Annotated in this window: 70 protein-coding genes and 23 pseudogenes (1 of these 93 only partly in view); 55 read left to right on the top strand and 38 right to left on the bottom strand. The window is 59.6% G+C overall.

The features are described 5' to 3' along the window. Positions 1-15: 15 nt before the first annotated feature. The 3 genes and pseudogenes from ML401_RS38085 to ML401_RS38075 all read left to right on the top strand — a co-directional run bounded on the left by ML401_RS38085 (position 16) and on the right by ML401_RS38075 (position 4,102). A pseudogene (locus ML401_RS38085) lies at positions 16-1,168 on the top strand (IS3 family transposase). A gap of 491 nt (positions 1,169-1,659) precedes the next feature. Further along, positions 1,660-2,763: an Ldh family oxidoreductase gene (locus ML401_RS38080; RefSeq protein WP_285812959.1), complete on the top strand. Its 1,104-nt coding sequence runs from the start codon at positions 1,660-1,662 to the stop codon at positions 2,761-2,763. 577 nt (positions 2,764-3,340) lie between these two features. Next, positions 3,341-4,102: a CmcI family methyltransferase gene (locus tag ML401_RS38075; RefSeq protein WP_285812958.1), complete on the top strand. Its 762-nt coding sequence runs from the start codon at positions 3,341-3,343 to the stop codon at positions 4,100-4,102. A gap of 533 nt (positions 4,103-4,635) precedes the next feature. On the opposite strand, the pseudogene ML401_RS38070 reads toward ML401_RS38075, so the two are convergent. Further along, positions 4,636-5,633, bottom strand: a pseudogene (locus tag ML401_RS38070) (IS3 family transposase). 1,246 nt (positions 5,634-6,879) lie between these two features. On the opposite strand from ML401_RS38070, the gene ML401_RS38065 reads away from it, so the two are divergent. From ML401_RS38065 to ML401_RS38040, 6 genes are all read left to right on the top strand, one after another. Then, a complete protein-coding gene (locus ML401_RS38065; RefSeq protein WP_285812957.1) occupies positions 6,880-7,785 on the top strand; it encodes a TauD/TfdA family dioxygenase in 906 nt (301 codons plus the stop codon). A gap of 343 nt (positions 7,786-8,128) precedes the next feature. Then, a complete protein-coding gene (locus tag ML401_RS38060; RefSeq protein WP_285812956.1) occupies positions 8,129-8,362 on the top strand; it encodes a transposase in 234 nt (77 codons plus the stop codon). Between the two features lie 677 nt (positions 8,363-9,039). After that, positions 9,040-9,936 (top strand): 3-keto-5-aminohexanoate cleavage protein, encoded by an 897-nt coding sequence (locus ML401_RS38055; RefSeq protein WP_285812955.1) that lies wholly within the window; start codon positions 9,040-9,042, stop codon positions 9,934-9,936. A 144-nt stretch (positions 9,937-10,080) separates the two neighbouring features. After that, positions 10,081-10,866, top strand: a complete 786-nt coding sequence (locus tag ML401_RS38050) for an SDR family NAD(P)-dependent oxidoreductase (protein ID WP_285812954.1) — start codon at positions 10,081-10,083, stop codon at positions 10,864-10,866. Positions 10,867-10,973: 107 nt separating this feature from the next. Next, positions 10,974-12,626 carry a class I adenylate-forming enzyme family protein gene (locus tag ML401_RS38045; protein WP_285812953.1) on the top strand — a complete coding sequence of 551 codons (1,653 nt, stop codon included), beginning with the start codon at positions 10,974-10,976 and terminating at the stop codon, positions 12,624-12,626. A 229-nt stretch (positions 12,627-12,855) separates the two neighbouring features. Then, positions 12,856-14,088 (top strand): aminotransferase class I/II-fold pyridoxal phosphate-dependent enzyme, encoded by a 1,233-nt coding sequence (locus tag ML401_RS38040; protein WP_285812952.1) that lies wholly within the window; start codon positions 12,856-12,858, stop codon positions 14,086-14,088. Between the two features lie 925 nt (positions 14,089-15,013). Here the strand turns inward: ML401_RS38040 and ccrA are convergent. The 4 genes and pseudogenes from ccrA to ML401_RS38020 all read right to left on the bottom strand — a co-directional run bounded on the left by ccrA (position 15,014) and on the right by ML401_RS38020 (position 19,344). Next, on the bottom strand, positions 15,014-16,312 hold the full coding sequence (gene ccrA / locus ML401_RS38035; RefSeq protein ID WP_285812951.1) for a crotonyl-CoA carboxylase/reductase: 1,299 nt from the start codon (positions 16,310-16,312) through the stop codon (positions 15,014-15,016). 798 nt (positions 16,313-17,110) lie between these two features. Beyond that, positions 17,111-17,455 (bottom strand): hypothetical protein, encoded by a 345-nt coding sequence (locus tag ML401_RS38030; protein ID WP_285812950.1) that lies wholly within the window; start codon positions 17,453-17,455, stop codon positions 17,111-17,113. Further along, a pseudogene (locus ML401_RS38025) lies at positions 17,455-17,601 on the bottom strand (IS5/IS1182 family transposase); the annotation flags it as partial. The pseudogene ML401_RS38025 and the gene ML401_RS38030, both read right to left, overlap by 1 nt. Positions 17,602-17,682: 81 nt before the next feature. Beyond that, positions 17,683-19,344, bottom strand: a complete 1,662-nt coding sequence (locus tag ML401_RS38020) for an IS66 family transposase (RefSeq protein ID WP_285812918.1) — start codon at positions 19,342-19,344, stop codon at positions 17,683-17,685. Between the two features lie 512 nt (positions 19,345-19,856). Between ML401_RS38020 and ML401_RS38015 the strand changes: the two genes are divergently transcribed. Continuing rightward, the gene (locus ML401_RS38015; protein WP_285812919.1) at positions 19,857-21,923 is read left to right on the top strand and encodes a recombinase family protein; all 2,067 of its coding nucleotides are present in this window, start codon (positions 19,857-19,859) and stop codon (positions 21,921-21,923) included. A 5-nt stretch (positions 21,924-21,928) separates the two neighbouring features. On the opposite strand, the gene tnpB (ML401_RS38010) is transcribed toward ML401_RS38015, so the two are convergent. Together tnpB (ML401_RS38010) and ML401_RS38005 are read right to left on the bottom strand one after the other, a co-directional pair. Next, a complete protein-coding gene (gene tnpB / locus ML401_RS38010; RefSeq protein WP_285812949.1) occupies positions 21,929-22,234 on the bottom strand; it encodes an IS66 family insertion sequence element accessory protein TnpB in 306 nt (101 codons plus the stop codon). Further along, positions 22,234-22,653: a transposase gene (locus tag ML401_RS38005; protein WP_285812948.1), complete on the bottom strand. Its 420-nt coding sequence runs from the start codon at positions 22,651-22,653 to the stop codon at positions 22,234-22,236. The genes tnpB (ML401_RS38010) and ML401_RS38005 overlap by 1 nt, the downstream gene beginning before the upstream one ends. Positions 22,654-23,319: 666 nt before the next feature. Between ML401_RS38005 and ML401_RS38000 the strand changes: the two genes are divergently transcribed. The 5 genes from ML401_RS38000 to ML401_RS37980 all read left to right on the top strand — a co-directional run bounded on the left by ML401_RS38000 (position 23,320) and on the right by ML401_RS37980 (position 27,708). Then, positions 23,320-23,430, top strand: coding sequence for an ATP-binding cassette domain-containing protein (locus ML401_RS38000; protein ID WP_285812947.1), 111 nt, complete (start codon positions 23,320-23,322; stop codon positions 23,428-23,430). 20 nt (positions 23,431-23,450) lie between these two features. After that, entirely contained in the window at positions 23,451-23,846 is a 396-nt protein-coding gene (locus ML401_RS37995) for a hypothetical protein (RefSeq protein ID WP_285812946.1), read from the top strand. Positions 23,847-24,930: 1,084 nt separating this feature from the next. Continuing rightward, positions 24,931-26,082, top strand: coding sequence for an acyl-CoA dehydrogenase family protein (locus ML401_RS37990; protein WP_285812945.1), 1,152 nt, complete (start codon positions 24,931-24,933; stop codon positions 26,080-26,082). Further along, positions 26,083-27,189, top strand: a complete 1,107-nt coding sequence (locus tag ML401_RS37985; protein WP_285812944.1) for an acyl-CoA dehydrogenase family protein — start codon at positions 26,083-26,085, stop codon at positions 27,187-27,189. A 345-nt stretch (positions 27,190-27,534) separates the two neighbouring features. Then, a complete protein-coding gene (locus ML401_RS37980) occupies positions 27,535-27,708 on the top strand; it encodes a hypothetical protein (RefSeq protein WP_285812943.1) in 174 nt (57 codons plus the stop codon). A gap of 429 nt (positions 27,709-28,137) precedes the next feature. On the opposite strand, the gene ML401_RS37975 is transcribed toward ML401_RS37980, so the two are convergent. Continuing rightward, entirely contained in the window at positions 28,138-29,094 is a 957-nt protein-coding gene (locus ML401_RS37975; protein WP_285812942.1) for a LysR family transcriptional regulator, read from the bottom strand. Positions 29,095-29,816: 722 nt separating this feature from the next. Between ML401_RS37975 and ML401_RS37970 the strand changes: the two are divergent. The 5 pseudogenes from ML401_RS37970 to ML401_RS37950 form a co-directional block, all read left to right on the top strand. Further along, a pseudogene (locus tag ML401_RS37970) lies at positions 29,817-30,120 on the top strand (transposase); the annotation flags it as partial. 152 nt (positions 30,121-30,272) lie between these two features. Continuing rightward, positions 30,273-30,935: pseudogene (locus tag ML401_RS37965) on the top strand (transposase); the annotation flags it as partial. A gap of 71 nt (positions 30,936-31,006) precedes the next feature. Next, a pseudogene (locus ML401_RS37960) lies at positions 31,007-32,397 on the top strand (transposase). 51 nt (positions 32,398-32,448) lie between these two features. Beyond that, positions 32,449-32,709: pseudogene (locus tag ML401_RS37955) on the top strand (transposase); the annotation flags it as partial. A 164-nt stretch (positions 32,710-32,873) separates the two neighbouring features. Beyond that, a pseudogene (locus tag ML401_RS37950) lies at positions 32,874-34,222 on the top strand (IS701 family transposase). Between the two features lie 432 nt (positions 34,223-34,654). Here the strand turns inward: ML401_RS37950 and ML401_RS37945 are convergent. Further along, complete coding sequence (locus ML401_RS37945) at positions 34,655-35,407, bottom strand: enoyl-CoA hydratase/isomerase family protein (protein WP_285812941.1); 753 nt, start codon at positions 35,405-35,407, stop codon at positions 34,655-34,657. Between the two features lie 248 nt (positions 35,408-35,655). Here ML401_RS37945 and ML401_RS37940 point away from each other — a divergent pair, with 248 nt between their 5' ends. Together ML401_RS37940 and ML401_RS37935 are read left to right on the top strand one after the other, a co-directional pair. Then, positions 35,656-36,408, top strand: a complete 753-nt coding sequence (locus ML401_RS37940; protein ID WP_285812940.1) for an enoyl-CoA hydratase/isomerase family protein — start codon at positions 35,656-35,658, stop codon at positions 36,406-36,408. A 335-nt stretch (positions 36,409-36,743) separates the two neighbouring features. Further along, complete coding sequence (locus tag ML401_RS37935; RefSeq protein WP_376717424.1) at positions 36,744-36,878, top strand: hypothetical protein; 135 nt, start codon at positions 36,744-36,746, stop codon at positions 36,876-36,878. Positions 36,879-36,896: 18 nt separating this feature from the next. Here the strand turns inward: ML401_RS37935 and ML401_RS37930 are convergent, their stop codons facing one another. Then, positions 36,897-38,963, bottom strand: coding sequence for a recombinase family protein (locus ML401_RS37930; RefSeq protein WP_285812919.1), 2,067 nt, complete (start codon positions 38,961-38,963; stop codon positions 36,897-36,899). 560 nt (positions 38,964-39,523) lie between these two features. On the opposite strand from ML401_RS37930, the pseudogene ML401_RS37925 reads away from it, so the two are divergent. Further along, a pseudogene (locus tag ML401_RS37925) lies at positions 39,524-41,081 on the top strand (ISL3 family transposase). Positions 41,082-42,168: 1,087 nt separating this feature from the next. Continuing rightward, positions 42,169-42,894 (top strand): NAD(P)H-dependent flavin oxidoreductase, encoded by a 726-nt coding sequence (locus ML401_RS37920; RefSeq protein WP_376717423.1) that lies wholly within the window; start codon positions 42,169-42,171, stop codon positions 42,892-42,894. A 106-nt stretch (positions 42,895-43,000) separates the two neighbouring features. On the opposite strand, the gene ML401_RS37915 is transcribed toward ML401_RS37920, so the two are convergent. Together ML401_RS37915 and ML401_RS37910 are read right to left on the bottom strand one after the other, a co-directional pair. Further along, on the bottom strand, positions 43,001-43,165 hold the full coding sequence (locus tag ML401_RS37915; RefSeq protein ID WP_285812939.1) for a hypothetical protein: 165 nt from the start codon (positions 43,163-43,165) through the stop codon (positions 43,001-43,003). Positions 43,166-43,414: 249 nt separating this feature from the next. Further along, a pseudogene (locus ML401_RS37910) lies at positions 43,415-44,187 on the bottom strand (IS256 family transposase); the annotation flags it as partial. 509 nt (positions 44,188-44,696) lie between these two features. Here ML401_RS37910 and istA (ML401_RS37905) point away from each other — a divergent pair. Next, on the top strand, positions 44,697-45,629 hold the full coding sequence (istA, locus tag ML401_RS37905) for an IS21 family transposase (RefSeq protein ID WP_285812938.1): 933 nt from the start codon (positions 44,697-44,699) through the stop codon (positions 45,627-45,629). Positions 45,630-45,701: 72 nt separating this feature from the next. Here istA (ML401_RS37905) and istB (ML401_RS37900) read toward each other — a convergent pair whose 3' ends face one another. The 4 genes and pseudogenes from istB (ML401_RS37900) to ML401_RS37885 form a co-directional block, all read right to left on the bottom strand. Further along, positions 45,702-46,478: an IS21-like element helper ATPase IstB gene (gene istB, locus ML401_RS37900; RefSeq protein ID WP_285813395.1), complete on the bottom strand. Its 777-nt coding sequence runs from the start codon at positions 46,476-46,478 to the stop codon at positions 45,702-45,704. 17 nt (positions 46,479-46,495) lie between these two features. Beyond that, positions 46,496-48,046 (bottom strand): IS21 family transposase, encoded by a 1,551-nt coding sequence (istA, locus tag ML401_RS37895; protein WP_285812937.1) that lies wholly within the window; start codon positions 48,044-48,046, stop codon positions 46,496-46,498. Between the two features lie 209 nt (positions 48,047-48,255). After that, positions 48,256-48,615, bottom strand: a pseudogene (locus tag ML401_RS37890) (ATP-binding protein); the annotation flags it as partial. After that, positions 48,615-48,989 (bottom strand): annotated as a pseudogene (locus ML401_RS37885) (IS21 family transposase); the annotation flags it as partial. The pseudogenes ML401_RS37890 and ML401_RS37885, both read right to left, overlap by 1 nt. On the opposite strand from ML401_RS37885, the pseudogene ML401_RS37880 reads away from it, so the two are divergent. The 9 genes and pseudogenes from ML401_RS37880 to ML401_RS37840 all read left to right on the top strand — a co-directional run. Next, a pseudogene (locus ML401_RS37880) lies at positions 48,973-49,488 on the top strand (ATP-binding protein); the annotation flags it as partial. The pseudogenes ML401_RS37885 and ML401_RS37880 overlap by 17 nt on opposite strands. A gap of 120 nt (positions 49,489-49,608) precedes the next feature. Further along, positions 49,609-51,144, top strand: a complete 1,536-nt coding sequence (locus ML401_RS37875; RefSeq protein WP_285812936.1) for a DDE-type integrase/transposase/recombinase — start codon at positions 49,609-49,611, stop codon at positions 51,142-51,144. 620 nt (positions 51,145-51,764) lie between these two features. After that, complete coding sequence (gene ltrA / locus ML401_RS37870) at positions 51,765-53,084, top strand: group II intron reverse transcriptase/maturase (RefSeq protein ID WP_376717422.1); 1,320 nt, start codon at positions 51,765-51,767, stop codon at positions 53,082-53,084. 87 nt (positions 53,085-53,171) lie between these two features. Further along, on the top strand, positions 53,172-54,581 hold the full coding sequence (gene ltrA / locus ML401_RS37865; RefSeq protein WP_376717421.1) for a group II intron reverse transcriptase/maturase: 1,410 nt from the start codon (positions 53,172-53,174) through the stop codon (positions 54,579-54,581). A 1,359-nt stretch (positions 54,582-55,940) separates the two neighbouring features. Further along, positions 55,941-56,087 (top strand): hypothetical protein, encoded by a 147-nt coding sequence (locus ML401_RS37860; RefSeq protein WP_285812933.1) that lies wholly within the window; start codon positions 55,941-55,943, stop codon positions 56,085-56,087. A 395-nt stretch (positions 56,088-56,482) separates the two neighbouring features. Beyond that, a complete protein-coding gene (locus tag ML401_RS37855; protein WP_285812930.1) occupies positions 56,483-57,598 on the top strand; it encodes an IS110 family transposase in 1,116 nt (371 codons plus the stop codon). Positions 57,599-57,966: 368 nt separating this feature from the next. Further along, the gene (locus ML401_RS37850; protein WP_285812932.1) at positions 57,967-58,389 is read left to right on the top strand and encodes a transposase; all 423 of its coding nucleotides are present in this window, start codon (positions 57,967-57,969) and stop codon (positions 58,387-58,389) included. Further along, on the top strand, positions 58,383-58,736 hold the full coding sequence (tnpB, locus tag ML401_RS37845; RefSeq protein WP_011931031.1) for an IS66 family insertion sequence element accessory protein TnpB: 354 nt from the start codon (positions 58,383-58,385) through the stop codon (positions 58,734-58,736). The genes ML401_RS37850 and tnpB (ML401_RS37845) overlap by 7 nt, the downstream gene beginning before the upstream one ends. Before the next feature lie 51 nt (positions 58,737-58,787). Beyond that, positions 58,788-60,351 (top strand): annotated as a pseudogene (locus ML401_RS37840) (IS66 family transposase). A gap of 123 nt (positions 60,352-60,474) precedes the next feature. On the opposite strand, the gene ML401_RS37835 reads toward ML401_RS37840, so the two are convergent. Next, positions 60,475-61,607, bottom strand: a protein-coding gene (locus tag ML401_RS37835; protein ID WP_376717463.1) for an IS3 family transposase whose coding sequence is annotated in 2 segments (ribosomal slippage) — positions 60,475-61,352 and positions 61,352-61,607 — 1,134 coding nt in all. Because the reading frame shifts where the segments join, the coding sequence is not laid out codon by codon here. A gap of 87 nt (positions 61,608-61,694) precedes the next feature. Between ML401_RS37835 and ML401_RS37830 the strand changes: the two are divergent. Continuing rightward, positions 61,695-62,233, top strand: a pseudogene (locus tag ML401_RS37830) (plasmid pRiA4b ORF-3 family protein). Between the two features lie 321 nt (positions 62,234-62,554). Here the strand turns inward: ML401_RS37830 and ML401_RS37825 are convergent. After that, positions 62,555-63,670, bottom strand: a complete 1,116-nt coding sequence (locus tag ML401_RS37825) for an IS110 family transposase (protein WP_285812930.1) — start codon at positions 63,668-63,670, stop codon at positions 62,555-62,557. Between the two features lie 120 nt (positions 63,671-63,790). Between ML401_RS37825 and ML401_RS37820 the strand changes: the two are divergent. Then, positions 63,791-64,533, top strand: a pseudogene (locus ML401_RS37820) (IS5 family transposase). A 61-nt stretch (positions 64,534-64,594) separates the two neighbouring features. Next, positions 64,595-65,647: pseudogene (locus tag ML401_RS37815) on the top strand (IS701 family transposase); the annotation flags it as partial. Positions 65,648-65,654: 7 nt separating this feature from the next. Here ML401_RS37815 and ML401_RS37810 read toward each other — a convergent pair. After that, positions 65,655-66,603 (bottom strand): IS630 family transposase gene (locus ML401_RS37810; protein ID WP_285812929.1). Its coding sequence is split into 2 segments (ribosomal slippage): positions 65,655-66,266 and positions 66,268-66,603, totalling 948 coding nucleotides; the frame shifts between segments, so codons are not numbered across the junction. Positions 66,604-66,693: 90 nt separating this feature from the next. On the opposite strand from ML401_RS37810, the pseudogene ML401_RS37805 reads away from it, so the two are divergent. Then, a pseudogene (locus ML401_RS37805) lies at positions 66,694-66,993 on the top strand (IS701 family transposase); the annotation flags it as partial. 45 nt (positions 66,994-67,038) lie between these two features. On the opposite strand, the gene ML401_RS37800 reads toward ML401_RS37805, so the two are convergent. After that, a complete protein-coding gene (locus ML401_RS37800) occupies positions 67,039-67,830 on the bottom strand; it encodes a class I SAM-dependent methyltransferase (RefSeq protein ID WP_285812928.1) in 792 nt (263 codons plus the stop codon). An 876-nt stretch (positions 67,831-68,706) separates the two neighbouring features. Continuing rightward, positions 68,707-68,977, bottom strand: a pseudogene (locus tag ML401_RS37795) (transposase); the annotation flags it as partial. Positions 68,978-69,488: 511 nt separating this feature from the next. Here ML401_RS37795 and ML401_RS37790 point away from each other — a divergent pair. Beyond that, positions 69,489-70,199, top strand: coding sequence for a hypothetical protein (locus tag ML401_RS37790; protein WP_285812927.1), 711 nt, complete (start codon positions 69,489-69,491; stop codon positions 70,197-70,199). Positions 70,200-70,382: 183 nt separating this feature from the next. On the opposite strand, the gene ML401_RS37785 is transcribed toward ML401_RS37790, so the two are convergent. From ML401_RS37785 to ML401_RS37775, 3 genes are read right to left on the bottom strand one after another with little or no spacing between them, the layout of a single operon-like run. Continuing rightward, positions 70,383-71,954: an IS66 family transposase gene (locus ML401_RS37785; RefSeq protein ID WP_285812926.1), complete on the bottom strand. Its 1,572-nt coding sequence runs from the start codon at positions 71,952-71,954 to the stop codon at positions 70,383-70,385. 52 nt (positions 71,955-72,006) lie between these two features. Continuing rightward, the gene (tnpB, locus tag ML401_RS37780) at positions 72,007-72,360 is read right to left on the bottom strand and encodes an IS66 family insertion sequence element accessory protein TnpB (RefSeq protein WP_285812925.1); all 354 of its coding nucleotides are present in this window, start codon (positions 72,358-72,360) and stop codon (positions 72,007-72,009) included. Then, a complete protein-coding gene (locus tag ML401_RS37775) occupies positions 72,341-72,814 on the bottom strand; it encodes a transposase (RefSeq protein ID WP_285812924.1) in 474 nt (157 codons plus the stop codon). The genes tnpB (ML401_RS37780) and ML401_RS37775 overlap by 20 nt, the downstream gene beginning before the upstream one ends. A 615-nt stretch (positions 72,815-73,429) precedes the next feature. On the opposite strand from ML401_RS37775, the pseudogene tnpB (ML401_RS37770) reads away from it, so the two are divergent. From tnpB (ML401_RS37770) to ML401_RS37750, 5 genes and pseudogenes are all read left to right on the top strand, one after another. Then, positions 73,430-73,727, top strand: a pseudogene (gene tnpB / locus ML401_RS37770) (IS66 family insertion sequence element accessory protein TnpB). Positions 73,728-73,839: 112 nt separating this feature from the next. Beyond that, a pseudogene (locus ML401_RS37765) lies at positions 73,840-74,016 on the top strand (transposase); the annotation flags it as partial. Between the two features lie 285 nt (positions 74,017-74,301). After that, positions 74,302-74,700: a VirK family protein gene (locus ML401_RS37760; RefSeq protein ID WP_376717420.1), complete on the top strand. Its 399-nt coding sequence runs from the start codon at positions 74,302-74,304 to the stop codon at positions 74,698-74,700. Between the two features lie 886 nt (positions 74,701-75,586). Continuing rightward, entirely contained in the window at positions 75,587-75,808 is a 222-nt protein-coding gene (locus ML401_RS37755; RefSeq protein WP_285812923.1) for a hypothetical protein, read from the top strand. A gap of 598 nt (positions 75,809-76,406) precedes the next feature. Further along, a complete protein-coding gene (locus ML401_RS37750; RefSeq protein ID WP_376717419.1) occupies positions 76,407-77,717 on the top strand; it encodes an NAD(P)/FAD-dependent oxidoreductase in 1,311 nt (436 codons plus the stop codon). An 830-nt stretch (positions 77,718-78,547) separates the two neighbouring features. On the opposite strand, the gene ML401_RS37745 is transcribed toward ML401_RS37750, so the two are convergent. Then, positions 78,548-78,817: a transposase gene (locus tag ML401_RS37745; protein ID WP_285812922.1), complete on the bottom strand. Its 270-nt coding sequence runs from the start codon at positions 78,815-78,817 to the stop codon at positions 78,548-78,550. A gap of 88 nt (positions 78,818-78,905) precedes the next feature. Here ML401_RS37745 and ML401_RS37740 point away from each other — a divergent pair, with 88 nt between their 5' ends. Both ML401_RS37740 and tnpB (ML401_RS37735) read left to right on the top strand, forming a co-directional pair. After that, positions 78,906-79,307, top strand: coding sequence for a transposase (locus ML401_RS37740; protein ID WP_285812921.1), 402 nt, complete (start codon positions 78,906-78,908; stop codon positions 79,305-79,307). Beyond that, a complete protein-coding gene (tnpB, locus tag ML401_RS37735; protein ID WP_285812920.1) occupies positions 79,304-79,609 on the top strand; it encodes an IS66 family insertion sequence element accessory protein TnpB in 306 nt (101 codons plus the stop codon). The genes ML401_RS37740 and tnpB (ML401_RS37735) overlap by 4 nt, the downstream gene beginning before the upstream one ends. A 5-nt stretch (positions 79,610-79,614) precedes the next feature. On the opposite strand, the gene ML401_RS37730 is transcribed toward tnpB (ML401_RS37735), so the two are convergent. Then, positions 79,615-81,681: a recombinase family protein gene (locus ML401_RS37730; protein WP_285812919.1), complete on the bottom strand. Its 2,067-nt coding sequence runs from the start codon at positions 81,679-81,681 to the stop codon at positions 79,615-79,617. Positions 81,682-82,193: 512 nt separating this feature from the next. On the opposite strand from ML401_RS37730, the gene ML401_RS37725 reads away from it, so the two are divergent. Further along, positions 82,194-83,855, top strand: a complete 1,662-nt coding sequence (locus ML401_RS37725; RefSeq protein WP_285812918.1) for an IS66 family transposase — start codon at positions 82,194-82,196, stop codon at positions 83,853-83,855. A gap of 51 nt (positions 83,856-83,906) precedes the next feature. On the opposite strand, the gene ML401_RS37720 is transcribed toward ML401_RS37725, so the two are convergent. Then, the gene (locus ML401_RS37720) at positions 83,907-84,341 is read right to left on the bottom strand and encodes a transposase (protein ID WP_285812917.1); all 435 of its coding nucleotides are present in this window, start codon (positions 84,339-84,341) and stop codon (positions 83,907-83,909) included. 1,856 nt (positions 84,342-86,197) lie between these two features. Here ML401_RS37720 and ML401_RS37715 point away from each other — a divergent pair. Both ML401_RS37715 and ectB read left to right on the top strand, forming a co-directional pair. Continuing rightward, on the top strand, positions 86,198-86,923 hold the full coding sequence (locus ML401_RS37715) for an outer membrane protein (protein WP_128955124.1): 726 nt from the start codon (positions 86,198-86,200) through the stop codon (positions 86,921-86,923). A 445-nt stretch (positions 86,924-87,368) separates the two neighbouring features. Then, entirely contained in the window at positions 87,369-88,649 is a 1,281-nt protein-coding gene (ectB, locus tag ML401_RS37710) for a diaminobutyrate--2-oxoglutarate transaminase (RefSeq protein WP_128929879.1), read from the top strand. A gap of 580 nt (positions 88,650-89,229) precedes the next feature. Here the strand turns inward: ectB and ML401_RS37705 are convergent. After that, complete coding sequence (locus tag ML401_RS37705; RefSeq protein WP_128955125.1) at positions 89,230-90,315, bottom strand: uridylate kinase; 1,086 nt, start codon at positions 90,313-90,315, stop codon at positions 89,230-89,232. Between the two features lie 1,262 nt (positions 90,316-91,577). On the opposite strand from ML401_RS37705, the gene rpoN reads away from it, so the two are divergent. After that, complete coding sequence (gene rpoN, locus ML401_RS37700; protein WP_285812916.1) at positions 91,578-93,182, top strand: RNA polymerase factor sigma-54; 1,605 nt, start codon at positions 91,578-91,580, stop codon at positions 93,180-93,182. Between the two features lie 579 nt (positions 93,183-93,761). Here the strand turns inward: rpoN and ML401_RS37695 are convergent. Beyond that, positions 93,762-94,023: pseudogene (locus tag ML401_RS37695) on the bottom strand (transposase); the annotation flags it as partial. Between the two features lie 308 nt (positions 94,024-94,331). On the opposite strand from ML401_RS37695, the gene ML401_RS37690 reads away from it, so the two are divergent. Both ML401_RS37690 and ML401_RS37685 read left to right on the top strand, forming a co-directional pair. Then, complete coding sequence (locus ML401_RS37690; RefSeq protein WP_376717418.1) at positions 94,332-94,565, top strand: hypothetical protein; 234 nt, start codon at positions 94,332-94,334, stop codon at positions 94,563-94,565. Between the two features lie 1,522 nt (positions 94,566-96,087). Then, positions 96,088-96,294 carry a cold-shock protein gene (locus ML401_RS37685; RefSeq protein WP_128929882.1) on the top strand — a complete coding sequence of 69 codons (207 nt, stop codon included), beginning with the start codon at positions 96,088-96,090 and terminating at the stop codon, positions 96,292-96,294. 1,449 nt (positions 96,295-97,743) lie between these two features. Here ML401_RS37685 and istB (ML401_RS37680) read toward each other — a convergent pair. The 5 genes from istB (ML401_RS37680) to ML401_RS37660 form a co-directional block, all read right to left on the bottom strand. Further along, positions 97,744-98,586, bottom strand: a complete 843-nt coding sequence (istB, locus tag ML401_RS37680) for an IS21-like element helper ATPase IstB (RefSeq protein WP_076832955.1) — start codon at positions 98,584-98,586, stop codon at positions 97,744-97,746. Next, positions 98,583-100,085, bottom strand: a complete 1,503-nt coding sequence (gene istA, locus ML401_RS37675; protein WP_285813396.1) for an IS21 family transposase — start codon at positions 100,083-100,085, stop codon at positions 98,583-98,585. Before istA (ML401_RS37675) ends, istB (ML401_RS37680) begins: the two co-directional genes overlap by 4 nt. Before the next feature lie 362 nt (positions 100,086-100,447). Continuing rightward, positions 100,448-101,224, bottom strand: a complete 777-nt coding sequence (gene istB / locus ML401_RS37670) for an IS21-like element helper ATPase IstB (RefSeq protein ID WP_285813395.1) — start codon at positions 101,222-101,224, stop codon at positions 100,448-100,450. Positions 101,225-101,241: 17 nt separating this feature from the next. Further along, positions 101,242-102,792: an IS21 family transposase gene (gene istA / locus ML401_RS37665; RefSeq protein WP_285812915.1), complete on the bottom strand. Its 1,551-nt coding sequence runs from the start codon at positions 102,790-102,792 to the stop codon at positions 101,242-101,244. A gap of 1,176 nt (positions 102,793-103,968) precedes the next feature. Beyond that, entirely contained in the window at positions 103,969-105,033 is a 1,065-nt protein-coding gene (locus ML401_RS37660; RefSeq protein WP_285812914.1) for an IS110 family transposase, read from the bottom strand. Between the two features lie 1,666 nt (positions 105,034-106,699). Between ML401_RS37660 and ML401_RS37655 the strand changes: the two are divergent. The 3 genes and pseudogenes from ML401_RS37655 to ML401_RS37645 all read left to right on the top strand — a co-directional run. Beyond that, a pseudogene (locus ML401_RS37655) lies at positions 106,700-107,732 on the top strand (IS630 family transposase); the annotation flags it as partial. A gap of 445 nt (positions 107,733-108,177) precedes the next feature. Further along, positions 108,178-109,008, top strand: a complete 831-nt coding sequence (locus tag ML401_RS37650; protein WP_285812913.1) for an ATP-binding protein — start codon at positions 108,178-108,180, stop codon at positions 109,006-109,008. 1,537 nt (positions 109,009-110,545) lie between these two features. Next, on the top strand, positions 110,546-111,136 hold the full coding sequence (locus tag ML401_RS37645; protein ID WP_376717417.1) for an ATP-binding protein: 591 nt from the start codon (positions 110,546-110,548) through the stop codon (positions 111,134-111,136). A gap of 468 nt (positions 111,137-111,604) precedes the next feature. On the opposite strand, the gene ML401_RS37640 is transcribed toward ML401_RS37645, so the two are convergent. The 4 genes from ML401_RS37640 to ltrA (ML401_RS37625) all read right to left on the bottom strand — a co-directional run. Then, positions 111,605-111,985 carry a response regulator transcription factor gene (locus ML401_RS37640; RefSeq protein WP_285812912.1) on the bottom strand — a complete coding sequence of 127 codons (381 nt, stop codon included), beginning with the start codon at positions 111,983-111,985 and terminating at the stop codon, positions 111,605-111,607. A 56-nt stretch (positions 111,986-112,041) separates the two neighbouring features. Then, positions 112,042-112,713 carry a response regulator transcription factor gene (locus tag ML401_RS37635; protein ID WP_164934295.1) on the bottom strand — a complete coding sequence of 224 codons (672 nt, stop codon included), beginning with the start codon at positions 112,711-112,713 and terminating at the stop codon, positions 112,042-112,044. 764 nt (positions 112,714-113,477) lie between these two features. Continuing rightward, positions 113,478-114,737, bottom strand: a complete 1,260-nt coding sequence (gene ltrA / locus ML401_RS37630; protein ID WP_285812911.1) for a group II intron reverse transcriptase/maturase — start codon at positions 114,735-114,737, stop codon at positions 113,478-113,480. A gap of 581 nt (positions 114,738-115,318) precedes the next feature. Then, a protein-coding gene (gene ltrA, locus ML401_RS37625; protein ID WP_376717416.1) for a group II intron reverse transcriptase/maturase crosses the window boundary here: on the bottom strand, positions 115,319-115,343 show its 3' portion. Its footprint extends 1,385 nt past the window's final position; the window shows 25 of its 1,410 coding nt (coding positions 1,386-1,410); its start codon lies off the right edge, out of view — the gene reads right to left on this strand; its stop codon occupies positions 115,319-115,321.

The raw sequence follows: 115,343 nt of genomic DNA, 5'->3' as shown, positions 1-115,343 counted from the left end.
AAGAAGGACGGACAGATGAAGCGAGCAAGGTTCACGGAAGAGCAGATTATCGCAGTGTTGAAGGAGCATGGGACTGGAGCAAAGACGGCCGACCTGGCTCGCAAGCACGGGGTCTCGGAAGCAACGATCTACAATTGGAAGGCCACATTCGGCGGCACGGACGTTTCAGAGGCGAAGCGGCTGAGGGCGCTGGAGGACGAGAACGCGAAGCTGAAGAAGCTTCTAGCCGAGCAGATGCTCGGTGCAGCCGCACTCGCGAACTCCTTTCAATGGTAGCGTCCGCCGCGAAGCGCGCTGTGGTCGCGCATCTGCAGGCCGTTATGAGCCTGTCGGGGCGGGCCTGCTCGATCGTGGATGCGGATCGGAAGATGATCCGCTACCGCTCCAGCCGTCCTCCGGACGCGACTCTCCGTGGCCGGCTGCGTGACCTTGCCAACGAGCGCCGGCGTTTCGGCTACCGCCGGCTGTTCGTGCTGCTGCGGCGGGAGGCCGAGCCATCAGGGATCAACCGGATCTATCGGCTCTATCGGGAAGAAGGGCTCACCGTCCGCAAGCGGCGGGCTCGCCGCAAGGCCGTGGGGACCCGTGCCCCGATCCTAGTCGAGGCGACGCCCAACGGGTGCTGGTCGCTGGATTTCGTCCACGACCAATTCTCCAACGGTCGGCGCTTCCGCATCCTCGACATCGTCGACGACGTCACCAAGGAATGTCTGAGCGCCATTCGGGATACGTCGATCTCAGGACGACGCGTCGCTCGCGAACTGACAGCCGTCGTCGAACGACGCGGCAAGCCAGGAATAATCGTGTCCGACCACGGCACCGAGTTCACCTGCAATGCCATGCCCGCCTGGTGCAGGGACGCAGCCATCGACTGGCACTTCATTGCACCGGGAAAGCCGATGCGGAACGGCTTCGTTGAGAGTTTCAACGGCCGGATGCGTGACGAGCTGCTCAACGAGACTCTCTTCTTCGATCTCGACGACGATCGTCAATTGGGTTGCCGACTACAATCTTCAGCGGCCTCACTCGTCGCTGAAATACATGACCCCCGCGACTTATGCCGCCCACCTCACCGCAACGGACGACCGGCTACGCAACCCCGACCAGCTCCGCCGCTCGTCCGTTGCTACAACCGCGCCACTTGGCGTACAAAAACCCGAGGCTCTAACCGCGGCCGGATGACAGTTCGGTGGCAGGTCAAAGCCTTGCAACATCGAGATACTGCTACACCGAAGTCGGCCAGTATCGTCACGGCCATTGTCAAGTCCCGAACAGAGAAGAAGGAGTCGATTCATGAGCCGGCTCCAAAACGTGCCCGCGGACCGGTCTTGGTTGGCCGCTGGTCGATCCTTGTATGCACTCCATCCACCGCTGCCAAAAAATAGACATCAACTAAATCGGCTCCTGGTGCAGAGCGGTAGGTTGCCGGTCCGCTTTACAGATCTTCGCGGGCTTATCTAGATCTTCGTCATCTGAAACGCGCGTGTTGACTTTGCGATGCAAGTCCGGCTCCGAAACTTCTGGTGGAACAATCGCTTCCCTACAAGTTAGTTTGGGTCTAGTTGGTGAACGTGACGGATGATAACGGCAAGCAATTTGCATCGGGTGCTGCATCAGCCAGGGTCGTTCAAAGGTTGGGCCTGGATTGAGGAGGTCTCCATGTGTGCAACCGAGAACCCAGTAGTCGGCCAGCTGCAAAAGGAGCGGCGCTTTTCACTAGTAAATGCGGATCGTCTCACCCACATCTGCGCGACACTACTGCAAGCTGCCGGTGCCTCGGAGGAGGAGGCGCAAGCTGTCGCCGCAGGCTGCGTGAATGCCAACCTGACCGGCCATGACTCCCATGGAGTTATCGCCATCCCAACTTATATTGACTGGATCAAAACGGGAAAGATCGTTCCGGGCGCGAACTGGACCATAGTAAACGAATCCTCCACTACGGCCGTCATCGACGGACAGTGGGGCTTTGGCTTTCATGTCAACGCTAAAGCTATGGCGTTGGCCATTGAGAAGGCAAAGACCGCCAATGTCGCGGCCTGCACGGTGTTCCGGCAGAGCCATGTCGGACGACTTGCCGCCTACCCCTTGATGGCTGCACGTGCGGGTATGATCGGGCTCGCAGCCGCTAATTCCGGCGGCTCACCTAAGTATGTCGCACCGTTCGGCGGACGCGAGGCGCGGCTCGGCACGAATCCGATCTCGATTGCGGTTCCTTCCGCTCTTGACGCTCCGTTTTTGCTCGACATGGCGACCTCGGCAGTAGCCGTCGGAAAGATCCAACTGGCGATCGCTCGCGGAGAGGAAATCCCCGAGGGCTGGATCGTCGATGCCCAGGGACGGCCCACCACCGATCCCTGCGACTACCGCAAAGGCGGTTCGCTGCTGCCGCTCGGTGGCAGCGAGGGCTACAAAGGCACGGGGCTTGCCGCCATGGCGGAGGTACTATGCGGGCTTCTATCCGGCGCTGGTTTCGGGGGCGAGCCAAGCGGCGACTACACTAATGGTTGCTTCATGGCGGTCTTCAATGTGGCAGCGTTTCGCTCAGTTGATCAATTCAAGAAAGATGTCGCGGAGTTCGCTCAATACCTGAAATCGACCTTACCGTCTGAGGGCTCATCCGGTGTATTCCACCCCGGAGAAATCGGGCATATACGCGAACAAGAACGAGCGGCAAAGGGGATCGAAATCGAGGACGCGACCTGGGAGACACTTCGCGCGCTTGCGCGTGGTTACGGACTTGCCAGCGAACTTGATCTCACCTGAGCGGGTGACGCGGCAAATAGCGATGGCGGGACTTTTACAGACTCAAAACTGCAGGAAGCTGCGCAGGAGAGCATCCGCACTGAGCCAAGGAGCTCGCCATACAGTTGCACTGCCGAGCCAAATATTGCCTCCTTCCACTCCAGATATTGCCTCCTTCCACTGATGGCAACGCCAAATGGAACGCGATCATCACGGAAGCTGGTCTTCTCTAGCTCGGCGGCGGCCTTGGTCCAGCTGAATGCCCGCGCAATCCGCTTGCGGATGCGCTGGCCGACGGCATAGCGGCTGCCGTGTCATCGACGCCGCAGACCGTCTCGCCAGACTACAACGTCTCTTCCACAAGGCAAACCGTCTCGTCGTAACTCCATCGCCGCCGGCGCTCGGCGGCCAACACATTAACCTGAATTCGCCACATGAACTTAAACCTAGACATTAGGCCAAACTCTCCGGCCTGCTCTCAGACTACGCAAGGCCGCCCGCGCCGGAGGAATACCAACTTTCGAATGGCACACGGATTGCTGAACGCAAAGATGCCCCGCCAAACTGGCGACACGCTTCACAGCACGGAGAGAGACCCATGAGAATCACTTCCGGATACAAGGCGTTTTGGGAGACCGTCCGCAAGAATTACCCGGATCAAGGGAGGCAAGGAGGACCTCTCGATATGGAAATCGCATTTAACTGTGTCTTGAACGATGACTGTTCTGACCGCTTCGCGAAGCCATCGGCACGAGGATGGATGTCTTCTATATACCCCAAAACTTTTGACAAGCGTTCCACGAAAGTTGGCGCTCTGGCTCTGACATACAAAGGGTTAATACAGCTCAAGACCCCATTTGATCTGGCTCTGTATACAAGACTTGTGTGGGAACTTCAGCCCAGGGCGATTCTAGAACTGGGTACTCTCCAAGGTGGCAGCGCGTTGTGGTTTGCTAATCAGATGACGGCACTTTGTGAAACGCCGGGTGAAGTTCATTCCTTTGATTTGCATACCAAATGCATTCACGAAGATGCAAAGCATCCACTTCTTACCTTTCATCAAGTTGACCTTTCAGACGTCACCACGTTCAATGAAACTCTGCTGAAGACGCTACCTCATCCTTGGCTTGTGATCGACGATGCACACGTGGAAGTCTTTGCGATGTTTTCATATCTGAACCGCTTCTTAGTGCCAGGAGATTATTACGTGATTGAAGATAACCCTATGAAGGCAGACAAAGAGATTATGGAAGGGTTGCAGCTAGTCGAGCAATTAGGATTCTTAATCGATACCTATTACACCGACGCGTTTGGGATGAATGTTACCTGTGCTCCCAATGCATGGCTTCGAAAGTCGTAAGCCAGGGTCGGTGGGCGAGCCGCTTAGCATATCGTCGCCTTCATACGCGCGTGGGTGGGAGCGGCTGTGTCCTGCGCCGCACATGTCGTGCGCGTTCAATGACGTGTATCTTCCCGTTGAATTCTCATATGCTGGCCTCGAGCTGATCGAAAGTCTAGATGGCCTAGATCAGTACAGCAAGATCCTTCGCACGCGCGCTCTCAAAAAGAGCCTAGGGAAGGGGCTTTGCGGCGGCCATCGGCAATTCGCCGATACGTCTGAGCGACAAGATGATGCCCGACGGGCGCTTGAGAAGGGGCCCAGACTCCGAAATCTCGGCGCTGACCGCTGTGATCATTCTTGTGTGCTTGTCGTCTTGACCTGCTTGGCCAAGGATCCGGCAGACGATGGAAATGAGCGGCAACTCCAGGAAACCACGCGAGCCGACCTATAGTAGTGAGAGCCCAGAATCGTTCTCGCCGCCCGACCACCCGCGACCAGCCTTGCTTCTAGATCGACATCACTTGCGTAAGGTGTGACCGTGCCCCCAAGTTCTATCCAATCCTGAGTTCGCCCTGGCGGTCGGGTTTGCCCGATTGGGCAGTGAGAGCGACGGGAGCTGGCGCGGAGCTTTCCGCATAGCGCAGCGCCAGATCCCGACGCGGATGACAGGCGAAGGCGTACTCGGAGGGGGTCTTCCATCCGAGCTGCGAGTGTGGTCGTGCATCGTTGTAATCGGTCCGCCAGCTTCCGAGTGCGACGCGAGCCTGGGCCAATGACGTGAACAGCGTCTCGTTCAACAGTTCACCCCGCAGCCGGCCGTTAAAACTCTCGATGAAGGCATTCTGCATGGGTTTACCTAGTGCGATGTAGCGCCATGCGACCCGGCTCTGATCCGCCCATATCAGGACGGCGTTACTGGTGAGCTCGCTGCCATTGTCGCTGACCACCATTTTCGGCTTGCCGCGCTCGATCATCAGCCGGTCCAGTTCCCGCGCCACGCGGATGCCGGAGAGCGAGGTATCGGCCACAAGCGCCAGGCACTCGCGGGTGCAATCGTCGACCACGGTGAGGACGCGGAAGCGGCGGCCGCAGGTCAGCTGATCCGACACGAAGTCGAGCGACCAGCGGTCGTTCGGAGCCATCGGCGCCATCATCGGCGCCCTAGTCCCGATGGCGCGCTTGCGGCCGCCACGGCGGCGCACTGCAACCTTCTCTTCCCGGTAAAGCCGGAATAGCTTCTTGTGGTTGACCCTATAGCCCTCCCGCTTGAGCAGGACATGCACGCGCCGATAGCCGAAGCGGCGGCGCTCATGAGCGATCGCCTTCATACGCTGGCGAAGGCCGCCATCGTTCGCCCGGATCGTCTTGTCCTCCAGCGCCTTCAATCGCTTGGCCCCCGACACCTCATACCGCCGAACTTCGCCTTCCATTTGTAGATGCTGGCGTCGCTGACGCCGTGCTTGCGGCACAGGTCGGCGACCGAAACGCCGGCCTCGTGCTCCTTCAAAATCCCGATGATCTGCTCTTCCGAAAAGCCGCTGCGCTTCATGTTCTGGTCCTTGTCGTGGGCCAGAACGAACTTCAAGCTGGATTATGTCCAAGGGGCAAGGTCAGGTGCGCCAGAATGGTCGCGTCTAGATCTGGTGACTGTTGCGGTGCTGGTCAAACAGTGGCGGCCAACGCGAGCTTCTCGGCATGGACATCGGCTCTTCCAATACGGAGACCTTCTATAACCGCGACTGCTATTCCGAACATCAACAGCATGCGTACCCTGAACGCATGGAGCGGCCCTCATCGTGAACCACCGCGAGAGGTCGCTGTAAACAAGGCAGGCGCGACCCTTTCCGTGTGCGCGCCAGTCACAACTTTCTCTGCGTGGCGTAGCTGAGCAGAGAGAAATTGTTTAGCTAGCAGCATGGAATGAAGCTGCGCGTTGTCCGGGTTTCTACATCGCTGTGCTCAACGGTCTGGCCTGCCAAAACACTCTTGTAAGGTCTGTCGCCCTCAAGCCGTGCTTAAAACACTAGCCCGAAGATGACGCGAAGTGCGGCGACCTCAGGGCCGACGCGCTCAACATCAGCGCGCTTAACGGCTTCCGCAGTGCGGTGCAGTGAATGAACGCCGGTACTGTGACGAACTCGGCCCGCAAAAAGCGGCCGCGGGACCGCGGCTCCGGCTCGCAGAGTTCCTGGTGCCGGCGTCGGATTTCAGAAGCTGCTCATCGTGTGCTCCTTCCACTACACCACTGCGCTTATGTGTTGGCCATAGTCGACAGGTGCTTCGGGCGGCGTCTGTCTGGTTTTGATTTGAACAAAACGTCGCCTGCTCCTCGGTCTCCAGTATGGCCGTAATTCCGGCCAGTCCGGCGCCCATCCATGAAGACCCGGCGGAGGCATTACGACCGGACCACTGCTTTGACCATAGTGTCCTTTCCCGCACGAAGTTGTCGAAGGTCCGACTGCAACATGCGCAACGTGCGAAAAAGTGGTTTCGGCGTCGACGCTTCTCCATAAGGGTTTGACTATACTGTATTTGCCGTCCCGTCCAACTAAATGCTCGCGTCGCCTGCCCGCAGTTCCAGGGTGCCCTCGTGCAGCGAGGGCCTTGGGGTTGACCGCGTCTCAATGGCGCACAACGTATCCAGAATATCTCGAAACAGATGGCTGCCGCTGTCGGGTCCAGGATGAGCTGCTCAAGCGAATGGCTTAGGTTCGAATGTTCGACAGGCACGGCGCTTGCTACAACTCACGCAAGAGAGACGATGTATGACGAGCACTCCTAACTTGGAGAATACCATGACGAGCGAAACTGCCATGATCAATAGTGTTATTCCGCCTGCCGACTTCGTCAAACGTGCTGCGCGACTCGGCGCCGAAATTCGGAACGTGAGGCTGTCAGGTGATTTGCCGGACCAGATGATCGCCGCGATCAACAGCGCACTGCTCGAGCACAAGGTCATCTTTTTCCGCGACCAAGGTCATCTGGACGACGCCGAGCAGGAGCGTTTTGCTCTTCGCTTTGGAAACCTTGTGCCGCATCCGACGATCGGAGCTACCAAGGGCACGGCATCGATCCTTGAGCTCGATTCCGCCTTCGCAGGTAGCCGTGTCGACCTTTGGCACAGCGATGGGACCTTTGTCGAGGCCTATCCCAAGATTACAGTACTGCGAGCTGTCGTGATCCCACCATTCGGCGGCGATACCATTTGGTCAAACACGGCCGCGGCTTATCTTCACCTCCCGTCGCCGCTGCAACAGCTTGCCGACAATCTCTGGGCCGTTCACACCAACAACGTCCGCGTTAGAGCGAGCGCTAGCGAGGCCGATAACAAGTATTTCGACGAGATCTTCACTAGAACGATCTATGAGACCGAACATCCCGTCGTACGCGTCCACCCCGAGACCGGCGAGCGCGCCCTGGTGCTCGGCTATTACGCGCAGCGTTTTGTTGGCATCCCGAAGTATGACGGGCATAAGTTGTTCGATCTTTTCCAGTCTCATATCACCGCGCCCGAAAACACCGTGCGCTGGAATTGGAAAGAAGGCGATCTTGCCATTTGGGACAATCGCGCCACGCAGCACTATGCGGTCAATGATTACGGTAGTCTGCATCGCGTCGTTCGTCGCGCTACCGTCAACGGCGACGTGCCTGTCAGCGTCGATGGCAGGTTGAGCGTAGGGCGCCTGAAGGCCATCAAGTAGCCGCCCGCGCGCCTTCGCAAAATAGACGGAGAACCAGCCGATTACCACGCTCTGGCCTTGCGCGCCTAACAGATGAGATTCCCGTGTTGGCGGCAAGGTCGCAGCTATCGAGCAGCCTGGAACGCTTCGTCGCGCGACTGGCGTTCGGCGGCCGTGCGCCAAAGCGCGTCGACTACCAACATGGTCCCGCTGGCCGGTATGGGACCTGGAAGCGGATTGACTCTCGCGATTTACCGATTATCCCTATCGCTCTGGCGAGGCCCCCCTTGCGCGGTATGACGAAGGATGAAGACGCTGGGCGTATGACTGATGATACGCCTATGTCGAAGGCCTGCCGAAAGAAGTGGTCTCGACGAGCGCTCGACGCCGGTGGACATTGGAAGAAAAGCAGCGGCTCGTCGCCGAGAGTTCTAGTGGGCCACGATTGGTATCGGTGACGGCGCGGCGCACCGGGTTGTCTACGAGCCAATTGTTCACATGGCGCCGTTTGGCGCGCGATGGCCGGCTGAGCGGGGATGTCGTGCCGGCTCTTGTTCCCAGCGAGATCACACCTGCGCCGGCACCGGAATCGCTTTGATGGCGGCTGTCGCGTGCGCGTTGACCGGGACGTAGACACCGAGTCCCTGCAGCGGGTTCTCGAGCTTTTGAGACGGCGATGATCCCAATCCCGAGCGGCGTCAGGGTCTGGATCGCCAATGGCCACACCGACATGCGTCGCGGCACACAAAGCCTGGCTCTCTAGGTTCAGGAGAGGTTGAAGCGCCATCCTCATGCCGGCGATCTCTACACTTCCGGGGCCGCCGCGGCGACCTGGTCAAGAGTCTAGGCCTGTGTCACCACAGGGTATGACGCATGTGCAGGAGTCTTCTGCAAGTGCGGTGCTGCGGCCCACGCTCGGACGGATCATCTGACAACCGAGACGGCCAGGAAACCGCGGAGCTTTTTGGGCGACGCTTCTTCCTATCTGGGTAGCCTGCGCAGCAAGCATCGACGTCAACGACGCATCCAGTTTTGTCATTACCTCCACGTCGCATTAGCTACATGATGTCGGACCCTGGCGCACGAAGAAACGATCTCTTTTGCACGGGCTATAGTAGGCCCGCGATCGGCACGCGAATTGCTGAAGTCGGAATGCGGCCGCCAAAGCCTTTGCACCGCTTTCGCAGTTCATCCAGCAGCCGGGAGGCAGTTGCTGTTTGTTCCATGCTTACAAGTTCACTCAAAGACGGTCTCCGAAGCCAAGGAAACGGTTTAATGATCTCGGAAGTTTTCATCACCTGCGCAGTAACGGGATCTGGGAGTTCGGTCAAGCGTAGCCCCTACGTGCCAGTGACTCCGCACCACATTGCACAGTCCGCAATTGAGGCCGCGCGCGCGGGCGCAGCGGTGGTGCATATACACGTAAGGGATCCTATAACGGGGCATGGCTCGCGCGAACTAGCGTTATATCGGACCGTGGTGCAAAGCATTCGGAAATCGGACGTTCATCCGATCATCAACTTGACCGCCGGCATGGGTGGCGATCTCGTGCTAGGTGATGCGGACTCTCCTTTGCCGCTGAACCTGACGCGTTCAGATATGGCTGGCGCACGCGAGCGGCTCACGCATGTCGAAGAGCTGCACCCAGACATTTGTACGCTGGATTGCGGTTCGATGAACTGGGGCGCCGGGAGCCAATATGTGATGGTCAACACTGCAGGGACGCTCCGCGCGATGGCCTCACGCGTAAAAGAACTGGGCGTTCGCCCTGAGCTCGAGGTGTTCGATACGGGTCAACTGGTCCTAGTGCGCGATTTAATCGATGAAGGGCTAATTGATAGCCCGGCGTTGATCCAACTCTGCATGGGAATCCGCTACGGTGCGCCAGATGACCTGACCACCTTAATGGCGCTGGTGCATCGCCTACCGCCACGCGCCGTTTACTCGACCTTCTCGATTGGACGGATGCAATTTCCCTATGTAGCGTTGGCACCATTGATTGGCGCGAACGTCCGGGTCGGATTGGAAGACAACCTTTACCTCTCCCGTGGGCGGCTAGCGACCAACGCCGAGCTCGTGCACCATGCGGTGCAGATCCTCGAGAGGATCGGGGTGCGCGTCATGTCCTCGGACGAGGTCCGCCAGAAACTGGAGCTCAGGAGTCAGTCGTGAGACGTCGCGCTTACCCGGATCATCGTCAACCAACGATTCGAACCTGGAAGTGACCATATCCGGCTCCTCACAATTTCAATTGATTCTGCTTCTTTGAGTCGACGCGACTACCTTCCGTCAACTGCACATGCATAGGAGAGGAATATGTGGAAGAACAACTTATGCGCCGTGGTGACGGGCTCAGCGTCGGGACTCGGAGCAGCCATCGCGCACCTTTTGGCGAAGGATAGGGCGAATATCGTGATTAATTATTCAAAAAGTCAGAACGAGGCCGAAGCAACCGCTAACGCGTGCCTTGACGCCGGCGCGGCCAACGTCGCGGTAGTGCAGGGCGACGTATCATACGATGAGGATTGCCGGAAAATCGTCGCGGCTGCTGCGCCCTGGGGACGGATCGATGTACTTGTCAACAACGCCGGAACAACGAAACATGTATCGCACGACGATCTCGACGGACTGTCGTCCGACGATTTTCAGCGCATTTATGCCGTCAATGCTATCGGGCCTTACCAGATGATACGTGCCGCTCGCTCGCTACTTGAAACGAGCACTAAGATATGGAGACGGCCCTCTGCCGTGGTGAATGTATCCTCTGTTGCCGGCATTAACGGTGATGGCTCCTCAGTTGCCTACTCAGCGAGCAAAGGCGCTTTGAATGCAATGACCCCCTCGCTGGCGCGTGCGTTGGCGCCTGCAATTCGCGTCAATACAGTTTGCCCCGGCTACATCGACACTCCTTGGTACATCAAGGGGCGCGGCGAGCTAAAGGCGCGCCAGGTGCGCGATGCCGTTGCGGCCCGCGCACCGCTCAAAATTGCATCAAGCGCCGAGGATGTTGCGCAGCTCGTCTGCTTCCTCGCCAGCCCCCTATCAAGCAACATGACTGGAGAATGCGTACGCGCGGACGCGGGCTTGCATTTGCTTTTGTGAGAACGTGCTGCGCCACGCGCCGCAAGGGAATCTTGTTACAAGGCGGCTTCAGCTCGTCCTAGAGAGGTCATAGATGATCTCTCGCTCAAGTCCGAGGTTTACGATACATGATTTGCAGGAACATCCCACAAACTCAGAAGGACGCACGCATTTCAAATGTCTTGCGCAATATTGACGCACTGGAGTCCGCCTACGAGACGATCACCATCGGTGAGCTCGTTTCGCTCCGAGCGAGGACTCACGGGTCAATAACCGCAATCGACGTCTTCGATCGCGGCGAACGTGCAACCTACGCGGAGATGGATAGAGCATCCAACAGATATGCAAATGCGCTGCTTGCATTCGGATTACGAAAGGGTGACCGCGTTGGCGTGATGCTATCAAATCGCATAGAATTTCCTATTCTCTGGTTCGCTCTTGCAAAAGTCGGTGCCGTGATGGTCCCGATCAATGTGCGCTATACGCCGCGCGAGATCGAGTATGTTCTCACTGATACAGGTGCGAAATATGCCGTTGTTGACAGACCCTCATGGTCCGCATTTTCGAGGATGCAGCCCTGGCCGCGATCTCTCAGCAAGCAACGAGTAGTTCTTGTTGACCAGCGTTCCGACGGAGTTGCGATGACACTCAATGAGCTGCTCAAAGGCATCGACGACTGTCCCACGCATCAGGATGTTCGCCCAGACGACCTTCTGAGCATTCAATTTACTTCTGGAACAACTGGGTTCCCGAAGGGATGCATGCTGACTCACGACTATTGGGGCGTGAGCTCATACCAGTGGGCCTGTTGGGATGGCCAGTCGTATCGTAGACATCTATCTGCGCAACCGTTCTTTTACATTGATCCGCAGTGGCATCTTCTGAGCTCTTATCGACAGGGGGGTACTCTCTACTTGGCTCCTCATGTGAGCTCCACGCGCTTCCTAGGGTGGGTTAAGCAGTACCGGATCGAATGGTGCCAGTTTCCGGAGCTCGTCGCACGGCGCGCCGAGGTGGATGACGAAGACGGGACGACAAGCCTTAAGCAGACCATCAACTGGGGCTGGAGTCCGAATTCGATCGGTAGATTTCGGAAGCGCTTTCGGGTTGCCACGCAGGATGCTTATGGGATGACGGAAATCGGCTTTGGGACGAGAATGCCGAACGAACTCGACGACCTCGCCGAGCCGGGGTCGGTCGGCATTCGGGCGCCATTTCGGGTCCTCCGATTAATGAACGGAAATGGCAGCCCCGCAATGGTGGGGGAGGTCGGCGAGCTGTGGGTGAGCGGGCGCGGACTTTTCAGAGGTTATTGGAATAAACCTGACGCGAATGCTTCCCTATTTGATGGCGAATGGTTCAAAACCGGCGATTTGATGCGCCGCGACAAACTCGGACTCTATTGGCTGGTAGGGCGCACAAAAGACATGATCCGCCGCTCGGGCGAGAACATCGCTGCACGAGAGGTCGAGGCAATCATCCGCGAGTTACCTGAGATTGCGGATGTGGCGGCCGTACCCGTTCCAGATCTAGAGCGTGGTGAGGAGGTCAAGATTTGCGTGGAGCTTAATGTCGGCGTCACTCCAGACGATCTGGCAGTCGATCGGATCCTTAAGCATGCCCGTTCCAGCCTTGCCCCGTTCAAGGTGCCTCGTTACATCACCTTTATTCCAGCGCTTCCTAGGACCACCTCGAGCAATAAGGTGATTAAACGTGAGCTGATGAGCGCAAGCGATCCACTTGCGGGAGCCTACGATGCGATCGCGAAACGTTGGCGCTGACGCGGATCTTGCAGCTCATAGCGTGCTCGCGGACTGGTCTTCCGACAGCTCGCGCGACATCTTCGAATCGTCTCAACACTATGAACCGCCGAAGCGGGCTGGCTCGATCGACTGGGATGCCGATGAACAGTGTTTAGAGCGGCTTCGGCCCTATGCGATGCGTGCGCGGCGGAACAATGTATCTCGTGTTCACGAACACACCGAATGACAATGCTAACAGAGTTTGCGGATGGCGACCTGGACTGAGTACCTTGGCAATCCCGCCTACGTGATCGAGCACGGCGGAGCGCCTTTCGATGCAACTCGGATGAGCGGCTCTTTGACTGGCGATGCGGGCGCTGCCACCGAAGCCTGCATTGCTGGGCCCGGAAGTCTCCGTAACCGTCGTCGCCATGCAATCGATTTTGCGCGATGCTCCTACCTTGGATTGGACAGGCATCCGCTCACCATCGCGACCGCAATTGAGGCAATTGAGGCGCAGCGCGCCTCCGGCCGCGCTCGCATTGACGTCGACCTTATGGGAGAGCTTGAAGAAACCCTGTCTACGCTTTTTTGCGCGCGGGTGCTCGTCACTTCTAGCGCAATGCTTGCGAATATGGGAGCCATGCCCATCCTAGCCGCGGGACAATTAACAGGAGGACGGAAGCCCGTCGTCGCCTTCGACAGCCTTGCCCACGTTTCGCTCGCCTATCACAAGCCGATGATAACTGATAGAACACAGGTAGAAACAATCGCGCACAACGATATGGATGCTCTCGAATCGTTGTGCCGTAAACATCCGTTGGTCGCTTATGTATGTGATGGCGTGTGCCCCTTCGCGGAGAATGCACCGATTGCTGCACTTCATCAGCTCCAAGAACGTTACGGGCTCTTTCTTTACATTGACGACGCGCACGGCATTTCTCTCTTCGGGACTCACGGTGAGGGTTTCGCTCGCTCTCAGATGCCGCAATTACTCGGGGAGCGAACGATTGTGGCAGCCTCTTTGGCGAAAGGGTTCGGCGCATCAGGCGGAATCTTGATGCTCGGCGAGGCTCGGCACGAAACGCTCTTCAAAATGCGCTCAATTCCACATGTTTTTTCCTCGACACCGGGTCCAGCAGCTATCGGCGCGGCGCTCGGATCGAGCAAGATCCACCGATCGGCGGAACTTGGTCAGCGACAGATGTATTTGGCGGATCGCCTGGCACTGTTCGACAGTTGCATCGCGACCGCGCAGCAAGGCAATTCACTCCCGCTCAGAATGGTTGCGATCAAATCGGAGGCGAATGCGCTCTCTGTCGCGAATGGAGTTCTCTTTGATGGATTTCTGGTAACCGCTCTCCCAGCGAAGAGGCAAGATGTGTCGGGTATTAGGATTTGCATTACTGCGGAACATGAGGCCAGCGACATAGCTCGGCTCTGCAAAAGCATCTTGGCAAACGTAGCGGAAACGACCCGAAAGCCCTATCCCTTAAGGTAAGTTACCAAGGGGACGCGTTCAGAACTCACCCACTCCTTCTGGATGGCAGCGACCTCGAGTGTTCCGCGGAATACTGCAACAAGCTGAAACACTTGCTTTTGCACAATGGGCTGTGCATGTCGCTTTAGGCCAAGCGGCTGGAGCGTCGCCGGCTTCTTGAGGCCATCTTCGCTAATGAGGGGTTTGAATCTGTAGCGCACTCATGCAACGATGAGGGTAGGTTCGTTGATCTCGCGCTCGATAGCGAACGGAACATCGAAGCGTACGAGGCATAGCCAGCGTGCGAGGACGTCGCGAAGCCAGCAACGCCCAGTTCTCGGCACCCTCGTCGTACCCAAGGAACGAGGACCTCGTGGCATTGAGCCCCGCACTGTACCTACGTCTACAGGTCAGGTCACAATGTAAATCCCTCAGCTGGGAGCCGTCAGCATGAACCTGTCCGGCGCAATCCCACAAGCACATCACTCGGACGGCATCCCCAGACATTCCGCGCAACCTTCGCTCGTGCTCCAAGACACTCAATCGTAACAGCGGCAGCATCCGGCGATCCGGTGGGCGGACAGCCGCCGGCAGCGGCGTTTCCAACGCCAAGCCACAAGAGCTATTGAATCCGTATCAACCACCTCCGGTCGATTCAGCATACTGATCGTATGGCTGTCCATACATACAGTTCTCAATTATCGGGCCAGCCCCAAGGCATCTATCCTTGGAGGCTTACCTGTATCCGCAGACGGTCCAACAGGTTGCAGCCTGTCCTGAGGTTAGCAAGACGAGCTGCCAGGCGGGCCGGAGCAAAGACGATCGCTGTGCAATCGCCCGGCATTGTCGCGCGTCTGCCGTTCGAGGTCGTGACCGACCTCCTCCCAAACCTGCCCCTCCCTGATAGGAGAACTGAGCGCCTGGACAACTCTTTCCGCAAAGTGCGTTAAGGCAATGCAGCCGCAGATTTGGCAATTTCCTCTAGATTTCGTAGTCCGACTCGCGGCGCATTGATGAGAACAGCCATGTTCCCGGGCCTGTGCTTATTCTTCCACATCTTCGTATGCGCTCGCGCAATGTTTTCCCACGGCAGGACCTCACTCATACTCGGGTCGATACGGCCATCGAGCACAAAACTGTTTGCCGCATTCGCCTGCTTCAGATTCGCGAAGTGGGATCCTTGAATTCGCTTTTGACGCATCCAGATGTAGCGGGCATCGAAGGTAAGGTTGAAACCTGTCGTGCTCCCGCAAAAGACCACCATACCGCCGCGCTTCACGACAATCGTGGAGACGGGAAATGTTTGTTCACCGGGATGTTCGAACACGAGATCGATATCGCGCTTCCCAGTAACATCCCAGATTGCCCTTCCAAACCGCCGCACCTCCTTGAGCCACGATCCATATTCAGATGAATTTACGGGCGGCATAGCGCCCCAACAGTTAAACTCAGTACGGTCTACAACACCCTTTGCACCAAGCGATCTTACATAGTCGGCCTTAGTACGATCGGAAACAACTCCGATTGCATTCGCACCACACGCTGAGGCAAGCTGCACTGCAGACACCCCGAGCCCGCCTGAAGCACCCCAAACCAGCACGTAGTCGCCAGCCTTTAGGATGTGCGGTGGGTGTCCGAACAACATCCGGTAAGCAGTTGCAAGCGTTAGTGTGTAGCAACAGGCCTGCTCCCAGGTTAGATGCGCTGGCTTCATCATTAATTGCCGTGACTGCACGCGGCAGAACTGGCCGTAAGAGCCATCCGGCGTCTCGTATCCCCAGATCCTCTGGGAAGGTGAGAGAAGCGGTTCGCCACCATTGCAATCCTCATCATCCCCGTCATCCTGATTGCAGTGAATGACCACTTCGTCCCCAACCTTCCACCGGCGCACCTTTGCTCCTACCGCCCAAACCACTCCCGCCGCATCCGATCCGGCCACGTGATAGGAGCATCGGTGCAGATCAAAGGGGGAGATCGGCGAACCCAGCGCCGCCCAAATTCCATTATAGTTGATACCTGCAGCGGCAACCATTACCAATACTTCATCCTCGGCGATCCCCCAAGTCGGCACCACTTCTACCAGCATCGAACTCTCTGGCGGCCCATGGCGCTCGCGCCGTATGGTCCACGCGTACATACGTTCGGGAACATGCCTGAGCGGTGGAACTTCGCCGAGCTCGTACAGATCCTTCTTGCGGCAGGCCCCTCCTGATATATTGCGGTCCAACTTCAACTCCTCTGCCATGGTAGTGTGCGCAGGCAGAGTGCGTTCCGCCTCTGCACAGTCGTCTGCAGGTTTGCAGACTCTCCAAGCGACGCAGCAATTAACGTGCCGCGAGAGTGAGAGGAGCTAGGCGTCGAGCCAAACGCATGAGTGAGTGGCCACGACTGGCATAAAGAGGACCTTAGAGCTTCGCGAGGGATTGATGATAGAACTCCTCTTGAGGCTCCGCGAAGCTTCCGTTCGAGATGGGCAAAGCAATTGTTTAGTCAAATCGGTCTACCAAGATGCTAGCCGTGCAACGTTCAGTTAGTCCGACTTCACACCCCAATCGAATATGGTATGTCCATCTGGCAGTTACTCGCTGCACCGGATCGCCACAGTTGGCGCGGAGACGACGTGTTCAACACTTCGTCGACCACGAATCATCAAACAAGCTCCTTGCGGCTGAAACGATCCGTGGCCGCAACGAATTCTTGCCAGCGTCTCAAGCCGAGGACCCAGGGGCGGGGCCTTGTTGCCGTCTTGAGAGTTGGCACTATCGAGATGTGTCGATCTTCTCGCCTCTATCAGCCGCAACAACTCTTGAGGCTTGAACCGTGGCATCAGCACAAGCGCAACCGCAGCGGCGGCTGAGCCACATTCCAAATAGATTCGTCGCAGGGTGGATAAAGTCGGCCCTGGGAGTCGCGCGCGTGTGCCAGACCCATACAGTATGGCTCGCATTATCCTCCAACCCTATCGCCTGCACGCTGGTCGGTGGCCACGACGCACCCCTTTGCCAACCGGACGTTCCTGAGGTCTAGCAGGCTGTTGAAGAACTCAGCCGCGTTCGCAAACGAAGCCTGACTCCTCGCCATTGTGGATGTAGAAGTGGCCGACGAGCCTGCCTGCAGTGCCGATCATGACCCATCCGCGACCGCAGACGGGATCATTCTCGTCGTGCCCTTCCCACGAGAACTCCGCGCAGGCCGATCCGTAGCGGGTGCCGTAGCGCACGTCCAGGAAGCCCTTGAGAGCCCCAAAGGCGATTTCGCCATTGGATTTGCCCTGGAAGGTGAGATGCGCCTCTTCGACAAGATCGAGGAAGTCGCTGTCCCAGTTGTCCATTTCGACGATGCGCCAGCGGCCGACAAAGGCCTTGGCGAAGCCGGGCACCTTGGCCATCAGCCGGTCTCCGCTATCAGCTTGGGCAGCCGCACCAGATTGTAGGCGGTGGCAGCGAAGGTAAAGGCCCATGCGACGCGATCACGGCCACGGAAGCGGGTCTTCTCTTGCCCCGCGACCGTCTTGATCCAGCCGAAGGCCTCCTCGTGTGTACGCATACGACGAAGGCCGCCTGATTGACGCATGCGCGCGAGCACGGCGAGTTCTACGATGGCGTTGCGTGAAGGTCAGGCGGCTTGCTGATCGGCGGACTTGCCGGCTTGGTGCAGGAGCTTCCATTCCCAGGGCAGCAGTTCGCGCAGGCGCGAGGTGGGAAGATCGGCGATCCGGGCGAGGACGTCGGCGAGCCAAGCCTTGGGATCGACGTCGTTGAGGCGACAGGTCGTGATCATCGTCAGCATGATAGCGGCACGGTCGGCGCCACGTTGGCTGCCAGCGAAGGTCCAGTTGCGCCTTCCCAAGGCAATGCCTCTCAATGCACGCTCAGCGCAATTGTTGGTCAAGCAGATCCTGCCATCGTCGAGGAAGCGGACGAAGTCGTCCCAGCGCTTGAGCATGTAGTTCATGGGCTTCAGGACCTCGGCGGAGCGGGAGAGGCTTTCTCGCTCGCGGAGCAGCCAGGCGTGCATGTCGTCGAGCAGCGGCTTGCTCCGCTCCTGGCGCACAGCACGCCGCTCGTCGGCACCACGGCCGTTGATGGCGCGTTCGATCTCGAACAGGGCGTCAAGACGCCTGACCGCCTCCAGCGCGATCGGGGAGACCGGTTTGCCCTTGCCTTCCCGGGCGGCTTTCTCGATGTCAGCCAGCTCGAAGAATCCCCGCCGCGCATGGGCCAGGCAAAATGCCGGCGTGATCGGCATTGCTTTCCTTTTTGGATCGAACAACGGCTCGAAGCCGCCATAGCAATCCGCCTGCAGAATGCCGGCGAAGGCGGCCAGATGCCTCTGAGGATGTTCGCCCCGTCGGTTGCCCGAGGCATAATAGACCGCCGCCGGCGGCGCAGGCCCGGCGAACGGCCGGTCATCCCGCACATACGTCCAGATCCGGCCGGTCGTGCATTTGCCCTTCGCCAGGATCCGGATGGTGGTGTCGTCGCCATGAAGGCGCTCGGCCGCGAGCACATGACGCTCGATCAGCTGGAACAACGGCATGACGGCGAAGGTTCCGTGGCCGACCTGGTCGGCCAGCGTCGACAGCGGCAGGTCGATCCGCTCAGCCTTGAAGCGCACGCTCTGGCGATTGAGCGGGATATGCATGCCGAACTTGTCGAACAGCATTGTCGCCAGCAATTGCGGACCGATGAAGCCGCGCGGCGTGGCATGGAACGGTGCCGGCGGCTGGCTTATCTTCTCGCAATCACGGCAGGTGAACTTCTCGCGTACCGTCTCGATGACCTTAAAGCGACGCGGAATCTCCTCCAGCGTCTTGGTCACATCCTCGCCTAGCTTCGCAAGGCGCGATCCACCGCAGCAGGCGCAGGTCGTTGGAGCCTCGATAACGACGCGCTCACGTTCGATGTCGTCCGGCCACGGCTTGCGCACCGGCCGCTTACGCGTGAAGGCGCTCACGCTCTGGGTTTTTGCGGCGGCAGCCTGCGCAGCCAGCTCATTCTCGGTCGCCGTGGTGGCGAGTTCTTCGAGCTCCAATTCCAACTGCTCGAGTAGCCGCGCCGTGCGCTCGGAGCGCGGCCCGTGCAGTTCGCGTTTGAGCTTCTCGATCCGTAGCTCAAGATGAGCGATCAGCACCTCGCTGTCCGACAGCTCCGCCCGCGCGTTGGCGGCATCCGCGACTGCCACATCGCGTTCAGCCTGCAACGCCTCGCGCTCGGCCAGCAGCGCAAGGTAGGCGCTCGCGAGATCCGACGGAAGATCGTCCGGCTTCGATGTCATGAAGCCATTGAATCAGATCGAGCATCAGATTCAAACCCAAAACGATTATCCGACCCGCGTCGGGCGCTGGGTTTCTTGCGGATTGCGCCAATCGATCCCGGACAGCGAGGGCATCGGGAGATACCCATAAGAGTGACGATGACGTGGCCACCTCCGAAGAGGTGGAAGTCGTTGATCCGCGTCATCCGCTTTATGGCCGGCGCTATCGATTAATCTCGATCGGCAAGGAGACGACAACACGCGGAGCGTGCAAGGAGCTCTTTGCGCGTGTACATTACCGATTCGGTCTCACGCTTCTTCTGCCGCTCGGGGCGACGAATCTTGAGCGGAACGGCTTGCCGCGCGCCGCGCCAACCAAGCTGAGCCTCGACGCGCTGCAGGACTTAATCGCGTTGGCCGAAGAGAGCGGGGGCACATGCCCATCGAACCTCGAGAGGTCTGGCGCAGTCTGCCGGAAGCGCTCCGGCAGGCGATCGCAGAGGATCTCGGCCAAGTCCTGCGGGAGATGAGCGATGGGCTCGGAACTCGTCAAGCCGGATCACCTGGACCGCAAAGCAGTGGTGTATGTGCGGCAGTCGACGCCACACCAAGTGATCACCAATCAAGAAAGCCTAAAGCTTCAGTACGCCCTCTCGCAGCGTGCTCGCGAACTCGGATGGCACGAGGCGGACATCGATGTGATTGACAGCGATCTTGGGCAGAGCGGCGCTGGCGCAGCGCACCGGAAAGGCTTCAAGGACTTGGTCGCCCGCGTCACTCTTGGTGAGGTTGGCCTTATCCTATCGATGGACGTGACGCGCCTGGCGCGCAATTGTTCGGATTGGTACCCGCTACTTGATGTCTGCGGGCACCGTCATTGTTTGATCGCCGACCGGGATGGCGTTTATGATCCTGGGACACCCAATGGCCGCCTGCTGCTCGGCCTGAAAGGTACGATCTCAGAGCTGGAATTGCACACGATCAGAAGCCGGATGACCACTGGGCGTATGGCAAAAGCCGAACGCGGTGACTTGGTCGTGCAGTTGCCGGCGGGCCTTGTCCGCGACCCTTCAGGGGTGGTCACCAAGGATCCCAATCTCGAGGTGCAGGGGCGCCTGTCGCTGCTCTTCGAGACCTTCCTGAAAGTACGGACCGCCGCGCAAGCGATGCGGGCCTTTGTTGGCCGCGGCTTGGCACTGCCTCGCCTCGACCGCCATGGCGATCTGCGCTGGCAGCCTGCGACGGTGTCGGCCGTGACGGCGATCCTGAAGAATCCGGCCTATGCAGGCGCCTTTGTCTATGGAAGGACTTGGCAGAAGCCGTCCAAAATACCGGGAGAGCGTCCACAAAAGTCTCCGCGTCGTGGAACGGACTGGAGGATCGTGGTGAGGGAAAAGTACCCGGCCTATATCGACTGGGAAACCTTCGAGAAGATCCAGGCGATGCTGCGCGACAATCGTGCGGAATACCAGCACATCAAGAGCCGCGGAATCCCGCGCGACGGGGCAGCCCTGCTTCACGGCATCACCTATTGCGGCGAATGCGGACACAAGATGGCCGTGCGCTACAAGGGCGGCAGTCAATATGTCTGCAATCATCTGAAAATCCAGCGTGGCGCACCGGAATGTCAGAACCTGCGCGCCGCACCGATCGACGCACAGGTTGCGGCGGCATTCTTGGAAGCTGTGGCACCGGCGGAAATCGATGCGTTGTCCAAAGCGCGCAAGACCCATCTGCAGTCCGAAAGAGCCCTGCGGCACGCTGAAGAGCAGCAGGTTGAGAGGCTTCGCTATCAGGCAGCCCTCGCCGAGCGCCAGTTCAATCGCGCCGATCCCGATAACCGGCTCGTGACAGGCGAACTGGAACGACGGTGGGAAGCCGCTCTATCGGAGCTGCGCCGAGCCGAGGAGGCATTAGCCCAGCGCACGATGCACAAGTCCAATGAACCCTTGGGCGTTCCTCACGATCTGCGTGCCAAGGTAATCGCCCTTGGAAATCGTCTTCCGGCGCTATGGGACAACCCCGCAACCCGCAGGGACCACCGCAAGGCGCTCTTGCGCTGTCTGATCGAGAAGGTGGTGATGCGCCGCTGTGCTCGGGACAAGGCTGAGGTGCGCATTGTGTGGCGCGGCGGCGCGACCACTGAGCTTGTAGTCACCCTACCTGTGAATGCTGTGGCTGCGCTGCCGCGTCACAAGGAGATGATAGAACGCATATGCGCATTGGCGCGGGATGGCGCCTACGACGATGAGATCGCGCGCATTCTGACGCAGGAAGGACATCACTCGCCATGGGAGGCTGACAAAGTTCTGCCGATCACGGTCCGGCGCATTCGTCTCAAACACCGCCTCAAGGTGCGGCATCGAACACGGTGGTCAGCGGTGGCCGACCATTTGTCAGTAACCCAACTAGCACAACGCCTCAGGATACCCGTCAAATGGATTTATGTTCAGCTCAAGCGAGGGAGCATCCTGACCACCCGAGAGGCTTCGGGCCGCTTCCTCTTTCCTGACAACACAAACGCGTTGCAGGCCATTCGCAGCTTGAGAAATCATCGTATCGCGCAGATTGATCTGAGGGAGGATCACCGTGAAAAGTAGGGGCATCAACAACAGCCCTCAAGCATATAAGCCATCTGAGCCGCTGAGATCGATACCGCATCTCCCGACGTCGCAGGCCAGATAAACTTGCCGCGGTCCAAGCGTTTGGCATACAGCGACATGCCTAACCCGTCATGCCAAAGAATCTTGAGCAGATCACCGCGGCGGCCGCGGAAGATGTAGAGATCACCCGCATGCGGGTCACGCTTCAAACTCTCCTGGACCGCGAGCGCCAGGCTTTGCATGCCGCGGCGCATGTCTGTGTGACCGGTGGCAATCCAGACCCTGACGTTGCTTGGGATCGGAATCATCACCGCCTCAGAAGCTCGAGGACCCGCTGCAGTGCTTCAGTGTCCACGTCACGGTCAACGCGGACCCGACAGCCGCTAAGCTCGATCTCGATTATGCCTCCCTTCGCGCACTCTTTAGCCGGCGATGGCCTTGTCTGCGCGACAACGGCCGACGCCGGAGTTGGTGTCGAAGTGATCTCCACAGGAACAAGCAATGGCGCGGCATCCCCGCCCAGCCGACCCTCGCGCGCCAACCGTCGCCACGTGAACAACTGGCTCGTGGACAACCCGTTGCGCCGCGCCGTCGCCGACACCAACCGGGAACCATCATAACTCTCAGCAACGATCCGCTGCTTCTCGTCCACTGTCCAACGACGGCGCGCGCCAGTCGAAACTACTTCCAATCGGGAGACCTTCGAAATAGGCGTATGGTCAGTCATACGCCTATGTCTTCATCCTCCGTCCTCAGCGCGCAAGGCGGCCCTCGCCGGAGCGATACGACTAAGATGCAATCCGGAAGACAAGTATTGCAGTCGCGGGGATCGACTGGCTACGCACATTGGTGCTGATACTGCGTCAAATGGGATTTGACGAGAACGCCTCCACGTATGACTGCGGCGGCCCCTCTCGCAGGAGAACGCGCTGCTGGAGTATGACGCGGATTGAATGGCTGGGATTCTTGAGACTAGATACCATGGGTATGCATATCAAGTTAGTGTGCGCGCTAGTGCAACCCAGCGGCTCATGTTCGTGAGCTTTCAGAGACCCTGCCCCAAAAATGTCGTGATTCTCGAAAAGCGCCTGTTAACGAAATCAGCTGCAACGCGCCGTTCCGTGTGCGGACAACTCGGGGAACGTTCCTAGCGCAGGTTCGAGTGGGGCCGACCTATGCTGACGGAAGTCAGCTCATCGTAGACGTCGAGCGGCGCCAGCTTGATGGCGACATTCGAAATCGAGGTTGCCTCGGGTCGGAAGCGATCGCGCAGTGCGGGAGATCGGGTAACCGTCCGAGCATCGAGGTCGATGCGCGGCGTCAAGGCCGCGGAGAGGGCCACGTGTGTCAGCCGGATGCTTGAGCGCGTACATCTCAGGGCTTCGGCGACCGCATGCCGGCGCAATTGAGTACCGGACAGCAGCAGCGCGTTGCGCTTGCCTGGGCGCTGATCGACGATCCGCTGATCTTGCTCCTCGATGCGTCACTCGGAGCTCTCGACTGAACTCACCGCGAGCGATACAGGTGGAGGTCAAGAATCTTCACAGAGACTTCGCCAAGACTACTATTTTCATAAGACACGACCAGGATGAGGCGCTCACACTATCAGGCTGCATCGTTGTCATTCGCGACGGACGGATTGAACAAATAGATACGCCAGATGGACTCCACGACAAACCGGCCACGCGCTTCGTTGCAATTTTCTGGGCGAGCCAACTCCTCAAAGGTAACGCCTTCAACGTAGACCCCGACGCACCCGACACCGTTGTTATGCTCCGACCCGAGCGTGTATGCATCGCCGCTCCTGGTGGCTCGAAGCTCTCAGATGCGAACCAGCACCAGTTCGTCGAAGACAAAGTCGAGGACATGATTTTTGCTGGACCCTTGCGGAAATACCAGATGCGCGTCGGTAGAAATTAGTGGTAGTGCGTGAACATGTCGCCTCAGGGCAGTAGACATTCAGACGCTTGACGAGGTGCGTTTATGGCGCCAATCACCTTTACCGGCATTGTCGTCGCTGTCGCGACAAATGTCCCTGCTCTTTTCGGTTTTATTACCCTCGACCTCACTTGATGGCGCACGGCAAAGTCAGAGGCTGGGCGGGGTGTCTTTCATTGGCATTGGCAAGACCAGAAGGGGTGCGCTCTCCGAAAATTTTTCCATAGCAGCTTGGCGCCACCGTACTCCGGCCGCTCGCCGACCACACCGACATCGCCACGCCGATGTGGACGATATCAGCTTGGGTACCAGATCACCACGGGACCAGCAAAGCGGCGGCCTCGGGCGCATGTCCGCGCTAGATGCTGGATACGATGTAAGAGCGGGCGGTGGATTGATTCTGCTGTTCGTGCCTCACCAGCGTCAACATGGCTGCTGCTGCGATCATGTCGGGGTCGGAGCCTCTCATCGTCGTCGGCGGCCCCGAGATGATGGGCGATGAAAGGACGCCACGGCGACGGTTCGTTCATGATGACGCCGGTAATCTCTGCTTCCGCGGACGCCACCCGCAGTCGCACCAGGTCTTTGCGCGGTCGCGGTGGCGACGCTCGAAGGCTTAAAGCGCAGGGATCGTCTGATCGAGGGCGGCCGCTGCACCGCAGCGTGATCCGTCGGTATGGCTTCCCGCCGCATCCGCTTGCTGCGACTTCGCCTCGATCGAGGCATCTCCGTAACATTGCAAGGGCTGGCTCGGCGACCGCTCATGTCTCGGAGGCCCGAGAGCTCGGGTGCAACCTTTTTGTCGAGAATCCTCCGATGTGGTGGTGACTCCGGCGGCTTCACCACTTATCGCGTGAGTTGAGTTTGTGCCCGCCGGCAGCTTCTGTAACCTGCTGTCAACACGCGAGTCGCTCCGAGTCGGCGAGCTCGCGGGCGGGACGCCGATCATCTGCATGCCAATCGTTCGCACGCAGCGTGCGAGCTTTTGAGATTTATTCTCCTGCCTTTCCAGCAATAAGACGTCCTGCAAACTGAATAAGACTCCATATTGGGAGAGCGCTGAGGAATGTCGACCGACTTCCGCTTTGGATCGCTTGAGCTACCGCCTGCGGCTGTCGAAGCTCGACGCCGCATCCGCACGTTCATGCGCGACGAGCTCGATGCGGGCCGTTATGATCCCCAAGTATCGAGCTGGAACACGTGGGACGAGGATTTTACACGACGGGCTGGCGACGCTGGCTTCATCGGCATGGTGTGGCCCAAGGAACATGGTGGGGCCGGCGCCACGCACCTCGAGCGCTTCGTCGTGATCGAGGAAATGCTGGCCCATTCCGCCCCCTGTTTTGCGCATTGGGTTGCCGACCGCCAAACGGGTCCACAGATCCTAAAATTCGGAAGCGAGAGGGTCAAACGCACCTATCTTCCTGCGATGGCGGCAGGGCGATGCTATGCCGCCATCGGCATGAGCGAGCCCAACTCCGGTTCAGATCTCGCCAGCGTGCAGACCCGGGCCACGCCTTGCGCCGGAGGATGGCGCATCAATGGCACGAAGATTTGGACGTCGGGCGCGCATCGCGCGCACATCTTGATCGCGCTGGTCAGAACGTCGCCGCCGGGCGGGGTCCGGCATGAGGGACTGACGCAGTTCGTGATCGACACCTCGGCACCGGGCATTACTTGCCGGCCTATCTACAACCTCTGCGGCCACCATGACTTCAACGAAGTGCACTTTGAGGATTATTTTGTCCCGGACGATGCCGTTTTGGGGGAAGTCGGGGAGGGCTGGAAGCTTGTTAATCACGAGCTGTCCTTCGAGCGTTCAGGGCCTGACCGCTACATGTCCGATTTCCGGCTCATTCTCAACGCGGTTGATCGAATCGGGAGCAGCCCCGACGCGCTGCAATCCGTCGAGATCGGGCGTCTCTTCGCTCACCTGTCTGCATTGAGGCGAATGTCGGCCGGTGTGGCTGGCCTGCTGGCCCAAGGTGTCGATCCCTATCTCGAGGCGGCCATCGTCAAAGATCTCGGCACCAGCCTTGAGCAGTCAGTCCCGGAGATCACCCGTCGTCTCATCGAGGCGCAGCCAAGCTCCGAGGACGACGATGAGTATGGCCGTTGCTACACCGAAACGCGTCTCTTCGCACCTGGCTTCACGATCCGCGGCGGGACGCGGGAAATCATGCGCGGAGTAATCGCGCGTGGCTTGGGAGTGCGTTAAATGTCCGTTCAGCAGGAGGTCGACGAGAGCTGCTCCGCCGAGCGTGACGAGGTCGCCGGGGTAATGACTGAGCAGGTGGGCCGTCTGCTGGCCTCGGAGGTCAGCGTTGAGCGACTAACAGCGATCGAGCGGGGCGACGCGGTTCCGGCGCTCTGGGGCAAGTTCGCTGAATTGGGCCTGCCTTCGGCCATGGTGCCGGAAGATGCGGGAGGCATCGGGCTCGACATTGCCCAAGGCATGCTCCTCATTCGGCTGTGCGGGTATCATGCAGCCCCCGCGCCTCTGGCTGAGACCATGGTGTCCCTTCATCTTTGGACCCGAGTTGGTGGGCAACCCGTCCCGGGGCAGGTCACGTTCGCTTCACCACGGGCTGGGAGACTTCGTGTCGAGCCCGCGGGCAGTCGTCTGCGCGTACACGGAAAGCTCACTAGGGCGCCCTGGTGCAGCGATGGACACTTACTCGCCGTTGTCGAAGGACGGGCGGGACATTCAATAGCTCTCCTGCCGGCATCGGCTCTCGAAACGATTTCGCGAAAAAGCATCGCCAACGAACCTAGGGGTGATGTGACGGTGGATCTCACTCTGGAGCAGTCTGCAAAGCGAGTTCTGCCGATCGATGTGCGGGCGATCGATGATGTCCTCCAACTCGGCGCACTGATGCGTGCTCAGCAGATGGTCGGAGCAATGCAGCGCGTGCTGGATGTCTCCATCACCTATGCACAAGAGCGCGTGCAGTTCGGCCGCCCTATCAGCAAGTTTCAAGCAGTACAGCACATGCTTGCCAGTTGCGCGACCGAGTATGCTGCAGCCTCGGCCGCGGCCGAGCAGGCCGCCGGTTCGTGGGGGCGGGCTGGGCAGGAGCTTGCTGTCGCGGTTGCCAAGTCGCGTTGCGGCGAGGCGGCGGGTCACATCGCCGCAACGGCGCACCAAATTCACGGAGCGATAGGGTTCACGAAGGAATACGTGCTTCATCATTTCATCCGCCGCCTCTGGTCGTGGCGCGATGAGTTCAGTAACGAGACATTCTGGCAGCGCCGGCTCGGACATCTCGTTTGCGCAAAAGGCGGTGCTGCGATCTGGCCGCTGCTGCTGGGTGAAATTGAATGAACGTAGCGGCATTGGCCACATCTTTGGGAACAATACGGGAGAGACACTTCGCGCGCGCGCATTCCGGGCTGTTCCCGCCTCGGCCGCGCATTTTCGCCGGAGAAGCGCGCTTAGGCACCTGCGCATGGTTTTTAACGAAGCCGACTACCGTCGACTGCTAGTGCCGAGCGAACGGTCGTAGCTTGCGAGGGTGCGGTATCACTCGGCAGGGATGGCCGGAAGAGGGCGGTTCAGTCAATAATTCACGTTTTCTAGGGGCGGACTTCTCTTTGACGAGCTTCGCCCTGGGGGATCGACTTCATACTGCCCGGGCGGACGATCACTGAGGCAGATCTCAATAGCTATGTGAACCTCACCTGTTTCACGGAAGAGCTGTTTACGAATTTCATCCAGACCCATGCCGATTTGAATGTCGGGTCGATTGGTTCGGCCGGCATGCTCCATGCGATGGCCGACGTCTGCTCAAGCCTCTGCTCGATCAACACGGGCCTTGCTTTCCTGCACACCGAGACCAGGTGAAAGCGCAAACCCGTGTCGGCGTACGATCCATGTGGAAATCGAGGTGATGCAGCTGCGCCCGGCGACGGCGCGGCCTTGTCCGCACACGCAATAATCTCACCAATCAAGGCAGCGTCGTCGCCTTCGTCTACACGCCACTACGCCTCGTGCGAGCGCTAGGAACAAAGCTGATATAGGCATAACGCTGCCAATCGGCGGGCTGAAGATTATCGAGGTTCTAAGTGTCGTGTTTAAAGCGCGGCGCGTCCCATGCGAGCCGCGCGCGCCACTTGCTTGATGTCACCTCTCAACGTGATTGTAACGAGTGGTTCTCGTGATCAGCCGCCAATCACTTTCAAAAGCAATTCGCATGATCATGGCCGGCCGCACGCCTTAATCCGTTACGCTATTCCCTCCTTCCGATTCATCTGAAGCGCAGCCCGGATGGAACTATACAGTACTCGGATAACTAGCTTCATCTGACTGTATTGCAGGGTAGCGACTAGCCCGTCGGCGGACTTCTTCCGAGACTATCGTTTCGAACAATTGGGCGAGGCGGGACTCCACCTGGCAGGGCGGATAGCAGACACATAGCGTGCGTGACAAGGAAGGCGCGTCCGCAAAGTAGGTGGCCGAAAGTATTCTGTTCACCAGCTCTTGTTCTATCGCGTTCTGAGGCAGGATCGTGACGAGATCACTTCCAGGCAGGACGTTCTTTAGCGTCAGAATGGAGTTGGCTTCCATGACGATTCGCTCCTGCAACGGTGTCGAAAAGCGATGCGCGTAGGCTTTTTCGATCTTGTTCCGTAGACCACCTTCTTCAGATGTGAGAATCATCTTGTAGGTGCGGAGAGCCTCGAGCGGAACCGCGCGGCGATAATCGAACGCCCGACTGACGCAACCGACCAACATTAGCGCTTCGGTCGAAACTCGCATCGTCCGCCCTCCCAATGTACCGTCCACATCGTACAGCAGGGCAAGATCGAGCTTTTCACGGCGCAGAAGCGCCTCGAGCTCCTTTCCCAACCCTACTGTCACCCGAATGTAAACTTCAGGATATCGAGATCTGAAAGCCGCAATAATGGGCGGTAGAACGGACGCTTCCAAGGATGGCAGAACACCAAGGTCGAGGGTGCCCCCCATCTGCCCAGACGCCAGCGCAACCTCGGTGCGCAAATGCCGATAGCCCGTCAGAAGTCGTCCGGCACCGGCAACTAGAGCTTCACCCTCCGTGGTCAGGCGCATCCCGCGCGCGGATCTTTCGAACAAGACGGCGCCGAACTCATGCTCAAGCAGTTTGATCTGGCGGCTAAGCGCAGTTGGCGCAACGTTGAGGACCGCGCCGGCGGCGGTAACATTCTGCAGGTCGGCTACCTTAAGGAAGTTTGACAAGAATTTAAAATCCATGATGTTTGCTCGCCCTCTGCAGATAGATCGAACGCGCCGGCAACACTGAAACCAGCTCTGATTGCAAGCGCTGCTTGATGGTCCGCCGGAACCCGTCTGCTGTTCAACCCCTCAGGCGGCAGAGGGAGCTCATCACGTGGCATGGTCGGCCTCATGCTGGTTGTAACGCGTACAGATCACATCGCCCCAAAAAGAGGATCACATTCCTTTTCGCGAACAGCCCCATCGACTCCGGCCAATGATCTACGATCTGTGGTCGCGTTGGACCGTTGCTGCGATCGCTCGACGCGGCGCACCGCTTTTTGTCCCCTCAATCGATTTCCTCGCTACTTATGGCAAGCTCGCCCGAAATAGCGCATCAAATTTGCTGATAGCGATCGCACCGTTCCGACGGCTTTGACCACTCCATTACACCTTAGAGCGACGCTTCGCCCGTCCGGAAGCGTCCCTAATGGCCATCACGCCGTTTTTATGCGATATTTCAAGAAATGAGCAGGAATCCGGAATCTCGTGCTCCAATTTCTTTGATGGTCCGCTGAGGAGCGCGTGGTGTTGCAGGAGGACAATGCGCCAAGCGCCGACTCAGGCGCGACGCGTCGGAATCCCCCTTGTTGACGGCCTCACATTCTTGAGTAGTTCTCTGACCTGCTCCAGAGAGAGTTAGAGTCCGGCCTGACGAACGACGGACAGATGAAGCGGGGAAGGTTCGGAAGAGCAGATTTATCGCTGTGTTGAAGGAGCATGAGCCGGGGCAAAGACGGCCGATCTGCATCGCCACGGGATCTCCGAGCGCACGATTGGAAGGCCAGATTCGGCGGCATGGACACTTCCGAGGCGAAGCGATTGAAGGCTGGAGGAGGAGAACGCGAAGCTGAAGAAGCTTCCGGCCGAGCAAATGTTCGATACGTCCGCCCTGCGCGAGCTTCTTTGAAAATGGTAGGGCCCGCCGCCAAGCGCGCTGCGGTCGCGGATCTGCAGGCCATCACGAGCCTGTCGGAGCGGGGGGCCTGCTCGATCGTAGGTGCGAGGGTATCCGGGACGATGTGTAAGTAGGTTGTGTGAGTTTACCTTTACGAGGAGACTCACATGACGACTGATTCGACGATTGCTCCTAAACGACTGGATCAGCTTTTAGCAAACTACAGCAAGCTCGAAGACCCGACCGGCGAGAACGGCTGTTCAAGCGGCTTAAGAAGGCGCTGATTGAGCGCGCACTTGGGGCCGAGTTGACCGAGCATCTCGGCTACGAGAGTGGCGATCTCGCGGCCCCGGCTCCGGCAACAGCCGCAACGGGGCAAGTTCGAAGACAATCCTGACCTAGTCTAGGATGGCGAGATTGAGATTGCGGTGCGGCGCGATCGTGCCGGCAGCTTCGAGGCCAAGCTGATTGCCAAGGCATAGACTCGGTACGACGGCTTCGACGACAAGATTCTGATCGTCTATGCCCACCGGCATGACGGCGCGGGAGATCCAGGGCCACCTGGACGAGCTCTACGGCGCCGAGGTCTCTCCCGATCTGATCAGCCGGGCGCCTCACGCAGTCCTCGAGGAGGTTTGGGAATGGCAGAGCCGGACGCTCGACGTAGTGTACCCGACCGAATTTTTCGACGCGATGCGGATCACACTCCGCGACGAGGACCTAGTGCCGTCTACCTTGCGCTCGCCTACAATGGCGACCGCGAGACGGACGTGCTGGGCTTTGGATCGAGCAGACCCAGGGCGCCAAGGTCTGGCTGCGGGTCATCAACGAGTTGAAGACGCACGGCGTCAACGACATCCTGATCGCCGGCGTCGACGGCCTGAAGGGCTTCCCCGAAGCGATGGTGCAACTCTGCTTCGTGGGGTCGTTGAAAAAGCTGCAATTGGCTGATTCCCTTCTCGTCGGCGATTCGCGATCGGCGGAGCAAACGAGATGCTGGGGCGCAACGAGCGGGATCAGTTGGAGCTCTTCATCACTGGTACGCTCAGACAACTCGTCCCAGATGAGCACGTGCTGGCGCGGGTCGATCGCGTGCTCGACGTATCTTGGCTAAGGGAAGAGGTCTCCGACTGCTATTGCGCGAACGACGGTCGGCCAGGCATAGATCCGGAGGTCGCGGTCCGCCTGATGCTCGCTGGTCTGCTCACCGGCATCGTACACGGATCGCAAGCTGATCCGGGAGGCTCAGGTTAACATCGCCATTCGCTGGTTTGCTGGTTATGGCCTGCATGAGCAGCTACCGCACCATTCCAGCCTGACGCGCATCCGCCAGCGCTGCGGCGAAGAGCGATTCCGCAGGATCTTTAAACGCACGGTCCAGGCCTGTCTGAAGGCCCAGATCGCAACAGCCGAAGTGGTTCACATCGATGCGTCGCTAATCCGCGCCAACGTGAGTTGGGACAGCCTCACCGAGCAGCATGTGATGGATGTGCTGAGCGAAAATCAAGGCGACGATGAAAGCGAGGATGAGAGAAAGGGCCGGCAAAGCGGGAAATACAAGAAGGTCTGCACGACTGATCCCGATGCGACAATGGCTACGAATGCCCGAAACCGGCGGCTGGAACCCGCTTACAAGCAGCACACGGCCGTCGATGACAAGGTCGGTGTCATTCTGGATGTCGCGGTCACGACTGGACAAACGAACGAAGGAGAGATGATCGAGCCACAAGTCGATGAGGTTGAAGCGATTACGGGCATCGACATAAAGGTGGTCACCGCCGATGGGCTATGCCTACGCTAAAGTCTACGGCGCGCTCGAGCGGCGCGGCATTGATGCCCTCATCCCAGCTAAAGCCGAACCAATCAAGAGTCGCGTACCGCTCAGACGCTTCCGGTACGATGCCAAGAACGACATCTTGAAGTGCCCGCGAGGGCGTATCTTGCGCCCCGCGCGGCCCATCAAGCACGGTCGTTTCTTTTACTCGAAGGCGAAGGATTGCGCCCGATGTCCGCTCAAGGGCGATTGCCTATCCAAAGGGCGGGTTAACAAAGCGGTCGTTGTCGGAGACCATTATCCGGCACTGCTGCGCGCCCGCCGCCGTCGCCAGCGATGGAGTAAGCAGGATCGACATCTCTATCAACGCCATCGCTGGCGCTCAGAGGGCTTCCACGGCGAAGCCAAAACTTGGCATGGGCTGGCGCGCGCCGTACGGCGCGGTCTACCGAATATGAAGATCCAGGCCTACCTGACGGCCGCCGCCATCAACCTCAAGCGGCTGGCAACCGCTCTCCTTGCGCTTATTCTGTCTTGGATTGTCCCTCAAAATGCGTTTGCGGCTTCAGATCGCGCCGTAGCGCGGGCTTTGACGCGAGGGCCACGATAGGGCCGGTCGCTGCATCGCGCGAAGTCTATTGGCCACTTCTTCAACGACCCCCGCGTGCACTTCATGCGCAACGCGCTGGCCCATGCCGGCAAGAGCGGGCGGCGCGTCGTCTCCGCCTTCATCGCCACTGCCTTTGCCCAGGACGATGCCGAGGCTGCTAAAACGCAGCGGCGCAAGGTTGCCGACCAGCTCCGCCCCAAGCTGCCCAAGCTCGCCGGCTTCCTCGACGAGGCCGAGACCGATGTGCTGGCTTACATGACGTTCCCGCCGCAGCACCGCACCAAGCTGCACTCGACGGATGAGATGGACAAGCGATTTTTAATGATCGCCCCGATGACGCATCCAACTATGTGCCGATCTTCCTCAAAAATCGCTTGCATCTCGCGGGGCGTCCACAGATGGGTACACGTCCTAGCACTACTTTGGCAGATTGTTGATTTTGCCGCGTTTTATAGGATTCCCGAATCAATTTTTCAATGATTCATGGGTGGTCGGCTCTTGGAGGGCTGACCATGCCGGGATGGGAAGACGAACTCGAACGCTGGCTGATGCCGTTCTTGGACCGGCTGGGTCATAAGACCCGGCAGCGGATGTGTCCTCTGTATGTTGCGGGATTGATCGGTCCTGGCGATCGCAAGAGCGTTCAGCCGATGGCGGAACGCCTTGCCACGAGCAACTACGACCAGTTGCACCATTTCATTGCGGACGGTGTCTGGGACGCGACGCCGCTGGAAACAGAGCTGCTCAACCAGGCGGACCGACTTGTCGGCGGCAGCGATGCGGTGCTGGTTATTGATGACACCTCACTGCCGAAGAAGGGCGAGCGCTCGGTCGGTGTTGCGGCTCAATACGCGTCGGCTCTCGGTAAAACGGCAAATTGCCAAACGCTGGTGTCTTTGACGCTTGCGCGCGGCGAAGTGCCGGTGATGGTCGCGTTACGTCTCTTTCTGCCTGGCAGTTGGACAAACGACGTGTCTCGTTTGAAGCGCGCTCGCGTGCCCGTCGAACACCGAACGCCACGGTCCAAGCCAGAGATTGCTTTGGCCGAGATTGACCGCGCGATGGCAGCCAACGTGCGCTTTGGATGTGTGCTGGCGGATGCAGGATACGGCCTCAGCGCACCGTTTCGACAAGGTCTAACAGAGCGCGGGCTGGCCTGGGCTGTCGGCATCCCTCGGCACCTGAAAGTGTATCCGGTCGATGTGAAGCTCATTTGGCCGATTACCAAAGTCCGCGGGAAACCACGAAAGCGCCACGTGCCTGATATCTTATCGATTGCGGCAGAACAAATGCTGGCCAGCGCCAAATGGAAAACCGTGAGTTGGCGTAGCGGGACGAAAGGTCGGCTCAAAGCCCAATTTGCTGCTCTCCGCGTCCGGACCGCCGACGGCCCTCCGCAGCGGATATGGGACAAAGGTCAGCAGCATCTCCCAGGCGACGAAGCCTGGCTCATTGGCGAGCAACGTGCCTCCGGGGAGAAGAAATACTATCTCGCCAATCTTCCGGCGGAGACGGATCTGCGCACGCTGGCCGCAACCATCAAGGCACGATGGATTTGTGAGCAGGCGCATCAGCAGTTGAACGAGGAGCTTGGACTTGATCACTTCGAAGGGCGATCATGGCAAGGTCTTCATCGCCACGCCTTGATGACAATGATTGCCTACGCCTTCCTGCAACATCGTCGCCTCGCATACGCGGGGCGGAAAAAAAGACTCAACGGGCCTCCGCCTCAACCAACCATGCCCGCCGTACGTCACGCCATCGTCGATCTCATCCTTCGGCCGCCGTCTCAGCAGTGCCCATATTGCCGAAAGGAAATCCGTGAAAAACGGCGGCGAAAACACAATCTGCCAAAGTAGTGCTAGTGTCGTTAGGTATGAGATGGCGATGGAGGCCAGTCGAGTCGTGTAGTTGTGCAAAAGTGAAGGCAAGCATGGACCAAATATCTGAGGGAAATACGGCGCAACTTGCGCCCCCTGATATCGAGCGTAGAAGAGCGTGCGGAACTGAGGCCTGATGATTGGGCGTAAGACTGGCCACGAGCTGTCTCTAGAGCTCGATCGGGCTCATCTGCCCGGGCGGCAATCGATGTTACCGCCGGGCAGAATTGATATTGTAGTTGCTCCGTGCCAATGCTCCGCGTCAGGGCCGCGGAGCGGAGAAGTTGATGGGGACTGGGTACGGGCGCCTTATTCCTAAGGCAGCGGTATCTAAGCCCGAGGATTGACGCGCACTGGCACGCAAATCGTGTCGCCCGCTATTCTCCTAGCACGTTTTTGAAGTGATCCTCCGCCGCCCTGCTCGCGAAACCAGCAACATGCGCTTCCTTCGCCTCGTGCGCAATTTTATGCAGTCCGGCGATAAACCTTTGGTTTATCGACGCCTTAGTCTGCCGGAAGGTTGTTTCCGGAAAAGCGCCCAGGAGTTGCGCGCGGGCGATGGCTGCTCTTAGGAGGTCACTCGAATCGACTACCTCGTTAAGCAACTTATGGTTCGTTGCCCAAGAAACCGGGACGGCCTCGCATCCGTAAATGATATCTAACATCGCCGCTCGACCCACGAAGTTCTCTAGCATGTAGCCTCCGACGGGGCAGGCGAGCCCATACTTCAATTCCCACATTAGCAGCTTGGTTTCGGGCGACCCGATCCTCCAATCGCAACACAACGCGAGCTGGAAACCGAGACCCACTGCATATCCACCGACAGCAGCTACGGTGGGCTTGGTAACCTTGAGGATGGCAGAATAGAGATCTATGGTTCTGCCGATAAAGTCCTCGACCGCCGCCCGTCCAGACATATTCCCAACTTCGCTAAAATCGCCACCGGCGCAAAAAGATCGGCCATTCCCTCCTGTTAGTACCAGAGCGCGCACGGTGGGGTTCTCCTCTGTCTGATGGCATACGAAGCGTATCGCATTTTCGAGCTCCCGGCTCATGGGATTGTGAGCATTAGGATGGTTGAACCGTGCGATCAGAATTCCCCCGCTAGAGTCAGTTTCAAGAATGGCCATGCTGTAATCCTGCTCGTTGTCTGCATCTGAAAGGTTGACGGTCTATTGACCACCAGGCTGTCCAAACGTGCGGTTACTGAAACGCCTGAGAAGAGAAGTTGTCAAAGCCCAAGTCTGGTAGTTGTCGTCCGCTCGCAAAATCGCGAGAGATTGCATCTCTGATGAGGCTCGGAGCAGTTGATGCTCAGACGCGCCGCTAAGCGATCGGCTGATCAACGAGAGACCTCAAAACGCTAAAGGAGAAGCGCATGGCAGCCCTATCTGTTTACGAGAGAGAAAACGTTCTCGTGGCGCAATTTACCCGCGACAAACCAGTGAATCCTCTTAACCGTGAGCTTGCGCGAGGCATCGTCGAGGCTTGTCAAACGGCTCAGGAGGCGTCGAGTGTGAAGGCATTAGTGCTTACAGGGGGGCTTGGTCGCTCCTTCTGCGCGGGTGATGATCTAAACGAGGTCAGCCAAATCGCGTCTCTTCGCGACGTGGAGGATCTCATAGAAAATGTACTAGAGTTGTGTGTAGCAATCCTGGGGTTAACAAAGCCGACTGTTGCTGGAATTGATGGATACGTCATAGGGGCCGGAGTCCAAATGGCGCTTTGCTGCGACTGGCGTGTAGGAACATCGAACACCAAAGCATTCGGATGGGAGCTCAAACATGGACTTGCTTGTCCAATGAACGCCTACATGCTGGAGAAGTCGCTAGGGCGGGCTGCGATGTCGGAGATTATATTCGGCTGCGAGATGCTGCCGATAGGATGGGCGGAAGAACACAAGGTGTTCAATGAGATTGCTGACGCCAAAGATGTCGTCGACAAGGCCATTTCCAGAGCTGCGGTCCTTGGTTCATGTTCGGAGGTGAGTTATCGACGAACGAAGGAAGTGTTAAACCGCCCCTTCATTGCGGGACTGAAGGCCGTCGCGCCCCTTGCGAAGGATGTTCATGCAGAGGGCTTTCGCAATAACTCTGCCAGCTCCCATTTTGCCCGAGTGCTGCGACAGTAATGTTTGATCGAGAATAGAAGAATCGGCTACGGCAAAGCCTCGGCCATCGTGGCGCCGTTCGGCTTCATTCCTACCTTTAACAAGGAGGCGTTAAGCTGGGCGTAATTCAGGTGATTTGCCACAGAGTATTGTCTTCAGAAGGCGCTAGAGCCGGCCTGAGGAAGGGCGGACACACGAACGAAGAACGTCGGAGTGTCGGAAGCGACGATCGCAACGGGAAAACAAAAAGCGGCGGTATGGGATGTCTTCGAGGCGTAGCAGTTTAGGGCTCTCGAGGACCGGAGACCCGCTGAGCGGCCACCTGTTCGTCTTTCGGCGGTCGCCGAAAGGAGCGTATGAAGGGGATCTGGTACCTTATTCAGGGAGCATGCCCGGTTACCAAAAGGCTCGAGAAAGGAAGAGTCGTCTGGCCATCGGCTGCGGGGCGAGGCGGTGACGATCTCGCCCGCACAGATGAGCTATCTGTTTGAGGGCTGTTGTTGATGCCCCTACTTTTCACGGTGATCCTCCCTCAGATCAATCTGCGCGATACGATGATTTCTCAAGCTGCGAATGGCCTGCAACGCGTTTGTGTTGTCAGGAAAGAGGAAGCGGCCCGAAGCCTCTCGGGTGGTCAGGATGCTCCCTCGCTTGAGCTGAACATAAATCCATTTGACGGGTATCCTGAGGCGTTGTGCTAGTTGGGTTACTGACAAATGGTCGGCCACCGCTGACCACCGTGTTCGATGCCGCACCTTGAGGCGGTGTTTGAGACGAATGCGCCGGACCGTGATCGGCAGAACTTTGTCAGCCTCCCATGGCGAGTGATGTCCTTCCTGCGTCAGAATGCGCGCGATCTCATCGTCGTAGGCGCCATCCCGCGCCAATGCGCATATGCGTTCTATCATCTCCTTGTGACGCGGCAGCGCAGCCACAGCATTCACAGGTAGGGTGACTACAAGCTCAGTGGTCGCGCCGCCGCGCCACACAATGCGCACCTCAGCCTTGTCCCGAGCACAGCGGCGCATCACCACCTTCTCGATCAGACAGCGCAAGAGCGCCTTGCGGTGGTCCCTGCGGGTTGCGGGGTTGTCCCATAGCGCCGGAAGACGATTTCCAAGGGCGATTACCTTGGCACGCAGATCGTGAGGAACGCCCAAGGGTTCATTGGACTTGTGCATCGTGCGCTGGGCTAATGCCTCCTCGGCTCGGCGCAGCTCCGATAGAGCGGCTTCCCACCGTCGTTCCAGTTCGCCTGTCACGAGCCGGTTATCGGGATCGGCGCGATTGAACTGGCGCTCGGCGAGGGCTGCCTGATAGCGAAGCCTCTCAACCTGCTGCTCTTCAGCGTGCCGCAGGGCTCTTTCGGACTGCAGATGGGTCTTGCGCGCTTTGGACAACGCATCGATTTCCGCCGGTGCCACAGCTTCCAAGAATGCCGCCGCAACCTGTGCGTCGATCGGTGCGGCGCGCAGGTTCTGACATTCCGGTGCGCCACGCTGGATTTTCAGATGATTGCAGACATATTGACTGCCGCCCTTGTAGCGCACGGCCATCTTGTGTCCGCATTCGCCGCAATAGGTGATGCCGTGAAGCAGGGCTGCCCCGTCGCGCGGGATTCCGCGGCTCTTGATGTGCTGGTATTCCGCACGATTGTCGCGCAGCATCGCCTGGATCTTCTCGAAGGTTTCCCAGTCGATATAGGCCGGGTACTTTTCCCTCACCACGATCCTCCAGTCCGTTCCACGACGCGGAGACTTTTGTGGACGCTCTCCCGGTATTTTGGACGGCTTCTGCCAAGTCCTTCCATAGACAAAGGCGCCTGCATAGGCCGGATTCTTCAGGATCGCCGTCACGGCCGACACCGTCGCAGGCTGCCAGCGCAGATCGCCATGGCGGTCGAGGCGAGGCAGTGCCAAGCCGCGGCCAACAAAGGCCCGCATCGCTTGCGCGGCGGTCCGTACTTTCAGGAAGGTCTCGAAGAGCAGCGACAGGCGCCCCTGCACCTCGAGATTGGGATCCTTGGTGACCACCCCTGAAGGGTCGCGGACAAGGCCCGCCGGCAACTGCACGACCAAGTCACCGCGTTCGGCTTTTGCCATACGCCCAGTGGTCATCCGGCTTCTGATCGTGTGCAATTCCAGCTCTGAGATCGTACCTTTCAGGCCGAGCAGCAGGCGGCCATTGGGTGTCCCAGGATCATAAACGCCATCCCGGTCGGCGATCAAACAATGACGGTGCCCGCAGACATCAAGTAGCGGGTACCAATCCGAACAATTGCGCGCCAGGCGCGTCACGTCCATCGATAGGATAAGGCCAACCTCACCAAGAGTGACGCGGGCGACCAAGTCCTTGAAGCCTTTCCGGTGCGCTGCGCCAGCGCCGCTCTGCCCAAGATCGCTGTCAATCACATCGATGTCCGCCTCGTGCCATCCGAGTTCGCGAGCACGCTGCGAGAGGGCGTACTGAAGCTTTAGGCTTTCTTGATTGGTGATCACTTGGTGTGGCGTCGACTGCCGCACATACACCACTGCTTTGCGGTCCAGGTGATCCGGCTTGACGAGTTCCGAGCCCATCGCTCATCTCCCGCAGGACTTGGCCGAGATCCTCTGCGATCGCCTGCCGGAGCGCTTCCGGCAGACTGCGCCAGACCTCTCGAGGTTCGATGGGCATGTGCCCCCGCTCTCTTCGGCCAACGCGATTAAGTCCTGCAGCGCGTCGAGGCTCAGCTTGGTTGGCGCGGCGCGCGGCAAGCCGTTCCGCTCAAGATTCGTCGCCCCGAGCGGCAGAAGAAGCGTGAGACCGAATCGGTAATGTACACGCGCAAAGAGCTCCTTGCACGCTCCGCGTGTTGTCGTCTCCTTGCCGATCGAGATTAATCGATAGCGCCGGCCATAAAGCGGATGACGCGGATCAACGACTTCCACCTCTTCGGAGGTGGCCACGTCATCGTCACTCTTATGGGTATCTCCCGATGCCCTCGCTAAACGGAATCGATTGGCGCAACTCTCAAAGAGCATTGCTGTCAATCGGCGTTCGACTGGGACCCCCTATCGGCATCCAAAAGGGGCTCTGACTCACTTTTGATGCAGTTTGGGGGCTTCTGGCGCTTTGATATTAGGGGATAATCAGCGCCATGCAGCAAGCGCTCCACCGCTCCAGTCTGGTGCCGCGTGGGTTTGTTGTAGAGAGTGCGTACTATGAGGGTGATAAGGCCATTGTCGTGGTCCGGGCGGCCGGAAGCGTTGGTCTTTGTCCATCGTGCGGCGCGGCTTCCCGGCGTGTCCATAGCCGCTATCGACGACGCGTGACCGATCTGCCTCTCTCGGGGCGGACCGTCCAGCTCATAGTAACTGCCCGGCGCTTCCGCTGCGACGCGGTCCTGTGCGGGCGCCAAATCTTCACGGAACGCTTCGCCGAAGGAGTACTGGCACCATCGGCGCGACGTACGGCAAGGCTAGACGCTATCGTGCATCACCTCGGTTTGGCGCTTGGCGGTCGACCGGCAGCAGGCTTCGCAAAGCGGCTGATGCTGCCGGTCAGCAAGGATACGCTCTTGCGCGTGGTCCGACGCCGTCACCGTCCGCCAGCTGATCCGCTCAAGGTTATCGGTATTGATGATTGGGCCTGGCGGCGCAATCACCGATACGCCAGCATCATCTGCAACCTGGAAAGGCGCCGGATCGTTACCCTGTTGCCGGATCGAGAGCCAGCGACCACACAAGCCTGGCTCGCCGACCATCCCACGATCACGATCGTTGCCCGCGACCGCGGCGGGGGCTATGGCGAAGCCGCGGCGAAGGCCCCTGCCGCACGCGGTACAGGTCGCCGACCGCTGGCATCTGATGGAAAACGCCAGTCGGGCCTTCCTCGATGCCGTCCGCAAATCAATGCGCCAGATACGCACCGTCATCGGTGCGACCACGATCGATCCCAAGCTGCTAACAGCTGCCGAGCGACTCCAGTATGACGGCTATCTACGCCGCGAGGAGACCAATGCAGCCATCGTGGCCCTGTCGAAGAACGGCATCCCCATCAAACAGATCGTGCGCCAGACTGGCCATAGCAGGAAGCTGGTACGGCAGGTGATCCGCGGCGAACGCCATGATGTCTTCCGGACCCGGCAGAGTTCGCTCGATCAGCACCTGCCATGGCTCGACGGTCAATGGGCAGCCGGTTGCCGAAACGGCGCTGAGCTTTGGCGCCGTTTAACGGAGCGTGGCTTCCGCGGCTCGCTTCGCGTCATCAGCGAGTGGGCGACCCGCAGGCGACGGGCTGAAAAGGCCGACGCTCAGACTCTTCAGCGGATTCCATCGGCCAGAACGATCGCGCGCCTCATGACAATCGGGCGGGACTTGCTCACGAAAGCGGAGACCGTCACGGTCGCGGCGATCGAGGCTGGCGTGCCAAACCTGGTCGACGCACGCGAGATCATCGCCGAATTCCATTTGATCATCCGGCGCAAGGCGGAGGCGGGACTCGCGCCATGGATCGAGCGGGCCCGCGCCAGTCTCGTAGCCTCGTTCGCCAACGGAGTCGTCAAGGACGAAGCGGCGGTTCGGGCGGCAATCACTTCACCGTGGTCCAACGGGCAGACTGAAGGTCAGATCACGCGTCTCAAGCTCGTCAGACGACAGATGTACGGCCGCGGGAAAATCGATCTGCTTCAAGCCAGACTAATTGGTGCAGAATAATCGGAGCTGCACCAAGATTGCGTCAGAGCGCTTATTCCATGCCGAAACACACATTGCCTTGAACATGGCTACAATCATCCTTTGCACCACGCTTTGGTAGACCGAGAGGCCCTTAGTGTCGACCTAGGTGCTCCTCGACGCTGGACAGCGTCTGGCGCGGTGCGGTGACCTTCATGGCCAGCCGCTACTAGGGTATTATCGCCCCTACTCCCCGCACCGCGGCGAATCGTTTGCCCCCGTTGAGGCCAACTGGCTGGCTGTCGAGTCCAGGAGAACGCCTGTTGGAGTGTGCCCAACTCTCATCGAAACCACGGAGACAACTCTGGGCCGATCAGCTACGGCGGGCCGGCCCTTGTGCGCCTTGATTGTAAGGACGGCGTCCGTTTCTATATTCGCTCTCGCCTCTTCTTCATCCGCGTGAAAGTCTTAGCAGAACATTGTACGGAGTGAACATTTGGCCGTGTCAACCTGGTCACGCTAGTAGTTGAGCCAGAGGCTGGTCGTGTGGTTATTGCTTAGCTGAGATACCTTTAGGCCAACGTCCGCGCCATAAGGACCACCGCTTTGCGCTCGTCGAAGGAGTAGATATTGAACCAGGCCAGGCCAGACTGCGAATTGCGCTGAGCCGAGATCGAACCGGCCGAGCTACCGGCGTTTGGTGGTCACCATCGTGCAGCAGAGCTTGCAGCTCGATGCCTTAGAAATGGCTCCTGAACGGTCGACATACTCTCCGCAGACTCGATGGCAAGAAAGGTGCGCTGATCGCTAGCCATCGGCAGCAGGTTGCGCAGAAACACGCTTCAAACTCTTAGGGACCGCTATGAACTTAGGTATCAATGCACGGGCGCACCAAGGCAGACTACCGGCGAGTATCACCTCTCGCCTGCGTTTACCATTGATTGTCGCGCCCATGTTGCGTGTCTCGGGAGTGGATCTTGTGACAGCTGTTTGCCGGTCGGGAGCAATAGGCGCCTTTCCAACCGCTAACGCAAGCTCGACCGAGGAACTTGACAGTTGGTTATCTCTCATTGAGCACAATCTCGCAGATGAGGATCGGCGGGCGGCGCCACCTTGTCCGAACCTCATCATGAAGCAGCCACGGTTCAAGGATGATCTTGCGTGCCTCGTGCGGCACAAGGTAGAGGTCGTGACCACCAGCATAGGGTCGCCAGCTGCGGCGACTAAGCCGCTACACGATATCGGTTGCCTTGTGTTCGCCAACATTGCCTCGCTCCGCCATGCGCAAAAGGCAATTGATGCTGGGGCAGACGGTTTGATTCTGCTCAGCGCGGGGGCTGGAGGTCACACGGGGTGGGCGAATCCGTTTGCGTTTGTTCGCGCCGTCCGCTCCATGTTCGATGGTCCAATCATACTTTCGGGGGGGATCACGGACGGCGTTTCGCTTGCTGCGGCGCGGTTGCTCGGCTGCGATCTCGTTTGTATGGGCACTTGTTTCATTGCCGCGCGCGAGAGTATGGCGAGCGACGCATATCGTCAGATGCTGATAGATTGTTCGCTCGATGACGTCATTCTTACAAAGGCATTTTCGGGAATCGATGCTAGCATGCTGCGGCCTTCAATCGTAGCGGCCGGTCTTGATCCGGCAAAACTCGACGAGTCCGTTTCCGAGATGCTTGCGAAGCAGAAGTTTGGCGGAAGAAAACCGGAAGGGCCGCGCCGCTGGATTGACGTCTGGAGTGCTGGTCACTCTGTGTCAGGCGTTCGCTCGATCGTATGCACGGCTGAGTTGATAGAGAAGATCAGGCGAGAGTACGAACAGGTGCTAGTAGCGAGGGGCACCTGGCCGGACTGAACCGTCAAGTCCCGAAGCCGCGCAGCGGCGCGCCGCAGGCGTGGGCTTGACCGCGAAGGTCCGATCCGAGCGATCATCGGCTACGCCGTGATGTCGTGTGTGATCATCAGCGCGTTGTCCCTGGGAGGCGCGCGCCGAAGTGGATGGTAAACGGCTTTATTGCGGCCGTCCATTCGACCGGTCGCCGCCGATGGCGGCCGGCGTACTTGATCGAGAGATACAACAGCTTCAGCGCCGCTTCGTAGGTCGGGAAGTTGCGGCGGGTCTTCATGATCTTGCGCAAGCTCCGGTGTGCAGTGCCTCGACGGCATTGGTTGTGTAGATCATCTTGCGGATACCTGGCGCGCGAAGAACGGCACCACGTGTCCCTACGCGTTGCGCCAGATCGGCCAATCGCGGGGTAGCGCTTGCCCTACTCGGCCTCGAACTCGGCAAGCCGGGCCAGCGCCGTCTCGGCGCTCTCGGCCCGACGAGATCGCCTTGATCGAAGGCAGGAGTGCCTTGTCCTTCCAGGACACGAAGGCAAGGCTGTTGCGCATCAGGTGCACGAAGGCAGCGCTGCCAGGAGGCGTTGAGCACCTTGGCGACGGTCGCCTTGATGCCCTCGTGGGCGTCGGAGACGACCAGCTTGACGCCGCGCAGGCCCCGGCGAGCGAGCTTGCGCAGGAACGCCGTCCAGAACGTCTCGGCTTCGGAGGGACCAATATCCATGCCGAGAACTTCGCGCCGGCCGTCGCTGTTGACACCGACCGCGACAATCACCGCAACCGAGACGATGCGGCCCTGCTGGCGCACCTTCACGTAAGTGGCGTCGATCCACAGATACGGCCAGTCGCCCTCGATCGGACGGCCGAGGAAGGCCTTCACCTTGTCGTCGATCTCGGCGCACAGCCGCGACACCTGGCTCTTGGAGATGCCGCTCATGCCCATTGCCTGCACGAGATCGTCGACCGAGCGGGTCGAGACGCCCTGCACGTAGGCTTCCTGCACCACCGCGGTGAGCGCCTTCTCGGCCATCCGGCGCGGCTCCAGAAAGCCCGGAAAGTAGGAGCCCTTGCGCAGCTTGGGGATGCGAAGCTCGACAGCGCCGGCGCGGGTCTCCCAGACCCGGTCGCGATAGCCGTTGCGCTGTGCCAGACGCTCCGGACTCTTCTCGCCGTAGGCTGCGCCGGTCTGGCTTTCGACTTCCAGCTCCATTAGCCGGTGGGCAGCAAAGCCGATCATCTCGCGCAACAGATCGGCATCAGGGGTCTTCTCTACGAGCGCGCGCAGGTTCATCATGTCGTCGGTCATCGGTGGTTCCTCGGTTGCGCTGGCGTGTCGCAACCCGATCCTACCGGAGAACTGCCGGTGACCACCGCAAAACCGCCCGCCCGCTACGGCGCTATTTGAGGGCGCGCGTACGGGCGGCTTTGCTCTACCGAGCTACACCATCACTGGGGAGTACGTCATGCCAAGCTGATGAGTGCTTGTGGGTGCAAGTCCCATCCGGCCAAAGCCGTAGCAGGCAAGCCGGGACCGAGTCTTGCGGGCGTCGCGGTGACGCGGGGTCTGAAGTGTAGACAGGAGCCATGCGGGGTGCGGGCGGGAGTCGGACTGGTCCATAGTGTGCGCTGGGCAGCGCATGAATCAGGAGGGTTAAAGTCCCTTCGGCGCTCGGATGAGGGGCGCTGTATCCAAAGGCAGGGGTAATGCCTTGCCGGCCAACGGCGCAAGCCGGTGGAGTGTCGCGCGCCATGGAAAACTACCCCCTCGGCGCCATGAGGAATTGCCCCCTCCTTGGATAGCCGAGGAGAGAGTGAATGAAAGAGGAACGAATCGCGGAAGGCTCGTCGTGGATTGATCCACGGGGGCAGGTGATGAAGACGCCGGATGACGTGGCGGAGATGTTGCGCCTGAGGGCGTGCGGATGGGGTCTGAAGCGGATTGCGCGGCAACTGGGCTGCAGTCATCACACGGTGAAGGACTACGTGGCGGCGGGCGGGGTGAAGCCGTTCAAGTCCCCTGACCGGCCGAAGCGGCTCGACGGCCTTGAAGGTTGGCTGCGCGAGCGGTTCATCCGGCATCGGGGCAATGCGGATGTGGTGCGCCAGGACCTGTTGGCCGAGAAGGGCATGGCCGTCAGCCGGCGAACCCTGCAACGGGCCGTGCAGCCGTATCGCCAGGCGCTGAAGGCCGAAGCGCTGGCGACGACGCGCTTCGAGACGCCCCCGGGCCGGCAGCTGCAGATCGACTTCGGCGAGCGTCTGGTCGAGATCGGCGGGGCGAAGATTAAAGCATTCGTGTTCGTGGCGACGCTCGGGCATTCGCGGCGGCTACATGTGCGTGCGTTCCGGGCTGAGAAGCAGGAGCACTGGTTTGCGGGGCTCGAGAGCGCGTTCACGACCTTCGGCGGCGTGTCGGAGGAAGTGCTGATGGACAACCCACGCGCGCTGGTGGTGCGCCACGACGCAGTGAGCCGGTCGGTCCAATTTAACGACAAGCTCATCGCGTTCGCGAAGCATTGGGGCTTCCGTCCTCGCGCCTGCGCGCCGTATCGGGCGCGCACGAAGGGCAAGACGGAGAATGGCGTCGGTTACGTGAAGAAGAACGCGATTGCGGGGCATTCCTTCGCGAGCTGGGAGGCGTTCGAGGCCCATCTCGCTAAGTGGGAGCGTGAGGTTGCGAACGTTCGTATCCACGGCACGATCGGCGAGGCTGCGTATTTCGCAAAAACGGGACAGCGGTTTCGCTAACTGACGGACAGCAGTTTCGCTAAATCGCGGACAGCGTGGCGGCGCTGGCTTTTGGTTGCCTTGTTGTTGAAGTCAGTTGGTATTCGTTTCGCTGTTTTCGACGTCGGTCAAGGGGCGCGCAGCTTTTTTCCTTCGCATGCTGTCGCCTTCGAGGGCGATACGGTGGGAGTTGTGGATGATCCGGTCGAGGATAGCATCTGCGATGGTCGGCTCGCCGATCATATCGTGCCATTGGGCAACGGGCAGCTGAGCGGTAATCAAGGTCGATTTGCGCCTGTAGCGCTCTTCGAAGATTTCGAGGAGATCAAGGCGCTGCTGGTCATTGAGGGTGTGGGTGCCCCAGTCGTCGAGGATGAGCAACTGGACACGTGCGAGCTTATCGATGAGGCGCGGGAAGCGACCATCGAGACGGGCCATGGCGAGGTCTTCGAACAGGCGCGGCATACGCAAATAAAGGACGGAATGATCGAACCTGGCCGCCTGGCGTCCGAAGGCACACGCCAGCCAGGTTTTGCCAGTCCCGGTCAGGCCGGTGATGATGAAGTTCTCATGGGCTTTCAGCCAGGCGCCTTGCGCCAGCTGCAGGGTGTTGCGCCGGTCAAGGCCACGGCGGGACGCGAAGTCGACGTCTTCGATACAGGCGTCGACGAAGCGCAGCTTGGCTGCTGCCAGCCGATTGGTCAGGCGCCGGTCGGCGCGCATGGCAGCTTCGCGATCGAGCATCAGGCCGAGCCACTCGTCGCGGCTGAGATCGGCGGCATTGTCCTGTTCAGCCAATTGCCGGTAGGCCGCCGCCATTCCGGCAAGGCCGAGCGCCTGCATCTGGTCGAGGGTCGGGTGGGTCAGCATCGCGATGTTCCTTTCCTTCATTGATAATAGCCCCCACCACGGATGTTGGCGTGCGAGGGGGTGGCTTTGACGGGGGCGGCAGCAGGGCTCGCGCGGTCGAGCCCGGATTTGAGGATCGCGCTCACCGAGGAGTAGCTGATTGCGTTGATGACGAGTGCCCGCTCGCAGGCCGCTTCGAGCCGATCGCGCTCGTAACGCCGCGCCAGGGCGATGATCCCCATGGCGGAGCGATAACCCTGCTCGGGATGCGGGCGCTCACGCATCATCCGCTCGACCAGCGTGGCGGCGTTGACGCCGATCCGCGCCGCCATCTTGATCAAGCTCGCCGGCGTCATATTGGCGTACCGCTGGTGGGCCTTGGGCATATGCTCGTTCACGGTGACATGGCCGCCGCGCTGGGAACGGCGTACATGGCTGGCGATACGCTGGTGATCCTGGAAGATCTCGACGGCCCGATAGGTGAGCCGGACGTCCACCCGACGGCCGATCAGCCGGTGCGGCACCGAGTAAAAGGTCCTGTCGACTTCGACGTGATAATCGGGGTGGACCTTCGCCGTTTTCCATTCGGCGTATTCGAACGGCTCGCCCGGCAGCGGCGTCAACGCAGCGCGCTCGATCTCCTCGAACAGCTGCCGGCGGGATTTGCCGATATGGCGCATCGGCCGATGGTTCAGCTCCTCCAGCAAATCGGCGATCGCAGTATTGAGATCGGTCAGGTTGAAGAACCGCCGATGGCGCAGCCGTGCCAGAATCCAGCGCTCAACAATCAGCACCGCGCCTTCAACCTTGCCCTTGTCGCGGGGCTTGCGGCTGCGGGTCGGCAAAATCGTCGTGTCGTAGTGCTCGGCCATGGCGGCAAAGGTTTGGTTGAGCGTCGGCTCGAACCACAACGCCTTGACGACCCCGGCCTTCAGATTGTCGCAGACGATCGCCTTGGGAACTCCGCCGAAGTACGACAAGGCTCGGGTCTGGCCTTCGATCCAATCTGGTAGTCGCTGACCGAAGCTTCCCATAGCGAAGGTCAGCGACGAGGCCCCGAGCACCGCGACAAATATCTGCGCCTGACGGATCTCGCCGGTTTGCGGATCGATCACCTCCACCGTCGGACCGGCATAGTCGGTCTGCATAACTGCACCCGCCGCGTGGCGATGACGGAAGGTCGGGTTCGCCCGGCGCCGATAGACGTCAAACTTCTCGCAGAACCACGTGTAACCATAGCCCTCGGGATGCGCCGTCCGGTATTCCTGCCACAACAGCGTCAGTGTCACGCCCTTGCGCTTGAGCTCCTGCGCGACCCGCGGCCACTCAGGCTCACTCAAGTCCTGCGGAGGCCGCCCGACCCGCCGGAACAGAGCCTGCTGCAACGCCGCCTCGCTCGCGTAAATCGGCGGTAACGGCCAGCTTAAGCCCGCCTCGCGTGCCCGCAGCAGGTAGGTGGCAACCGAGCTCTTGCTGATCTGCAGCCGTTCCGAGATCTCCCGAACCGACAGGTCCTGCTCGTACGTCAGCCTCAGGATCGATCGTAGGTCCTTCACAGTGGTTCGTTTCGCTTGCTTCCGTCTCGGCATTGCCCCTCTCAAACTCAGCTTGAGAGAGAACATTGCCTGAACGGCGCTCCCGAAAACCAACCTCCCGCAACTGTCCGCGATTTAGCGGAATCCCTGTCCGGGAATTACTGAAATCGCTGTCCGCAAATTACCGAAATCGGTGTCCGAAAATTGCCGAAACACGCAGAGGCGCCGATCGCTCGCTTTGCGCGTGACGAGATACATCGGTTACCTACGCCTGGAGGGCCGAGCAGCAGCACGTTCTCTCCGTTGGCTATCCAACGTGATGCGGCAAGATCACGGATCTGCTTTGGATCGATTGACGGCTGCGCCTCGAAGTCGAAGCCCGCAAGCTCCTTCACCGCCGGGAAGTGTGCGAGCTTCAGCGCCATCTCTATGCGGCGATGGTCCTTGCGCGCGATCTCGCGCTCGCACAGCAGGATCAGCGTCTCGCGCGCCGACAGGTTCGCGCGCGCGGCCTCGTCAAGCAGGTTGTCGAGCTGGTCGCGGATGCCGGAGAGCTGCAATCGCGTCAGCATGGCATCGAGCGGATCGGTCGTTGCTTCCATTATCTTCTTTGCCCGCGCCATCAGAAGCTCCCTCCGACCACGGCTTCGTATTCGGCAAGAGGGCGCAACAACGACGGCGGTGAGGACGGCGCAAGCACCGGCGCAGCGATCTCAGCCCGGCGGACCGCGCCATTGCGACCAGCAACACCATCGAGATGGGCGGTGTCGATGATCCGCAGCCGGCGTCCATCCGATTGCTTGTGGATCGCAACCTGGTGCAATCCATGGCGGATCCGCACTTCCCCGGCCGCGATCGTTACCGCCACGCGCTCGCCAATCAGGCGCCACGGCACTGAGTAGCTGTTCGTGTCGATCTCGACGGCGCAATCATTGCCGACGACGCGGCTCAGTTCACGCAAGGATCCGAACGACGGTTGCCCGCCGAGCGGCTTCAAGACGCACTTGTCGATCGCGCTCGGGCGAGAGGCGATCCTGGCCGGTTACACGGTGCAGTTCACCACGGCGACGACGCTGGTCGCTGGCCTCGCCAAGGCGCATGGCGAGCGGCGCCTGGACGAGAAACTGCTGGCGCTGGCGAAGCCAAAGCTGCTGATCGTCGACGAACTCGGCTACCTGCCGCTGGAGCCCGACGCGGCGCATCTGTTCTTCCAATTAGTCAGCCGCCGCTACGAAACCGGCGCCATGCTGATCACGTCGAACCGCAGCGTTGCCGAATGGGGCACCGTGTTCGCCGATCCGGTGGTCGCCACCGCGATCCTCGACCGGCTCCTGCACCACAGCCACGTGCTGACCATCCGCGGCGACAGCTACCGGCTCCGCGCCAAGCGAAAGAGCGGCCTCATCAAGACGCCGACCGCCGGTGACGGCCCTCCGGTCGGCTCCGCCTCCCTCCGGCCCGTCACCGGCGGAAACAACCTTCAACCGAGATCATAATCCCGATGGTGGGGGCAGTTCTTCATGACGCTGAGGGGCGCATTGCCTCACTAAAAATGTTACCGGACAACTTCTCTGTCGTGTCTGGGGCGGAGCTGCCGAATCAGTTCGGTGGCGGGTATGGCAGGGAAGATCAGCATGCGCGCAAAGCGCGAGATCACATCAGCGCTGGTGGAGCGTTATCGGGCGAGCGGACGGCTCGAGAAGGCACGGATCCTGGACGAGCTGTGTGCCGTTACGGGATGGCATCGCAAGCACGCGATCCGAGCGCTGTCGGTGGACGGGGCATCGGGATCGGCCGTGCCGCGGCGACGGAGTCGGACCTACGGAGCTTCCATTCGCGTTGCACTGATTGTGCTATGGGACGCCTCTGACCGGCTCTGCAGTAAGCGGCTCGTGGCGATGATCCCGTTTTTGCTTCCGGCTCTTGAACGGCACGGCAGATTGAAGCTTTCTGCCGATGAGAGGTCGAAAGTTTTGAAGGTGAGCGCGGCGACGATCGATCGCCTGCTGAGCGACGTAAAGATTGCAGCAGCCGGAGGACGCCGACGGCGGGCGGGCTTTTCCAGTGCCGTACGGCGGCAAGTCCCGGTGCGTACATTCAATGATTGGGGGGCACCTCCGCCGGGGTACTGCGAAGCGGATCTGGTTGCGCACGGAGGCATGTCCGTATCCGGCGCGTTCATTCAGACGCTAACAATGGTGGATATCGCAACGGGGTGGACCGAATGCTTTCCGCTTGTTGTGCGTGAAGCAGCTCTTGTGGTCGAAGCTCTCGAGCGCGCGCAGAACCTATTTCCCTGGCCCGTTCGGGGGCTCGATTTTGACAACGACAGCGCCTTCATGAACGACACGGTCGTGTCGTGGTGCCGTTCTCACGATGTCGAAGTCACTCGTTCCAGGGCCTACAAGAAGAACGATCAGGCATTCGTTGAACAAAAGAACGGAGCTATCGTTCGCCGCCTGGTGGGCTACGGGCGGTTTGAAGGCATTGATGCCGCTCGTTCATTGGCTCGCCTGTTTGCGGCGGCCCGGCTATACATCAATTTCTTCCAGCCCTCGTTTAAGCTGAAGGAGAAGCACCGCGAAGGTGCCAAGATGATCAAGCGCTATCTTCCTCCCGCTACGCCGTACGAAAGAGCATTGGTCCACCCGAGGCTCAATGAGGCATTCAAAGGTCGGCTGCGGGAGATTTACCGGACGCTTGATCCGGTGGTATTGCTGGCACAGATGCGGGACGCTCAGAATGAGTTGGGTAAGCGTGTCGATCAACGGGCTGGAAAGTCAGCGATGACTGTCGCGCAGGGGCACAGTGATTTGGCGGCCTTTGCCCGAGAGCTCGGCGATGGTTGGAAACAGGGTGAGCAGCGAGGCATTCATCGGCGTCGCTATGTGCGGCGCAAGCCTGTGCCACGTCGGCCATCGATGCTCGACCCATACATTCCCATCATCGAGGAATGGCTCGCCGCAGCTCCGCACTTGTCCGCGGTCGATCTTCTCTCCCTGCTGGAAGCGCATGCGCCCGGTCGGTTCAGCGGCCATCAGCGGCGCACGGTGCAGCGATTGGTGAAGAATTGGCGATCAAAGGCCGCTCGACAGCTCATCAGCAACACAGAGATCACACTATCGGTCCAAGCTTCGCGCCTTCGTATTTAATCCTGACAGGTTCTTTCGCTGAAGCACCGCAAGCCGCTCGCTCGCTACGGCGCTCTGGGGGGCGCGCTTCGCGAGCGGCTTGCTCCGACTCGCGGCAGCCGATCCAGAAGACACCAGGGTGACTTCGGTAACATTGTCATCTGAGGCAATATGAGGGGGCAGTTCCGGATGGCGTTTGACAGTGGAGGACAGGGTGTCCGGAGCGATCCGGAATCCGAAGGGTTTGAGGAGAAGTATCGGGCTGTAATAAATGGGGGCGACCCCGACGATGAACAGGTCGGCCAAAGATGGGGCAAGGTCGAGCCCGCACTATGGGGGCGAAGGCGCTACTCATTCACCCATCGTACCAAGGTGTTTGCTGACGGCACGATACGGAAGATTCATGCGTGACCCCAGGAGACCTGTCTGGGTCCCGGCCAGCAACCGGGTAAGCAACCCTATAAGCGGAAGCGAAGTGGGAAGTGATGCACAGGCAGGAGTCGGAGAACGGAATAGTACCTGAAGCGCGAGACGAACAACTCGCGTGACCAGCAATGGCGGATTGAGAGTGGTCCGGGGAAGGACGTTCGTGAAAGGATCGAGGCAGGATACGTCGAGATAGATGAGCAAGAAGCGTGAAGATGGAAAGTTCCCTTTGTGAAAAACCCGAACGTCACGCTTCGAGGAGACTATCCGATCATCTGGTCCTCGAAGGTCGGAAGCAGAAGGTCCACTCTCTGGTGGACAAGGTCTACTCACGCAAGAACCTGAAGCTTGCGTGGGAGCGCGTTCGCGCCAATCAAGGGGCCAGCGGCGCCGATAAGGTGACCATCGCGGAGTTCGAGACCCGACTGGATGAGAATCTGGAACGGCTCCATCAAGAGCTCCGCGAGAACACCTATCAGCCGCAAGCCGTGCGACGATTGGAGATTCCAAAAAGGGGAGCTCCCGGCAAGACAAGGCCACTGGGCATACCTTCGGTCTATGACCGGGTGTGTCAGCAGGCGCTGGTCAATCGCTTGGAGCCGATCTTTGAGAAGGTCTTTGATCCGAGCAGCTTTGGGTATCGTAAAGGTCGCAAGACCGTCGATGCCCTGGCCAAGATCTGGCGCGAAGTGGAGGCCGGAAACGAGTGGATCGTCGATGCGGATCTGAAAGACTTCTTCGGATCCGTCGAGCACGAAAAACTCCTGACCCTGGTCGGAAAGCAAATTGCCGACAGCAGAGTGCTGAAGCTCATTCAACAGATGCTGGAGGCGGGCTATGAAGAACGGGGCCAGAAATTTGCGACTCCACGGGGAACTCCGCAAGGAGGAGTCGTCTCGCCACTGCTGAGCAATATCCTGCTGACTCCCTTTGATAAGGAGATGAGGCGACAAGGGTATAAGCTCACGCGATGGGCGGATGACTGGGTAGTGACCTGTCGGACTCGGGCCGAGGCAGAGCACGCCCTGGCGCGAGCGGTGAAGATTCTCGAACAGCTCGGCGTGGCGCTCAATCAGGCGAAGACCCGGATTGTGCACATTACCCGCGGCTTCGAGTTTCTTGGATTCAAAATCCAACGTGGGAAAGGCAAGTTCCGCCTAACCCCCGATCGGATCAGATCCAAACTGAATCGGCAGAATCTCTATGCCATTCCCACACAGAAGGCGGTGGCCCGATTCAAGGATCAGATCAGGAGCTTAACGCAGAGGAAGATACCCCGGCGTTTGGGCGAAGTGATCGAAACAATCAACTCGATCATCCGAGGATGGGGAAACTACTACCGTCGCTCCCACGTCAGAAAGCGCTTCAATCAGCTGGATCGGTGGGTAATCCGAAGGCTGTGGTCACATCGCGCTAAGCGATGGCGGAACTCATGCTGGAGAGAGTATCCCACGAGAAAGCTGCGCACGGAGTTCAAGCTGGTCAGCCTCGTCTCGCTTATACCTTCGCTTCAGACCGCGAAAGCCCGTTCATGAAAGCCGGATACGGAAAAACTGTACGTCCGGTTTGTGCGGCGGACGGAGGCAAGCTCTTCATTGGGCGCCTCCTCCGACCCGACACCTATGAAGTCGTCGAAGGAAACGAGACGTATGGAGGGAAGGGGCCAGCCCGAGGGGAGCCCGCGCGAGAAGGCCAGGGTCCGGACACAGAGCCGGGTCGCCTTGCCGCCGAACCTCGAGCGGGTGAACGCGGCGGCCAGCCAGGCCGCCCAAACCCGGTTCACGGCCCTGCTGCATCACATCGACGAGGACGCTCTGCTTCGGGCGTTTCGACGACAAAAGCGGCAGGCCAGCGCGGGGGTCGATGGGGTAACGGTGGCGAAGTACGAAGAGGGGCTCACGGATAACATCCGCGATCTCTGCGCACGAGTCCACACTGGTCGCTACCGGCCACAGCCGGTGCGGCGAGTCTACATCCCAAAAGCCGATGGCGGTAAGCGACCTCTCGGGGTGCCGGCGCTAGAGGACAAGATTGTCCAAAGCGCCGTGGCCGAGATGTTGAGCGCCATCTATGAGGCCGACTTCCTCGGCTTCTCCTACGGCTTCCGGCCGGGGCGCAACCCGCACATGGCGCTTGATGCCCTGCATACGGCGATCATGAGCCAGCGTGTGAACTGGGTGTTCGATGCCGACATACGCAGCTTCTTCGACTCGGTCGACCACGAGTGGCTGTTGCGGATGGTGGCGCACAGGATCGCCGATCCTCGCATTCTACGGCTCATCGGGCTGTGGCTGCGGGCCGGTGTTCTGGAGAGCGGCGAGAAGCAAGAAACGGACAGGGGTACTCCGCAAGGGGCGGGCATCAGCCCGCTCCTCGCCAACGTCTTCCTGCACTACGTCCTCGATCTCTGGGCCCACCAATGGCGCCGTCGCCATGCACGCGGTCGCGTTGTGACCGTGCGCTATGCCGACGACTTCGTCATGGGCTTCGAGAGCAAGGCGGATGCGCAGGAGATGCTCTTGGCCCTCAAGGCGCGGCTCGCCAACTTCGGCCTGACGCTACATGAGGGCAAGACGCGGCTGATCGAGTTTGGCCGGTTCGCGGCCCTCTCGCGTCAGCGGCGCGGCGAGCGGCGGCCCGAGACCTTCGCCTTCCTCGGCTTCACCCACTACTGCGGGCGGACCCGGGACGGCCGGTTCATGGTGAAGCACAAGACGGAAGGGAAACGCCTGACGCGCAAGCTGACGGCGTTGCGCCAGGACGCCTGGCGGCTCATGCACGAGTCACTGGCCACGCAGCACGAGTGGTTCGCCGCTGTTCTGCGAGGACACTACGGCTACTACGGCAGGCCGCACAATTATCCAGCGCTCAACGGCTTCTACCGCGAAGTGCGTCGGACGTGGATGCGCTGTCTGAGACGGCGCAGCCAGAAAAGTCGGCGCATGGGCTGGTCGGAGTTCGAGACCCTGACGGCACGCTTCCGTCTGCCCGGTCCACGCATCACTCGCACTTGGGCGCAGGCGCGGATATGACGCGGGTTACCCTCGGGAAGACCCGGGTGCGGGAAAGCCGCCTGCCCGGATCTGTGAGGGCGAAAGCCAAATGGCTGAGCTACTCGACCACAACCGCTGGCTATCGCTTCTTCCTCGATTGAAGCCACAAGCTTCGTTACTTAGGATGGCCGTTGGGGCGCTATCCGACCATATTCCGTGACGTATCCTCTGGTCGCGTTAATGAGCTGGGTCCGTTGCCCCTCCAACAGGTCCCGACTTCGGAACACCATACCTGCAGCCTGTTACACTTCGCTCTTCATACCCACAAACCGCATGGTCGGCCGCCGCGCGGCTTCGCAGATCGCCTCGGCATCAATAACGTCAAGCTTCTGCCGCTTTACAAACGGCGTTACGTATGCCGGCGGGATCACCCGAACCTCATGACCGAGCTGCCTGGCCCAATGATGCGCGTCACCGCAGCCTCTGGGCTACCATGCACCTCGGCTTCGTTGCGAAGAAATCTAGCAGGTTCGCTCGACCGATGTTCTTGCTGAATACCATGCGACCACGCTAATGTGCCCCGTGAACGTGAAACCTGCTTGGCGACACCCAGACCGACTGTGGTAAGCTCTGACACAGGCGCCTCCCTTAAGTGGTGCCAAACACCTCCACTTTGGCACATCTATGCCGTTGGCGGCGCGTCCACCCCATCATAAAGACACCGGCATGTGCGAGGCAATGTCCGCTGTGCCTCCACGGCGGCAAAGTTAGTAGCGCAAGATGTCCCCGATGGGCTAGTCCCGGAAATCACGCCGCCTTACGAAGTTGGTCCGCGCCACGCCTGTCATTTGTCAGATGGCGCACCACTGCGTAATGTCCAGGTCGATATATTCTCGGTACGCCGAATCAGCCCAATGGAATCATTCGGACGACAAATTCGTAGCGCGATCTGTGGCCGGGTTGGTTCGCACCATCGCGATGAATTTAGCGGCACCCGTTCGGACGGCGTCGGGTGAGGGGGAGTACTCGTCGAACTCGGCTGACGACGGGCTCAGCGGACATATTGTTTCGAGACAACGGTTACCATTTCGAGACTGCCGTAAGCGAGTTGGAGCCGTTTGGCGTGTTTGAGCCAATGGTAATTTCTATCGTCTATGCGTGAGCGTGAACCAGGCGGAGAGCTACGTGCTGGCTCATTTCCGGAAGCGACCGTTGATTTGCACAAATTGATCGCGGCCTTCTTAGTTAGCCTATGACCAATGCGGCACGCATTCGTCGAGCAGGAACTTGATTTACGCCGCGTAGGGAGTATCTCATCCTGATCCGCGGCTTCGCCGAGCATGGATATGCGGACGGCTGATCGGTCACTCCGCTGGATTGACGGGGTTGGAGGCTGCGATGTTCGAGGCGGGCAGGTGGAACGGAGACAAAGAGGACCACGAAGACCTCGCGCACGGCTTTCACGAAAAGATGTGGCATGCCGGCGAGCGCGTCCTAGGCGAGTTCGATCCGGTCGCTGCCGGAAGCTATGTGGGCCAATGCTAGGGAGCAATGGACCAGCGAGACCTGAGCGATCGTGCGAGGGGCGGAAGCGCGATAGTGCGACGGCATGCTCGCTTTTCACGAGGTTCTTGAAACCATATCGCTCCGAAAAGCGACCTTAGTCAGATCGCCGAACAGATCCGCAATGCGTCGTTTTCGACGGTTCGGCAAGGGCCCGGTGGTTGGTGGATTTCCGCTCCTGTCCCTAAGCGCCATCCCATAATCTGCCAATGGCATTGCTTTCGGCCAGAAGCCCGTCATTCAACTCCCGACCTGGGAGCTCGAATGTAAGACCGTATGTCCTTTCTGGATGCCGGCGGTGAGGTGGTTCGCCCTACACTGGCGGTGTTGAACGAGGGTTGCTCAAGGAGCCTATCCTCACGCCAGGAGGACGAACCGTGGAAGATAATAACGCCCTTTTCGTAGGTTTGGATGTTTCCAAAGATCGACATGCAGTTGCGGTTGCCGAGAGCGGGCGCAACGGTGAAGTTCGCTATCTGGGTGAAATATCCTCTGACAACGCGTCGGTAGGACGGCTCGTGCGCAAGCTCGCGCGGCCAGGTTTACGTTTGAGATTTTGCTATGAGGCTGGGCCGACGGGTGGGCTGAAGCGAGAGATCGAAGCGCTTGGCCATGAATGTGCTGTTATTGCCCCGTCCCTTATTCCACGCAAGCCCGGCGATCGGATCAAAACAAACCGCCGGGATGCTGAGAAGCTTGCCCGGTTGTACCGCGCCGGCGAACTGACGGAGATCTGGACCCCGGACGCAGCGCATGAGGCTATGCGTGACTTGATCCGTGCGCGGGAGGCAGCGGTGAAGGATCGGACCCGCAAACGACAGGAGATCCGATCCTTCCTGTTGCGACATGGCAAGATTTTTCCCGGCTTGAAAGCCTGGGGAACGAAGTACTTTAAGTGGATGCACGGGCTCAGCTTTGCGTATTCGGGCCAGCAAACTGTCCTGCAGGAATTGATCGTCGCGGAGGCGCAGTGCCGGGAAAGAGTATTGCGTTTGGAAAAGGCGATCGAAGACAGCATGCTCGACTGGCCGCTTGCACCGGTGGTCGAACGTTTACAGGCTTTGCGTGGGGTCCGACTCATTTGCGCAGCGACTTTCATGGTTGAGGTCGGTGATGTCCGCCGCTTTACTAACCCGCGGCAGTTAATGGCCTATCTCGGCCTTGTACCTTCGGAACGCTCGACCGGTGACGCCGTACGCCGTGGCGGCATCACCAAGACCGGAAATGCCCGAGTGCGCCGGGTTTTGGCTGAGACCGCCTGGACTTACCGCTATCCGGCTAAGTTGGGAAAACGAAAGTACTTCGCAAGTCGCCACATGCCTGAGGTCGTGCGAGAGATCGCATGGAAGGCTCAGGCGCGTTTGACCAAGCGTTACCGAGCCCTCGTTGCTCGCGGCAAGCGCAGCACGGTGGCGGTGACCGCGGTCGCTCGCGAGCTTGCTGCCTTCATGTGGGCCATCGCGAGAATAGACAATCAGCCGGTGACGACCTAACCTACGGCTTACCCGGTATCGTTATCGTGTCTATCGGTGGGGACGTGGCGTTGAATGGGGAATTCCCGGCAACGCTTTGTGGCCGGCAATGCCGACGCCCGTTGTAAGAGAGGACCAGCCCCGGACGAATACATGGACATGCGGTAACCAACCCGCGCATCAGAGCTTGTTCACCTACGTCCCAGGCCACGTCTCCTCCGATAGGCACTTCAGTGATGAGAACCGACCGAGAAATCGGCGCGGGTAAATTGATGCGCGATTAGGTCTTGCAAAAGGACATCAGAGCGTAGCGCCGAGGCCCTTTGGATTGTTTGTGCGGATTCATGAGAGCACCGTTAGAAGAGTCATCTTCTGGAAGGGTGCTCATAATGGACGACCATTCTGACGACATAAGACGACCGTTGTCACCGCGTATTGAAGTGTTCGCAGGCGCAGGTCGCAAGCGCTGGCCGGATGATTTGAAGGCGCAGATTGCCGCGGAAAGCCTCGAGCCGGGGGCGGTTGTCACAGACGTCGCCCGTCGTCATGGCTGCCGGCCCCAGCAGGTGCATGACTGGCGGCGGCGGGCGCGTTTGGGCCAGTTGGTGCTGCCGGCGTCGGCGGACGCACTGTCGTTCGTGCCGGTGGTGTCGGAATCAGCGTTGCCGGCGACCGCAGAGCCCTCCGGGCCGCCGGAAGCCGCCGTTGTAACGGTTGAGTTCCAGGGGGCGCGCGTGGAGTTGCGCGGAGCGCCTGGCCTTGCTGTATTGAGCGATGTGTTCATTGCGCTCCGACGGACACGTTCATGCTGACGCCACCCGCAAGCCTGATGATCTACGTGGCGACGCAACCTGTCGACTTCAGGAAGGGAGCGGAAGGCTTGGCGCTGCTGGCGAAGGAGACGCTGGGCCATGACCCGATGAAGGGCGTGGCGGTGGTGTTCCGTGCGAAGCGCGCCGATCGGGTGAAGATTGTCGTCTGGGATGGCAGCGGCCTTGTGATGTATTGGAAGCGGCTCGATGGCAGCGGCTTCAAATGGCCACCCATCGTGGCCGGCGTGATGCGGATGAATGCGGCCCAGCTGTCAGCACTGCTGGCCGGCATGGATTGGACGCGCATGCATGCGCCTCGAATCCCGCAGCCGAAAGCGCTTGCGTAAAGATACAGATCTTCGCTGCATCGTGACGCGAAGCATGGCAAGCTCGGGCCAATGAGTGATTTGCCCGATGAGCTGCCGAGCGATCCCGCCGAGTTGCGTGCCTTTGCCGCGGCTCTGCTGGATCGCTGCGCCCGGCTCGAGCGGTTGCTTAAGCTTGCAAAAGATGCGCAGTTCGGTCGGTCCTCGGAAAAGCTGGATGCTGATCAGCTACAGCTTGTTCTGGAGGACATCGAAGAGGCGGTCGCAGCTCTCGAAGCAGCCGAGGATCGCGTCAATCCCAGAACCTCCGAGAAGAGAGCGGCCGAGCGTAGAACCAACCGTGGTCAGCTACCGGAGCGTTTGCCGCGTATCGTCGAGACCCTGATGCCCGCTGCAACCTGCTGTCCGTCCTGCAAAGGCGATCTCTTTGAGATCGGCCACGATGAGAGCCAGAGGCTGGACGTCGTGCCGGCGCAGTATCGCGTCATCGTCACCCGCCGGCCCAAGCTGGCCTGCCGCGCCTGTCATGGCGTCGTCCTCCAGCACGCCGCGCCCGAGCGATTGATCAGGGGAGGATTGCCCACCGAGCGACTGGTCGCGCATGTGATCGACGCCAAGTATCATTGGCATTTGCCGCTTTACCGCCAGGCGCAGATGCTGGCGACGCACGGAATAGCGCTGGACCGTTCCACACTCGCCTTCTGGGTCGGCTATGCCGCCCAGGAATTGAAACCCTTGTGGCATCGTCTGCGCCAGCTTCTGCTCGCCTCCTCGAAGCTCTGTGTCGATGAGACTCCCGCACCGGTGTTAGATCCCGGGCGCGGCAGGACCAAAACCGGCTACTTCTGGGCGCTGTCACGCGATGACAGGCCTTGGGCCGGACCTGATCCGCCTGGGGTGGTCTATGCCTATGCACCGGGCCGCGGCGCCGTTCATGGCTTGCGGCTGCTTGAGGGCTATCGCGGCATCATCCACTGCGACGGCTATCAGGCTTACAAGACCATGACCCGAGAGACGCGTGCGGACGCCCTGTCCGGGACGCTCGCCTTCTGCTGGTCGCATCTGCGGCGCCAGTTTGTGAAGATCGAGCGGGAGGCTGCGCCGGCGCCAGCTCCGGTTGCCCGCGAGGCCCTCGAGCGCACCGCCCAGCTTTACGCGGTCGAGAAGGCACTCCGCGGCCGATCTGCGGACGAGCGCCGCGCGGGGCGACAAGCGCATGCCCGGCCTCTGGCTACGGCCTTGAAGCAGTGGTTTGAGGCCAAGCTCGATCACCTTGCGCAGAAGAGCGACACGGCGAAGGCCTTGCGTTACGCGCTGCGTCATTGGGACGGCATGACGTTCTACCTTGATGACGGGCGCATCGAGATGGACACCAATGCGGTCGAGCGAGGGATGCGGCCGATCAAGCTCAATGCCAAGAACTCCCTTTTTGCCGGTTGCGACGAAGGTGCCGAGAATTTGGCATTGCTGGCTTCGCTCATTGAGACCTGTAAGCTCAATGGCGTCAGTGCCGAGCACTGGCTCGCTGACGTTCTCGCCAAGCTCGTCAATGGTTGGCCTGCGGCGCGAGGACGAACTGCTTCCCTGGGCGTCGACCTATACGATGCATACACACGATCCGAGGCTGGCGGCATGAGCCTGAACACGACCGCGGTCCGGATCAAGGTGACCCTCAAGGATGTGAAGCCGGAGGTGATGAGAGCTGGTCCCGGTTGTCTGAACAGAATCTCCGCGTCGATAAGTGGAGCCTCTGCCGGGGTTAGGCCGCCATGCAGATTGGCCGCGGGTTGAAGTAGGCTTGATCCGGTGTGCCGCCGTCAAGGCTCGAGTGAGGACGTCGGCCATTGTAAAAGTCGAGGTATCGGCCGATCGAGGCGCGGGCGTCGGACACGCTGTCGTAGGCCCGCAAGTAGACCTCCTCGTATTTGACGCTGCGCCATAGCCGCTCGACGAACACGTTGTCCCGCCAAGCTCCTTTACCGTCCATGCTGATGGCGATGCCGTTGCTGGCCAGCGCGCCGGTGAAGGCCCAGCCGGTGAACTGCGAGCCCTGATCCGTGTTGAAGATTTCAGGCCTGCCGTGACGCGCCAAAGCGTCCTCCAGTGTCTCGACGCAGAACGCCGCCTCCATCGTGATCGACAGCCGCCACGACAGGACCCGGCGGGTCGCCCAGTCGAGGACGACAGCGAGATACACGAAGCCGCGCGCCATCGGGATGTAGGTGATGTCCATTGCCCAGACCTGGTTCGGGCGCGTGATCTCCACGCCGCGTAGCAGATACGGATAGATCTTGTGGCCGGGCTCAGGTTTGGTGGTGCGCGGACGGCGGTACAGCGCCTCTATCCCCATCCGCCGCATCAGCGTCTTGACATGCCGGCGGCCGATCTTGCTCCCCTCGGCAGCCAGCAGGCCTCGCAACATTCGCGAACCGGCGAAGGGAAACTCCAGATGCAACCGGTCGAGCCGCCGCATCAGCGCGAGGTCGTCGGGCGATACCGAACGCGGCAGGTAATAGACGCTGCCGCGGCTGACCTTCAAAACTTCCGCCTGCCTGGTGATCGACAGATCGTGCTCACGGTCGATCATCGCTTTGCGCTCAGCAATCCCGCCTTGGTGAGCGCTCCTTCTAAAAAATCGTTCTCCAGCGTCAGTTCTCCGATCTTGGCGTGCAGCGACTTCACGTCGATCGCAGGCACGGCGGGCGTGGCGCCGCCAGGTCCAAAAACTCCTGAAGCTCCACCCTCCAGCTGGGCTTTCCATGCCGTAATCTGATTGGGGTGAACGTCAAAGTGCTCGGCCAGTTGAGCTATCGTTCGGTCGCCCTTGACAGCGGCCAGCGCCACCTTCGCCTTGAAAGCCGGTGTGTGGTTCCGGCGTGCGCGTCTCGTCATCGTCTCTCCTGATTCGCGGGCCAATCTTGCCCGCCGTCAGGCAGAAACTCCACTTATCGCCCTGTTCAGATTTCCGGAGCCGGCTCTATGCGTCGCCTTGTCGTACCCGTCACCCTGCGCCTTGATCGGTTGCATCTGACGCTTCAGGAGGCATTCGGCTGGACGAACAGTCACCTCTTCGAGTTCTTTGCTGGTGAGGTCCGTTGGGGGATTCCTGATCCCCACAACGATTACGGCCACCAGCCCATGGATGCCCGCAAAGCGCGGCTTTGCGATATCGTTCGCGAGACCGGCGCCAAGACGATCCACTATCTCTATGACTTCGGCGACAGCTGGGACCATGTGATCAAGCTCGAAAAATGGTTCGAGAACACCACGACGGAGGGCTTCCCTTCCTGCTCGAGGCCGCCGGTCGTTGTCCTCCGGAAGACGTCGGCGGTGCGCCAGGCTATGCCGAATACCTCGCCGCCATCAGCGACCCCGGCCATCCCGAGCACGAACACATGCGCCTCTGGGGCCCGGAGCGGTTCGATCCCAACGTCGTCGACCGGAAGGCGCTCGAAGCCGCCGTCAACGCGTTGTCCGACATATGGATACCGCGGCGACGCGCCACGCGAACAAAATAGGCGTCAAGCGTCATTCAAAAGGGCTGCAGAGCTACGCTCTGATGTCCTTTTGCAAGACCTAATCGCGCATCAATTTACCCGCGCCGATTTCTCGGTCGGTTCTCATCACTGAAGTGCCTATCGGAGGAGACGTGGCCTGGGACGTAGGTGAACAAGCTCTGATGCGCGGGTTGGTTACCGCATGTCCATGTATTCGTCCGGGGCTGGTCCTCTCTTACAACGGGCGTCGGCATTGCCGGCCACAAAGCGTTGCCGGGAATTCCCCATTCAACGCCACGTCCCCACCGATAGACACGATAACGATACCGGGTAAGCCGTAGGTTAGGTCGTCACCGGCTGATTGTCTATTCTCGCGATGGCCCACATGAAGGCAGCAAGCTCGCGAGCGACCGCGGTCACCGCCACCGTGCTGCGCTTGCCGCGAGCAACGAGGGCTCGGTAACGCTTGGTCAAACGCGCCTGAGCCTTCCATGCGATCTCTCGCACGACCTCAGGCATGTGGCGACTTGCGAAGTACTTTCGTTTTCCCAACTTAGCCGGATAGCGGTAAGTCCAGGCGGTCTCAGCCAAAACCCGGCGCACTCGGGCATTTCCGGTCTTGGTGATGCCGCCACGGCGTACGGCGTCACCGGTCGAGCGTTCCGAAGGTACAAGGCCGAGATAGGCCATTAACTGCCGCGGGTTAGTAAAGCGGCGGACATCACCGACCTCAACCATGAAAGTCGCTGCGCAAATGAGTCGGACCCCACGCAAAGCCTGTAAACGTTCGACCACCGGTGCAAGCGGCCAGTCGAGCATGCTGTCTTCGATCGCCTTTTCCAAACGCAATACTCTTTCCCGGCACTGCGCCTCCGCGACGATCAATTCCTGCAGGACAGTTTGCTGGCCCGAATACGCAAAGCTGAGCCCGTGCATCCACTTAAAGTACTTCGTTCCCCAGGCTTTCAAGCCGGGAAAAATCTTGCCATGTCGCAACAGGAAGGATCGGATCTCCTGTCGTTTGCGGGTCCGATCCTTCACCGCTGCCTCCCGCGCACGGATCAAGTCACGCATAGCCTCATGCGCTGCGTCCGGGGTCCAGATCTCCGTCAGTTCGCCGGCGCGGTACAACCGGGCAAGCTTCTCAGCATCCCGGCGGTTTGTTTTGATCCGATCGCCGGGCTTGCGTGGAATAAGGGACGGGGCAATAACAGCACATTCATGGCCAAGCGCTTCGATCTCTCGCTTCAGCCCACCCGTCGGCCCAGCCTCATAGCAAAATCTCAAACGTAAACCTGGCCGCGCGAGCTTGCGCACGAGCCGTCCTACCGACGCGTTGTCAGAGGATATTTCACCCAGATAGCGAACTTCACCGTTGCGCCCGCTCTCGGCAACCGCAACTGCATGTCGATCTTTGGAAACATCCAAACCTACGAAAAGGGCGTTATTATCTTCCACGGTTCGTCCTCCTGGCGTGAGGATAGGCTCCTTGAGCAACCCTCGTTCAACACCGCCAGTGTAGGGCGAACCACCTCACCGCCGGCATCCAGAAAGGACATACGGTCTTACGCTCGAATCATGCACTATGAACTCGCGGATTGTGAAATAGCCTGCCATCAAGCGAGGCTGCCGAACTAGCCGCGTGGCGTTCCTCGGTTAACGACCGACGTGTCCTCAACGGCATCTTCTAGGTCTGCGAGCCGGAGCACCTTGGCACGATCTGCCGGATCATTTGGCCCGTACACGACCTGTTATGATCGTTTCGTCCACTGGCGGCGGGCTGGTGTCTGGGCCGCATCATCGACGCGCTTGCCACCGCGCAAGACTCCGCTGTCCAGATGATCGACACATGCATTGTCCATTTCTGTCCGCATGGAGCCTACATCCCAAGGAACCAGCACCAATTGATGGGAGGGTCCAGCGGCGGAGCAAAATTCATGCAATGGTCGAAAGCAACGGTCTGCCAGTACAGCTGGCGCTGAGGCCGGCAGGGCCCACGACATTCGACTTGTCGGAAACTTCTGTCACGGACATCCAGGTCAATGCTGCTTGCTGACCTTGGCTATGACGCAGACTGGATCAGAGAGCTCGTGACGAAGAAAGGCCATGGGCAAACATCCTGCCGAAAAACAACCGCCGCGATCCTCTGCTTCAGCCCCTATCTCCACCGCGCTCGCAATGAGGTCCAACGGTTCGTCAACAGGATCAAGCAATCTCGTCGTGTGGCGACCCGCTACGACAGGCCCGCCGTCAACTACCCTGTCTTCGTTGAACTCGCTTCAATCAAGCTGTGGCTGCGCCTTGATGAGTCCGCGTCCTAGCACTACTTTGGCAGATTGTTGATTTTGCCGCGTTTTATAGGATTCCCGAATCAATTTTTCAATGATTCATGGGTGGTCGGCTCTTGGAGGGCTGACCATGCCAGGATGGGAAGACGAACTCGAACGCTGGTTGATGCCGTTCTTGGACCGGCTGGGTCCTAAGACCCGGCAGCGGATGTGTCCTCTGTATGTTGCGGGATTGATCGGTCCCGGCGATCGTAAGAGCGTTCAGCCGATGGCGGAACGCCTTGCCACCAGCACCTACGACCAGTTGCACCATTTCATTGCGGACGGTGTCTGGGACGCGACGCCGCTGGAGACAGAGTTGCTCAACCAGGCGGACCGACTTGTCGGCGGCAGGGATGCGGTGCTGGTTATTGATGACACCTCACTTCCCAAGAAGGGTGAGCGCTCGGTCGGTGTTGGGGCTCAATACGCCTCGGCACTCGGTAAAATGGCAAATTGCCAGACACTGGTGTCTTTGACGCTTGCGAGCGGCGAAGTGCCCGTGATGGTCGCGTTACGTCTCTTTCTGCCTGACAGTTGGACAAGCGACGTATCTCGTTTGAAGCGCGCTCGCGTGCCAGTCGAACATCGAACGCCACGGTCCAAGCCGGAGATTGCTTTGGCCGAGATTGACCGCGCGATAGCAGCCAACGTGCGCTTTGGATATGTGCTGGCGGATGCAGGATACGGTCTCAGCGCACCGTTTCGACAAGGGCTAACAGAGCGCGGGCTGGTCTGGGCTGTCGGAATCCCTCGGCACCTGAAAGTGTATCCGGTCGATGTGAAGCTCATTTGGCCGATTACCAAAGCCCGCGGGAAACCACGAAAGCACCACGTGCCTGATATCTTGTCGATTGCCGCAGAACAAATGCTGGCCAGCGCCAAATGGAAAGCCGTGAGCTGGCGCAGCGGGACCAAAGGTCGGCTGACAGCCCGCTTCGCTGCTCTCCGTGTCCGCACCGCCGACGGCCCTCCTCAGCGGATTTGGGATAAGGGTCAGCAGCATCTCCCGGGCGACGAAGCTTGGCTCATTGGCGAGCAACGTGCCTCAGGGGAGAAGAAATACTATCTTGCCAATCTCCCTGCGGCGACAGATCTGCGCACACTAGAGCGTTTCATTTTTTGATGGAAGTATATCCGGCATTAGCGAAGTAGTTGCTGCATTCGCCGGGCAGAAGGCTTCTGACGAGGTGGCCGATGTGGTCGCAGGCGTCGTCGATCGTGCGTTTCTGTGAGACGCGCATCCAGTGCTTGATCTTGGCGAAGACTTGCTCGATCGGGTTGAGGTCCGGGGAGTACGGCGGCAGGTACCACAATCTTGCGCCGGCTTTCCGGATCATCTGCCGGACGGTCGGCGACTTGTGGCTACCGAGATTATCCATGACGACGATGTCGCCCGGTTTGAGTACTTTGACGAGTTGCTGTTCAACATAGGCGCGAAAGCTTTCGCCGTTGATCAGTCCGTCGAACACGCAAGGCGCAGTAAGCTGGTCAGAGCGTAGGGCACCGAGGAAAGTCAGGGTTCGCCAGTGACCGTGCGGCGCAAAGCCGCGCAACCGCTCGCCCTTGGATCCCCAGCCGCGCAGCGGGGCCATGTTGGTCTTGATCCAGGTCTCGTCGATGAACACCAGGCGGTTTGGATCGAGACGATCCTGCAAGCTGCGCCAGCGCTGCCTCCGCCTCGCGACGTCGGCGCGGCCCTGCTCAAGGGCGAACAGTGTTTTTTTTGAAGCTGAGCCCTTCGCGTCGCAGGAAGGTCCATACCGCATGGTGTGAGACTTTCACGCCTCGCGCGGCAAGTTCGTCCTTCAGCCCGTGCAGCGTGAGATGTGGCATCTGCCTGATCCGCTCCACGATGAACGCTCGATGCGGCTCCAGAACCGGCTTACGGTGACCGCCCATCTTGCCCGGCGCCACCGAACCCGTCGCACGATAGCGCTGCCGCCACTTCACGACGGAAGACACGGCAACATCGAACCGGGCCGCCACAGCATGGCAACTCTCGCCGGATTCCACCGCCTTCACGGCTCGTTCACGAAGATCATTCGAAAGAGGTCGGACCATTCGATGCTGGCCTCCGATCCAGCCTGCATCTTGAATCACAAACCCTCGCCCGACGGAATCCCTCCCGATTCAATTAATCGATGAACCGCTCTAGCCGCCACCATCAAGGCAAGATGGATTTGTGAGCAGGCGCATCAGCAGTTGAAGGAGGAACTCGGACTTGATCACTTCGAAGGGCGATCATGGTAAGGTCTTCATCGCCACGCCCTGATGACAATGATTGCTTACGCCTTCCTGCAACATCGTCGCCTCGCATACGCGGGGCGGAAAAACAAGAATCAACGGGCCTCCGCCTCAACCAACCATGCCCGCCGTACGTCACGCCATCGTCGATCTCATCCTTCGGCCGCCACCTCAGCAGTGTCCATATTGCCGAAAGCAAATCCTTGAAAAACAGTGGCGCAAATAGATTCTGCCAAAGTAGTGCTAGGCTAGCTAGCATCTATACCCCAGCAACGTATTGATATGACCCCGTTTCACAAAATGACCGGTCGGCGAATGCGACAATAGTAGCCGACGAATACGTTTGGTAAACTCGTCACGGCGAGCTCCGAGCGTGCCCGGCGCGCCCATGGACGTTGAGAAAATGTAACCAAGCAGGTCGTCAATACTCCAGTGGTGCTCATAGTAGTGACGGAGCTGCGTGATCTCGCTGAAGTCGGAAGCGCTCAGGGCATCCCGATTGGGCACTGTCAGCACGGGCCGAACCTCTCCCGGGCCTGCCGGGAAGTTTCCTCCCCAAAACTCCTTGATGTCGCTTAACAGGGCACGATACCAGTCTCCAGGTTCCGAGCGGTCCATCATCCGATAAATGATGGCGACGCACCCGTTCGGCTTCAAGATTGTAGAGAGCTTTGTCAAGACAGCACCTCTGTCCATCCAATGGAACGAGCCAGCAATCGTTGCGACGTCAAACGATGCCTTTAATGTATTTAGATCTTCGGATCTCGATACAAGGAACTCTACGTTTTTTATGTTGAACGTCCCTACGGCCAGCTGTCCTTCGTGAACCATCTCTTCACTCGGGTCAACGCAAAGTACAGACCCAACCGAGCGTGCTAAGGGGATGCCGATCTGTCCCGTACCGGCGCCGAGATCGAGAACGCGGCTGCTGGTAGATAGCCGGCAAACCCGCACCAGTGATCGGAACAGTTCTTCCGGATAAGGTACTGCGTGCTTGGCGTAGTAGGCCCCCGCACCACGAAACAGTTCACTCGCTTCGATCACATCTGCCTCCGCATGTGCGCCGTATTTCGCGCTGTATCCTCCTGGATCAACGCGCCGTCAAGATCGAATGCAGGTCTGAACAGCGTCGCAACTCCACCAAGCGGCGCGTTAGCGCATTGCTTAAGACTGTACGCGAGAACAGAGCGTGGTTGACGCTACATGCGCTCTTTCGTCCCATGAAGTGGTCTGATCAACGCAGGCCACGTTACCATATTTCTGATCTCAGAGGACTGCGAAGGTTCGTAGTTGACGCTGCGTAATTCTCGACCGCAGTCGAACACAAGCCGCAACTGCGGAAGCCAATGCGAGAATCGGATAAGCACGCAACGAGCCCACGCGAGACGGAGATGTCCAGCTTTGCAAGAGCCGGTCAAGAGAAATGCGCTCGCACACATTCAGATCCAGACTCGACTGCGATCACGGTCATTTAGCAAGCCATTGCTTGGCGGAGGGTCCGACAACCAAGACGGAGTCCGGCTTGAGAGTCAGGTTTCACGCATCATCGGTTATCTACGGGATGCCAAGTGAAACGCTTGAGCGCGAGTGTCGTCTCCATGCGAGGCTCCCGCCGTCGATATACAATTGGGACGCCCTCGAGTAGAACCATCAATGTGGTGTTTACGACGGTACACCCCCGTCTCAACGCGTGACTCCTTGTACACTGGCGCCCGCGCTGGGCAAGGACGCTTCGCCGCATCACAATCCATCCTCTAGCGTCTGCGTCCCCAGCGGCAGGGCGAACGGTAACGCAGGCGCGAGCCGCGCCTCCAATTGACCATTGTATGATTGGACGACCGCATATCTCTCCAAACATGCAGGACGAGACCACGAAGAATGTGCTGGTACCAATCGCGAACGATCTGATAGATTTCAACCGGTATATAACCGTGGATCTCGCAGCTTATTCAGCGCCACATTGTTCAGCCTGGTCTCCGCCAGGAGCCGCTTCATCGTGTTCTCGATCTCTAGCATTCTCATCGGCTCGGCCTCGGAGACGTCCGGCCCGCCGAACCGGCCTTTCCATTTGTGGATTCTGGCTTCACTGACGCCGTGCTTGCGCAAAGGTCGGCCACCGAAACCCCGACTCGTGCTCGTTCAAGATGCTGATGATCTGCTCTTCCGTAAAACGCTTGCGCTTCGTGCAAATTTGCGGAGCCAGCTCAAGCCCCCGGGGGCACGGCCACCGCCCATCAGCGCGCGCGTTGCAGATTAAAGATGCCGCAGCTCGCTGGAAGGTTTTGCTCTCGATCTGCGCCCCGACAGTGCTGACAATCCTCGATTGTCACGTTCGAACACTTAAACGACGCCGTCGCGTCTAAAGTTATTCCTTCGACCCTGCTTTCCGACGGTTAGCGTAAGAACGGCGCTAAAGGGATAGCGAACAGCGCCGTCCCTCGCGCAAAAGACAGTGGACCGTGATGCTTACAGTGCACTTTTGAGCATGGCCCCAGGTGTACTGATTGAGCCTAACCGGTTCATTCCTGACAAGCGATGTCCGGGAGTTCACCTGCGGGGTAGCGTAGGCCAACTTTCCGGAGAAACATCCCATGCCGTTCACTCCTCACCAAGGCAGGTAGTATCCCCTACGCGCGAAACGGAGCATTGTTAATGTAGCCGATGGTATCTAGCAACGCAGACCTCTTGAGAGAGATACACCTATGATTAGCAGAATCATGCCGTACCGAGCTTCACGCATCATTCAAGTGAGGGACCCGGCTGCTGCTAAGCAAGAGCTCACGCTTTTCCAGGGATTCGATTTTCGCGAGTATGTCGCGATCACGCGAGCGACTCCAACCAAGGGGGCTACATACCCGAACTTTCGACCGGATCAATCTCTGATAAAGCCGGGCGAAGGCTATTGGATCACGGGTATTGATAAACGCCGCCGCGTCGTGCTCCTTGCTGCTGCGCGTCTATATGATCTCCCTACTAGCAACTTCGCGGAACATCTAGAATCACTGAAGGCATTCTACGCCGACCCATCGGTCCAGGCGCACAAGCAAGACTGTTGCACTTGTCTTGCGCCGACGGCGAAGACGATGACTGGAAGAATCGCTTACCACGGAGATTATTGGTTGCACGAGGAGTTTCGTGGGCGCGGCTTGTCTCGCGTTGTCGCGAGAATTACTCACGGTTTGTCGTTTGCCCTGTGGGAGCCCGACTTCCTATGTGCGCTGGTGGCTGACTGGTCACTAAACAAGGGACTTGTGGCGCAGTATGGATATGGGCACTTCGAACCGGGCGGCTCGCTGTTGCACCTCGTAAACGAGAACATTAGGGACAATGATTGGCTGGTTTGGCGAACACGAGAGGAGCTGAGAAGCCAATTTGGTGTCCCTGGAGCAGCGGCAACTTCTATCTCTCTCTGATTTGTCTGACGCTGTCGCGCTGGGTGCGAGGCGCTTTCACTTGTCCGAATACTGCTTATGGCAAGTACGAGTATTCGTTCGCTTGCGCGATGATAGACCAATGGTAAGCGCGAGTTTCGCGGCACGATGAGGCCGGCGGTGTTGACGGCTCGCCTTCGGTATCGAAGACGGTGCCTGGCGATTTCAGGCCGTGGCGGCTTTTGCGAAGTTGAAGGGCATCAGGTCGTCGATATCTGCATCGACCGCGCGCTGAGGCGACTCGGTGAGCACGTGGCGCAGCCATGCTAACGGCTCGACGCGTGAGGCGCGGCAGGTTAGCATCAGACTGTAGACAACGGCACTGGCCCTGGCTCCGTCGACGGTGTCGCTGAACAGCCAGCACTTTCGGCCAGTTGCAAAAACCCTGATGTCGCGCTCCAGAAGATTATTGTCGATCGGCATCCTGCCATCTTCGGTGTAACGCGTCAGATAGTCCCATTGGTTCCGGGTGTAGGACACGGCGTCGCCGAGCTTGCTGTCAGGCAAGACCTTCGGGGCCATGTCATCGAGCCATCCCTTGAGGGCGTTCAGGACGGGAATGCCGTGTTGCTGGCGGAAGCGGCGAATGCAGTCGGCCTGTGTTTCACCCTTCTCCGGTTTCTCGTCCTGCTCCTGCCCTTCAACCCGGTAGAGCTGTTCGAAGAACCGCAGCGCCTGTTCTGGCGGCCCGCCACCCTTCTTTCTTGCTTTGAGTGCATCGACAAAGCGCCGCCGGGAGTGGGCCATGCATCCAATGTGGGTAGCCCCTTCCAGCGTGCGCCATGCGGTATAGCCGTCGGTCATCACAATGCCGCGGTAATCGCCGAGGAAGGCTTGCGGGTGGAGTTGGCCGCGGCCTGGCTGATAATCCAGAAGAACGATCGGCTCGTGACTGCCCTTGCCGCTGCGATAGGCCCACATGTACGAGGTGCTGGTGGCCTCCCGGCCCTTCTCCTTGAGGACCTGAACCGTCGTCTCGTCGCCATGGATGAGAGGTTGTGATCTGAGCCGCAGCTTCAGGGCGTCATAAATGCGATGCAGATGCTTCTCGCTCGAGCCGATCACCCAGTGGCCCAAAGCGCCGCGGCTGACAGGAACACCTGCGCATTCAAAGGCCTGCGCCAGGCGGTAGAGCGGCGTGCCATCGACATATTTGTGAACCAGCGCGAACGCCAGCGTCGAGGCCGTGGCAACGCTGCCCGGCAACGGCTGCGTGGGCATCGGCGCGGTCACGACAGGGGCGTGGATCCCGGTGCGATCGCAATGGCGGCACGCATATTTGAAGCGCACATTCTGTAAAACCTTCGCCTTCACCTCGATATGAAGTTGCTCGGTGACAGCCTCGCCCATGCGATGCATCTGGCCACGGCAACAAGGGCACGCCTTCTGATCGTCGGGCAGGTCATACTCGACGCGCTCGCGCGGCAGATTGGCCCGCAGCGGCCTGCGGCCGCGCTTCTTTCCCGGCGCGCTTTCGACGGGTGGCAAGCCCGTGTCCGGAAGTTCGGCAATATCGTTCGTTTCACTGCCGGCGTCATCCTCATCGGTGGCCTGCTCGGCTTCATTGAAGAGACGATCGACGTGCTTTTCGCTGCGCGGCGCAAAACGATGCAGGCGTGCCAGCGCCAGTTCTTCCTCGAGCTTGACGACGCGCTCCGTGAGCTGACGATTCTCCGCCTCCAGCGCGGCAATGCGCGCCAACAGCATCTCAACACTCGGATCGCCGGTTCGATTCATCGGATTCTTGGATCTGAACCGTACCGACGCGTCAACCGCTCAACTCAAGAGCTCAGCCGGCAACCTTGTATTGCCGCACCGGATGGCGGACCATCGCATCGATATCGATGCCGTCAAGAATCCAGTGCAATTGCTCGGTCGTAAGTCGGACAACCGCTGCCTCGCGGCGCGGCCATCGGAACTTGTCCTCGGTCAGCCGCTTCAGGACCAGCACAAAGCCGGACCGATCGAAGAACAGCAGCTTCATCCGGTCGCAACGGCGATTGCAGAACGCAAAAACCGCCGGAGCGAACGGATCGAGCGCCATCGTCTCCTGGACCAGGACCGCAAGGCTGTTGATGACGGCCCGGAAGTCGATCGGCTCACGGTGCAGATAGACCTGCAGGTCACCGCCCAGTCTGAACATGGCCCAGGGCTCCGATGATCGCCGTCAATGCATCCACATCGCCGCATTCCAGCGCGACCTTCACGCCGTTCGGCAAGGACGCGCTCACTTTAGCCAGAGAACAAAAAGCTGGAGATCTCCTGGGTTCCGACCCACGCACTTCATCGCAAGTCGCCGGAAAATCCACCGCCGCAACGCCGCCTTGCCGCGACAGAGCCCGCTCGGAGGTCCCCTCAAGCTGAACCGGGATGAACGCCGGGCATGACGGCGGCGGCAGCGACCTGGCCGCGGTGTGCTTCTTGATCCACCTCCGAAGAAGGTTCGCGTTGACCCCGTGTTCGAGCGCAAGTCTCGAGACCGAAACGCCAGGCTCAAGGCAGGCCGCCACAAGACGCTCCTTCGATGTCGTCTCGTAACGCCGGCGACCGTTTCGGCCAACAAGCCTTACCCGCAGTTTCTGATCGTCGTCTGCCATCACAAGGTGTCCACCTATTTAAGTGGACACCTCATGCATCAGAGCACTCAAAAGCAAAAGGTGCGACGAAATTCGCGCTTACGACCAATGGCGCGACCCCCGCGATAGCACGCGAATGCGTGGAACATGTCTGACCCCGACGACCCGCGCGCTGGCCTGGACTTGGGGCAAGACCTGCAGGATCAAGTGATCAGTGCACAGCTGCGACAGGGGCGCCAGCGATGGAAACGACTGGCGCGGATCCATCATTGTCGTCAGGGACGCATGTACTGCACAGCCAGTCCATCGGCGGAAGTGGAGCGACGAGGACAAGGCGCGGATCGGCCCTGAGATCGTGGCGAGTGGCGACTCGGTATGTTCCGTGGGCTCGACGGCATGGATTGTCGCCGCAGCAGTTGTTTGGGTGGCGGCGTCAATTGTGAGAAGCCGCAAGCGGTCGTTCCGAGGCGGGCGAAGCACAGTTTGTGCCAGGGTAGTGGACGCCGTGGTGCAGGCGCTGACTGCTCACCGGGAGCGCAGAGCAATGCGCAGGCCAGAAAACGGGATCATCGCGATTGAAGTCGACGGCATCACGATCCGAGCAGGTTCGATTGTCCGGGCGCTGAAGGCGAGCCGGTGATCGGTCTGTCAGGCACGGGCCGGGTGATGGTGGCGACCAGACCGGTAGACTTCCGCAAGGGCATGGAGGGTCTTGCGACCCTGGTGCGCGAGAGCATGGGTGCAGACGGGAGCTGTCTATGTGCTCCGGGCCAAGCGAGCGGACAGGCTCAAGCTGGTGTTCTGGGATGGAACGGGCCTGTGCCTGCTCGCCAAGAGGCTTGATGATGGAATCTTCCGCTGGCCGAGGATCGAGGGCGGTGTCATGCGCCTGTCAGCGGCACAATTGTCGGCGCTGCTGGAAGGACGCGACTAGCGGCTTGCGCATGAGAAGGAGACGCCGCCGCCAGCGCAGCCCGGATAGCTGTTGGCAGCATTGCGGCGAAGTGAATCAGGAGCGCCGGACCCGTCGCAAGATGGCGGCGAATATGCTCCGTTTGGGTGTGAGCGACGCCCTGCCTGACGATCTCGAGACGCTGACAGCGATGCTGCTTGCCGAGCGGTGCGAGAGCGACCGGCTGCGTCAGATCATCAAGGAAATGCAGCGACACCGGTTTGGCCGGCGGGCGGAGACACTGCCCAAAATCAGATGCTGCTGGCTTGGAAGACGTCGAACAAGTCGCCGCGTACGACGAGACGGCACAGGACATTAGTACGCATGAAGGACATCGATGCGCGAGCTCGCAAGCGCCGCGGCAACCGTGGCGCGTTGCCGGCGCGCCTGCCGCGGATCGAGCATCAACGTGGACATCGAGGACAAGACCTGTCCCTGCTGCCAAGGCGAGTTGCACCAGCCGAGTACACAAGCCTTGAGCGTCTTTTAGCTCGGATACAGGAGAAACAGAGATGCAGCGTGGGGGTTTCGATCCGGTGCTTTGCGTGATTGTTTCGTGCGTTGCGAACGCCATCGTCAGGCGGAGGAAACGTCGCCGAAGTACACGGAGGTGCTCAGTGCTCTTCAAGGCGGCAAGAATGTGAAGCTCATTCTTGACCTCGGCGCCTGTATCACAACCGATGGCGGGCGGCCGGGTCCAGCCGTGCAGGGCGGAGTGTTGGCGTTCAAGATAACCGATCAGCATGGACTCAGCTTCGCGAGTGCGCATCAAACGTTGGACAGGTCGGGGCGCGCAGTGACTGAATACATCCATCAAAATATGAGCCTCGATGGTAAGCTCACTGTGCGAGCGATGAAACTAATGGTCGGTATGACCCAGCCGGAAAACGCGAATTCGTGTGGGAAGTCCCGCTGGTGCGAAGTTCGTAGGGTAGCCGCCAATATAGGGTTGTGAATGGCGCTCTCCGACAAGATGTGAACTATACTGCAACCATATTCCATCGGTGCGGCGGAGGCGAGCAAATTAGGCCTCTTTCGAGAATCCCACAGCGTCCCAGGGATGAAATCAGCGGATGGACCCGCTCGGACGCCTGGTATCGGCGCCGAGAAAGCTCTTTTGCAGATACACAGCGCCGGCCGGGCCCTATCTTGGCACTGTTGGCGTGCATAACAGCCGCCTTCCTTTACAAGGAAAAACCGATCATGGCTAAAGTCCCTCCGTTCCATTCGATCAAACCATATTCGAAGAATGTTTATCATGACAACGACATGTGCACCGAAGGCAACAACATCGAACGGCAATATAGGGCTTATGGCACCGCCGGCCGGGCCCGTTGCGAGCACTGCAGCCGGCTTGCCTAAGTTCAGCGATAGCGGTGCATAGCGCATGCATCACCACGCCATCTTGGCTACTCAATACAGGACTGTACACTCGTTATTGGGGCGCCCCGGCGCTCTTATCACTACCGGAAGTATCATTCGCGCTTTGGCAGCCTCTTGCCGGCGAGAGGTAGGGCAAAATGCCGACAAGTCATATCCGATACGGATCGTGGGCTTCAAAAGCCGATCCATGTTTTCCAAGACTCGGATTCTGTCACAAACACACAATGTAGCACCCGTGTCGCATCGAACTCCTGGGCGCGCGGGCGGCGGCGTTATATTGAGCTAGGCAGCTCCGACGTTCTGTTTCGGCGAGCTACTATGAGATCGGCCGTTCCCTCAACGAGCTGGGACATGCAAGACATTGGCGGATCGGCGCTGCTTCAGGTGGTCCTTTGGCATGGATTTCGCCGGTGATCGCAGCGCGTCGCGCCGCACCGATCCAATCGCCAAGAGAAACCATGTCGCTCAATGATCAATTGGCTGCCATGCGCAGTCATCGTAACAGGATTAACCTATACCGCCAGCTCCTGGAGCATGAGCTGCCAGAGCACGATCGCAGCTATTTCGAAGGCCGTTTGTCTGAAGAATACCGCGCGTTTAAAAGCCTGACAGACACCGTTTTCCCAATCACGCTTGGACTCCCGCGCAAACTTTCACTTTCCTTACAATCGGCCGACTAGGGTGGGCCCCTAGACGCGGCCAAAAGCAAGGTCGCGCGGCTCGACTTGCTATAAGGGATCAACCCCCAGAAGGATCTTCAACCGTACAATAGACCGCTCATACCGTACAGAGAAGCCAACATACCGGCAAAGAAAGCCCTCACACGCCTCAGTCCCTGGAACCCGCCGAGTGCACCTCCCAAACCCCGCCACACTGACCTAAGGCAGCGCAGATCCAAACCACTCCGCAGAGCCTGCACCTAGGCAGACAACCGCTCCAAAGCCTCTTAGGCACGCCATATCGCAGCAACTCTATCATTCCCACATTCGTCCCCTCCAATTCTTCGGAATCACGCCGCTCGGCCTGCGCAGTTTGTTCATTGTTCGACAATGACCAACTCTCGTTGGATGACGCCCCGTCTGCTCTGGCGCTCAAAAATGGGGCCGGTTAAACAACGGATGTCGCTGGCATGATCATTGCGTGCAAGAATGTGCACTTCTTACTGCGATCCTGTTAGCCGCCAGCACGTGCGGCCGCTTACTTAGCAGATGAAGGCGCGTTTTTCGAAGCGGGCCAAACGCCGCAAAAGATCAAGAAACGTAACGATCGCACGAGAGGATGAGAATGCAAGCGTGTAAAGTTTCGCCTCGGCATTTCACGAGGTCCGGATGGAGCTCGCTACTTCCTCCGCGTGCTCCGCACGACCAACTTCCAAGAGAGAGACGCTTCTACGCAATTGTAATAGGAGCCGGTTACACGGGCTTAGCGGCTGCCCGTCGTCTAGCTGAGCTGATGCCAAATCGGCAGATCCTGATCATCGAGGCCTTGGAGATTGGAGAAGGGTTATCGGCCCGTAATTCGGGCTTCTTATTGGTCTACCCGAACGCGCCAAAGGCAGGCGCGAGCGGACCGGTAGACGAAGATGCTATCCGAAAAATACGTGTCGCGGCCGCGGGGCTTGATTGGCTACGCACGCTTGTGGCCGACTACAACATTGAGTGCGATTGGGACGAGCACGCTCCGCGTGTGACCGTGGCTGCGACTCTCGCAGGAGAACGCGCTGCTCGAGATTCAGTGCGCTCCTTCAAGAATTGGAACATGGATCTTCAGGAGTATAACGCAAACGAAATTGGCGGGCTTCTTGGGACGGGATACTATAGGTACGGCTACCAACCCAGTGCTCGCGCTCTAGTGCAACCGGCGGCGCTCGTTCGTGGCCTTTCCGAGACCCTCCCCCACAATGTCGCTATCCTCGAAAACACGCCTGTATGCGAAATCAGCTCCAATGCGCCTTTTAGCGTCCAGACAACTCGTGCAACCTTTATGGCGGATTACTTATTCGTCGCCAGCAACACACACGCAGGAGCGTTTCATCCCTCGTTAGATCGGATGGTCCCGGTCTTTACCTATGGGGCGTTAACGCCACAATTGGACGCAGACGAGCTCGGGCGCCTCGGAAGCATACCGAGTTGGGGAGTAGTCCCTGCACTCGCTATGGGAACGACGATGAGAAAAGTGAATGGCCGCCTCTTAGTCCGGAGCGGCTGGTCGTATGCGAAAGAATTCAACGTTGTCAATGTGAGGTCAGTCTTGACGATGTTGTTCCGGCGGCGTTTTCCTGCGATGCGATCTTACGAGTTCGAGCACGCGTGGGGAGGGGCTATTGCGAGTACGTATAACGGTGAGTTTTACTTCGGAAAAGTAAGGCCAGGGCTTTATGCGTCGGTTGGATGTGCCGGTGCCGGCGTTCTTAGGGCGACCATTCATGGGAAGCTTTTGGCGGAGATGGCCGTTGGCTTTCAGTCGCCGCTTCTTACCGATAGGCTGAGTCTCGCTGGCCCTAGCTGGCTTCCGCCGGAGCCGCTTCGTGGAATGGCTGCAACTGCCAAATTGGCCTGGCTGGATTGGCGCGCCGGAGGCGAACGCTAAACGTGTAGTCTTAGGCGTTCTAAGTGGGTTGAACTTCGATCATTCGGCTGGAGTTCGGCAATGACCTGGCCCTTATGTGGAACGGCCCCCGTAGCAAGAGCTTTTTCAGTCGATTTCTCACATTAGGACGGTGCCGTCATATGTCGGGCCTTTGCGCGCGACACAATAGGGCCGCTGGCCTCGATGAGATCGAAAGCCTCCCAGGGGAGCCGCCTTGCCACGGGCTGACCTGATGGTTGAGAACTGTACGTATGGACAGCCATACGATCAGCACGCTGAATCGACTAGAAGTGGTTAATACAGGCCGGCGCCGCCGTTGATCTGAGGAGGAGAAAGCCCGGATTGCATTAGAAAGCATGTCCGAGCGCCGACTTGGTTGCGGCGACAGCGCGGCGATACGGCTTGTCGCGTTCTTTGTTGGTGACCTGCCGAAGAACCTTCGCGGCGGCGTCGGCCAAATCCGAGGCTGGCTTTGTCAGGGCAGTTGTGGCCGAGGGGTGCCCGCGGCATCGGTGGCGGCGTAATCGGAGAGCGCGCTCGCAGATTCGATGGAGCGTCGAGATCGAGCTGGCTTGCGGGCGGCGCATCATTGTTGATGGGCGGGTGTCGACACTGAGGCTCTTCGCCGGACCATCGAGATTTTGGATCCGCGAGGAAGCTGGCTTGACGTTTTGCGGAATCGCCACGGCATCAGGCCTTCGATCCTGCTATGGGGATGGCCGTCGATGATCGCCTCGAGTGTTTCGAGCGATGTAGGCAGCCAGGTTGACGTCGTTGAGTTTGCAGGTGGCGACGATTGAGGCCAGCAAAGCCCAGTTTTCTGCCCGATTTCATGCCCGGCGAAGAGCGCACTTTTTTCTGATCAAGCAACCTGGCCGGATGGCGTTCTCGACCGGGTCGAGCTCGAGGCGCCCGTCTTCGAGGAAGCGGGTTAGCCCCTGCCAATGATTGAGCGCATAGCGGATGTCTCCGGCAAGTGTCGAGCCGCTGGAGATCATCGACAGCTGCTTCTCGAACCACATCTTCAAAGCGGCGACGAGAGCCAACGAGTGCTCCTTGCGCGCGGCCAGCCGGATGTCCGGCGATGAACCGCGCACCATGGTACGCCTCCGACGAGGACCGTCTTGCGTGACGGGTGGTAATTCGCGAAGCGTGTGACCTTAAGTCTAGCTTTAAGGTCATCAGGCGATGCGGGTCGAAGTTTTGGGCGGGCTTGAGCGGCGGCGGCGTTGGTCGCAGGACGACAAGGCACGGATTGTCGAGGAGACGCTAGTACCGGGCGCGAAGGTAACTGAAGTCGCGCGGCGCAACGGAGTAGCGGCCAGCCTGGTGTTTACCTGGCGTCGACAAGCACGGACATCGGAACAAGTTGCACCATCTTTTACGCCGGTGCAGATCGCCGCCGTAGCGACCTCGGCTGAAGAAACTGCGAAGCTTTTGCCTACGGTTGATGGCCGAGTTCGCTCGGCGGCAGCCGCACGTACTGGATTGATAGAGATCGATCTCGGCAACCGACGGTGCATCCGGGTGGATGCGCACGTCGATCCGGAGGCGCTGGCGCGGGTCCTCGATGTGCTTGGACGCCGATGATTGCTGTACCAGGGAATGTGCGAGTGTGGCTGGCGACAGGCTACACGGATATGCGCAGAGGCTTCCCGTCGCTGGCCCTCCAAGTTCAGGAGGTGCTGCACAAAGAACCGCTCAGCGGTCATTTGTTCGTCTTCCGCGGTCGCCGCAGCGATCTTGTGAAGGTGATCTGGCACGATGGTCAGGGAGCCTGCTTGTTCACAAAAAAACTCGAGAGAGGGAAGTTTATCTGGCCATCGGTTGCCGGTGAAGCGGTAACGATCTCGCTGGCGCAGTTGAGCTACCTGCTTGAGGGCTGTTGTTGATGCCCCTACTTTTCACGGTGATCCTCCCTCAGATCAATCTGCGCGATACGATGATTTCTCAAGCTGCGAATGGCCTGCAACGCGTTTGTGTTGTCAGGAAAGAGGAAGCGGCCCGAAGCCTCTCGGGTGGTCAGGATGCTCCCTCGCTTGAGCTGAACATAAATCCATTTGACGGGTATCCTGAGGCGTTGTGCTAGTTGGGTTACTGACAAATGGTCGGCCACCGCTGACCACCGTGTTCGATGCCGCACCTTGAGGCGGTGTTTGAGACGAATGCGCCGGACCGTGATCGGCAGAACTTTGTCAGCCTCCCATGGCGAGTGATGTCCTTCCTGCGTCAGAATGCGCGCGATCTCATCGTCGTAGGCGCCATCCCGCGCCAATGCGCATATGCGTTCTATCATCTCCTTGTGACGCGGCAGCGCAGCCACAGCATTCACAGGTAGGGTGACTACAAGCTCAGTGGTCGCGCCGCCGCGCCACACAATGCGCACCTCAGCCTTGTCCCGAGCACAGCGGCGCATCACCACCTTCTCGATCAGACAGCGCAAGAGCGCCTTGCGGTGGTCCCTGCGGGTTGCGGGGTTGTCCCATAGCGCCGGAAGACGATTTCCAAGGGCGATTACCTTGGCACGCAGATCGTGAGGAACGCCCAAGGGTTCATTGGACTTGTGCATCGTGCGCTGGGCTAATGCCTCCTCGGCTCGGCGCAGCTCCGATAGAGCGGCTTCCCACCGTCGTTCCAGTTCGCCTGTCACGAGCCGGTTATCGGGATCGGCGCGATTGAACTGGCGCTCGGCGAGGGCTGCCTGATAGCGAAGCCTCTCAACCTGCTGCTCTTCAGCGTGCCGCAGGGCTCTTTCGGACTGCAGATGGGTCTTGCGCGCTTTGGACAACGCATCGATTTCCGCCGGTGCCACAGCTTCCAAGAATGCCGCCGCAACCTGTGCGTCGATCGGTGCGGCGCGCAGGTTCTGACATTCCGGTGCGCCACGCTGGATTTTCAGATGATTGCAGACATATTGACTGCCGCCCTTGTAGCGCACGGCCATCTTGTGTCCGCATTCGCCGCAATAGGTGATGCCGTGAAGCAGGGCTGCCCCGTCGCGCGGGATTCCGCGGCTCTTGATGTGCTGGTATTCCGCACGATTGTCGCGCAGCATCGCCTGGATCTTCTCGAAGGTTTCCCAGTCGATATAGGCCGGGTACTTTTCCCTCACCACGATCCTCCAGTCCGTTCCACGACGCGGAGACTTTTGTGGACGCTCTCCCGGTATTTTGGACGGCTTCTGCCAAGTCCTTCCATAGACAAAGGCGCCTGCATAGGCCGGATTCTTCAGGATCGCCGTCACGGCCGACACCGTCGCAGGCTGCCAGCGCAGATCGCCATGGCGGTCGAGGCGAGGCAGTGCCAAGCCGCGGCCAACAAAGGCCCGCATCGCTTGCGCGGCGGTCCGTACTTTCAGGAAGGTCTCGAAGAGCAGCGACAGGCGCCCCTGCACCTCGAGATTGGGATCCTTGGTGACCACCCCTGAAGGGTCGCGGACAAGGCCCGCCGGCAACTGCACGACCAAGTCACCGCGTTCGGCTTTTGCCATACGCCCAGTGGTCATCCGGCTTCTGATCGTGTGCAATTCCAGCTCTGAGATCGTACCTTTCAGGCCGAGCAGCAGGCGGCCATTGGGTGTCCCAGGATCATAAACGCCATCCCGGTCGGCGATCAAACAATGACGGTGCCCGCAGACATCAAGTAGCGGGTACCAATCCGAACAATTGCGCGCCAGGCGCGTCACGTCCATCGATAGGATAAGGCCAACCTCACCAAGAGTGACGCGGGCGACCAAGTCCTTGAAGCCTTTCCGGTGCGCTGCGCCAGCGCCGCTCTGCCCAAGATCGCTGTCAATCACATCGATGTCCGCCTCGTGCCATCCGAGTTCGCGAGCACGCTGCGAGAGGGCGTACTGAAGCTTTAGGCTTTCTTGATTGGTGATCACTTGGTGTGGCGTCGACTGCCGCACATACACCACTGCTTTGCGGTCCAGGTGATCCGGCTTGACGAGTTCCGAGCCCATCGCTCATCTCCCGCAGGACTTGGCCGAGATCCTCTGCGATCGCCTGCCGGAGCGCTTCCGGCAGACTGCGCCAGACCTCTCGAGGTTCGATGGGCATGTGCCCCCGCTCTCTTCGGCCAACGCGATTAAGTCCTGCAGCGCGTCGAGGCTCAGCTTGGTTGGCGCGGCGCGCGGCAAGCCGTTCCGCTCAAGATTCGTCGCCCCGAGCGGCAGAAGAAGCGTGAGACCGAATCGGTAATGTACACGCGCAAAGAGCTCCTTGCACGCTCCGCGTGTTGTCGTCTCCTTGCCGATCGAGATTAATCGATAGCGCCGGCCATAAAGCGGATGACGCGGATCAACGACTTCCACCTCTTCGGAGGTGGCCACGTCATCGTCACTCTTATGGGTATCTCCCGATGCCCTCGCTGTCCGGGATCGATTGGCGCAATCCGCAAGAAACCCAGCGCCCGACGCGGGTCGGATAATCGTTTTGGGTTTGAATCTGATGCTCGATCTGATTCAATGGCTTCATGACATCGAAGCCGGACGATCTTCCGTCGGATCTCGCGAGCGCCTACCTTGCGCTGCTGGCCGAGCGCGAGGCGTTGCAGGCTGAACGCGATGTGGCAGTCGCGGATGCCGCCAACGCGCGGGCGGAGCTGTCGGACAGCGAGGTGCTGATCGCTCATCTTGAGCTACGGATCGAGAAGCTCAAACGCGAACTGCACGGGCCGCGCTCCGAGCGCACGGCGCGGCTACTCGAGCAGTTGGAATTGGAGCTCGAAGAACTCGCCACCACGGCGACCGAGAATGAGCTGGCTGCGCAGGCTGCCGCCGCAAAAACCCAGAGCGTGAGCGCCTTCACGCGTAAGCGGCCGGTGCGCAAGCCGTGGCCGGACGACATCGAACGTGAGCGCGTCGTTATCGAGGCTCCAACGACCTGCGCCTGCTGCGGTGGATCGCGCCTTGCGAAGCTAGGCGAGGATGTGACCAAGACGCTGGAGGAGATTCCGCGTCGCTTTAAGGTCATCGAGACGGTACGCGAGAAGTTCACCTGCCGTGATTGCGAGAAGATAAGCCAGCCGCCGGCACCGTTCCATGCCACGCCGCGCGGCTTCATCGGTCCGCAATTGCTGGCGACAATGCTGTTCGACAAGTTCGGCATGCATATCCCGCTCAATCGCCAGAGCGTGCGCTTCAAGGCTGAGCGGATCGACCTGCCGCTGTCGACGCTGGCCGACCAGGTCGGCCACGGAACCTTCGCCGTCATGCCGTTGTTCCAGCTGATCGAGCGTCATGTGCTCGCGGCCGAGCGCCTTCATGGCGACGACACCACCATCCGGATCCTGGCGAAGGGCAAATGCACGACCGGCCGGATCTGGACGTATGTGCGGGATGACCGGCCGTTCGCCGGGCCTGCGCCGCCGGCGGCGGTCTATTATGCCTCGGGCAACCGACGGGGCGAACATCCTCAGAGGCATCTGGCCGCCTTCGCCGGCATTCTGCAGGCGGATTGCTATGGCGGCTTCGAGCCGTTGTTCGATCCAAAAAGGAAAGCAATGCCGATCACGCCGGCATTTTGCCTGGCCCATGCGCGGCGGGGATTCTTCGAGCTGGCTGACATCGAGAAAGCCGCCCGGGAAGGCAAGGGCAAACCGGTCTCCCCGATCGCGCTGGAGGCGGTCAGGCGTCTTGACGCCCTGTTCGAGATCGAACGCGCCATCAACGGCCGTGGTGCCGACGAGCGGCGTGCTGTGCGCCAGGAGCGGAGCAAGCCGCTGCTCGACGACATGCACGCCTGGCTGCTCCGCGAGCGAGAAAGCCTCTCCCGCTCCGCCGAGGTCCTGAAGCCCATGAACTACATGCTCAAGCGCTGGGACGACTTCGTCCGCTTCCTCGACGATGGCAGGATCTGCTTGACCAACAATTGCGCTGAGCGTGCATTGAGAGGCATTGCCTTGGGAAGGCGCAACTGGACCTTCGCTGGCAGCCAACGTGGCGCCGACCGTGCCGCTATCATGCTGACGATGATCACGACCTGTCGCCTCAACGACGTCGATCCCAAGGCTTGGCTCGCCGACGTCCTCGCCCGGATCGCCGATCTTCCCACCTCGCGCCTGCGCGAACTGCTGCCCTGGGAATGGAAGCTCCTGCACCAAGCCGGCAAGTCCGCCGATCAGCAAGCCGCCTGACCTTCACGCAACGCCATCGTAGAACTCGCCGTGCTCGCGCGCATGCGTCAATCAGGCGGCCTTCGTCGTATGCGTACGCACCATGGCTTCAATGGCGTAAAGCTGTGCGATGTGCCGAACGGCGGCCTCGGCGATCGGCGACTTGCTGTTGCGGGCCAATTTGACGAAGCGCCGGCGCAAATGGCTCCAGCAATGCACGAGCTTCTCACACTGAAGTCGAGCGAGTTCGGTCAGCCGATCATAACCATCATAGCCATCGCATTGCAGGAAGCGTCCGCCAAAGCCTTCCAGGAACTGCTCGGCAAAGGCACCGCTGCGACCGGGGGCATATCGGAACAGCACGATCGGCGGACTTGGGCCGCTGTGGCCGCGGTCATCGAACACGATCGCCCAGAAGTAGCCCTTCTTCGTTTGGCCGCGCCCGGGATCGAGCACCGGCGCCGTGGTTTCGTCCAGACGATCCGCCATGGCCAGGCGGCGGCGCATGTGGTCCGCGATGGGCTGAAGATGGAAGCAGGCCAGTTGCCCAACTCAAGCCGGATGCCCTGGCACGCATAGATCTCGGCCTGACGGTAAAACGGCGTATGATCGCCAAACTTGGAGACGAACGTGCGCAATGGCCGCTTCGGTCGGCAGCCCGCTGGGCACGGAGTGTTCCGGCGCGTGCGCCTGCACGACAGGCCGGGAGCAACGGCGGCAGATGTATTTCGGGCGGCGCGTGGCCAACAGCCGCCATTGCGCGGGGATAACGTCCACGCTTGCTAACGTCCTCGCCGATCTTCGTCATGGCGCCGCCGCAACCGCACGGGCAGAGCGTGCTCGCAGGCTCGATGATCCGCGCTACCCGCGGCAAATGGGCAGGCAAGCAGCCGCGGTTGCGATGAGAGCTTTGATCCGTCGCGTTCGCGATCGGCCCTGGATGAGCTTCTCGGCTCTCCCCTGCGCGGCATCCAGGATGCCTCGCGCGAATCGCAGCTTCTCGGATTTCGCGCTGAACCTGTCGCGTCGCATTTCGCCGAGAATGACCTCCAGCCGGCGTCGGGCTTCCTCCGACCGCTGTCAGCGCCCCTGATGCTCGCTCAGGGCTGCCTGCGTTTGCGCAAAAAGCTCCTTCAGGCGTTCGTTTTCGTCGCGCAGCGCCGCGATGCTCATGGTCTATTTCGAGCACATCCCCGGCGCGCCTGCCACGTTCAAAATAGCTTCCGAGTCATTCTGCCGCAGTTATCCAGCGACCTGCGGGCGCCGTCTTTCTTCCGGGCGACTCAATCTCCAATCTAGCCCCTCGACAAGAGCGCGAACATCGCCGGCGACATGCGCACCACGCCGTCCGCGATCATTGGCCAGACGAACTTGCAACCTTCGAGGCGCTTGTTGAACCAACACCAGGCCCCCCAAACTCTTGATCCGGTCCGCTCGTTTCGATCGGAACGCGAAGGCGCCTCCGCTGAATGGATCAAAACGAAGTATCTCCTGCACTTCGCCGTAAGCCCATCGTGGCCACAGCGGAAGTCGATCGGCCGGTTGCAACGTAACTCTTATCAGCACCGGCCGCGATCATCGTGACGCTCGCACCGCACGGATCACCCGGACAGCTGCTCGCCATCTGTCGCCGTATCCGTCCGCAACACGACATCGTCGATCGCGGTCTCAAGCTTGATCGCCGGAACCTGACACTCCTCCGACGTACCGCCCACGATCAGCGGCGCGAATGTCGGATGCGACTCGGATAAGTCGCCGAGAGTCTGTTATCCGGTGCCGCGGTGGCCGAGGGGCGCGCAAGCACGGAGCGACGCGCTGGCAGATCTACGATTGGCGACGGCAGTTTCGGGAACGAGGCGTGTTGCCGCTGTGCGAGGCGGTTCTCAGCCTCCGAACGCACGCGGCGCCCCGAAGGTCCTTCAAGAACCTCAAGCCGGCTTACCGACCCCGCCGATGAGACGTCCAAATGGACATCCTTTTTGCTGTCTAATCCCATCTAAACCTCGATCCAAGCCGGACGCTTCTCCGCACAGCTATCCGCTCTGGCTAAGCGCTTACGCGCTTTCGGTCCGCATTCAACAAAAGGCTATAACGGCGTATACATGTCGGGCCGCAGCCGGCACGCACTGTCAGCTATCATTTGCCACACGAGTCAACACGCAACATCGAGCGCCGCAGGTGCCTGCGTTCGCCTCGAATTCCCACGCCTGCGCCCCCATGCTCGCACTATCTCTTCACAACCTGACACTACGTCAGGTTCGGCTCTGCTATCGTCGAGCTCTGTTGCACTTCAGGTACAGCAATTCGCGTAAGCGCTGATACAACGGCCACACTGGGGGCCATTAAAGAGAGTAACAACCGAAATGAAAAAGCAGTCACTCGTTTGCGCGAGCATTCTTGCGATGGCCGCTGCGACGTCCGCGTCTGCCGCAGATCTCGCCGCGCGTCCCGCATTTCCGAATACGCCGACGCCCAGCCCGGCTGTCATCGCGCTCTACGACTGGAGCGGCTTCTATGCCGGCGTCAATGGCGGCTGGGGCTCGAGCCATAACTCCTGGGATTTTCTCGGCTCTATCCCCGAGGGCTCTCACGACGCAACCGGCGGCACAGTAGGGGGCCAGATTGGATATCGTTGGCAATTCGGCAATACCGTGCTCGGACTCGAAGGGCTGGGCAACTGGGCCGATCTCAGCGGCTCAAACGTTAGCATTGCCAACCCGGGCACCACCAATCACACAAACATCGACGGTTTCGGCTTGCTGACCGGCCAGATTGGCTATTCGGCCGGCAACGTACTGCTCTACGCCAAAGCGGGCGCGGCTGTGGTAGGCAGCACTTATCGGATCACTAATTCGGCTGGCTTTCTGGGCGACGCGGATACCACACGTTGGGGAGGTACGGCCGGTGCCGGTCTTGAGATTAGCCTAACACCGAACTGGTCAGCTGGCATCGAGTACGACCACGTGTTCATGCCGGCTAGTGACGTTAGCTTCGCAACAGGACTAGGAAACGACCGCATTCGTCAGGACTTTGATCTCGTCACCGCCCGCCTCAACTACAAGTTTGGCTGGCCACTCGCGAGCAAATAAGGATCTCAGTTTCTCAATCAATGATCGAGGGCCCCGGCGCCTGCCGGGGCTCTTTGTCCAGGGTCATCGTCCTGTATCGCCGTCGGCCTTTCAATAGGTGTTATCAGCTCTCTTGATCCATGAGGGCTGCGTATAATTAGGCTCGCTTCGCCCGGCGATCACGGTCTGGCCTCCGACGAGTCCCTATATCGCCGCCTCAGGCTCGATGTTGGAAGCTTGATATTGCCACGGCGAGCCGTCCGGCATCGGCAACAGTGCGCATGCCAGCCGTATTCAAGCCGCGCTTAGTGAATGGCCTCCTGACCAAACCGCAACAGCGTCGCACCGGCTCGACGATTCTCCCTCGCTCGACGAGGGACTACCAACGCTGAGAGGTTTAATATTCCGCATGGTGGAGTATGTCACGTGCACCAGCCATATTCATGGACAAAGTGAAGGTGCGATCATGAATAACTCTGCCGACCCCTCACGTACTCTTCGAACGTTAGAAACGTTGGAATCCAACGTTCGCCTGTACTCGCGTCTCTTCCCAGCGTGCTTTAGTCATGCGCGCGGGCCCTTTCTGCTAAGCGAGACGGGCGAACGGTTCATCGACTTCTTTTCCGGGGCTGGAGCGCTCAATTACGGCCACAACAATCATCAGCTAAAGGCAGCTATTACAGAATATCTGGGATCTGATGCTGTCGTTCACGGCCTCGATATGGCCACTCCGGCCAAGGTCGACTTTATGGAGACTTTCAACTCAGTTATTCTTCGTGAGCGGGGCTTGGATTATCGATTTCAATTTACTGGACCTACAGGTGCCAATGGCGTTGAGGCGGCATTGAAGCTGGCGCGTAAAGTAACCGGGCGCCACAACATCATTTCATTCACACGTGGTTATCATGGCCTCAGTCTCGGCGCCGCGGCTGCGACCAGCAGTCGCTTTCTTCGCGAAGCCAGTGGAGTCCCCCTGTCCGGCGTCACGATAATGCCCTATGATGGTTATCTTGGAGATGAGATTGATACGGCGGAGCACCTGCGGAACATATTGCTGGACTCTAGCAGCGGCATCGATGCGCCAGCCGCCATTCTCCTTGAAACAGTACAGGGGGAGGGCGGCATCAACGTCGCTCAAAAGGAATGGCTACGATCCGTACAAGCCCTAGCGGCAGAGATTGGAGCCATCTTTATCGTCGACGATATTCAGATGGGTTGCGGCCGTACTGGCGATTTCTTCAGCTTTGAGTTCGCCGAGTTGTCACCAGATGTCGTAATATTGTCGAAGTCCTTAAGTGGATATGGTCTGCCGTTATCCATGTTGTTGATCAAAGAGGCAATTGATATATGGGAACCGGGAGAGCACACGGGCACCTTTCGAGGAAATAACCTAGCGCTTGTCTCTGCAACTGCAGCTTTGAATATCTACTGGCGCACTGAGATCTTTTCGCAAAGCATTTATCGACTGGGAACGCTGATGCGTCACCGGCTTAATGCTATTGCGCGCGCGCATGGAGACCACTTCACTGTCCGCGGCCGCGGAATGGCGCTGGGCTTTGATTGCCGAAATACTCACCTCGCTGAGACTGCAGCACGCAAGGCGTACGATAGGGGCCTCATCATTGAACGATGCGGCCCGGCGGACGAGGTCATCAAATTCTTTCCTCCGCTAACGATCGACCCGGAGACGCTGACTAAGGGTTTGGACATCTTTGAAGATAGCTTAGCGGAAGCAGCCCCGCTCTGACATGACATCTGCATCGGGCCTCGCTGCCTGGGCGAGGCCTCACGCCAGACGCTTGATCACCGCGGCAGGCTAGCACCTGTTCCGCATCTCGCTGGTGCTACAATTCGAGTACCACGACCGTCTAACTCTTGTTTCTCCCTGAACATGTTCCAGCTTCAGTCGACTAGCTCCCTGGGGACGGGCCTAGTCGTCGGGCAGGTCGCCTACCCGCATCACACTGCGGCCCAGGTCAACCTGGACTCGGATACGGATACGCTAACCGCCCGCACTCACGGTGAGCCCGGCTACAGAACCAGTAGGCTAACGAAGGCCGTTTGCATGTTGGGCGCGCGGTAATTGGTTGCGCATCACTTGCCTGGCAGGCACCTGGCAGATCGTGCGTTCTGGCGTTGCGTAACTCAACTGCCCAGTAGCGGAATGCACTTATCGAAGGATCGGTCCGCTCGGCGATGGTCATCGTGACAAGCCATCTCAAGACTTCTACAAGGGAGGTGAAGTTGCCGCTGACGACTCATTTCCGCGGTGAGTAGCCGGCTCTCCCGATCTGCAGCGCGGTATATCGCCAATCAGGAGGTGATGGCTAGTGAGGTGCTTCCACCCCACTAGTGCGGAGCTCTGCATGGACCCTCTGAGCACAGTAAGAAGCGGCCTCAAGATCTCGCAATTCGTATGTCTTTGGCTTGGACCCGGTGAGCGCTAAAACAACAATCTTCTGCGCACTCCTCACGGGGTGGATGCCTTCCCGATGCAGAGCGGTAAGCGCGGCCTCCGCGTCATGCGTCAAATACCCCTCGGGGCTTTCATCCTGCTCGAGATCGATCCACATGATACCAAGCCTTCGTAAAACGTCTTCAGCATTACGTTTTTCGAAGACGCTTTGAAATGCAACCCGTGTTGCTGACGGGTTGATGACCACGCAAACCCCGCCTCCTGCGTCAGTCACCAAAGTACCGGCCATCTCATTCGGCAGTAACGATTTGCAGGAGATGGCTATTCTCCGGCCGGCAGCATAGTCGATTGCGCCATGGTGAAGCACTTTCGCCCCGCAGCGTGCTATCCGACTTGCGTTGGCATAGGAGACTGTCGGGAGCAGCCTTGCTTGCCTCACAATCCTCGGATCGGCGGAGTAGATGCCACAGACATCCGAGTAGACTTCGCACACGCCACTTCCCACCATATCGGCGGCTATTACCGCAGTCAAATCCGAGCTATTGCGGCCGAGCATTGAGACCCGTCCACCTTCATCCAGACCCTGCGCTCCGGCAAGGATTACCACGCGGCCATAATCGAGCGCCTTTAGCAGCGGTTTGTTGTCGACCTCCTCGATGACCGTCCTACCTAGAACCAAGGATGTCTTGATTCCAATCGAATAGCCAAAGAGCGATGATGTCGGCACCGAGTGTCTTTGCAATGCTGCCTCAAGAAGTCCAGCGGAAATCATTTCTCCCGCTGTCAGGACGGTGTCCAAGGCAACGGTGCTGCAGATTTCATTCACAGAGAGCGCTAGAGACTTCAGTACGTCCGTCTGGCCGTGCATCGCGCTAACGACGACCACGACTTGCCGCGCGTCATTTGCAAGCCTATCTACTATATGTCTGGAGACAGCGCGGTACGCCTCCGCATCACGAAAGCTCGATCCCCCAAACTTCATTACTTTGATTGACATGCGCCGTGGCCCAACCTGCGAGATCACTTGCTTTAACTCACCCGGCGCCGCATTAGATCAGACGACGAGCCGCTTCGCGCGCTCGACATCCAGCCGCTTCTTGAGAGCTGCTCCTCGCGCTAGGCTTGTCATCGTCGCAGCAATAGCTGTACCACGAGATAGCTCACGACTAGCGCCGCCCGGCATCTCGCTGGCGGCTTGGGCATGTTGCAGCAGCACAGGACGATGCACCTAAACAATGGCGCGCTAGTTGCCTGAGACCTCCATCCCGCGTTGTTCGATGTCGCCCATCTTGATTGTGGCGGTTGCCACAAAGGTCGTTCGGGCCGCTAGTTCACACACCGCAGCGAGCTCCGTCGTACTGCATCACTACCTGAGATCATCAACAAGGGACATGAGCGGCATCCGGCGTACTGGCTTGGCACACCTCTTGCTGACGCTTCCACTGAACAGATCTCGGGAGGCCTCTTGCTCAGTCCGTTGAATGATGTCCGGCACGCCGCGTTGTTGCTGCCCGGTCTCCGGCACTTGCCGCCCCAGACCTGCGATGGAGCGACGTGTTTCGCCCGGTTCACTCGAACGGGCGACCCACTGCGCCGAGCCAGAATTTGGCCAAATACGGCCTTGCACGGAAGAGCTCGCCTCTGGGAACGCGTTCCCAAGGTGGTGCTGCGACCGCAGCGGCAAGCGGAGCGTTGCAAAAAGCGCTCCGGACCCTATGCCACCCTCGGCGGGGACAGCACCAAGCGATTATATGCGCTCTACCTCAGCCCGGGCCCCGCCGGGACACAAAGCCCTCGCTTTTTTTCAGCTGGAGCGACCACCGCCGGTAAGCAGTCCGGTCCTGCGCCTGTTAACAATCGAGGCGCGCCAACCGTGTCAGGCCAAGAACGTATTGCGTGGAAAGGCCGGACGATGACACACGCCTGCGGCGTAGGTCGCCGCGACAACTTCGATGCGAAACCCGGCAAAAACTATGGCCTCTGGCAATCAGAACGCAGATTCTATTTGCCAACTGGACAGTTCGTTGTCGTGGCGCGCTCGTCTCGGTTCACCAGGACCAGACTATCAACAGCAGGCCGCATCCTTGGCCTCCCCAGAGGCGGCCATCAAACACCCTATGAAGATAGAGCGAGAGGGGACTCTGCGCCTGAAGGGCGGGAGATCGCCTTGCGCTTCCATATCCACAACCGTCTGCGTGCCGAACATCAATTGGTAACTCGCATACAGACGCCGGACATCAGCCGGGGAGAGACCTTACAATGAGCCTGGGATATCAGCAGAATCTTCGGCAATCGCAATCAGCCGTACTATCGCCGCGCCTGGCGAAGGCGATAAAGCTGCTGAAATTGTCTAATCTCGATCTGGCTGATTTCGTGGAGGAGGAGCTCGAGTGCAATCCATTGCTGGAGCGCGACATAGACATGCTGACGCAAGAGGATGCCGGAACAACGACCGATCTCTTCAGCGAAGCCAGCGGCCCGGACGGCGCTAGTGATCTTGACAGCGACGCGTTCGACAATAGCCAACAAGACGGCTTGAGCGTAGACCCTGGCACTCGCCCCGAGCTCGACGCGGCGCCCAGCCCGGAGCTTGACGATCTTCATTCCGAGCCATTTGATGAGGACATTCCTCAGAATTCGGACCAAGATCGGCTGGACGTCGGCACAGAGGCGTCCCGCAGCCGATCTTGTCAGGAAGACTATAATCTAGAGGCGTGCGTACCGAAAGAGATCACCCTCCGCGATCATTTGACCGAGCAGCTCGGACTCGCGCTGACGTCGCCCACAAAGCGACTCATCGGACGCTATCTAATCGACCTCGTCGATGACGCCGGATACTTGCCGCAAGACCTAGGAAATGCCGCCAAACGGCTGGGGGCCTCGCAAACAGATGTTGATCTCGTTCTGGCAACATTGCAGACGTTTGACCCTCCTGGCGTCTTCGCTCGTTCTTTGAAAGAATGTTTCGCGATCCAGCTGCGCGAGCGCAACCGCTATGACCCAGCGATGCAAGCACTGGTTGAGAACCTCGCTCTTGTACCTGAGGGCGTTCCTGCCCTGCGCAGCGTTTGCGGAGTGAGCGATGAGGACATCGCCGATATGATTGCGGAACTTCGCTCACTCGACTCGAAGCCGGGACATAAGTTTGGTTCGGTGCGCCTGGAACTTCTGATCCCAGATGTCTTTGTTCACCGGGGTCATCACCATAATTGGATAGTCGAGCTGAACAGTGAAGCGTTTCCCAGCATTTCGCTGAATCAGGTTTATTATCTCGATTTCAAGGGCAAAATGCGCAACCGTAATGACAAGGCCTACCTGGCCAATAAGTGGTCTGATGCACGCTGGCTGGTAAGTTCACTTGAGAGACGTGCGAACACAATCTTGAAAGTTGCGAGCGAAATTGTGCGTCAGCAACATGACTTTTTCTCCTACGGCGTAGAGCATCTACGACCCCTCAATCTGAAAGCAGTGGCCGACGCCGCGGGGGTGCATGAGTCCACCGTTTCACGCGTAACGAACAACAAGTACATGGCCTCCAATCGTGGACGGTTCGAGCTCAAATACTTCTTCAAACCATCCATTGCTTCAGCCGTCGGCGAGACGGCTCACTCGGCAGAGGCTGTTCGCCACCGCATTAAGAGGCTCATCGACTCCGAGGCCCAAGCATCAGTGCTCTCAGATGACGCAATCGTCGAGCTATTGCGTTCCTCTGGGATCGATATAGCGCGCCGGACGGTCGCAAAATACCGTGGCAAAATGGGCATCCCTCCGTCCGTGGAGCGACGGCGCCAGAAGCAAGCTGCTCTCGGCTATGTTTCCTCAACGACTCCGCTCAATTCCCCAGACCGTACGGAGGCGGCTTGATCCTATTGAAGGATTTCGTTCACAGCGGCGGAGAAACGCATAGTTGAGCTGTCAGGCAGGACCATCAAGCTTGCTAGGCGCCGGGGATTGCCCCCAACCGCCTAAAGCCCTTAGATTGAAGACGGCCAATTGGGGCGTTAAGTCGCCCCGACGGCCGTTCTGCTAGGCTCAGGGGCAACGGCTGCATCCTTTCGCAGCCCCGATGGCCCCGCGTGAGCGTGATCCTCTCTCAGGCTGCTACGCGATTTTCATAAGCAAGAAATGGGTTGACTGGTTTAAGCAGGGCATCCGAAGCATCGATTGGAGCTCTGCCGCTAAATTGCTTGGTCAACCCTGCACTGATGAACCATACGATGCCATCGGCGAGCATTCTGTGGGACGCTTGAACACTTCGTCTCACAAGATCGCCGTGTTGATGCCTAGGCCGCTCCTCGACGGGTAGATACCGCGCCTCAAATGCTGAGAAACGAAGAGACGTTCGATCCAATTGACGCAAGCTCCGCTGCCAGCATCCTGCCGGGGCATGGTGTAGCTGACGGTAGGTTACCTGCGATTTTCCGGCAGGCGGGTCGGAAGGCATCAGCCTGCCACGTCGGGCAGACCGACGATGAATTCATCGCTTAATGGCGCGATGCTTTCCAGCGTCATGTAGCGGGCGCCTGGACCGCACATTCGTCGTTCTGCTCGACAGGGTCGCATCGATTAGGTCGGCGATTGCGTCTCCGTTAGGGACGATGCCGACGACCTCGGATCGCCGCTTGATCTTGCCGTTGAGGCGCTCGATCGGATTGGTAACCGGTATTAGAGTTTCTCGGTGCCGATGTCCCGCTGCGATATTCAAGATAGTGGCGTATGGTGCAACCATCGGGAGAGAGGCACCGGGAGCACCAAGGTGCGGGCAGGCCGATGCATACGATCAGCCACGAGCTCGGGTTAGTAGCTGGCCGCCTCTGCGACCAGCCCGGTTGCGCTGAGAGCGCGCATCCGTAGTTGTCGTGTCGCCCGTAGCTCCCGTCATGTGGTCTGATTTGGCAGGAGGTGCAAGTGCGACGGGTGATTGACATCGACGTCCGAACCTCGGGGAGGTGGTGGTTTGGGAGGATGGCAGCCTCCGACATGCGGGCCGTATTGATATAGACGCGGACTGCGTTGGACGGTTTTGGCAAGACCCTGCTGGCCAGTGATGCGGTGGTGGTCGAAGCGACCGCCAACAGAGTGGCGGTGTCGCCGGTTCTGGCGTCGTTCGTGACACGCGTGATTGTCGCCAATTCGCATCAGGTGAAGGCGATCGCCCAGGCTCAAGTCGAGACCGACAAGATCGATGCCGGCACACTCGCGTGTCTGCAGGCGCCCGCGGCACCTGCCGCAGATCCGGACGCCTGACGCAGAGACGGAACGCAAGCGTCGGCTAGCGGCGCGGCGCTACGAGGTCGTGCGGCATCGCGCGGCTCAAGAACGAGGTGCAATCGATCCTGCACGCGCACCTGATCCCGAAGTGCTCCAGGCCGATTGACATTCTACCGGGAGGTGCGTCGGACCTGGCTGCGCTGCCTGAGACGGCGCAGTCAGAAAGGCCGGCGCATGGGCTGGGCGGAGTTCGAGGCCCTGACGACTCGCTTCCGTCTGGCCGTTCCAAGCATTACTCGCACTTGGACGCAGGCGCGGATATGACGCGGGTTACCCTCGAGAAGAGCCGAGTGCGGGAAATCGGCCCGCCCGGATCTGTGAGGGCGAAGGCCGAATGGCTGAGCTACTCGACCACGACCGCCGACCAGTGCAGCTCTCACGTACCCAGCAGTAATCAGCTTGAAGGACAGAATACTCCCTTCAATGAGCGCCGGAGACGGCATGAGCTTGTACGCAGCGATCAGCTCTTTCCGGCGCGGGGCGCCGGCATGCCTGCTCGCGGTCCCCGAGATCGTCCGCGCCACTTGTCGGGCCAAGCGCGCGCCCGCCGGGTTTCAGCAACGGTGCGCTTGATCTAACACCAGGCAGTACGATTATTGTTAGTTTTGCGCCAGATGCCCATGTTAGATGTCCAACGATGGCAGCATGGGCGCTGCAACTGCTGCCGCGCATACCGTCATGGACCGCCTACATGCGGCAAGAGCCTCTCCCTCATAGCGCCAGGACCTATCTCAGGAGATTGAGCGTCACTCTCAAGCTTCTGGGCAACGGCCCAAATGTTCTGCGGCCGAGGCAATGCTGCGAGCAGGAGCATAGTCTCTCCCACACTCCTACATCACCAGAACCAAAAAGGCAGAGCAACCTAGTCGGCAGTTGGTCGCGTTGTCATAAGGCGCGGCACGCTACTTGCTTAACGGCCAATGAGAATAGATGCATTGGTCTCGCGAGAACAGGTGCTCGATGACTTTTGTCAGGATACTTCTGCCAACACTTTGGCGCCGAGGCGCTGCAATCGCAAGCGGCGGTGCATCTTATATCCGAAGTAGCGACATGAGCTCTCGCTTGGATTCCATGCGAGCGGCCACAGCTGCCCCCACTAGCGCCGTGTCCGCCTTCACCGCCGTAGATCTCATCCAAACCGACCGGCGCACTTGCTCGACCGCTTTGCGCCGAGCGGTGCGCCTGACGGCGAATGACGGTCACCACCACCTTTCACTCTCTTACCTGCGTCGCTCGGACATGCGATAATGACGCCTTGCGTTGAGCAACGGCAAGCTGACGGTGCACCAAAGTCCGCAATCTTGTCGCGCCGCGATCGCACTTTTCATGGAGCACAAGCGAGCACATCAAGTGAGATACGCAATTGTATGGCATACCGACGGTTTTTTACCTTCTTTAGCAATCTTACATTGTTCTACAGGTCCCTTGCGTGCGGCATGAGCTTCGCTGGCTGAGTGCGTACTTTTTGTTAGCTTCTGAAGACGCTGGAGTTCGACACATGGCAACAGGTATCGTGAAATGGTTCAACGCAAGGAAGGGATATGGCTTCATCAGACCGGATGACGGAGGTCCGGACGTATTCGTACACGCCAGCGCGGTCGCAAAAGCCGGAAGAAGCGACTTAGCCGAAGGCATACGAATTTGCTACGAGCTCAGGACCAGTGCGGCAGGCCGAACCTTTGCAGAGGACCTCAGCATCCCCTAGACCCTTTGTCCGCCCTGTGAGGTGACGGGCGGCCCCGCGGCAAGCTCCTATCGAGGGTTGCGCCGGATGGTCCGGCGCCGAACCTCAAGCATGGGTAGCGGGCCTGATGAACCATAGCATTTTCGTAGGGCTGGATGTGCACAAGGCGACGATTTCGGTTGCGATGGCCGAAGGAGTGCGCGGCGAGGAAGTTCGCAACTTAGGGATCATCCTAATCGCGACGACCAATCAACAAGCGGGCAAAGAGCCCAGGTCAAGCTGTGCATCCTCTATCACCCCTTGTCGGCGGCCAGCAAAGCCGGGGTGATCGTCACCACCGCCATTGCACGCGAGATGGTCGGCTGCCTGTGGGCGACGCTCTTCAAGTAGAACTCGGCCCGGCCGCGTGTGAAGAGCGCTGGTCGAGCGTATCGGTGCCAAGGCGGGAGGCAGGGCGCGGTGGGGACTCCTCGTATGAGCCGGCATTGTCGACGCTCGCTCGCAGATCTCGCCGCAAGTCCAGCACGGGACCTATTTGACGCTGGATCGAACGAAGCCACGTCTTGTGAGCGTGTAACTATGGGGGCTTGATCTAGGCGCCCGTCGGCGCGATTGACTCGATGTCCGCGAGCGAGTGTGGCCGCCGGTTGTCGCTGAATTGGCAGCAAAGAACGCTGCCTATACCGGGACGCGACTTGCACGAGCGGCTCAGGCGCCACAGTTGGCTCGTTTTGACCGATGGCGGCGAAGGTGCGAGGAACGCGATGCTCCAGCTGAAGCGGCAGGCCTGCTGTAGAGTGAGGGCAGCTGTGCTACGTCTGATTATGGGATCAACACCAGAACGCAACTGACGTCCCCGTCTGTCAGACTCGGGACAGTTGTCGCACTAACATGGCGTCGCGACGCTCTCGCAATGGTGCTCAGAATCCCCTAACTCATTGATACGTGTCAGAACTGTCATGCTCCCGCCGATGGCATCGGACTTGCTGATCCTCTCCTTGAGAGGCTTGCCCGGAGCTACTCCGGGGAGGTTTATTTGGCCCTGGAGGGGAATTGTAAATGGCGGAGAAGGCGTGCTCGAGATGCGGTCGATATCAATAAGATCAGGCTACGCGCTGACCAATACGTCCATTATCCAAGATACTGTTCGACCGATCCCACCTCCGGGCGCTCACGACCGCCTAAAACGGTAAAGCATGGAGCGCGCGGTGATCTTGGCACTCTGCGTGGCCGCTCTCGCAGCCGGTGGAGTGCTGCTTTCGTTCGCCAAGCAAGCGCTATACGTCTTGGCATTGGGGTAGGAAAGTAGCGTAGCGATCATGTGGCTGTGGCACTTGATTGCCGGCAGCCTATAGCGCGACAATCAGGATGAGAGCGGCGCGTCAATCAAGATGAGACGAGGCGGCCGAGTCAGGAGATAATTGACGCTGGCCGTCGACTTGGCAAGCGTTGATTGACGCTGCGCGACAATCAAGCGGCGCTGCCAGCGTCAATCAAAGTCTTGTCGAGTTCGTTTGGGGTAGTGTGAACAGGCGGCCGGCCTGGACCGCGCTTGCGATCGAGGGCAACTTTTCGACGGTAACTTTCGACGTTCATCTCGAGGATCGTGGCGTGGTGGACCAAACGATCGATGGCAGCCAACGTCATTGCTTGGTCCGGGAAGATACGCCCCCATTCGCCAAATGGCTGATTGGCCGTGATCAGCAGCGAGCGTCGTTCGTAGCGGGCGGCGATCAACTCGAACAACACACTGGTTTCCGCCTGATCCTTGCTCACATATGTGATGTCGTCGAGGATCAGGAGGTCATAGCGATCGAGTTTGGCGATCGCGGACTCCAGCGCCAGCTCGCGCCGCGCGACCTGCAGCCGTTGCACCAGATCAGTGGTTCGCGCGAAGAGAACGCGCCAACCGTTCTCGACGAGAGCCAGGCCGATCGCCGCGCCGAGATGGGTCTTGCCGCCGCCCGGTGGACCGAACAAGAGCAAATTGGCGCCGGCCTTCAACCAGGCGTCGCCGGCGGCGAGCGCCATCGCCTGTGCCTTTGATAGCATCGGCACGCTTTCGAAGTCGAAGGTTGCGAGCGTCTTGCCGGCGGGCAAACGCGCTTCCACCATGTGTCGCTCGATCCGACGGCGGGTGCGATCGGCGGCCTCGTGCTCGGCAAGGGCGGCGAGGAAGCGGGCGGCAGGCCACCCTTCCTTGTCCGACTGTGCGGCGAGCTTCGGCCAGATCGCCTTGACGCCCGGCAGGCGGAGCTCATTGAGAAGCAGCTCGACACGGGCAGCATCGACGGAGGTAGCGATACCGGTCATGCTGCCTCTCCCAGGTTCGAGCGGCCCGACATGACGCTGACGGAGGCGAGTTCATCGTAGACGTCGAGCGGCGCCAGCTTGACGGCGACACGCGGGATCGAGGCCGCCTCGGGCCGGAAGCGGTCGCGCAGCGCGGCAAGATCAGGTAACTGTCCGGCGTCCAGATCCATCGCGATCGCCTCGGCGAGTTCTGCTTCGCAGGCGCGCTCGTGAGCCAGCGCCAGAAGCTCGACCGTCACCTTGCAGGCGCGCCGGTCATCACCATGCTCCCGCAAGGTCTCGAACAGACGTTTGTAAGCTGCACGCGGGAAGAGTTGGTCGCGATAAACGAGATTGAGGAGCGCCATCGGCTTGCGCCGCAGGGCATGGATGACGTGCCGGTAATCCACGACATGACCGCCCTGGCTCTCGGACACAGGCCGACCGCGCCGCAGCGTCACGACCGGTGTGACGCCAAGGAAGCATTCGAGCCGGTCGTCGAAGATGCGCACACGCAGGCGATGGCCGATCAATCTTGAAGGCACGGTGTAGAACACGCGCCGCAGGATGAAGCCGCCTGACGACGTCACCGGGATCACTTTCTCCTCGAAGTCGGTCGTGCGGCCTTTTGGCAGCGGCGCCAATGCCTCCTTCTCGAGCGCGATCGACTTGGCGAGGTTGGCGTTGCGCCGGCCGACAATCTCGTCGACAAAAGCCCGGTACGCATCGAGACTGGCGAAGTCGCGCGTCCCCCGCAGCAACAGCGCATCTTCCAGTGCCCGCTTGAGATGGCCGTGCGCGCTCTCGATCGAGCCGTTCTCATGTGCGATGCCCGCATTGTTGCGCGTTGGCGCCATGCCATAGTGGCCCATCAGCCCGGCGTAGCGCTGCGTCAGATCCTCCCGTGCGTCGGCGGCCAGATTGCGGAACGCTGCCGACAGGCTGTCGCTGCGATGCTCCCGCGGCACGCCGCCAAGTGCCCACAGCGCGTTCTGCAAGCCCTCCGCCAGGGCGACGAAGCTTTCGCCGCCGAGCACGACATGGGCATGCTCGAAGCCGGAGAACGCCAACCGGAAGTGATAGAGCCGGTGATCGAGCGGCTCACCCGCGATGGTAATACCGAGCGCGCTCACGTCGGTGAAGTCGGACAGACCCAGGCGACCGGGCTCGTGCTGCTGGCGGAAGATCACGTCCTGTTCGGGGCCGTTGAGCGCCCGCCAGGCGTTGATGCGCCGCTCCAGCGTGCGGCGGATGTTCGGGTTCAGGTCATGATGCCGTCGGCGCAGCTCGTCCAGCACGCCGATCACGCGGATGCCGGGCGCAGCCTTCAGGATCGGAACGATCTCGGCCTCCCAATACTGCGCGAGCGGATCGGACCGGCGCCGGCCCCTCGGCGTCTTCTTCTGCGATGGCGGGCGACAATCGCCCTCGATTCGATACGCGCTTGCCTTCGAGAACCCCGCCTTGGCCGCGGTGGCCTCGGGGGGCAGTGTCTGTCGGTAGGTCATGTACAGCCTCATCTGGTGGTCGGTGATGTGGAGGCCAGGCAAGGCATCGATTCCCTCTTGTCGAGACGAATCAACAGCTTGCACCAGCCGCACCCGGCCGCCAGACGGGTCCAAAAACGCGCGACGCCGATGGGGACGGTCCTCCGGTCGGGCTACGCCCTCCCTTCGGTCCGCCCCCATCGGCGCAGTCTCACCTTGATTGTCGCTGGAGTCTCACCCTGATCGCCGCCGCGCAGCAGCCAATATTTGGATCAGCAGCACTGGCTGCGTATTTCGCAAAAACGGGACAGCGGTTTCGCTAACTGACGGACAGCAGTTTCGCTAAATCGCGGACAGCGTGGCGGCGCTGGCTTTTGGTTGCCTTGTTGTTGAAGTCAGTTGGTATTCGTTTCGCTGTTTTCGACGTCGGTCAAGGGGCGCGCAGCTTTTTTCCTTCGCATGCTGTCGCCTTCGAGGGCGATACGGTGGGAGTTGTGGATGATCCGGTCGAGGATAGCATCTGCGATGGTCGGCTCGCCGATCATATCGTGCCATTGGGCAACGGGCAGCTGAGCGGTAATCAAGGTCGATTTGCGCCTGTAGCGCTCTTCGAAGATTTCGAGGAGATCAAGGCGCTGCTGGTCATTGAGGGTGTGGGTGCCCCAGTCGTCGAGGATGAGCAACTGGACACGTGCGAGCTTATCGATGAGGCGCGGGAAGCGACCATCGAGACGGGCCATGGCGAGGTCTTCGAACAGGCGCGGCATACGCAAATAAAGGACGGAATGATCGAACCTGGCCGCCTGGCGTCCGAAGGCACACGCCAGCCAGGTTTTGCCAGTCCCGGTCAGGCCGGTGATGATGAAGTTCTCATGGGCTTTCAGCCAGGCGCCTTGCGCCAGCTGCAGGGTGTTGCGCCGGTCAAGGCCACGGCGGGACGCGAAGTCGACGTCTTCGATACAGGCGTCGACGAAGCGCAGCTTGGCTGCTGCCAGCCGATTGGTCAGGCGCCGGTCGGCGCGCATGGCAGCTTCGCGATCGAGCATCAGGCCGAGCCACTCGTCGCGGCTGAGATCGGCGGCATTGTCCTGTTCAGCCAATTGCCGGTAGGCCGCCGCCATTCCGGCAAGGCCGAGCGCCTGCATCTGGTCGAGGGTCGGGTGGGTCAGCATCGCGATGTTCCTTTCCTTCATTGATAATAGCCCCCACCACGGATGTTGGCGTGCGAGGGGGTGGCTTTGACGGGGGCGGCAGCAGGGCTCGCGCGGTCGAGCCCGGATTTGAGGATCGCGCTCACCGAGGAGTAGCTGATTGCGTTGATGACGAGTGCCCGCTCGCAGGCCGCTTCGAGCCGATCGCGCTCGTAACGCCGCGCCAGGGCGATGATCCCCATGGCGGAGCGATAACCCTGCTCGGGATGCGGGCGCTCACGCATCATCCGCTCGACCAGCGTGGCGGCGTTGACGCCGATCCGCGCCGCCATCTTGATCAAGCTCGCCGGCGTCATATTGGCGTACCGCTGGTGGGCCTTGGGCATATGCTCGTTCACGGTGACATGGCCGCCGCGCTGGGAACGGCGTACATGGCTGGCGATACGCTGGTGATCCTGGAAGATCTCGACGGCCCGATAGGTGAGCCGGACGTCCACCCGACGGCCGATCAGCCGGTGCGGCACCGAGTAAAAGGTCCTGTCGACTTCGACGTGATAATCGGGGTGGACCTTCGCCGTTTTCCATTCGGCGTATTCGAACGGCTCGCCCGGCAGCGGCGTCAACGCAGCGCGCTCGATCTCCTCGAACAGCTGCCGGCGGGATTTGCCGATATGGCGCATCGGCCGATGGTTCAGCTCCTCCAGCAAATCGGCGATCGCAGTATTGAGATCGGTCAGGTTGAAGAACCGCCGATGGCGCAGCCGTGCCAGAATCCAGCGCTCAACAATCAGCACCGCGCCTTCAACCTTGCCCTTGTCGCGGGGCTTGCGGCTGCGGGTCGGCAAAATCGTCGTGTCGTAGTGCTCGGCCATGGCGGCAAAGGTTTGGTTGAGCGTCGGCTCGAACCACAACGCCTTGACGACCCCGGCCTTCAGATTGTCGCAGACGATCGCCTTGGGAACTCCGCCGAAGTACGACAAGGCTCGGGTCTGGCCTTCGATCCAATCTGGTAGTCGCTGACCGAAGCTTCCCATAGCGAAGGTCAGCGACGAGGCCCCGAGCACCGCGACAAATATCTGCGCCTGACGGATCTCGCCGGTTTGCGGATCGATCACCTCCACCGTCGGACCGGCATAGTCGGTCTGCATAACTGCACCCGCCGCGTGGCGATGACGGAAGGTCGGGTTCGCCCGGCGCCGATAGACGTCAAACTTCTCGCAGAACCACGTGTAACCATAGCCCTCGGGATGCGCCGTCCGGTATTCCTGCCACAACAGCGTCAGTGTCACGCCCTTGCGCTTGAGCTCCTGCGCGACCCGCGGCCACTCAGGCTCACTCAAGTCCTGCGGAGGCCGCCCGACCCGCCGGAACAGAGCCCGCTGCAACGCCGCCTCGCTCGCGTAAATCGGCGGTAACGGCCAGCTTAAGCCCGCCTCGCGTGCCCGCAGCAGGTAGGTGGCAACCGAGCTCTTGCTGATCTGCAGCCGTTCCGAGATCTCCCGAACCGACAGGTCCTGCTCGTACGTCAGCCTCAGGATCGATCGTAGGTCCTTCACAGTGGTTCGTTTCGCTTGCTTCCGTCTCGGCATTGCCCCTCTCAAACTCAGCTTGAGAGAGAACATTGCCTGAACGGCGCTCCCGAAAACCAACCTCCCGCAACTGTCCGCGATTTAGCGGAATCCCTGTCCGGGAATTACTGAAATCGCTGTCCGCAAATTACCGAAATCGGTGTCCGAAAATTGCCGAAACACGCAGCACTGGCTGCGCAGGCCGCCAGGCGGGAGCTTTTTGACGACATCTTGGAGCCGACTGTCGAAACGACCGTGATAAGGAGTCGAACGATGAGCAGCTGGAAGTCCCTATTGAGCTGTACGGTGGTGGGAGTCCTGATGGTTGTCCAGTTGGGGCTGGCGACGGCAGCGCCGATGCCGAGGAGTGTCGGAGTCGTGCAGGCCTTTCCTGGAGGCACGACCACGATGTCCCCTGTCTCTCACTGCAACTGCGAACGGAGGATCTCCAGTCTTGCAAGAGCCGAACTCTTCCGTGGCGCAAGTACGAGCGGCGGCTGTTATGGCCCTTATTGCGTATATGCGGAGCCGCCTTATGGATACCCTCCGGTCAGTTATGGCTGCAGTCCGTACCATACCGGCCCGCGGTCGTACCCGTTCCGCGCATATCCCTGCCACGGTTATAGGCACGATTGTTACGGACGCCACTGTTGTTATCGCCAGTACGACTGCCCGGATTTGTGACCGACCGGCGAGACGAAACTGTCGGCTACTGGTGAAGCGGATCTATAGCAAGGAGCAATATAAATGACCCCGATGTATGGTCCGGCCGTGCGTTGCAAGTGGTTTCGCCGAGCTGGCGGTGAGCGGTCTTGCATCAATGTATCCGGCCTTTGATTGGAGCATTTGCTCCGGCCACCATGGATATCAGCGCGCGTGCGTTCTCGTTAGCGGACAGGCCTCGATTGGACCATTCGGGTCACCAGTGTTCGCATGCGCCGGGAAGACCGAACCTCCATCTCGTCTCATCCTCTCGCAGACCTCGGCTGGAAATTATCGATAGGGGCTTACGTCATCGCTTGCTCCTCATTTTGCTCAGTTCCTTTGTTCGAGCCAAGGGCCGTTCCTTCGTCCCGGCCCGCAGAACGTCGATCGCGTCGCGCGCAGGGGCGGTCAAGGCCAGCCGTCGCGCTTGGCTTGCGGCTGGCTCCGGCGTTGCCAGGCTGCGCCTTGACCGCGCCCAGCACGGCGCGAGGATCAAGCGGGTCGGACGCCTGCATCGTCAGTCCTCGTCAGCTCGAAGGCGCGTCCTTTGGCCAGCACCGCCCAGGCGATGCGGGCAAGCTTGTTGGCGAGCGCGATCGCGAGCACGTTGTGGTGCAACCGCCTTTTGGCGGCTTCGATCCAGGACTTGAGCCCATAACTTTCCCAGTTCTTTATCCTGACCAGCACAACGCACGCCGCCTGCACGAACAGAACGCGCAGGTAGCGATTGCCGCGCCTCGAGATTTTGCCGAGGATCGTGCGGTCTCCCGTCGAGATCTGCTTGGGCACCAGTCCAAGCCAAGCGCCGAAGTCGCGGCCTTTGGAGAATACGTCTCCGGTGCCGATCGCGGCCACCATGGCGCTCGAAATGATCGGCCCGATGCCAGGCACCGTCATTAGGCGCGAGCATGCCTGATCTTGACGGGCCAATGCTTCAATCTCGCCGGAGAGGCCATCGATGCGCTGATCCAGCCGGTGCCAGTCGCCTGCCAGCTCCTCGATGACACGCAACATGCCTGGCGACAGGGCATCGGCGCGCGTCGCAAGGATGGTGGGCAGTTCGGTGCGCAAGAAGCCGATACCCTGGCGCACGGCGATCCCGCGCTCCAACATGAACGCGCGAATCTGGTTGATGATGCCGGTGCGTTGCGATACCAGCCGCTCGCGCACCCGGTGCAGCGCCTGCAGATCCAGTTGCTCCGCGGTCTTGGTCGCCACGAACTTCATCGTCGGGCGCTGCACGGCTTCGGCAATCGCTTCGGCGTCATTGAAGTCGTTCTTCTGTCCCTTGCTATAGGGGCGGACATATTTGGCCGGCATCAACCTCGCATCGTGACCAAGCGATGCGAGTTTGCGGCTCAGGTGATGTGCGCCGACGCAGGCTTCCATGCCGATCAGGCAACGCGGCAGATTTGCGAGCCGCGCCTCCACTTGCCCACGCGGCCACTTTTGCCGCAGAACGATGGCGCCGCGCGCATCGTGGCCCACGACGTGGAACGAGTTCTTGCCGATATCGATGCCGATCACGGCGATCGCGGTATTGGGTGTCTGAGACATGGTGTGCTCCTTGTCTTTGCCGCCCCTTACCAGCTTCGCTTGCTGGCGGGGGCAGGAGGCCCATTAGCGGAGCTCGGAAGAGGAGGCGAACATGCCGTCGATATCGGGAGAATCAGGCTCTGCGATGACCAATATGTCCGTGAGTTTATTCGAACCTGATAACGACGTTCCAGGCGGCAAGCAATTGTAAAAGAGAACGCATGGAACACGTGGCGTCTAGGCACTCCGGGGCGTCGCTCTGTCGAGGAATGTCTTGGCCATCTCGCTGTCAGTCATGCAGGTATACGTCGGCATTCATCTCCAGTGCCGGATCGAGGTCTGCATCCAGGTGCATCGCCGGCGCCGACATGCTCCGGCAACACTATCCATGCCTGTTGCGAGTGACTGTCGAGTTACGAAGAACTCATGACCGCACATGGACGCATGGAGCACGCAGAGCATGCTTTGCTGATCGCCGTGCTGGCGCTATTCCGGTATCCTGGGCGATCTCGGACAAGCTCGGCAAGAGTGCACAAACCGAAGCGATCAGCAAACCTGTGGACGCCGCCATCGACTGGGCCTTGTTCATGGCCAAGACCAGCCGCCGCACAATGGTGGAGATGGTAGCTGAGCTGGACTCTCCTGCGGCGTCTATGTCACGCGTTCGCCGAGCTTCGACAAGCTCAGGCCGATCGGCAGGACGGGCACTACGTTGGGGCCGGCAGCAATCACGCCCTTCCGCTCGATGCCGTCGGGAGCGCTGACCTAAGCGATGTGAGTTTGATACTTTGTGCCTCCGTTATGAAAAGGCTTGAATCGCACCTAGCGTCACATTGTACGATCCCGGAATGAGGTCGAGACCTCTGGTGAACCAACGCCGGCTACTCCTTAGCACCTGGGATGGCATATTTGGCTGTGGAGTTCTCGTATCTGTTCTAGTGGAAACCGGATGAAACGCGCGCTTTTGACTACGGCCGCACTGCTTTTGTTGGTAGGCACTGCTTCAGCCCGCACGCAAGAGGGCCCACCGGAAGCCGTGCAGGAGCCCCCCGCCCGGGAGACTCCCTGGGACCCTGATGACCCGGGTGCGGCGTGCCGCCGGGTGCCGGTTCCTTGTTCTGAGGAAGAGAGGATTAAACATCCAGGCCGGCTGATTTGCGGCCATCAACGGCGCGGCAACTGCCGCACCTGACAAAGAGAGCCCGCCGACGACCGTGCAACTTGATCGATCGGCCGCTATTTGGACTTGTGTTAGTTGCCGCCGTCCACATCGAGCCTCGACGTCAGCACACCGAGGCCTACTCACCGCGCCGCAACCTAATCTCGGCAGAGGCTACACTTATCGATGCGGAGATTCCGTTCCGGACAGCAGGGACCATAAGAGCCCGTCGATGGGGATAGTGCTCCAGGGTTGGGTGATGGCTGCGCGACAGCTGCAATGTCGCGGTCGATCTCTTGCGCAAGCGAGGCCAGTTCGCTCCTCGCAGTATCCACGCTCCATTGATCGAGACCGAAAGCATCTTTGCCCCCGTAACAAAGCCGTGAGCCGTCGAGCGAGCTCGCCGGCGGTGACGAACCTGCATTCCAGATGACTACTGTCCTGACTCACAAGTTCGCAATCGTAAAATCGCATTGGATTCGCTTGGTTGTGCCAGAGCTGGGTGCTGGAATAGCGACGGAGGATTTGATGTCGGTCCAGCGACTTGCGCCCCTGATATTGAGCGATGACGAGCGTGCCGCACTGACGTCACTGACGAAGCGGCGGAACACGGCGCAGGCGCTGGCTCTGAAAGCCCGGATTGTGTTGACCTGCGCGGAGGGAGGACAGAACAAGAAAGTGGCGGCCAAGCTGCGCCTGGAGCGGCGGGACGGTAGGCAAGTCGCGCCACCGTTTTTGTAGAGCAGCGCGTGGCCGGGCTTCACAACGAGCCGCGTTCCGGGGGCTCCGCGCACGGTTGATGATGTCCGCATCGAAGTCGTGACCGTGCGAACGCTGGAGAACTGCCCCGCCACGCATTGGAGCTCCCGCAACATGGCAAAGGCGAGCGGTCTGTTGGTGTCGACGGTTCAACGCATCTGGCGGGCCTTCGGGCCAGCCGCATCGGATGGAGACGTTCAAGCTCTCGACAGACCCGTACCTCCTGGCCAAGGTCCGCGACGTCGTCGGCTTTACGTCTCGCCGCCGCAGCACGCCATCGTCCCGTGTGTGAGCGACAAATCCCAAATCCAGGCTCTGGATCGCAGCCAGCCGATGTCGCCGATGCGACCTGGCCGGCCGGCCCGAAGGAGCCATGACTACAAACGGCATGGCACCACCTCGCTGGTCGCGCCCTCGATATTGCGACCGGACGGGTCATCGGGAAATGCTACCGACTTCACCGCGCCGCCGAATTTTTGCCAGCTCCTCGACGAGACCGAGCCCGCGCCGGCTCGACGTCCATCTCGTCATGGACAACTACGCCACGCAGACGACCCCGCTGATCCGGCGATGGCTAGTTAAAAGGCCGCGTTGGCATGTGCACCTGACCCCGACCAGCTCGTCATGGCTCAATCAGGAGCGCTTCTTCGCGCTCCTGACCGACAAGAACATCAGGCGCAGCGTCTATCGGAGCGTTGCCGCCGTCAGGGCCGACATCGCTTCATTCATCGAACGGCACAACGCCGATCCCAAACCATTTCCATGGACCAATTCAATCGAGCGCTTCTGCCGATCCAATGCTCTGGTTCAGGACACTAGACTGGCAGCAGCACCCAGTTTGGGGCTCTGCGCATTTGGCCATAACGTTAATCATGGGCATGTACTCGAAGAGCGACCAAACACAGTTCGGCCCGCCGAACGAAATCGAGGCAAGAATGTGTCGACTCACGATCACGAGGATAAGTCTGGCCAGACCGCCCAACTGCTCGCAACGGCCAGGCCACTGAATGCCGAAGTGATACTTCATTGAAAACAAGAACGCCGCGGCATTGCTTGGTCGACTTCGGACATGTCTGTCGAATTAGCCACACATCGGTGTCGCAACGGGTGAATACATAAGCCTTCCCTTCACCAGCCACGTGACTGCCGCCGGTCAGGATCGCGGTCGCTATACGGACCTCGTTTGCGATGGCACGACTATTGCTGCCCCTTTACTCTGACACTCCATCTAACAATCGAGGAAGTACATGAAAGAGGCCTTCTCCGTAAACGAGAACAAGGACGAGTGCGTGGACGAGTGCGTCGACGAGTGCGTGGACCAGTACATGGATCACGAATTCCATCTTAATGCTGCGCTGTGGGCGCGGAGCGGCACGACCTTCCTCCCAGTCTCTGACGCTTCCTTGGAATTGCCAGCAGGTGCTTATCGCTGCCGCGAAAATAGTTGCACCGTTTTTTTCGAAAAGGTGCCGACTGTAACTGACACGCTCTTGAACTTGCCGGACACCGCCGCGGAGAGGCTTTTGGTCGAGTTCGACAAGTTCTGGGCTCTGCGCGAGAAGTACGTCGAGTACGGCTTCACGCACAAGCGCGGCATGCTCCTGTGGGGCCCTCCCGGTAGTGGCAAGACCTGCGCAATCGGACAAATGACACAGGTCGTTGTCCGAGATCATAATGGCGTAGTTGTCTTTATCGATCGCCCGCAACTGGCTAGCGCGTGTGTCGGTCTACTGCGTCGCATTGAGCCCGAGCGGCCCGTGGTCATGGTTATGGAGGATCTGGACGCGCTCGTGGAAAGATGGGGCGCTGAGCACTTTCTTGCGTTGCTCGATGGCAACGCGCAAACTGCGAACGTGCTGCACGTTGCGACCACCAACCACCCTGACCGTCTGGACAGGCGCTTTGTCGATCGCCCTTCTCGCTTTGACACCATCATGGAAGTTGGTATGTCGTCCGCCCAGACCCGCCGCGCCTACTTCAAAGCCAAGGAGCCATCGCTTGACGATGCTACGCTCGACCGCTGGGTCGAGCAAACCAAACGATATAGCACATCTGCGAGAAGTGATCATTGGCATTAAGCTCTGTGGCCAGAATGAGCGATCAGTGTTCGAAAGGTTGAATAGCATGCGTCAGAATCGCTTCGACTGCGAGAGCGAGGACAAAGAATGATGTCTTACTCCTAAGCTATGGCGACGCTGATCCTGTTTTAGGACCCGAATAGCTCGGCCGGAAGGTGGTGGCTCGGCACGCGTCATCCGGGTGTCAACCCGGGGGACGGACAATGGAGCCCTGCCGCCTGAGGCAAACGTACGCTACGCTCCATTGATCCTGACGAACCTCTGGCGGGGGTACGGTCACCCCGCGGCACGTTTCGTCGGGCCTTCCGCTGGCGCTACCGAAGCACGGACGCGTTGATCAAAACAGCGGTCTTCGAGCTTTGAATACCCGGGAAGGAGTACGTAGCTTGATCGTTCCCGTCATTAGTGTGACCGTCGCACTTCAAACATGATGCGGAGCCGAACCATGGCGGATGAGCAGCGAGCTTCTGTCCAAACTGCACGCAGGATACTCTATTTTACAAGCTCCTGCTAACCCTTCAGCGTCGCCTTAAATCTTCGCGAAACGAGCAGGCGAACGCGCTGCTGCTTGCATCGGCCGTCAGCACAGCACGAACTGACGACGTCGCAAATGCCTAGTAACGAAAGGAGCCGGTCATTGCGCAACCCCGGCCAGCTCCACGGCCGGCCTTCTCCTCCGTTCCCCCCGGGGGCGAATTTGCACGGGGCAACCACCGCACGTTCGGGAGCCTCCACATACGCTCTCACCCTGACCGTCGCGCTAGGTCGTTCTCGATCCGATCATGAGAGACCGTGAGATATCGTATGGAAGAGTTCACTCCTGCGCGCCTTTTGCTTCGTGGTCTCAATCCAGGAGTGTATGACGATGCCTGCCCTGCGGGCCAGCCGAGAGGCCTCAATCAAAACCACGGCGCCAACTCGCCCTTCGCAAATGCGGCGAGCAGCTTCTCGAACCCGCGACGCGCGGTGCCACCACCAAAGCGACCGAGATCATGGTCGATCACGCTCACCTCGCTCCAGCCAAGCTGCCGCGCACCGTCACCTAAGCCTTACTGCCGGCGCGGTCCACTCGGTGGTTGATAACCTGGTCGTCCGCCGACTGACGAACGTGCACGGCGGCCCGGCGAGGAGCGTGCTCAGGCGTGTTCTTGCTCACCGCTGTCCTCCCCGCTCATGTCGTTTGCGTCGGTCACCCCGTCGGTGAGCGATTCGGTAGGAAGCTCCTTCAACAGCTCCAGCGTTTGCTGGCAAGTTTCAATCGGAATGCTGCTGCATCTTGGAGGGCTCTCGAAACGATCTCCCTGTTAGGTGACGCGCTCCCCACGACGACGTCCCCACAAATGGGACGAATACCCCTAAGAGGAGGATAAAACCGCGTCGACAAGAGCGCGCACCTCCAGCGACCGTCCACCGCAAGCCGCGGAGCAGGGATCAATCGGAAGGACGCAGTGGTGCACCGTCCATGCCGGCAGGAGCGTTAACATCCCATCAGGTTGCCTGATAACAAAATCGGTCTCACCCTCAAGCCGCTTGCAAGGTGACAACGACGACTAACGTTGCGCATTGCGGATGGAACGGGGAGGATCTCAATCGGGCTCCTAGACATCGGCCAACGCTGGTTGCCCCGGGGACTGGCAAGACTAACCTCGCGATCGCAATTGCCCGCAGCTGTGTCCGCGCTGGCGCCCGTGGCCGCTTCTACAAGGACGTCCACCTCCTCAACAGGCTAGGAGCCGAGGTCCGCGATGGCCGCCAAAGACGGCTCGCCGATCACCTGACCCGGTTGGACTTCGTTGTTCTCGACGAGCTCGGCAATCTGCCACTCGCCCAATCCGGTAATCAGCTCCCTGTTCCACCTCATCGGTCGCCTACGAGCGCACTCGTGCTGGTGACCACCAATCTGGTAGTCGGGAATGGCCGAGCGTCCTTGCGGACACACCAAGATGACCACCGCGCCGCTCGACCACCTGAACCTTCATTAGGATATTATCGAAAGCGGAATCGACAGTTGGCGCTTCAACAGTCGGGAAGAAGATCACGCCCGAACGCGCGCTCCCCGCGTCTCCGCAACCCCGATCAGCTCTGTCGCCGCGAGCGCGCGGCAAAGGGACAAAATTGTGAACGTTAATCGACATTCCGACATTCCGAACTTGACGGCCACTTCTCGCCTTAGGGGGGAAAACCATCGCATTCGCGTTCAAGACGCACCGCCCACCGAATCTCCCTTATTCGGCAATAGTCAGGAAGCGGACGCCGGAAGCGTACGACTCGCCCACGCTCAGCCTTTAGGGACCAAGGCCGAGAGTTAAACCCGCCGAAGATGTTCGGCGACCGCTTCATGATCAATGATGTGCGACTTCGCCCGAGCGCCTCAACTGGAAACAGCTTTCACTTGAAACTGCGCAGTAGGATGAGCGCGTCGGCAGGATTTGGCCGCCAAGATTAACTGCACTGAACATCAAGGAGCCTCCGTCAACGCACGCGTGCATCGCAATTGCAAGAGTTCCGATTAGGACGTAACGTGTACCGTGAGTGCACGCGATTATCTCAGACTCACCAATTCCGTTGAGGTGCTTTCCGCAAAGAGTGGTCGCCTTCATTTCCTTGTGTCGTCAAGTCCTTCGAGCGCTGCAATGAGGCAGTTGATCAATGTCGTTGTGGTAAATGGTTTAGCGAGAAGGCAAATACCGCCAGCTTCGATTGCGCGGGCGCGAACTGATCTCTCTGCATTGGCCGTAATGAAGATAAACGGCGTTTGACGACCGTCGTTTCGCATTTGTCGTAGCAGCTCAAGCCCGTTCATGAAAGGCATCTGGATGTCGGCGATTACACACGACGTGGCAGCCAGCACCTCCGAGCGTAGAAACTCTGGGGCGGATGCAAACACTTGAACGTCGTAGCCGCGAGAGGACAGAAGGTTGTTCGTGGCGGCACGAACGGACGGATCATCGTCAATGATCGAGATGAGATGAGGCATTATAAGCGGAAAGCCTTTAGCTGCAGCGCTATCCAACCGAGAGCCGCCGCTCGTACTCAGGTTTGCACGTTTCCATTTGAGCGGGACAGGCCCAGTAACTCAATCATTCTTATGAGATCGGCGAGCGACTTAGCGCCGACTTTGCGCATGGCTTGGCCACGGTGGACTTTGACGGTGATCTCGGCTAGGCCGAGCTCACCCGCTACTTGTTTGTTCAAGAGCCCTGATGCAACCAGCGTCAGAATATCACGCTCTCGCTGCGTCAGACCTTCAAAGCGTGAGCGCACGCCGGCTCGCATCTTCTCAAGCTCTCGCCTTTGTCGATCTCTTTCGATTGCAATCTGGACTGCGCGAAGCAAATCCCGATCGCGGAAAGGCTTTGTCAGGAAATCAACCGCCCCCCCTTTCATTGCCTGTACCGTCATTGGAACATCCGCATGACCCGTTATGAAAACAATTGGCGTATGCATATTCGCGCTAGCGAGACCGGATTGCAGCTCGAGACCGCTCAATCCGGGCAACCGAACATCGAGCACAAGGCAGCTCGGCCCCTCGGGGCGGTCCGCTTTTAATATCTCCGCGGCGGAGGCAAAGTCCTTCACTTTCAAACCCGCCGATTGGAAAAGGTTCGTAAGAGCCTTCCGTATCGAGGCATCGTCGTCGACAATCAGCACCACTGCTTCGTTGTGATCCGGCACCAATTGCGATGCTTGCAAGCGCTCGTTCACGTGCCATCCTTTCAAACAGAACCATGGCAAATCCAAAAAACCTAGATTCTCGGCCTTATAACGGCTCTGCTTGGTCCGGGATGAGGGCCGATTACTGCTCTCGCCCAAAACCTACGGACTTCCGATTATAGGCTCGCTCCGGTATACACAAGTATGACCCGGGCCCTCACTGCTTTCTTCTCGAGCTGCCCCTCCGAATTCGGCAATTCAACCTGACGTAGAGAACAAAGCCGCAAACGAGCGCGACCAGCCCAGACTTCCCGCTCAGGACTTCGCCTGCCCGAAGATCACCGTGCTCCGATATTCCTGGCGACTGTCACACCTCGATCGACAGTACCACGTTCCAACATACCAGCAAAATCAACAACCTGAATCCTTGCCGCATGAGGTGGCAAGGTACCTTGCAGCCGCCACTTGGGTTGTACAGGTCGAGGCAACTTGTTTCAGCTGAAACGGCCTGATTGAGGCAGATAGGGCAAGCCGGCGCTCCTTCGACTACCCGCTGAGAAGCGAGCATTTACACCATCTTTGCTTGCATTGCGCATACGTCACACCTTTTGGCGTTGGATTCCGACGCGCTACTCGCAACTGGCTTACCTCCTCAATCTCGGAGTGTCGAGAGTGTGGTCGTGGTCGAGTAGCTCAGCCATTCGGCTTTCGCCCTCACAGATCCGGGCGGGCGGATTTGGCGAGTAGGCCGGTGGAATCTCACCGCCGGCCTCTCATAGATCCCAGCGTGAGACTCTCGCCTCACTGGGCTCCCATCAGGCGAACGAGCCGCGTATGCCGATCTTCCAGTGTGCGAACAACCCGGGACGTTCTCGAGATAGTCGTTCGAGAACGCGGCCGGCCTTGGCCTTGCGGCCCATAAAGCGTTTGAACTTCCGCATCATCCAAGCCTCGATTGTCTGATTGACGTATCGAAGGATTGGCCCCAGAGCCGCCCGCGTGAATCGACCGTAATACTCAATCCACCCCCGCAGGAGTGGATTGAGCTGCCGAGCGATGTCAGCCATTGACACATGGGTCCGTCTTCGGAGGTTCAAATCCCGGATTGCCGCCCGCATAGACTTCAGCGCCGAAGCGCTGACCCCAGGCAGAAAACTGCAGAACACCGAGGCGTCTTGCGAGTTCTTTGCCCGTCGCGGCCGGAAGCAGTAGCCAAGGAAGTCAAACTTGACGTTCGAATAGCTCCCCTTCCGCCGGCTGTCCTTACAGTAGACAATCCTGGTTTTGGTGGGGTGCATCTCAAGCCCGCATTCCGCCAGGCGAGTTTGTAGCTCGGCCTTTACGGCTTCCGCTTCTTGCTCGCTCCGGCAGTGCACTAGGCCATCGTCTGCATACCTACACCATGGGAGGTCGGGGTGCGCCCGTCCCATCCAGAGGTCGAAAGTGTAGTGCAGGAAAAGGTTGGATAATATAGGGCTAATCACGCCTCCCTGAGGGGTGCCGCGGGTTCGCTCGATGATTATTCCATCCTTGTCCATGGGTGCCGTCAGCCATCGTTCGATGTAGAGCAGCGCCCACTTGCACGTCACGTGCTTCCGGACAGCCCGTAGCAAAAGTTCGTGGTCGATGTTGTCGAACAGACCTTTGATGTCGAACTCGAGAACCCAGTCGTATTTCCAGCACCGCTTGCGCGTGACGCCGATAGCATCGAGTGCCGATTTTCTCGGCCGATAGCCATAGGAGTCTGCCAAAAATATTGGGTCCAAGTCCGGCTCAATGAGTTGTTTGACAACCATCTGGGCCACTCGATCCGCTACGGTTGGCACACCTAAAATCCGCTGGCCTCCAGCCTTTTTGGGAATGGAGACGGCGCGCACCGGTGGTGGAAAGTAGCTTCCCGAGCTCATCCGATTCCAAAGCTTGTAGAGATTGTTCTGCAAGTCGGAGTCGAACTGCTCGATCGTCTGTCCATCCACACCGGCCGAACCCGCATTGGATTTGACCGCTTTGTAAGCCTCGTACACACGCTTCTTATCGATATGAAACGGCTTGTTTGTCGTGATCGTCGTCGTCATCCTGTTTCCAGTTGGTACGTCAATACGATTTGTCCTGACCCGACCCCTTTGCTCCGGCCCGATTACGGGCCTTCACCGCTAGTACGGGTCGGTCCGCCCCAAGCCCTGGCTTCGGTACTCTCGCCTCGCAGTTTTAGCCGCTTCAGCTTCTCCCTTGGCATCCAGGGATTGGTTCCTGCAGTTCCACGCGAAAGCCTGCATCCGCTTCACGCCCCCTATACGCCGACTGCCATCTGCCCAGTACTCAGGTAACCGACAGATTTATCCCAGCGGATGCGAGCGCCTCTGGTTTTGGCAGTGTCTAAAGCCTTTCGGCGCGTCACCGAGGGTTTGCTTACGCTCGTCTCTCGAATGCTCACCTGCCCGAATTTCATTCGGACTTTTGATCCAACGCTCACCACCACGCCTTTTGAACGCAGCAGCTTGGACTGGTTTGGGACCTGCTCCTGGAAGCCGATCCCGAGGGGCCCGCCCTCATCTTTCGCGCAGCTTATCCCCACGGTCAGTTGTCCATTGCAAACCCCCTTCCGTGTGCATCTGCAGCACACCCCGCACCCGGCTCTTCCCGAGGGTAACCCGCGTCATATCCGCGCCTGCGCCCAAGTG

Source organism: Bradyrhizobium sp. 62B, assembly GCF_030272265.2.
In the GTDB taxonomy this organism is placed as follows: Bacteria; Pseudomonadota; Alphaproteobacteria; order Rhizobiales; family Xanthobacteraceae; genus Bradyrhizobium.
This window is presented reverse-complemented; position numbering and strand designations above follow the sequence as displayed.

Bases quoted from the DNA above. Each gene is read 5' to 3' on its own strand.
- ML401_RS38080 (WP_285812959.1), top strand. From the start codon at position 1,660: ATGTGTGCAACCGAGAACCCAGTAGTCGGCCAGCTGCAAAAGGAGCGG.
- ML401_RS38075 (WP_285812958.1), top strand. From the start codon at position 3,341: ATGAGAATCACTTCCGGATACAAGGCGTTTTGGGAGACCGTCCGCAAG.
- ML401_RS38065 (WP_285812957.1), top strand. From the start codon at position 6,880: ATGACGAGCGAAACTGCCATGATCAATAGTGTTATTCCGCCTGCCGAC.
- ML401_RS38055 (WP_285812955.1), top strand. From the start codon at position 9,040: ATGATCTCGGAAGTTTTCATCACCTGCGCAGTAACGGGATCTGGGAGT.
- ML401_RS38050 (WP_285812954.1), top strand. From the start codon at position 10,081: ATGTGGAAGAACAACTTATGCGCCGTGGTGACGGGCTCAGCGTCGGGA.
- ML401_RS38045 (WP_285812953.1), top strand. From the start codon at position 10,974: ATGATTTGCAGGAACATCCCACAAACTCAGAAGGACGCACGCATTTCA.
- ML401_RS38040 (WP_285812952.1), top strand. From the start codon at position 12,856: ATGGCGACCTGGACTGAGTACCTTGGCAATCCCGCCTACGTGATCGAG.
- ccrA (WP_285812951.1), bottom strand. From the start codon at position 16,312: ATGGCAGAGGAGTTGAAGTTGGACCGCAATATATCAGGAGGGGCCTGC.
- ML401_RS38030 (WP_285812950.1), bottom strand. From the start codon at position 17,455: ATGGCCAAGGTGCCCGGCTTCGCCAAGGCCTTTGTCGGCCGCTGGCGC.
- ML401_RS38020 (WP_285812918.1), bottom strand. From the start codon at position 19,344: ATGACATCGAAGCCGGACGATCTTCCGTCGGATCTCGCGAGCGCCTAC.
- ML401_RS38015 (WP_285812919.1), top strand. From the start codon at position 19,857: ATGGGCTCGGAACTCGTCAAGCCGGATCACCTGGACCGCAAAGCAGTG.
- tnpB (WP_285812949.1), bottom strand. From the start codon at position 22,234: ATGATTCCGATCCCAAGCAACGTCAGGGTCTGGATTGCCACCGGTCAC.
- ML401_RS38005 (WP_285812948.1), bottom strand. From the start codon at position 22,653: ATGACTGACCATACGCCTATTTCGAAGGTCTCCCGATTGGAAGTAGTT.
- ML401_RS38000 (WP_285812947.1), top strand. From the start codon at position 23,320: ATGCCGGCGCAATTGAGTACCGGACAGCAGCAGCGCGTTGCGCTTGCC.
- ML401_RS37990 (WP_285812945.1), top strand. From the start codon at position 24,931: ATGTCGACCGACTTCCGCTTTGGATCGCTTGAGCTACCGCCTGCGGCT.
- ML401_RS37985 (WP_285812944.1), top strand. From the start codon at position 26,083: ATGTCCGTTCAGCAGGAGGTCGACGAGAGCTGCTCCGCCGAGCGTGAC.
- ML401_RS37975 (WP_285812942.1), bottom strand. From the start codon at position 29,094: ATGGATTTTAAATTCTTGTCAAACTTCCTTAAGGTAGCCGACCTGCAG.
- ML401_RS37945 (WP_285812941.1), bottom strand. From the start codon at position 35,407: ATGGCCATTCTTGAAACTGACTCTAGCGGGGGAATTCTGATCGCACGG.
- ML401_RS37940 (WP_285812940.1), top strand. From the start codon at position 35,656: ATGGCAGCCCTATCTGTTTACGAGAGAGAAAACGTTCTCGTGGCGCAA.
- ML401_RS37935 (WP_376717424.1), top strand. From the start codon at position 36,744: ATGAAGGGGATCTGGTACCTTATTCAGGGAGCATGCCCGGTTACCAAA.
- ML401_RS37930 (WP_285812919.1), bottom strand. From the start codon at position 38,963: ATGGGCTCGGAACTCGTCAAGCCGGATCACCTGGACCGCAAAGCAGTG.
- ML401_RS37920 (WP_376717423.1), top strand. From the start codon at position 42,169: ATGAAGCAGCCACGGTTCAAGGATGATCTTGCGTGCCTCGTGCGGCAC.
- ML401_RS37915 (WP_285812939.1), bottom strand. From the start codon at position 43,165: ATGAAGACCCGCCGCAACTTCCCGACCTACGAAGCGGCGCTGAAGCTG.
- istA (WP_285812938.1), top strand. From the start codon at position 44,697: ATGAAAGAGGAACGAATCGCGGAAGGCTCGTCGTGGATTGATCCACGG.
- istB (WP_285813395.1), bottom strand. From the start codon at position 46,478: ATGCTGACCCACCCGACCCTCGACCAGATGCAGGCGCTCGGCCTTGCC.
- istA (WP_285812937.1), bottom strand. From the start codon at position 48,046: ATGCCGAGACGGAAGCAAGCGAAACGAACCACTGTGAAGGACCTACGA.
- ML401_RS37875 (WP_285812936.1), top strand. From the start codon at position 49,609: ATGGCAGGGAAGATCAGCATGCGCGCAAAGCGCGAGATCACATCAGCG.
- ltrA (WP_376717422.1), top strand. From the start codon at position 51,765: ATGGAAAGTTCCCTTTGTGAAAAACCCGAACGTCACGCTTCGAGGAGA.
- ltrA (WP_376717421.1), top strand. From the start codon at position 53,172: ATGAAGTCGTCGAAGGAAACGAGACGTATGGAGGGAAGGGGCCAGCCC.
- ML401_RS37860 (WP_285812933.1), top strand. From the start codon at position 55,941: ATGTTCGAGGCGGGCAGGTGGAACGGAGACAAAGAGGACCACGAAGAC.
- ML401_RS37850 (WP_285812932.1), top strand. From the start codon at position 57,967: ATGGACGACCATTCTGACGACATAAGACGACCGTTGTCACCGCGTATT.
- tnpB (WP_011931031.1), top strand. From the start codon at position 58,383: ATGCTGACGCCACCCGCAAGCCTGATGATCTACGTGGCGACGCAACCT.
- ML401_RS37790 (WP_285812927.1), top strand. From the start codon at position 69,489: ATGATTAGCAGAATCATGCCGTACCGAGCTTCACGCATCATTCAAGTG.
- ML401_RS37785 (WP_285812926.1), bottom strand. From the start codon at position 71,954: ATGAATCGAACCGGCGATCCGAGTGTTGAGATGCTGTTGGCGCGCATT.
- tnpB (WP_285812925.1), bottom strand. From the start codon at position 72,360: ATGTTCAGACTGGGCGGTGACCTGCAGGTCTATCTGCACCGTGAGCCG.
- ML401_RS37775 (WP_285812924.1), bottom strand. From the start codon at position 72,814: ATGGCAGACGACGATCAGAAACTGCGGGTAAGGCTTGTTGGCCGAAAC.
- ML401_RS37755 (WP_285812923.1), top strand. From the start codon at position 75,587: ATGTCGCTCAATGATCAATTGGCTGCCATGCGCAGTCATCGTAACAGG.
- ML401_RS37750 (WP_376717419.1), top strand. From the start codon at position 76,407: ATGAGAATGCAAGCGTGTAAAGTTTCGCCTCGGCATTTCACGAGGTCC.
- ML401_RS37745 (WP_285812922.1), bottom strand. From the start codon at position 78,817: ATGGTGCGCGGTTCATCGCCGGACATCCGGCTGGCCGCGCGCAAGGAG.
- ML401_RS37740 (WP_285812921.1), top strand. From the start codon at position 78,906: ATGCGGGTCGAAGTTTTGGGCGGGCTTGAGCGGCGGCGGCGTTGGTCG.
- tnpB (WP_285812920.1), top strand. From the start codon at position 79,304: ATGATTGCTGTACCAGGGAATGTGCGAGTGTGGCTGGCGACAGGCTAC.
- ML401_RS37730 (WP_285812919.1), bottom strand. From the start codon at position 81,681: ATGGGCTCGGAACTCGTCAAGCCGGATCACCTGGACCGCAAAGCAGTG.
- ML401_RS37725 (WP_285812918.1), top strand. From the start codon at position 82,194: ATGACATCGAAGCCGGACGATCTTCCGTCGGATCTCGCGAGCGCCTAC.
- ML401_RS37720 (WP_285812917.1), bottom strand. From the start codon at position 84,341: ATGCGCCGCCGCCTGGCCATGGCGGATCGTCTGGACGAAACCACGGCG.
- ML401_RS37715 (WP_128955124.1), top strand. From the start codon at position 86,198: ATGAAAAAGCAGTCACTCGTTTGCGCGAGCATTCTTGCGATGGCCGCT.
- ectB (WP_128929879.1), top strand. From the start codon at position 87,369: ATGAATAACTCTGCCGACCCCTCACGTACTCTTCGAACGTTAGAAACG.
- ML401_RS37705 (WP_128955125.1), bottom strand. From the start codon at position 90,315: ATGTCAATCAAAGTAATGAAGTTTGGGGGATCGAGCTTTCGTGATGCG.
- rpoN (WP_285812916.1), top strand. From the start codon at position 91,578: ATGAGCCTGGGATATCAGCAGAATCTTCGGCAATCGCAATCAGCCGTA.
- ML401_RS37685 (WP_128929882.1), top strand. From the start codon at position 96,088: ATGGCAACAGGTATCGTGAAATGGTTCAACGCAAGGAAGGGATATGGC.
- istB (WP_076832955.1), bottom strand. From the start codon at position 98,586: ATGACCGGTATCGCTACCTCCGTCGATGCTGCCCGTGTCGAGCTGCTT.
- istA (WP_285813396.1), bottom strand. From the start codon at position 100,085: ATGAGGCTGTACATGACCTACCGACAGACACTGCCCCCCGAGGCCACC.
- istB (WP_285813395.1), bottom strand. From the start codon at position 101,224: ATGCTGACCCACCCGACCCTCGACCAGATGCAGGCGCTCGGCCTTGCC.
- istA (WP_285812915.1), bottom strand. From the start codon at position 102,792: ATGCCGAGACGGAAGCAAGCGAAACGAACCACTGTGAAGGACCTACGA.
- ML401_RS37660 (WP_285812914.1), bottom strand. From the start codon at position 105,033: ATGTCTCAGACACCCAATACCGCGATCGCCGTGATCGGCATCGATATC.
- ML401_RS37650 (WP_285812913.1), top strand. From the start codon at position 108,178: ATGAAAGAGGCCTTCTCCGTAAACGAGAACAAGGACGAGTGCGTGGAC.
- ML401_RS37640 (WP_285812912.1), bottom strand. From the start codon at position 111,985: ATGCCTCATCTCATCTCGATCATTGACGATGATCCGTCCGTTCGTGCC.
- ltrA (WP_285812911.1), bottom strand. From the start codon at position 114,737: ATGACGACGACGATCACGACAAACAAGCCGTTTCATATCGATAAGAAG.